General features: G+C 28.1%; 110 protein-coding genes, 1 riboswitch and 1 other annotated feature (2 of these 112 running past the window's edge). Of the genes, 19 read left to right on the forward strand and 91 right to left on the reverse strand.

From position 1 onward, the window contains the following. The 6 genes from hydF to ACQPUW_RS09100 all read right to left on the reverse strand — a co-directional run. Positions 1–1,071 carry the 5' portion of a [FeFe] hydrogenase H-cluster maturation GTPase HydF gene (gene hydF, locus ACQPUW_RS09075; protein WP_430837117.1) on the reverse strand. 117 nt of this gene lie to the left of the window's left edge, so 1,071 of the gene's 1,188 nt are visible here — the first part of the coding sequence; it begins with the start codon at positions 1,069–1,071; the stop codon falls past the left edge of the window. Positions 1,072–1,086: 15 nt separating this feature from the next. Then, the gene (hydG, locus tag ACQPUW_RS09080; protein WP_430837118.1) at positions 1,087–2,466 is read right to left on the reverse strand and encodes a [FeFe] hydrogenase H-cluster radical SAM maturase HydG; all 1,380 of its coding nucleotides are present in this window, start codon (positions 2,464–2,466) and stop codon (positions 1,087–1,089) included. Positions 2,467–2,493: 27 nt separating this feature from the next. Beyond that, on the reverse strand, positions 2,494–3,873 hold the full coding sequence (hydG, locus tag ACQPUW_RS09085) for a [FeFe] hydrogenase H-cluster radical SAM maturase HydG (protein ID WP_430837119.1): 1,380 nt from the start codon (positions 3,871–3,873) through the stop codon (positions 2,494–2,496). 27 nt (positions 3,874–3,900) lie between these two features. Then, positions 3,901–4,959 carry a [FeFe] hydrogenase H-cluster radical SAM maturase HydE gene (gene hydE, locus ACQPUW_RS09090; RefSeq protein WP_430837121.1) on the reverse strand — a complete coding sequence of 353 codons (1,059 nt, stop codon included), beginning with the start codon at positions 4,957–4,959 and terminating at the stop codon, positions 3,901–3,903. Positions 4,960–4,976: 17 nt separating this feature from the next. Further along, positions 4,977–5,225 (reverse strand): TM1266 family iron-only hydrogenase system putative regulator, encoded by a 249-nt coding sequence (locus ACQPUW_RS09095; protein ID WP_204593638.1) that lies wholly within the window; start codon positions 5,223–5,225, stop codon positions 4,977–4,979. 253 nt (positions 5,226–5,478) lie between these two features. Next, positions 5,479–5,991, reverse strand: a complete 513-nt coding sequence (locus ACQPUW_RS09100; protein ID WP_430837122.1) for a hypothetical protein — start codon at positions 5,989–5,991, stop codon at positions 5,479–5,481. Between the two features lie 201 nt (positions 5,992–6,192). Here ACQPUW_RS09100 and ACQPUW_RS09105 point away from each other — a divergent pair, with 201 nt between their 5' ends. After that, complete coding sequence (locus tag ACQPUW_RS09105; RefSeq protein WP_430837123.1) at positions 6,193–7,098, forward strand: GGDEF domain-containing protein; 906 nt, start codon at positions 6,193–6,195, stop codon at positions 7,096–7,098. A 100-nt stretch (positions 7,099–7,198) separates the two neighbouring features. On the opposite strand, the gene ACQPUW_RS09110 is transcribed toward ACQPUW_RS09105, so the two are convergent. The 15 genes from ACQPUW_RS09110 to ACQPUW_RS09180 all read right to left on the reverse strand — a co-directional run bounded on the left by ACQPUW_RS09110 (position 7,199) and on the right by ACQPUW_RS09180 (position 22,625). Then, on the reverse strand, positions 7,199–8,095 hold the full coding sequence (locus ACQPUW_RS09110; protein WP_430837124.1) for a DUF368 domain-containing protein: 897 nt from the start codon (positions 8,093–8,095) through the stop codon (positions 7,199–7,201). A 163-nt stretch (positions 8,096–8,258) separates the two neighbouring features. After that, a complete protein-coding gene (locus ACQPUW_RS09115) occupies positions 8,259–9,263 on the reverse strand; it encodes an inorganic phosphate transporter (protein WP_430837125.1) in 1,005 nt (334 codons plus the stop codon). After that, positions 9,256–9,882, reverse strand: coding sequence for a DUF47 domain-containing protein (locus tag ACQPUW_RS09120; RefSeq protein ID WP_430837126.1), 627 nt, complete (start codon positions 9,880–9,882; stop codon positions 9,256–9,258). Before ACQPUW_RS09120 ends, ACQPUW_RS09115 begins: the two co-directional genes overlap by 8 nt. Positions 9,883–10,192: 310 nt before the next feature. Further along, positions 10,193–10,735: an NADH peroxidase gene (locus ACQPUW_RS09125; protein WP_430837127.1), complete on the reverse strand. Its 543-nt coding sequence runs from the start codon at positions 10,733–10,735 to the stop codon at positions 10,193–10,195. Positions 10,736–10,945: 210 nt separating this feature from the next. Further along, positions 10,946–12,448 (reverse strand): DUF1846 domain-containing protein, encoded by a 1,503-nt coding sequence (locus ACQPUW_RS09130; protein WP_430837128.1) that lies wholly within the window; start codon positions 12,446–12,448, stop codon positions 10,946–10,948. Positions 12,449–12,607: 159 nt separating this feature from the next. Further along, on the reverse strand, positions 12,608–12,781 hold the full coding sequence (locus tag ACQPUW_RS09135; RefSeq protein ID WP_430837130.1) for a DUF3796 domain-containing protein: 174 nt from the start codon (positions 12,779–12,781) through the stop codon (positions 12,608–12,610). Between the two features lie 72 nt (positions 12,782–12,853). Next, positions 12,854–13,531 (reverse strand): response regulator, encoded by a 678-nt coding sequence (locus ACQPUW_RS09140; RefSeq protein WP_430837131.1) that lies wholly within the window; start codon positions 13,529–13,531, stop codon positions 12,854–12,856. 1 nt (position 13,532) lies between these two features. Further along, the gene (locus ACQPUW_RS09145; RefSeq protein ID WP_430837132.1) at positions 13,533–15,071 is read right to left on the reverse strand and encodes an ATP-binding protein; all 1,539 of its coding nucleotides are present in this window, start codon (positions 15,069–15,071) and stop codon (positions 13,533–13,535) included. Between the two features lie 125 nt (positions 15,072–15,196). After that, positions 15,197–16,195 carry a 2-hydroxyacid dehydrogenase gene (locus ACQPUW_RS09150; RefSeq protein WP_430837133.1) on the reverse strand — a complete coding sequence of 333 codons (999 nt, stop codon included), beginning with the start codon at positions 16,193–16,195 and terminating at the stop codon, positions 15,197–15,199. 25 nt (positions 16,196–16,220) lie between these two features. Further along, positions 16,221–17,288, reverse strand: coding sequence for an AEC family transporter (locus tag ACQPUW_RS09155; protein WP_430837134.1), 1,068 nt, complete (start codon positions 17,286–17,288; stop codon positions 16,221–16,223). A 335-nt stretch (positions 17,289–17,623) separates the two neighbouring features. Further along, positions 17,624–18,340 (reverse strand): hypothetical protein, encoded by a 717-nt coding sequence (locus ACQPUW_RS09160; protein ID WP_430837135.1) that lies wholly within the window; start codon positions 18,338–18,340, stop codon positions 17,624–17,626. Between the two features lie 117 nt (positions 18,341–18,457). Continuing rightward, complete coding sequence (locus ACQPUW_RS09165; protein ID WP_430837136.1) at positions 18,458–19,168, reverse strand: phosphatase; 711 nt, start codon at positions 19,166–19,168, stop codon at positions 18,458–18,460. Between the two features lie 269 nt (positions 19,169–19,437). Then, the gene (locus ACQPUW_RS09170) at positions 19,438–20,808 is read right to left on the reverse strand and encodes an MATE family efflux transporter (protein WP_430837137.1); all 1,371 of its coding nucleotides are present in this window, start codon (positions 20,806–20,808) and stop codon (positions 19,438–19,440) included. A gap of 168 nt (positions 20,809–20,976) precedes the next feature. Beyond that, positions 20,977–22,146 (reverse strand): pyridoxal phosphate-dependent aminotransferase, encoded by a 1,170-nt coding sequence (locus ACQPUW_RS09175; RefSeq protein ID WP_430837138.1) that lies wholly within the window; start codon positions 22,144–22,146, stop codon positions 20,977–20,979. Next, the gene (locus ACQPUW_RS09180; RefSeq protein WP_430837140.1) at positions 22,143–22,625 is read right to left on the reverse strand and encodes an Lrp/AsnC family transcriptional regulator; all 483 of its coding nucleotides are present in this window, start codon (positions 22,623–22,625) and stop codon (positions 22,143–22,145) included. Before ACQPUW_RS09180 ends, ACQPUW_RS09175 begins: the two co-directional genes overlap by 4 nt. Before the next feature lie 66 nt (positions 22,626–22,691). Continuing rightward, positions 22,692–22,956, reverse strand: a binding site (T-box leader). Between the two features lie 167 nt (positions 22,957–23,123). Between ACQPUW_RS09180 and ACQPUW_RS09185 the strand changes: the two genes are divergently transcribed. Beyond that, on the forward strand, positions 23,124–23,897 hold the full coding sequence (locus ACQPUW_RS09185; protein ID WP_430837141.1) for a histidinol-phosphatase: 774 nt from the start codon (positions 23,124–23,126) through the stop codon (positions 23,895–23,897). A gap of 57 nt (positions 23,898–23,954) precedes the next feature. Here the strand turns inward: ACQPUW_RS09185 and ACQPUW_RS09190 are convergent, their stop codons facing one another. From ACQPUW_RS09190 to ACQPUW_RS09240, 11 genes are all read right to left on the reverse strand, one after another. Further along, positions 23,955–25,268, reverse strand: coding sequence for a sodium-dependent transporter (locus tag ACQPUW_RS09190; RefSeq protein WP_430837142.1), 1,314 nt, complete (start codon positions 25,266–25,268; stop codon positions 23,955–23,957). A 345-nt stretch (positions 25,269–25,613) separates the two neighbouring features. After that, entirely contained in the window at positions 25,614–27,257 is a 1,644-nt protein-coding gene (gene hcp / locus ACQPUW_RS09195) for a hydroxylamine reductase (RefSeq protein WP_430837143.1), read from the reverse strand. Between the two features lie 117 nt (positions 27,258–27,374). Further along, complete coding sequence (locus ACQPUW_RS09200; RefSeq protein ID WP_430837144.1) at positions 27,375–27,842, reverse strand: hypothetical protein; 468 nt, start codon at positions 27,840–27,842, stop codon at positions 27,375–27,377. Between the two features lie 143 nt (positions 27,843–27,985). Continuing rightward, the gene (locus ACQPUW_RS09205; RefSeq protein WP_430837145.1) at positions 27,986–29,401 is read right to left on the reverse strand and encodes an aminotransferase class I/II-fold pyridoxal phosphate-dependent enzyme; all 1,416 of its coding nucleotides are present in this window, start codon (positions 29,399–29,401) and stop codon (positions 27,986–27,988) included. 219 nt (positions 29,402–29,620) lie between these two features. Beyond that, positions 29,621–30,832: a M16 family metallopeptidase gene (locus tag ACQPUW_RS09210; protein ID WP_430837146.1), complete on the reverse strand. Its 1,212-nt coding sequence runs from the start codon at positions 30,830–30,832 to the stop codon at positions 29,621–29,623. Between the two features lie 28 nt (positions 30,833–30,860). Continuing rightward, positions 30,861–32,216: a thioether cross-link-forming SCIFF peptide maturase gene (scfB, locus tag ACQPUW_RS09215; RefSeq protein ID WP_430837147.1), complete on the reverse strand. Its 1,356-nt coding sequence runs from the start codon at positions 32,214–32,216 to the stop codon at positions 30,861–30,863. A 68-nt stretch (positions 32,217–32,284) separates the two neighbouring features. Beyond that, positions 32,285–32,422 carry a six-cysteine ranthipeptide SCIFF gene (gene scfA / locus ACQPUW_RS09220; protein ID WP_035279055.1) on the reverse strand — a complete coding sequence of 46 codons (138 nt, stop codon included), beginning with the start codon at positions 32,420–32,422 and terminating at the stop codon, positions 32,285–32,287. 82 nt (positions 32,423–32,504) lie between these two features. Beyond that, positions 32,505–33,548, reverse strand: a complete 1,044-nt coding sequence (fni, locus tag ACQPUW_RS09225) for a type 2 isopentenyl-diphosphate Delta-isomerase (RefSeq protein ID WP_430837148.1) — start codon at positions 33,546–33,548, stop codon at positions 32,505–32,507. Continuing rightward, on the reverse strand, positions 33,545–33,820 hold the full coding sequence (locus tag ACQPUW_RS09230) for an iron-sulfur cluster biosynthesis family protein (protein ID WP_430837149.1): 276 nt from the start codon (positions 33,818–33,820) through the stop codon (positions 33,545–33,547). The genes fni and ACQPUW_RS09230 overlap by 4 nt, the downstream gene beginning before the upstream one ends. A gap of 129 nt (positions 33,821–33,949) precedes the next feature. Next, on the reverse strand, positions 33,950–35,278 hold the full coding sequence (locus ACQPUW_RS09235) for an FAD-dependent oxidoreductase (protein ID WP_430837150.1): 1,329 nt from the start codon (positions 35,276–35,278) through the stop codon (positions 33,950–33,952). Between the two features lie 232 nt (positions 35,279–35,510). After that, positions 35,511–36,014, reverse strand: a complete 504-nt coding sequence (locus tag ACQPUW_RS09240) for a DedA family protein (RefSeq protein ID WP_430837151.1) — start codon at positions 36,012–36,014, stop codon at positions 35,511–35,513. Between the two features lie 529 nt (positions 36,015–36,543). Here ACQPUW_RS09240 and ACQPUW_RS09245 point away from each other — a divergent pair. Then, positions 36,544–38,043 (forward strand): hypothetical protein, encoded by a 1,500-nt coding sequence (locus ACQPUW_RS09245; RefSeq protein WP_430837152.1) that lies wholly within the window; start codon positions 36,544–36,546, stop codon positions 38,041–38,043. 37 nt (positions 38,044–38,080) lie between these two features. Here the strand turns inward: ACQPUW_RS09245 and ACQPUW_RS09250 are convergent, their stop codons facing one another. Then, positions 38,081–39,136 (reverse strand): polysaccharide deacetylase family protein, encoded by a 1,056-nt coding sequence (locus ACQPUW_RS09250; protein WP_430837153.1) that lies wholly within the window; start codon positions 39,134–39,136, stop codon positions 38,081–38,083. A gap of 314 nt (positions 39,137–39,450) precedes the next feature. On the opposite strand from ACQPUW_RS09250, the gene fba reads away from it, so the two are divergent. Further along, complete coding sequence (fba, locus tag ACQPUW_RS09255; RefSeq protein WP_430837154.1) at positions 39,451–40,314, forward strand: class II fructose-1,6-bisphosphate aldolase; 864 nt, start codon at positions 39,451–39,453, stop codon at positions 40,312–40,314. A gap of 37 nt (positions 40,315–40,351) precedes the next feature. Here fba and ACQPUW_RS09260 read toward each other — a convergent pair whose 3' ends face one another. The 6 genes from ACQPUW_RS09260 to ACQPUW_RS09285 form a co-directional block, all read right to left on the reverse strand. Then, entirely contained in the window at positions 40,352–40,885 is a 534-nt protein-coding gene (locus tag ACQPUW_RS09260; protein WP_430837155.1) for a flavodoxin domain-containing protein, read from the reverse strand. Positions 40,886–40,972: 87 nt separating this feature from the next. Then, a complete protein-coding gene (hypE, locus tag ACQPUW_RS09265) occupies positions 40,973–41,980 on the reverse strand; it encodes a hydrogenase expression/formation protein HypE (RefSeq protein WP_430837156.1) in 1,008 nt (335 codons plus the stop codon). A 23-nt stretch (positions 41,981–42,003) separates the two neighbouring features. Beyond that, the gene (gene hypD, locus ACQPUW_RS09270) at positions 42,004–43,080 is read right to left on the reverse strand and encodes a hydrogenase formation protein HypD (RefSeq protein WP_430837157.1); all 1,077 of its coding nucleotides are present in this window, start codon (positions 43,078–43,080) and stop codon (positions 42,004–42,006) included. Position 43,081: 1 nt separating this feature from the next. Further along, positions 43,082–43,306: a HypC/HybG/HupF family hydrogenase formation chaperone gene (locus ACQPUW_RS09275; RefSeq protein WP_430837158.1), complete on the reverse strand. Its 225-nt coding sequence runs from the start codon at positions 43,304–43,306 to the stop codon at positions 43,082–43,084. A gap of 12 nt (positions 43,307–43,318) precedes the next feature. Next, positions 43,319–45,595: a carbamoyltransferase HypF gene (gene hypF, locus ACQPUW_RS09280; RefSeq protein WP_430837159.1), complete on the reverse strand. Its 2,277-nt coding sequence runs from the start codon at positions 45,593–45,595 to the stop codon at positions 43,319–43,321. A gap of 124 nt (positions 45,596–45,719) precedes the next feature. Further along, on the reverse strand, positions 45,720–46,004 hold the full coding sequence (locus tag ACQPUW_RS09285) for a hypothetical protein (RefSeq protein ID WP_430837160.1): 285 nt from the start codon (positions 46,002–46,004) through the stop codon (positions 45,720–45,722). A 179-nt stretch (positions 46,005–46,183) separates the two neighbouring features. Here ACQPUW_RS09285 and ACQPUW_RS09290 point away from each other — a divergent pair, with 179 nt between their 5' ends. After that, the gene (locus tag ACQPUW_RS09290) at positions 46,184–47,086 is read left to right on the forward strand and encodes a fused DSP-PTPase phosphatase/NAD kinase-like protein (protein WP_430837161.1); all 903 of its coding nucleotides are present in this window, start codon (positions 46,184–46,186) and stop codon (positions 47,084–47,086) included. Between the two features lie 95 nt (positions 47,087–47,181). Then, positions 47,182–48,741: a GxGYxYP domain-containing protein gene (locus ACQPUW_RS09295; protein ID WP_430837162.1), complete on the forward strand. Its 1,560-nt coding sequence runs from the start codon at positions 47,182–47,184 to the stop codon at positions 48,739–48,741. Between the two features lie 26 nt (positions 48,742–48,767). On the opposite strand, the gene ACQPUW_RS09300 is transcribed toward ACQPUW_RS09295, so the two are convergent. The 3 genes from ACQPUW_RS09300 to ACQPUW_RS09310 all read right to left on the reverse strand — a co-directional run bounded on the left by ACQPUW_RS09300 (position 48,768) and on the right by ACQPUW_RS09310 (position 50,343). Next, complete coding sequence (locus ACQPUW_RS09300; protein WP_430837163.1) at positions 48,768–49,205, reverse strand: DUF2383 domain-containing protein; 438 nt, start codon at positions 49,203–49,205, stop codon at positions 48,768–48,770. A 179-nt stretch (positions 49,206–49,384) separates the two neighbouring features. Beyond that, positions 49,385–49,852 carry a L,D-transpeptidase gene (locus ACQPUW_RS09305; RefSeq protein ID WP_430837164.1) on the reverse strand — a complete coding sequence of 156 codons (468 nt, stop codon included), beginning with the start codon at positions 49,850–49,852 and terminating at the stop codon, positions 49,385–49,387. A gap of 146 nt (positions 49,853–49,998) precedes the next feature. Continuing rightward, the gene (locus tag ACQPUW_RS09310; protein WP_430837165.1) at positions 49,999–50,343 is read right to left on the reverse strand and encodes a hypothetical protein; all 345 of its coding nucleotides are present in this window, start codon (positions 50,341–50,343) and stop codon (positions 49,999–50,001) included. Between the two features lie 257 nt (positions 50,344–50,600). Between ACQPUW_RS09310 and ACQPUW_RS09315 the strand changes: the two genes are divergently transcribed. From ACQPUW_RS09315 to ACQPUW_RS09330, 4 genes are all read left to right on the forward strand, one after another. Next, positions 50,601–50,774: a spore coat associated protein CotJA gene (locus tag ACQPUW_RS09315; protein ID WP_430837166.1), complete on the forward strand. Its 174-nt coding sequence runs from the start codon at positions 50,601–50,603 to the stop codon at positions 50,772–50,774. Between the two features lie 18 nt (positions 50,775–50,792). Next, positions 50,793–51,041 (forward strand): spore coat protein CotJB, encoded by a 249-nt coding sequence (locus ACQPUW_RS09320; protein ID WP_430837167.1) that lies wholly within the window; start codon positions 50,793–50,795, stop codon positions 51,039–51,041. A 20-nt stretch (positions 51,042–51,061) separates the two neighbouring features. Then, the gene (locus ACQPUW_RS09325) at positions 51,062–51,631 is read left to right on the forward strand and encodes a manganese catalase family protein (RefSeq protein WP_430837168.1); all 570 of its coding nucleotides are present in this window, start codon (positions 51,062–51,064) and stop codon (positions 51,629–51,631) included. 98 nt (positions 51,632–51,729) lie between these two features. Further along, positions 51,730–53,682 carry an FUSC family protein gene (locus tag ACQPUW_RS09330; RefSeq protein WP_430837169.1) on the forward strand — a complete coding sequence of 651 codons (1,953 nt, stop codon included), beginning with the start codon at positions 51,730–51,732 and terminating at the stop codon, positions 53,680–53,682. 30 nt (positions 53,683–53,712) lie between these two features. Here ACQPUW_RS09330 and ACQPUW_RS09335 read toward each other — a convergent pair whose 3' ends face one another. From ACQPUW_RS09335 to ACQPUW_RS09375, 9 genes are all read right to left on the reverse strand, one after another. Then, entirely contained in the window at positions 53,713–54,138 is a 426-nt protein-coding gene (locus tag ACQPUW_RS09335) for a UDP-N-acetylglucosamine pyrophosphorylase (protein ID WP_430837170.1), read from the reverse strand. A 99-nt stretch (positions 54,139–54,237) separates the two neighbouring features. Next, positions 54,238–55,029, reverse strand: coding sequence for an HAD family hydrolase (locus ACQPUW_RS09340; protein ID WP_430837171.1), 792 nt, complete (start codon positions 55,027–55,029; stop codon positions 54,238–54,240). A 309-nt stretch (positions 55,030–55,338) separates the two neighbouring features. Then, entirely contained in the window at positions 55,339–55,899 is a 561-nt protein-coding gene (locus ACQPUW_RS09345) for a GNAT family N-acetyltransferase (protein ID WP_430837172.1), read from the reverse strand. Positions 55,900–56,213: 314 nt separating this feature from the next. Beyond that, on the reverse strand, positions 56,214–56,774 hold the full coding sequence (locus ACQPUW_RS09350) for an ECF transporter S component (RefSeq protein WP_430837173.1): 561 nt from the start codon (positions 56,772–56,774) through the stop codon (positions 56,214–56,216). 56 nt (positions 56,775–56,830) lie between these two features. Then, a complete protein-coding gene (locus ACQPUW_RS09355) occupies positions 56,831–57,811 on the reverse strand; it encodes a nucleoside hydrolase (RefSeq protein WP_430837174.1) in 981 nt (326 codons plus the stop codon). Positions 57,812–57,929: 118 nt separating this feature from the next. Next, positions 57,930–57,974: riboswitch (PreQ1 riboswitch) on the reverse strand. A 47-nt stretch (positions 57,975–58,021) separates the two neighbouring features. Then, positions 58,022–59,233, reverse strand: a complete 1,212-nt coding sequence (locus tag ACQPUW_RS09360; RefSeq protein ID WP_430837175.1) for a multidrug efflux MFS transporter — start codon at positions 59,231–59,233, stop codon at positions 58,022–58,024. 209 nt (positions 59,234–59,442) lie between these two features. Next, positions 59,443–60,261, reverse strand: a complete 819-nt coding sequence (gene zupT / locus ACQPUW_RS09365; protein ID WP_430837176.1) for a zinc transporter ZupT — start codon at positions 60,259–60,261, stop codon at positions 59,443–59,445. 72 nt (positions 60,262–60,333) lie between these two features. Further along, positions 60,334–61,281, reverse strand: coding sequence for a nucleoside hydrolase (locus ACQPUW_RS09370; protein WP_430837177.1), 948 nt, complete (start codon positions 61,279–61,281; stop codon positions 60,334–60,336). Positions 61,282–61,471: 190 nt separating this feature from the next. Beyond that, entirely contained in the window at positions 61,472–62,503 is a 1,032-nt protein-coding gene (locus tag ACQPUW_RS09375) for a YeiH family protein (RefSeq protein WP_430837178.1), read from the reverse strand. Between the two features lie 259 nt (positions 62,504–62,762). On the opposite strand from ACQPUW_RS09375, the gene ACQPUW_RS09380 reads away from it, so the two are divergent. Next, positions 62,763–63,527, forward strand: a complete 765-nt coding sequence (locus ACQPUW_RS09380) for a MerR family transcriptional regulator (protein ID WP_430837179.1) — start codon at positions 62,763–62,765, stop codon at positions 63,525–63,527. Between the two features lie 53 nt (positions 63,528–63,580). Here ACQPUW_RS09380 and ACQPUW_RS09385 read toward each other — a convergent pair whose 3' ends face one another. The 9 genes from ACQPUW_RS09385 to ACQPUW_RS09425 all read right to left on the reverse strand — a co-directional run bounded on the left by ACQPUW_RS09385 (position 63,581) and on the right by ACQPUW_RS09425 (position 74,648). Further along, entirely contained in the window at positions 63,581–65,008 is a 1,428-nt protein-coding gene (locus ACQPUW_RS09385; RefSeq protein ID WP_430837180.1) for a potassium/proton antiporter, read from the reverse strand. A gap of 209 nt (positions 65,009–65,217) precedes the next feature. Then, complete coding sequence (gene cplR, locus ACQPUW_RS09390; protein WP_430837181.1) at positions 65,218–66,888, reverse strand: ABC-F type ribosomal protection protein CplR; 1,671 nt, start codon at positions 66,886–66,888, stop codon at positions 65,218–65,220. 202 nt (positions 66,889–67,090) lie between these two features. Next, positions 67,091–67,537: a type II 3-dehydroquinate dehydratase gene (gene aroQ / locus ACQPUW_RS09395; protein WP_430837182.1), complete on the reverse strand. Its 447-nt coding sequence runs from the start codon at positions 67,535–67,537 to the stop codon at positions 67,091–67,093. Between the two features lie 104 nt (positions 67,538–67,641). Next, on the reverse strand, positions 67,642–67,803 hold the full coding sequence (locus ACQPUW_RS09400) for a hypothetical protein (RefSeq protein ID WP_430837183.1): 162 nt from the start codon (positions 67,801–67,803) through the stop codon (positions 67,642–67,644). 105 nt (positions 67,804–67,908) lie between these two features. Further along, positions 67,909–68,400 (reverse strand): CarD family transcriptional regulator, encoded by a 492-nt coding sequence (locus tag ACQPUW_RS09405; RefSeq protein ID WP_430837184.1) that lies wholly within the window; start codon positions 68,398–68,400, stop codon positions 67,909–67,911. A 202-nt stretch (positions 68,401–68,602) separates the two neighbouring features. After that, complete coding sequence (locus tag ACQPUW_RS09410) at positions 68,603–69,178, reverse strand: TetR-like C-terminal domain-containing protein (protein WP_430837185.1); 576 nt, start codon at positions 69,176–69,178, stop codon at positions 68,603–68,605. 183 nt (positions 69,179–69,361) lie between these two features. Beyond that, complete coding sequence (locus ACQPUW_RS09415; protein ID WP_430837304.1) at positions 69,362–71,143, reverse strand: ABC transporter ATP-binding protein; 1,782 nt, start codon at positions 71,141–71,143, stop codon at positions 69,362–69,364. Position 71,144: 1 nt separating this feature from the next. Beyond that, positions 71,145–72,878, reverse strand: a complete 1,734-nt coding sequence (locus tag ACQPUW_RS09420) for an ABC transporter ATP-binding protein (protein WP_430837186.1) — start codon at positions 72,876–72,878, stop codon at positions 71,145–71,147. Positions 72,879–73,472: 594 nt separating this feature from the next. After that, on the reverse strand, positions 73,473–74,648 hold the full coding sequence (locus tag ACQPUW_RS09425; RefSeq protein WP_430837187.1) for an AI-2E family transporter: 1,176 nt from the start codon (positions 74,646–74,648) through the stop codon (positions 73,473–73,475). 379 nt (positions 74,649–75,027) lie between these two features. Here ACQPUW_RS09425 and ACQPUW_RS09430 point away from each other — a divergent pair, with 379 nt between their 5' ends. Continuing rightward, the gene (locus ACQPUW_RS09430; protein WP_430837188.1) at positions 75,028–75,174 is read left to right on the forward strand and encodes a hypothetical protein; all 147 of its coding nucleotides are present in this window, start codon (positions 75,028–75,030) and stop codon (positions 75,172–75,174) included. A gap of 37 nt (positions 75,175–75,211) precedes the next feature. Here the strand turns inward: ACQPUW_RS09430 and ACQPUW_RS09435 are convergent, their stop codons facing one another. From ACQPUW_RS09435 to ACQPUW_RS09455, 5 genes are all read right to left on the reverse strand, one after another. Beyond that, a complete protein-coding gene (locus ACQPUW_RS09435) occupies positions 75,212–76,180 on the reverse strand; it encodes a polyprenyl synthetase family protein (RefSeq protein ID WP_430837189.1) in 969 nt (322 codons plus the stop codon). Positions 76,181–76,271: 91 nt separating this feature from the next. Continuing rightward, positions 76,272–78,197 carry an FAD-dependent oxidoreductase gene (locus ACQPUW_RS09440; protein ID WP_430837190.1) on the reverse strand — a complete coding sequence of 642 codons (1,926 nt, stop codon included), beginning with the start codon at positions 78,195–78,197 and terminating at the stop codon, positions 76,272–76,274. Between the two features lie 279 nt (positions 78,198–78,476). Then, entirely contained in the window at positions 78,477–79,355 is an 879-nt protein-coding gene (locus tag ACQPUW_RS09445; RefSeq protein WP_430837191.1) for a LysR family transcriptional regulator, read from the reverse strand. A gap of 14 nt (positions 79,356–79,369) precedes the next feature. Further along, complete coding sequence (locus ACQPUW_RS09450; protein ID WP_430837192.1) at positions 79,370–80,416, reverse strand: FAD:protein FMN transferase; 1,047 nt, start codon at positions 80,414–80,416, stop codon at positions 79,370–79,372. Positions 80,417–80,713: 297 nt separating this feature from the next. Then, positions 80,714–81,190 carry an FMN-binding protein gene (locus ACQPUW_RS09455; RefSeq protein ID WP_430837193.1) on the reverse strand — a complete coding sequence of 159 codons (477 nt, stop codon included), beginning with the start codon at positions 81,188–81,190 and terminating at the stop codon, positions 80,714–80,716. A gap of 202 nt (positions 81,191–81,392) precedes the next feature. On the opposite strand from ACQPUW_RS09455, the gene ACQPUW_RS09460 reads away from it, so the two are divergent. Together ACQPUW_RS09460 and ACQPUW_RS09465 are read left to right on the forward strand one after the other, a co-directional pair. Then, complete coding sequence (locus ACQPUW_RS09460; RefSeq protein WP_430837194.1) at positions 81,393–81,788, forward strand: NusG domain II-containing protein; 396 nt, start codon at positions 81,393–81,395, stop codon at positions 81,786–81,788. A gap of 5 nt (positions 81,789–81,793) precedes the next feature. Further along, on the forward strand, positions 81,794–82,318 hold the full coding sequence (locus ACQPUW_RS09465) for a Gx transporter family protein (protein WP_430837195.1): 525 nt from the start codon (positions 81,794–81,796) through the stop codon (positions 82,316–82,318). A 75-nt stretch (positions 82,319–82,393) separates the two neighbouring features. On the opposite strand, the gene ACQPUW_RS09470 is transcribed toward ACQPUW_RS09465, so the two are convergent. The 9 genes from ACQPUW_RS09470 to ACQPUW_RS09510 all read right to left on the reverse strand — a co-directional run bounded on the left by ACQPUW_RS09470 (position 82,394) and on the right by ACQPUW_RS09510 (position 92,622). Further along, entirely contained in the window at positions 82,394–83,230 is an 837-nt protein-coding gene (locus ACQPUW_RS09470; protein WP_430837196.1) for an ABC transporter substrate-binding protein, read from the reverse strand. Positions 83,231–83,243: 13 nt separating this feature from the next. Continuing rightward, positions 83,244–84,176 (reverse strand): prenyltransferase, encoded by a 933-nt coding sequence (locus tag ACQPUW_RS09475; RefSeq protein WP_430837197.1) that lies wholly within the window; start codon positions 84,174–84,176, stop codon positions 83,244–83,246. Beyond that, on the reverse strand, positions 84,173–85,012 hold the full coding sequence (locus ACQPUW_RS09480; protein ID WP_430837198.1) for a carbohydrate ABC transporter permease: 840 nt from the start codon (positions 85,010–85,012) through the stop codon (positions 84,173–84,175). Before ACQPUW_RS09480 ends, ACQPUW_RS09475 begins: the two co-directional genes overlap by 4 nt. Further along, positions 84,993–85,769, reverse strand: coding sequence for a carbohydrate ABC transporter permease (locus ACQPUW_RS09485; protein ID WP_430837199.1), 777 nt, complete (start codon positions 85,767–85,769; stop codon positions 84,993–84,995). Before ACQPUW_RS09485 ends, ACQPUW_RS09480 begins: the two co-directional genes overlap by 20 nt. A 91-nt stretch (positions 85,770–85,860) precedes the next feature. Next, positions 85,861–87,138 (reverse strand): ABC transporter substrate-binding protein, encoded by a 1,278-nt coding sequence (locus tag ACQPUW_RS09490; RefSeq protein WP_430837200.1) that lies wholly within the window; start codon positions 87,136–87,138, stop codon positions 85,861–85,863. A gap of 1 nt (position 87,139) precedes the next feature. After that, a complete protein-coding gene (locus ACQPUW_RS09495) occupies positions 87,140–88,225 on the reverse strand; it encodes an ABC transporter ATP-binding protein (protein WP_430837201.1) in 1,086 nt (361 codons plus the stop codon). Between the two features lie 400 nt (positions 88,226–88,625). Continuing rightward, complete coding sequence (locus ACQPUW_RS09500) at positions 88,626–89,339, reverse strand: glycerophosphodiester phosphodiesterase (protein WP_430837202.1); 714 nt, start codon at positions 89,337–89,339, stop codon at positions 88,626–88,628. Between the two features lie 257 nt (positions 89,340–89,596). After that, positions 89,597–90,688 carry a ribose-phosphate pyrophosphokinase gene (locus ACQPUW_RS09505; RefSeq protein ID WP_430837203.1) on the reverse strand — a complete coding sequence of 364 codons (1,092 nt, stop codon included), beginning with the start codon at positions 90,686–90,688 and terminating at the stop codon, positions 89,597–89,599. A gap of 545 nt (positions 90,689–91,233) precedes the next feature. Continuing rightward, positions 91,234–92,622, reverse strand: coding sequence for a peptidoglycan binding domain-containing protein (locus ACQPUW_RS09510; RefSeq protein WP_430837204.1), 1,389 nt, complete (start codon positions 92,620–92,622; stop codon positions 91,234–91,236). A gap of 786 nt (positions 92,623–93,408) precedes the next feature. Here ACQPUW_RS09510 and ACQPUW_RS09515 point away from each other — a divergent pair. Continuing rightward, positions 93,409–93,564 carry a hypothetical protein gene (locus tag ACQPUW_RS09515; RefSeq protein ID WP_204594935.1) on the forward strand — a complete coding sequence of 52 codons (156 nt, stop codon included), beginning with the start codon at positions 93,409–93,411 and terminating at the stop codon, positions 93,562–93,564. Between the two features lie 40 nt (positions 93,565–93,604). On the opposite strand, the gene ACQPUW_RS09520 is transcribed toward ACQPUW_RS09515, so the two are convergent. Both ACQPUW_RS09520 and ACQPUW_RS09525 read right to left on the reverse strand, forming a co-directional pair. After that, the gene (locus ACQPUW_RS09520) at positions 93,605–93,976 is read right to left on the reverse strand and encodes a VOC family protein (protein ID WP_430837205.1); all 372 of its coding nucleotides are present in this window, start codon (positions 93,974–93,976) and stop codon (positions 93,605–93,607) included. A gap of 227 nt (positions 93,977–94,203) precedes the next feature. After that, positions 94,204–95,394: an acetate kinase gene (locus ACQPUW_RS09525; RefSeq protein ID WP_430837206.1), complete on the reverse strand. Its 1,191-nt coding sequence runs from the start codon at positions 95,392–95,394 to the stop codon at positions 94,204–94,206. A gap of 730 nt (positions 95,395–96,124) precedes the next feature. Between ACQPUW_RS09525 and ACQPUW_RS09530 the strand changes: the two genes are divergently transcribed. Further along, positions 96,125–96,280: a hypothetical protein gene (locus ACQPUW_RS09530; RefSeq protein WP_430837207.1), complete on the forward strand. Its 156-nt coding sequence runs from the start codon at positions 96,125–96,127 to the stop codon at positions 96,278–96,280. A gap of 335 nt (positions 96,281–96,615) precedes the next feature. Here the strand turns inward: ACQPUW_RS09530 and ACQPUW_RS09535 are convergent, their stop codons facing one another. Further along, positions 96,616–97,806 (reverse strand): phosphopentomutase, encoded by a 1,191-nt coding sequence (locus ACQPUW_RS09535; protein ID WP_430837208.1) that lies wholly within the window; start codon positions 97,804–97,806, stop codon positions 96,616–96,618. Between the two features lie 32 nt (positions 97,807–97,838). Next, positions 97,839–98,624 (reverse strand): uridine phosphorylase, encoded by a 786-nt coding sequence (gene udp, locus ACQPUW_RS09540; RefSeq protein WP_430837209.1) that lies wholly within the window; start codon positions 98,622–98,624, stop codon positions 97,839–97,841. Positions 98,625–98,847: 223 nt separating this feature from the next. Here udp and ACQPUW_RS09545 point away from each other — a divergent pair, with 223 nt between their 5' ends. Next, entirely contained in the window at positions 98,848–99,582 is a 735-nt protein-coding gene (locus ACQPUW_RS09545; protein ID WP_430837210.1) for a GntR family transcriptional regulator, read from the forward strand. Between the two features lie 73 nt (positions 99,583–99,655). Here ACQPUW_RS09545 and ACQPUW_RS09550 read toward each other — a convergent pair whose 3' ends face one another. The 6 genes from ACQPUW_RS09550 to ACQPUW_RS09575 all read right to left on the reverse strand — a co-directional run bounded on the left by ACQPUW_RS09550 (position 99,656) and on the right by ACQPUW_RS09575 (position 107,167). After that, a complete protein-coding gene (locus tag ACQPUW_RS09550) occupies positions 99,656–101,116 on the reverse strand; it encodes a catalase (protein ID WP_430837211.1) in 1,461 nt (486 codons plus the stop codon). A gap of 199 nt (positions 101,117–101,315) precedes the next feature. Next, positions 101,316–102,635, reverse strand: a complete 1,320-nt coding sequence (fucP, locus tag ACQPUW_RS09555) for an L-fucose:H+ symporter permease (protein ID WP_430837212.1) — start codon at positions 102,633–102,635, stop codon at positions 101,316–101,318. A gap of 35 nt (positions 102,636–102,670) precedes the next feature. After that, the gene (locus ACQPUW_RS09560) at positions 102,671–103,354 is read right to left on the reverse strand and encodes a class II aldolase/adducin family protein (RefSeq protein WP_430837305.1); all 684 of its coding nucleotides are present in this window, start codon (positions 103,352–103,354) and stop codon (positions 102,671–102,673) included. A gap of 59 nt (positions 103,355–103,413) precedes the next feature. Further along, positions 103,414–103,857: an RbsD/FucU family protein gene (locus tag ACQPUW_RS09565; protein ID WP_430837213.1), complete on the reverse strand. Its 444-nt coding sequence runs from the start codon at positions 103,855–103,857 to the stop codon at positions 103,414–103,416. Further along, positions 103,851–105,353, reverse strand: a complete 1,503-nt coding sequence (locus tag ACQPUW_RS09570; protein WP_430837214.1) for a rhamnulokinase — start codon at positions 105,351–105,353, stop codon at positions 103,851–103,853. The genes ACQPUW_RS09565 and ACQPUW_RS09570 overlap by 7 nt, the downstream gene beginning before the upstream one ends. A gap of 20 nt (positions 105,354–105,373) precedes the next feature. Then, complete coding sequence (locus ACQPUW_RS09575; RefSeq protein WP_430837215.1) at positions 105,374–107,167, reverse strand: L-fucose isomerase; 1,794 nt, start codon at positions 107,165–107,167, stop codon at positions 105,374–105,376. Positions 107,168–107,340: 173 nt separating this feature from the next. Between ACQPUW_RS09575 and ACQPUW_RS09580 the strand changes: the two genes are divergently transcribed. Further along, the gene (locus ACQPUW_RS09580) at positions 107,341–108,207 is read left to right on the forward strand and encodes an AraC family transcriptional regulator (RefSeq protein WP_430837216.1); all 867 of its coding nucleotides are present in this window, start codon (positions 107,341–107,343) and stop codon (positions 108,205–108,207) included. A 120-nt stretch (positions 108,208–108,327) separates the two neighbouring features. Here ACQPUW_RS09580 and fucO read toward each other — a convergent pair whose 3' ends face one another. The 5 genes from fucO to ACQPUW_RS09605 form a co-directional block, all read right to left on the reverse strand. Further along, positions 108,328–109,476 carry a lactaldehyde reductase gene (gene fucO, locus ACQPUW_RS09585; RefSeq protein WP_430837217.1) on the reverse strand — a complete coding sequence of 383 codons (1,149 nt, stop codon included), beginning with the start codon at positions 109,474–109,476 and terminating at the stop codon, positions 108,328–108,330. 146 nt (positions 109,477–109,622) lie between these two features. Further along, complete coding sequence (locus ACQPUW_RS09590; protein ID WP_430837218.1) at positions 109,623–110,414, reverse strand: hypothetical protein; 792 nt, start codon at positions 110,412–110,414, stop codon at positions 109,623–109,625. 94 nt (positions 110,415–110,508) lie between these two features. Next, positions 110,509–111,054 (reverse strand): nitroreductase family protein, encoded by a 546-nt coding sequence (locus tag ACQPUW_RS09595; RefSeq protein ID WP_430837219.1) that lies wholly within the window; start codon positions 111,052–111,054, stop codon positions 110,509–110,511. Between the two features lie 126 nt (positions 111,055–111,180). Further along, entirely contained in the window at positions 111,181–112,113 is a 933-nt protein-coding gene (locus ACQPUW_RS09600) for an exonuclease domain-containing protein (protein ID WP_430837220.1), read from the reverse strand. A 319-nt stretch (positions 112,114–112,432) separates the two neighbouring features. Then, positions 112,433–112,654, reverse strand: coding sequence for a hypothetical protein (locus ACQPUW_RS09605; protein ID WP_430837221.1), 222 nt, complete (start codon positions 112,652–112,654; stop codon positions 112,433–112,435). A 394-nt stretch (positions 112,655–113,048) separates the two neighbouring features. Here ACQPUW_RS09605 and ACQPUW_RS09610 point away from each other — a divergent pair, with 394 nt between their 5' ends. Beyond that, the gene (locus tag ACQPUW_RS09610) at positions 113,049–113,615 is read left to right on the forward strand and encodes a uridine kinase family protein (protein WP_430837222.1); all 567 of its coding nucleotides are present in this window, start codon (positions 113,049–113,051) and stop codon (positions 113,613–113,615) included. Between the two features lie 232 nt (positions 113,616–113,847). Here the strand turns inward: ACQPUW_RS09610 and ACQPUW_RS09615 are convergent, their stop codons facing one another. Both ACQPUW_RS09615 and ACQPUW_RS09620 read right to left on the reverse strand, forming a co-directional pair. Then, entirely contained in the window at positions 113,848–115,158 is a 1,311-nt protein-coding gene (locus tag ACQPUW_RS09615) for an amidohydrolase (RefSeq protein ID WP_430837223.1), read from the reverse strand. Positions 115,159–115,189: 31 nt separating this feature from the next. Continuing rightward, on the reverse strand, positions 115,190–115,343 hold the 3' portion of the coding sequence (locus ACQPUW_RS09620) for a hypothetical protein (RefSeq protein WP_430837224.1). It continues 239 nt past the right edge of the window; 154 of the gene's 393 nt are visible here — the last part of the coding sequence; its start codon lies off the right edge, out of view; the stop codon is at positions 115,190–115,192.

A 115,343-nucleotide genomic window follows, 5' to 3' on the forward strand; every position in this document is an offset into this window, starting at 1 on the left:
TTTTCTATTTATCATACAAGCACCACAATGAATTATCAAATCATACTTTTCTATATTTTCCGGAAAATCATGACCTACTCTAAATTCAAAATTAAGCTTTCCTCCAACATATTTTTCTAAAAGCTTTGGAATTTTAACTCTTCCTATATCTTCATGTGAAACATTATGTGTACAGCTTTCTGATATTAATATATTATCATTAGGTTTTAAATTCCTAACCTTATTTACACCTTCAATAAAGGCATTTAAATCTCCCTTTTGTCTTGCAAAAAGTATAGAGAAACTTGTAAGTCTAATATTCTCTGGCACTATTTGACTAACCTTTTTAAAAGCTTGTGAGTCAGTTACTACTAAATCTACATCTTTTAAATCTTCTAATGCCTCTTTAAGTTCTGTATCACGAACTACATAGCTCTTAATTCCATTATCTAAGCAATCTCTTATTACTTGAACTTGTGGCAAGATAAGTCTTCCCTTTGGAGCTTCTGAATCTATAGGAACTACTAAAACTACTTTTCCATTGTAAGGTACTAAATCTCCAATTAAGGATTTTTCATCATCTTCTTTTTCTAAGATTTTTATTAATTCCTCTTTAAGATCATCTATTCCTATATCTGTTACTGTAGATGTACATATTACATTAGAATTTTTATCTCTTAATGTCTCAACAATTTCTTTATTTGCAACTTCTGACTTATTTGCAACAACAACAAATGGAATATTATATTTTAAGGCTTCTATCTTCCATCTATCAAAAGCTTCAAAGTCAGGACTTGATGCATCAAGCACAAAAATCGCAACATCTGTCTTTTTAAGTACTTCCATTGTTTTTTCAATTCTAAGCTTACCAAGCTCTGATTTATCTTCAAGTCCTGCTGTATCTATTAAAAGTACTGGTCCAACAGGTATAAGTTCCATAGCCTTTTGAACTGGATCTGTTGTAGTTCCTTCTACCTCAGATACTAGAGACATTTCTTGTCCTAGTATCTTATTCATTAATGAGGATTTTCCACTATTAGTATTCCCAAAAATAGCAATATGTTTTCTGTTTGAGTTTGGTGTATTATTCATACAAATCATCTCCTATTATAGGAAAAGGTCTCTCTTTCCTTCTTTTAGCTTTTTAATATTATTTAAAACAATATTTTTCGTTTTTTCACTTTTTATTTCATTAGCTACTTTATCTGCATTTCTTAGAGCCTTTTCCTTAAATTCTTCATCACCATAATCTAATGCATATTCTACAAGAGTTGTTATAGCGTTAGGTTCACATACATTTTGTATTTCTCCACTCTTTGCTAGAGCCATAAATCTGTCACCTGTTCTTCCTTTTCTATAACATGCTGTACAATAACTTGGTATATAACCATCATCTAACAATTCTTTAATAACTTCAAGTGGTGTTCTCTCGTCTGAAGTCTCAAATTGCTTATCATCATGGCCTTTTTCTTCTCTTTCCTTGTATCCTCCAACTCCTGTGCTTGATCCTGCTGAAACTTGAGATACTCCGTATCTTAATACTTCCTTTCTCATTTCTGCTGTTTCTCTTGTTGAAAGTATTATTCCTGTAAACGGCACTGCTATTCTAAGTACTGCAACTATTCTTTTAAACATTTCATCAGTTAAAAGATGTGGGAAGTTTTCCATTGTAACTCCATTTGCCTTTCTAAGTCTTGGCACTGAAATTGTATGGAATCCAACTCCAAACTTTTCTTCTAAATGAGCATTATGCATCATAAGTCCTAAAACTTCAAATTTAGGATCTGCAAGTCCAAATAAAGCACCACCACCAACATCATCTATTCCAGCTTCCATTGCTCTATCAAAAGCAGTTAAATGATATTCATAATCTCCTTTTAATGATTTTGGATGCATTCTCTCATATGTTGGTTTATGATAAGTTTCTTGGAATAAGATATATGTACCTATTCCAGCTTCATTTAACTTTTTATAGTTTTCTACTGTTGTTGCAGCTATATTTACATTTACTCTTCTTATTTCCCCATTTTCATTTTGTGTATTATATATTGTTTTTAAACATTCTAATACATAATCAATTGGAGCATTTACTGGATCTTCTCCAAGTTCTAATGCTAATCTCTTATGTCCCATTTTTTCTAGTATTCTAACTTCTTGTGCAACTTCTTCTTGAGTTAATTTTCTTCTAGCAAATTTATTACATCTTTGATATCCACAGTAAACACAATTATTTACGCAATAATCACTTACATATAGAGGAGCAAACATTACTATTCTCTTACCATATATGCTTTCCTTTATTTCTCCAGCTAATTTATACATGTCTAAAACAACATCCTTATCCTCTGTTGATAAAAGTATAGCAATATCCTTGTAATCTAAATCTTCTTTTCTTTTTGCTTTTTCTATAACTTCTCTTGCTTCTTCTTTAGTTGGATTTTTTGTTTCTTCTAAAATTCTATTAATTAATTCGTGATCTATAAACATATTTACTCCTCCTATATGGTCACATCTTTATAAGAAAAGATCTCTCTCTCCATTTTTTAATCTTTTAATATTTTCTAAAGTTATCTCTTTAGTTTTTTCATTTTTTATTTCATTAGCTATCTTTTCTGCTGTATTTAATGCTTTTTCCTTAAAGTCTTCATCTCCATAATCTAAAGCAAATTCTACAAGTGTAGATATAGCATTAGGTTCACACACATTTTGTATTTCTCCAGACTTTGCAAGAGACATAAACCTATCTCCTGTTCTTCCTTTTCTATAACATGCAGTGCAATAGCTTGGTATATATCCCTCTTCTAATAATTCTCTTATAACTTCTAGGGGTTTAACTTCATCAAAAAGTTTAAATTGTTCATCATGTTCTTGATTCATTTCTCTCTTTTTATATCCACCAACAACGGTACTTGATCCTGCTGATATTTGAGATACTCCATATTTAAGAGCTTCTCTTCTTATTTCTGCAGGTTCTCTTTCAGTAATCATCATTCCTGTAAATGGAACTGCTATTCTAATTACTGCAACTACTCTTTTAAACATTTCATCAGTTAGAAGATTTGGTAAATCCTCCATTGTAACTCCCTTTGCTTTTCTTATTCTTGGAACTGAAATAGTATGGAATCCAACTCCAAATTTTTCTTCTAAATGGGCATTATGCATCATAAGTCCTAAAACTTCAAATCTTGGATCTGCAAGTCCAAATAAAACTCCAGCACCAACATCTTCAATTCCAGCTTCCATTGCTCTATCAAAAGCAGTTAAGTGGTACTCATAATCACTCTTTAATGATTTTGGATGCATTTTTTCATAGCTTGGCTTATGATAAGTTTCTTGGAATAATACATATGTTCCAATTTCTCTATCTTTAAGCTTTTTAAAGTTTTCAACTGATGTCGCAGCTATATTTACATTAATCCTTCTTATTTCTCCATTTGCATTTTGAGTTTTATACATTGTATCTAAACATTCTAAAACATATTCAATTGGAGCATTTACTGGATCTTCTCCAAGTTCTAATGTTAGTCTTTTATGACCCATCTTTTCTAATAGCTTAACTTCTTCAGCTATTTCTTCTTGAGTTAATTTTCTTCTTTCAAATGAGTTACATCTTTGATATCCGCAATAAACACAATTATTTACACAATAATCACTTACATAAAGTGGGGCAAATATAACGATTCTTTTACCATATATACTTTCTTTTATTTCTCCTGCAAGCTTAAAGATTTCTTTTTCAATTTCTTCATCTTTAGTAGCTAAAAGTATAGCAATATCTCTATAATCTAATGTTTCTCTTCTCTTTGCCTTCTCTATGACTTCTCTTGCTTCTTCTCTAGTTGGATTTTTTGTTTCTTCTAAAATACCGTTGATTAATTCGTGGTTTATAAACATTTTTACTCCTCCTAAATGATGCCCCTCTTACTTATTCTCCTTAAGCCACTTTACATTATCGCCTCTGTTTACTTCCACTTCATATCCAAATCTTCTCATTCTTCCTTCTATGCACATTCTACATTCTGCTGCTTCATCACCTGTGCATATCTTACCATCGTATAGAGCATACTTATCTCTAACTTCTGTTGGTGAAAGATTTGGCATAACAACATTTCCGCCTGCTTTTATTCCTTTTTCACGTCCTAGTGGATCAACACTTCCTAAAGCTGTTGAAGCTGGAAGTAATACATCTGGAAGTAGTAATCTAATTATAGCTAACATAATAACTGTTTTTTCTAAAGTTCCACCAATTTTTTCTCCAAGAGGTGTATCCTTTTGTGGTATAAATGGCCCTATACCACACATTTCAGGTTTAAACTCTTTTACAAATAGTAAATCATTTACTAAATCTTCATTTGTTTGTCCTGGAAGGCCAACCATAAATCCAGCACCAGCTTGATATCCTATTTCTTTTAAATTTCTAAGACATTGCATTCTTTCTTCAAAGGATGCACCTGGATGAAGTTTATCATATAAATGTTTTGATGCTGTTTCATGTCTTAAAAGATATCTATCAGCACCTGCTGCATATAACTTCTTGTATGACTCATAGCTTCTTTCACCTAATGAAAGTGTTATTGCATTATTAGGATGTCTCTTTTTTATCTCCTTAATAATTTCAATCATTCTCTCATCAGTAAAATAAGCATCTTCACCACCTTGAAGTACATATGTTTTATATCCAAGCTTATCTCCAATATCAGCACATTGTATTATTTCATCGAAAGTTAATCTGTATCTATCAGCATTTTTATTGCTCTTTCTTATTCCACAATACATACAGTCTTTTTTGCAATAATTAGTAAACTCTATAAGACCTCTCATATAGACTTTATTGCTATAATTTTTCATTCTTATATCATTAGCTTTCTCTATTAAATACTCCTGGTCTTCATCTGTTATATTATCTAAAAGATATAAAAGTTCTTCTCTACTGGCATTGTGTTCTTTGTATAACTTATTTATAATGTCTATTACTTTCATACATTTCCCTTTCTATTTTATATTTCTTTTTTTGCTATTGCTGTTTTAACTGTCACGCCTTTTATATTTCCAAGCTTTCCAGTTAAACTATTAATTTCATTTAATTCTCCTGTAACTGTTAGAGAAATAACTGAAATTCCTTCTTCAAATGGTATTCCCATTCTACCCCTAATACTTCCTCTAAAGTTTGCTATAACAGTGTTAAATTCTTCTTGACACTCTTTAGGCGCTTCAAGTATAGCACTAATTACCGCTATTTTTTTCATATTAAAAAAACCTCCAAAAAAGGACTGATTTTCTTATAATTCAAAGAAAATCAGTCCAATATGTATCACTATTAAAGGTATTTTAACGCAAAAATACCTTTTTATTAATATACATTATTAAATTAATTTTCTTCCAGGTTAGATTACTCTTTTCTGTTAGATTATTTGTAAAGTAATTTAAAGGAACAAATATAAAAAGAACACTCTCTTAATATTTGAATACTAATATATTATAGTATAAATTCCCTAAAATTTATATACCTAACTTCATTAAAACACTATCTACTATTTGTTTTTTCTTTTCTGTTAAATATTTACCGTAATAATTTTTATTTTCATCAATATTATCTATATACATTAAGAAGAAATTATCAAATTCCCAATCATATCTCTCTTCTATTTCTTTTACTATCTCTCTAAACTCTTCAATTGAATTGCTCTTTTTAAATTTTCTTATTTTACTTTCTAATAAAGTATTATATTCTTTTATCTTTGATACAATTCTTGCTATTACTTTTCTTTTATTCTTTAAGAAGTATTTTTCAAATTCAGTTTTAAGTTCAATAAGTTCTTTTACTGTATATCCTCTTCCTTCTATATATATGGTAGCTGAACCTTCATAGAATACACTCTTTACTATTTCCTCAATTAATTCTGATTCATTTTTAATATCTTTTAAATAGTCTATTCCACCAACTATTTCTATTGCTTTTTCTAATTGTTTAGCTGACTCTTCTATTTTTCTATCTTTTATTTCAATAACCATTTGTTTCTCCTTTTCTCTTCTAAGTATATTAATATTATAGTAGCGAAGAAAACCCTTGTCTACGATATAATAGAATATACCTTTTCTTTATTAATTAAATAGTTAACTTTGCTTAGATTTGACTTTACAATTCATATTTTAAAATAACTTATTGTTATTATATAATAAACATATGTTAAAATAACTTATGGGAGGTTAATTATGGATTTACTTGATGATATAAAAAATAGGCTATGTATATTTAAAGGTTTTTATGATGATATTAGATTAGTTGACCCACTTAATGATAAAATTGTACATATAGATTCTAAAACAAACTCTAAAGAATGTGAAGACAGTCCTTGTTATAAGTTTTGGAATAAAAATAGAAAGTGTAAAAATTGTATATCTTTAAATGCCTACAATAAAAATAGAACCTTTGTGAAAATCGAATTAAAAGGGAATAAAATATTTTTAGTTACTGCAACTCCAGTTATAAATAATGAACATACATATATTGTAGAATTAATAAAAGACATATCAAAGAATACTTTTATTAAAGATGGCTCAGACTGTATAACAATAGAAAATCTTCTCATATATTTATCTGATACATTAAACAAAGATGAATTAACTAATATTTACAACAAAAGAGTTATTTATGAAAAGCTCTCAAAATCATTATCTTCAAAGACTTGTTCACTTCCAATTTCAATAATAATGCTTGATATAGATCATTTTAAAGATATAAATGACAATTACGGTCACTTAATAGGTGATAAAGTGTTAAAAGAATTCTCTTCCATTGTTTTATCATGTCTTAGAAAAAAAGACGACTTTTTAGGAAGGTTTGGTGGAGAAGAATTTATGATAATTTTAGAAAACACCTCACTTGATATTGCACAACTTATTGCAGAAAGAATAAGAAAAAAAGTAGAAACTCACTCATTTACATATGATGATATTTCTATAAAATTAACATGTAGTCTAGGTGGATATGCTATTGATAATATAAATATATCTATTGAAGATTTTATTCAGTCAGCCGATGAAAATTTATATATAGCAAAAAATAATGGACGTAATACTGCTATATTTACATCGAGACCAGAAAAACAAAAATTTTAAAGATATTTCTTATAAAAATTTTAAAAGGTTAAAATATTTAAATATTTTAACCTTTTATAGTCTAATAAATCTTTAGAACGAATTATCGCTAATTATTAAATTATTTTATCTTTCTCTTTTCTAACTGAACTTTAAGTCTCTCAAGCCCAATAATTATAGCTCCACCTATTATGAAATACACTATACTAAATGTGCTCATATCCATAGGTGCTTTTGGTACTTCAAGAGAAGTTGGACCCATAACTACTGCATATAATGACCCTATCATTAATCCTAATATACAATATATTGTTTGTGATCTATAATTTGCTAGAGCATATTTTACTCCTTTTATAGTAACGCCTATACCAGTTAATACTCCAAGACCAAATATTATAACTACTGGTAAATAATCAAAATTAAATTTAATTACTTGCTTTACAGCTCCAAGTACTGGTGCATAAAGTCCAAAAATTAAAAGTATTGTTGATCCTGAGATTCCCGGAAGAACCATAGCTGATATTGCAATCATTGCAGATACAAATATGTAAACTACAAGACCTATAGTTAAATGATCAGTTGATACAATAACTCCTTCTCCACCTGCTGATGCTGGGTTAAGATATGAGATTCCTACAACAATAACTATTCCAATAACTAAAAATAATATATTTTTATATTTTCCTATAATACTATCTCTTTCTTCTTTAAATATTATAGGAATAGCAACTATAATAAAACCTATGAAAAGTGAACTTATTTCATAAATATGTTGCTCGAATATTGATGTTATAAATAATACAGATAGTACAAACCCAACTATCCATCCTATTCCAAGCTTAATTAAAAATTTTATTGCATCTATTCTTTCTTCTTTATTTCCAGCTACTACATTATTCAATGAATTTATAAATTTATCATAAAATCCAAGGATAAATGCAATTGTTCCTCCAGATACTCCAGGGACACTATCGGCTAATGCCATACAAAAACCTCTTATGAAATTAATAATGTACATTCAATCTCTCCTCTTATTTAAGTTATTATGCTAAATAATAGTATATTTATGTTAGCACTAGAATATATTTTACATTTTTTCCTCTTAAAAATCTAGCTTTTGTCATTCTTCTTTATAAAAAATTAAGGGGATAAGTTTAAAATAAAACTTATCCCCTAAAAAATTATCCTATAAATAATTTTAGAATTTCTACTATAATACCTGCTATTATTGCACTTAATGGAACTGTTAAAATCCAAGCCCATATAATATTCTTAGCGACTCCCCATTTAACAGACTTAACATTTTTTGATGCTCCAACTCCCATTATAGTTGTTGTAATAACTTGAGTTGTACTTACTGGTGCATGGAATATAGTTGCTCCAAGAATTGAAGTAGCTGCCCCCATTTGAGCTGCAAATCCACTTACAGGAGTAAGCTTTGCCATACCACTTCCCATTGTCTTTATTATCTTCTTACCACCAATTGATGTTCCAAGTGCCATTGCAAGCGCACATGCACCTATTACCCAGGTTGGGACTTCAAATGTGCTTATAAGTCCACCACTTAAAAGTGCCATTGTAATTATACCCATTGATTTTTGAGCATCATTAGCACCATGGTTTAACGCCATAAATGCAGATGCTAATATTTGTAGCTTTTGAAATAATCTATTTACAAATCTTGGCTTAAAAGGCCTAAGTATCCAATTCAATGCTACCATTATTATGTAGCCTAACACAAAACCAATAGCTGGTCCAAGTACTAACCATACTATTACATGATCAAATACATTTCCCCATTGTACAACACTAAGAGTTCTATTATAAGCTATACCTCCACCTATTAATGAACCTATAAGTGCATGAGATGAACTACTAGGTATCCCGAAATACCAAGTTAATAAGTTCCATATAATACATGCAATTAATACTCCAATTAATACCCATTGCGGCATATACTGATGACTTACTATATCATCTCCAACAGTTTTAGCAACTGCTGTACCCATGAAGGCTCCTAAAAAATTAAACACAGCGCAAAGAAGTATTGCTGTCTTTGGTTTTAATGCTCTTGTTGTAATTGTTGTTGCAACTGCTGTTGCAGTATCATGAAAGCCATTTATAAAATCAAATGCTAATGATAAAACAACTATTACTATAGTAATTATAACAGCTGTACTAGGCATTCTTCATTACAACTCCTTCAACAATAGTTGCAATAGTTTCGCAATCATCTAGTGTATTTTCTAATAATGAGAAGATTTCTCTCCACTTTATTATTTCTAAAACATCGTCTCCACTTTTAAATAAGTTTGTAATAGTTTCTCTATAGTATTTATCACCATTATGTTCAATTGAATTAATTTCTTTTATCTTTTCTACTATTTTATTATTTCTCTTTCCTATCTTCTTAAGCTCTTCCATTAAGTTTACAACTTCTTCTGTAGCATGAACTATCATATCACACATTTTAACAGCTTCTTCTCTAACTTCTTTTATATCATATATAATAAGTCTACTACCTGCTGAATCAATTGAATCTAAAATATTATCCATTTTCTTGATTAATCTATATACATCTTCTCTATCTAGAGGTGTTATAAACGCTTCTTCTAATTGAAGTATGCTATCATGAACTATTTTATCTCCTTTATGTTCAAGCTTTCCTATAGCTTTAGAATTTTCCTCCTTGTTTTGTAATTCAACAAATCCTTTCTTTAATAATTTACCTGCTTCATGAATATTTTTTGCTTCTTCAGCAAACAATACAAAAAATTTATCTTCTCTTGGATTTAAATTGAACATTTTTGTCACTCCTTATTAACAGCTAACGGTATTAATACCGTTCCTATCTTAGTATAATCGTTAGCTTTTTTTATTTAAATGCTTTATCTATTTTGTTTACTTATTATTTTATTATTTAACTTAAATTTAATATTATGAGTTATTTGTTTAAACTTTATAACGTTTACACATTTCTTGTATTGGATATGACTAATTAAAAAAATAAAAAAGATACGTAAAAATTGTTAATTTTACGTATCTTAAATGTATAATCAGGAAGATAATATTTAATATTTCACTCAAGAAATTTAAAATCAAATTTTAGAATTTATTAAGCGAAGTATCTGTCTAATAATCCTTTAAATGCTCTACCATGTCTAGCTTCATCTTTACACATTTCGTGTACTGTGTCATGGATTGCATCTAAGTTTAATTGTTTAGCTAAAGTTGCTAAATCTTTCTTTCCTTGGCAAGCTCCAAATTCAGCATCTACTCTTTTTTGTAAGTTTGTCTTTGTATTAGCATCAACAACTTCTCCTAAAAGTTCTGCAAATTTTGCAGCATGTTCTGCTTCTTCAAAAGCTATTCTTTGGTAAGCTTCTGCTACCTCTGGGAATCCTTCTCTATCTGCTTGTCTTGACATTGCAAGGTACATTCCAACTTCTGTACATTCTCCCATGAAGTTTGCTTGTAATCCTTCTACAACTCTTGGATCTACGTCTTTTCCAGCTCCGATTCTGTGCTCGTCAGCCCAAGCCATTTCTCCTACTTGTTCCTTGAATTTATCAGCACCTACTCCACATACTGGGCATTTTTCTGGTGCAGTTTCTCCTTCATGAATATATCCACATACTAAACATACAAATTTTTTCATATCTAATTTCTCCTCTATTCTCTTTATTTAATTCACACACTTTTTTTATTTTTATTATAGGTTTTTAGGTGTTTTATTTGTTTTTCTTTTCTATAGTCATTATTATATAATAATTATTATCCGTTGTAAATACCTTTTTTAAAAATTTTTTAAATAAAAAAAGAGAGGATATATATCCTCTCTAAAAACTTTTCTTAAGCTTTCTTTTTATTAATAGTATAAATTTTCTGTTGGGTATTCTGCATCACAAGTTATATCAATTCCAAGCTTTCTAAATGCTTGCTCATCATTATTACTAATTATTGTAGTTGAGTGAGCTTGTGATCCCTTAAGCATAGGAAGCTTTTCAACAGCAACTTGAGCCATTGGGTTCGTAGCAGCACAAATACTTAATGCCATAAGTACTTCTTCACAAGTAAGAGCTGGTCTTCTTGAAGCTAAAGTTTCTTTCTTTAATCTTATTATAGGATTTAATATAACTGGAGAAATTAAATGAATATCATCTGAAATATTTGCAAAATGTTTTATTGCATTTATAATAACAGCTGCTGTTCCATCCATTAATTCTGAAGTCTTACCAGTAAGTATTGTTCCATCTTCTAATTCAATTGCAACTGATGGACATATATCATTAGTATCTTGAAGTTTTCTAAGTCTTTCAGAATTTTCCCTAGCCTTTATAACAACTTTTCTATCTGACTCTTTTAAATTCAATTCACTCATTATTAATGATACTCTTTGGAATGTTTCTTTATCAACATATCCCTTTTTGTATTCACAAGCAGTTTTAAAGTATCTTCTTATAATTTCTTGTCTTGAAGCTTCTTTAACAACTTCATCATCTATAATACCAAATCCAACTCTATTAACACCCATATCAGTTGGTGATTTATAAATTGATTCTTCCCCTGTTATCTTTTCAATTATTCTTTTAAGAACTGGGAAACTTTCAATATCTCTATTATAGTTTACTGCAACTTTATTATAAGCATCAAAGTGGAATGAATCTATCATATTAACATCCTTTAAATCTGCTGTAGCAGCTTCATATGCAATATTAAGAGGATGCTTTAATGGTACATTCCATACTGGGAATGTTTCAAACTTTGAGTATCCAGCTACTCTTCCATTTTTATTTTCATGATAAAGTTGACTTAAGCATGTTGCAAGCTTTCCACTTCCTGGACCTGGTGCAGTAACTACAACTATTGGTTTAGTTGTTTCTATATATGGGTTCTTTCCATATCCCTCATCACTTACTATAGTATCAACATCAGTTGGATATCCTTTAGTTGCTCTATGCTTATAAACTTTAATTCCTCTTCTTTCAAGTTTATTTATAAATATATTTGTAGCAGGTTGATCATCATATCTTGTTATAACAACGCTGTTAACATCTAAATCATATGTTCTAAGTTCATCTATTAATCTTAAAACATCAGCATCATATGTTATACCAAAGTCACCTCTTATTTTATTTCTTTCAATATCTCCTGAATAGACACAAATTATTATCTCTGCCTTTGCTCTTAATTTATGTAATAATTTAATTTTAGCATTTTCATCAAAACCAGGTAATACTCTTTTAGCATGTAGATCTTGAAGTAACTTTCCACCAAATTCTAAATATAGCTTATCATAATTATTTACTCTTTCTAATATGTACTTAGATTGTTCTTCTAAATATTTTTTGTGATCAAATCCTACTTTCATAATATCTCCTTTATCTACTTTATTCTTTATTTTTTATAACAAACATTATTATTGCACAAATTAATTCTAATGTAAATTTGTATAATACTTAAAATATTCATTAAATTAATGCAAATTAAAAAAAGAAGTAAAATAACTTCATTTTACTTCTTTTTTTATTTATTGTTTTGCTTTACATTTATTATATATAGGACTATTTTCATAAAAATACGTAAACCATAAAATATTAACAAAGAATATGTAATATAATGGTTCTCCCGCTGTAAACCCTTTTAATCCTATAAGTGATAGTAGTCCTAAAAGACCTATATATTTGTGTTTATTATACTCCATAGAACTCCCTCCAAAATTGTATTCTTATTTTATTATATACAAATTTAGGATATTTTTCTATGAATTATTAAATTACTTAAATGTATATTTATATTCCGGTCTACCAATGTTCCCATAATCTATTGTAACTATAGCTTTATCTATACTTTCTAAATAATCTATATACTTTTTAATAGTTACATTGCTGACACCTGTCTCTTTAGATATTTGTCTTATAGTCCAGTATTCTTTTTTATTATTTTCTATAACTTCATATATCTTATTTAATGTAGTCTTATTTATTCCTTTTGGTAAATCCCTATATTCATTATTAGATATATTATCATCACTATATAACTTATCAACTGCTGTCTGATCTAATTTAGATGTACCTATCAGAAGGTTTCTTTTCTTGTTATATTTGTCTATAGCTTTTTTGAATCTATCAAATTCAAATGGCTTTATAAGATAATCAATAGCTCCATATGCAAAAGCTGTCTTAATTTCTTCTGTATTATCTGCCGCTGTCATCATTATAACTTCCGTTATAATTCCCCGCTCTCTTATATGCTTTAATATCTGTATACCATTTTCCTTTGGTAAATATATATCCATTAATATTAATGCCACATCATTTTTTTCTAATAACTTGATAAGATCTTCTTTATTTGAAACAGTTCCCACTACCTGAAAGCCTTCAATCATTTCAACATATTTTTTGTTTATAAGTGCTACCATTGGATCATCTTCAACAATAACAACATTTCTCATTTTATCCCATCCTTTGTATTACAACTTTAAATTTTTTATGTTTTCTATATTCTTTTATCTCTATGCTTCCTTCGTACAGGTCTACCCTACCTTTAACAGTAGATAGTCCTATACCACGTCCTTCCCCTTTAGAACTTACCCCATTTTCAAATAATTTATCTTTAATTGATTTGTTTATTTTATTTCCGTTATCACTTACTTCTATTTCTATCTCTTTATCACTTTCATCTATGAATACTTTAACAAAGCTTTCATTTTCATTCTCAACACATGCATCAAATGCGTTTTCTATAAGATTTCCAAGAATAGTTATTAAATCTACAGATGTTATATTGCCATGATTCTCTTTCATATAGGAACTTTCATCTATTATAAAATCTATATTTCTTTCCTTTGCAATCAATTTCTTGCTAAGTAACATAGCACTTATTAAATTATCATTTATATTTGCTACATTAGTTGAGTTTTCTAATACTTCTTTCTGACAATCATAAATGTATTTTTTAGCTTCTTCATACTCCTCTACATTTATTAATCCAAGTATTACGTGCAATTTATTTTTAAATTCATGAACATTTGCCCTAACACTCTTTAACAGTCCATCTATACCTGTTATTTCTCTTGCAAGCCTATTAATATTCTCACCTTTTAATAAAGTAATTACAGCCCCTAAGTATTTTCCTTGTTCTTTTATAAAGCTAAGATTAATAAATATCTTTTCTCCAGATAAATTAATTTCCTTCATTCGCACACTTTCATGCTTCTTTATGTATTCATCTAATTTATCTATAAGTTCATCAATATTTAAGTTATCAAACATCTTAAGGCAATTATCATTTATTTCTAAAATTTTGTTATGATTATCTATCGCAATAACACCTTCATCTATAGAATCTAATATTATTTTCTTTTCATTATATAATCTTGCAATTTCATCTGGTTCCATTCCAAGCATTTCTCTCTTTATTTTTCTAGCAAAACTTTCTGAAAGAAATATTGTGATTGTAATTATTATTATAAAAAGTAATAGTGCACCACCTATAACTTTATTAGTAAGAGTTTGAACATCTTTTAAATACTTACCAACCATAACAAATCCAACTTGCTGTCCATTATAATAAACAGGTTCAAAATATCTAAGTGTCACCCCCATAGACCCCTTCATAGTAGAATAATAACTACTACCATACTCTATGACATCTCTATTATCAGTATTTACATATTTTTTCCCTATCTGACTGCTATCAAGATGCGAATATTTTTCACCACTCATATCTCCAACAACTATAATATCTACATTATTAAACCTTTCAATATAACCTTCAACATACTTTTGAATTGAAAAATCATTTTCTTTATGTGCTAATTTTTCTTGGACTAAAGGGGTATTTGACACCACATAAGCTATTTCTTTTAAGTCCTTCTTTATTCCATCCTTTATATCATCTACTCTAAGATTCATAAAGAAAGCAAAAGTAAGCACAAGCGGTATTGCAGCTATTATTATACTTCGTTTTCTAATTCTTGTCTTAAAGCTCATTTTCCCCTCCTAATTATAGTTTGTATATTAGATTATACATATTCATTGTTCTTTTAACAATTAATTTTATTATAAAATAGTCCCACTAGATTATATTACTAATCAAAGTGGGACTATATAAAATATTATGCTATGGCATTTTTACATTCATTTTCAGTTAAATAATCATTCATATTGTCATATGAAATACTTATCATATTTGTTAAGGCTTCGTCTGTATATGAACCCATATGAGGAGTTATTAACACCTTAGGGAACATTCCAATAAGTTTTTCTATATTTTTATCTTTTATATCTTGTCCATTTAAATTCTTAAAGAATACTTCACTTTCTCCTTCAAAAGTATCTACTCCAAATCCACCAAGCTTTCCGCTTTCAAGACCTCTAATTATTGCATCTAAATCTTGAAGTTCTCCTCTTGCCGTATTTATAAGTATTGAATTATCTTTCATCTTTGAAATGAATTCATCATTTATGAAATGATGATTAACATCTTTTATAAATGGCATATGTACTGATACTACATCTGATCTATTTAATAATTCATCTTGACTTACAAATTCTACAACTTCTTTTGCAGCATCACTTTGGAATACATCATAAGCTAAAACTTTAGCACCTAAACCTTTGAAAAGTTTTGCTGTTGTAAGACCTATTCTACCAGCTCCAATTATACCAACTGTACAATTTCTAATTTCTTTACTAAACATAGTAGCATCGATTGTAAAGTCCTTATCCTTAGTTCTATTAACTGTATACGCTGTATGTCTAAGTAACATCATAGCTAAAGTTACTGCAAGTTCTGATATTGCATTTGGTGAATATCCTGGTACTCTTGCAGACTTAAGTCCAAGCTCTTTAACTGCTTCTAAATCAACATGGTTGAATCCAACTGTTCTTGTAAGAACATATTTTAAGCCATGCTTGCTTAATAATTCTAAGTTTTGTCTATCCGCCATACAGTTACCTCTAACCATTATAGCTTCAGCACCTATTGCTTCTTTAACATTTTCATGATTTAATCCCTTTTCTACAAGCTTTAAATCATATCCGTATTTATTTAATTTATGGAAGAATTCAACCTCTGTTTCTCTTACTCCAAAACAAACTAATTTAATTGACATATAAGCCATCTCCTTCTTATGTTATCTAAACAAATAATCCTAAGTTTTTAATTACTTCTAATACAACTATCCAACATGGCATAGCTACTACTGCAACTATTGTTGATAATAATGAACAGTTAGATGATAAAAGTGATTCTTTATCAAAGCTTATAGCATAAGCTGCTGCAACTGTAGCAGTTGGTGTTGCCATCATTATTACTACTGTAGCTAATCCAACATATGATACTGGTAATATACCTGTAACATTTAATACATATAGTAATACAATGTTTATAAGCGGTACTATAATAACCTTTTTTATACTATACATCCATGATTCCTTTGAAGCCATCGCTTCCTTAAATGGTATTGTCGCAAGTTTTGCTCCAATTGCAAGCCATGCAAGTGGTGAACATAATGAACTTAAATATGTTAATGGTTTATAAAGCCATGGTAATGTTTGGTCTATTCTTAAGAACGCATAATTCTTTACACCTTCTTTAGTTGTAACTGCAACTTGTGGTAATGAATCTTGGAATAACCATATAAATAATCCTAAGAATGTAGCAATAATTATTGGGTTTAAGAACATATCTTTTAAGTTCTTCTTCATGTTAGACTTGTCCATTTTTACGCCTGACATTTTTATGTAACCATATGAATAAAGGAATACTCTATAAGCTATGTTAAATATTGATGAGTACATAACTCCTATTGGTCCATATACAGCTTGTACTATCGGAGTACCAAAGAAAGTAGTTGAACCAAATATAGTTAATACTCTTAACGTGTCTTGCTTATCCCCTTTATATCTTGAGTACATTAATTTACTTATAAATATAAGAAGTATGTATATTACAAATCCCCATATTAAAAGGTTTATACCTTCTTGCATACTCTTCTTGTCTATATCTACTAAGAATGCTTTTAATGCAAGTGCTGGGATTGCTACTGATAGAACAACCTTAGTTAGTATTTTTGATGCTCCATCATTGATTATATTTTTCTTTCTTAAATAAAATCCTAAGAAAATAATTGCTATTGATGAAAAAATTGCTCCGATAATTGCATTATCTGTTAATGTTTTTCCTAAAATGCTTAAGATATCCATTAATTAAATCCTCCTCTGTTTATCTTTTTAAATTTATAATTACTTTTGTTATTTCTTTCACATTTATGTTATAACATTAACAATTAACTTTAAATTATATTTAAATTTCTAAATAATTAATTAACTTAATTAAGTGTAATCGTAATTCTAATTCACTTAATTAAGTTAATTAATTATTTTTTCGTTAATTTATTGACAATATTTGATATTAGTTTAGACTCTTCTCTTGCTTTTTATATAAATGCAAGATCTAGTATTATCTATATTTTCATTATTTTAACCTTTAGTATTTCTGCTAATTTAAAAGAAAATAAAAGAAGTTCAATAATCTTTTGTTATTGAACTCCTAATATATTAACTATAAAATTTTCATTAAGCTCCTCTGAAACTATATTTTTAACCTTTACTTTTGCATTCTCATTTATATACTCTAAAATAGGGTCTGTAATATATGAAAGAGTATCTAAATATAATTTTTCTCCACTAATTATATTTAATACTAATTCTTTTTGAGAATATAATTCCTTGCATTCACTTAAAACATTATAAGCCCCAAATCCACATTTTTTAATTGGTGTTTCCTTCGATACATAAACTCTTCCCTCAAAAGTCTCATCTCTATTAATTAATTTATTTATATAAAATTCTATTATTTCTTTAGATATTATTTTCTTATTTGTTATATTGCTTCTTTTTATTGTTTCTTCATTTATAATTATATTTATAAATTTTATATTTTTATAGGATAGATTATTATTAATATTTTTTATAAAATTATTATTATCATCTCCAAGAATAATTATATTATCATATTCATCTATTTCAGTTTCAAGAATATCAAATATTGAATCATTATTTGTTCTTGCTATATCTATAAAAGTTAAATTATATCTATTGAGATTTATTTTAAAGGTATAATAAAAACTTATTACACTATCTTTTAAATTTATTTTTCTCTTAAAATTAAGCTTCTTTAATTTATCTATACTTTTAACTATGGTAGATCCCCCTATACCATAATATATTATTTTTATATTATTCTCTTCTCTCACAGCAAGCTCCCCCTTTAATGTCTTTAGATGTATTGTACCATGAATTAACGTATTTTTTAACAAAGTAACCTATTGTAAAAAAGAGCTAGCAATTTTTCATTTGCTAACTCTACTGCATTATATTTTAAATATTTCTTTTATATCATCTTCATTATAATTTACAATTAATTCTTCTGGGAAATCTAGTTCTTTTACTAACTTAATACAATTATCAAATTTTCCAACATCATAACATATATGTGCATCACTACCAAATATAATTTTTGCTTTTTCTCTTTTGCATATATTTAACATCTTTGTATCATTTTCTAATGCACCTTTTCTAAATCCATTTGGCTTTAATGATGAATTATTAAGTTCTAATAAGACGCCCTTTTCTTTAGCTACTTTAACTATTTTTTCATAATTTACCGGATATCTTGAATCATCTAAATGACCTATTATCTTTATATTAGGTCTATCCATAGCATTTATTACAGCTATAGTATTCTCTTCTTCAGTGCCTGATGCTATGCATGTAGCATGTAAACTAGCAATTGCATAATCTAGCATCTCTAAATCTTTATCTATTAAATCCAAATTTCCTTCATAATCTAAAATATTCACCTCTGCACCAACTAACGTTCTGACATTGTTTATTTCCTTTGGTATAACTCTTAAATTATGAAAATGAAATATATGTGCAGTTCCTGGCATTTGAGGTGCATGATCTGATATCCCTAAATATCTCAACCCTTTATTACTAGCACTATCTATATTTTCTTTTACAGTACTATAAGCATGCCCACTAGATACTGTGTGTGTATGTAAATCTATTAACTCTCTCATTTTAATTCCTCCTTAGATGACTATTAATATATTTTACCATAAAAAATTATTATAACAAAAATAACTAAATATATTCATATAAATTATTATTGACTATATGCTAATTCATAAGAAAAGCAGAAATCTTAAAGATTCCTGCTTTATTGGAATTTATGGGCATAAATATTAAACTTTCATGATTAATACTTATATAATTCCTTAACCATTTTTATATAGCTCTTATATATTCTTTTAATACTTTTAAGAATAGTAAATACCTTATATTCAAATTAACACTCTATTTCTTTATCAATATTTGATAATTGTTTCTTATAAAATATAGCAAAGGCTATTATCGTAATGGTCGCTGCTATAATATCTGCTGCTGGTTCTGCCATTAATACGCCTGCAAGCTTATTTTCAAAAATCATAGGTAATAAAAGTGCTAATGGTATTAGTAATATTATTTTTCTAAGTAAAGCTAAAACTAAAGAAATTTTTGCTTGTCCAAGTGCAAGAAATGTTTGTTGACATCCAACTTGTGCTCCATAAATTAGAATTCCTGCAAAGAATATTTTAATACTCCATGATGTTATTTCAAGAAGCTGAGGATCATTGTTAAATATTCTTACAAATACTTCTGGAACAGTCATAAGTAGAAGCCACATAGTAGTTGAATAAACTACGCAACTTATTATAAGTAACTTAAAGGTCTTCTTTACTCTATCTAATTTCCCTGCACCAAAATTATAACTAATTATTGGCTGTGCACCTTGTGAAAGACCTATAAGTGGCAAAATAATTATTTGCATTACACTACTCATTATAGTCATTGCCCCAACTGCAAGGTCGCCTCCAAATCTTAATAATTGATTATTCATTATTATTATAACTAAGCTTTCAGTAGCTTGCATTATAAAAGGTGATACACCAAGAGCCATTATAGGTAATAATATTTTTAACTTTGGTATTATATGCTCTTTTCTTATTTTTAGAGTACTCTTTTTACCAAATAAAAACTTTAATACCCATATAGCTGAAACTAATTGCCCTATAACAGTTGCAAGGGCAGCACCTTTTACTCCTAAATCAAATCCAAAAATTAATATTGGATCTAATATAATATTTATAACAGCTCCTATCACAACTGTAGCCATTCCTATTTTTGCAAATCCTTGTGTATTAACAAAAGGATTCATACCTAAGGCAATTTGAACAAATACTGTTCCTATTAAATAAATTCCTAAATATTCTGATGCATAACCTATAGTAGCTTCACTTGCTCCAAAAGCCCAAAGCAAGGGCTCTTTAAATATTAAAAATCCTATGGTCATAACTACTCCAATAATAACTAATGCTCCAAAGCTATTACTCATTATTTTTTCTGCTTCATCATTCTTTTTCTCACCCATCTTTATAGCTGCAATAGGTGCACCTCCAGATCCAATAAGAGCACTAAAAGCAGCAACTATCATTATAATTGGAAAAGCAACCCCAACTCCCGCCATAGCAATTCCTCCATTTGGAATTCTGCCAATAAATATTCTATCTACTATGTTGTATAATACATTTACAAGTTGTGCTATAATCGCTGGAAGTGCTAATTTAAATAATAAACTCTTAATATTTCCATTGCCTAAATCTATAACCTTTTCTCTCATACCCTTACCTCATTCTTCTTTTATTAATTTTATACATATAATATTAATCTTTTTGCAATATTTTTTCAACATTAAATGAATTGAAATTCATAAAAATTTTTATTTATACTATTTAACAAAAAAAGTGATAATAGTAACACTATTATCACTTACTAATAATTCGATATATTATCTTTTATGTTTTTCTATAAACCTTCTTATTCTTTTAACAGCTTCCATTATATCATCCATTGACGCTGCATAGCATGCTCGTATAAATCCTTCTCCACAATCTCCAAATGCATTGCCCGGTACTGCTAAAACTTTTTCATCCATTAAAAGTTTTTCACAAAATTCATCCGATGTCATTCCTGTTGATTTAATGCAAGGAAATACATAAAGAGCTCCTAATGGCTCGAAACAATCTAGTCCCATTTTTCTAAATCCGTCAACTAATACTCTTCTTCTTCTATTATACTCTCCTGCCATTTCTTTTACACTATCATCGCCATTTTTAAGTGCTTCTATAGCGGCATATTGAGCAGTAGTTGGAGAACACATAATTGCATATTGATGTATCTTTTTCATAGCATCTATTAATACTTCATTTCCACATGCATATCCAAGTCTCCAACCTGTCATTGCATAGGCCTTTGAAAATCCATTTATTATCAGTGTTTTATCTTTAACCTCAGGAAAACTTGCAATTGATACATGCTTCTTATCATAGGATAATTCGCTATATATCTCATCTGATAAGATCACTATCTCTTTATCTTTTAATACATCAACAATCTTTTCAAGCTCCTCTCTTGTCATTATAGCTCCTGTTGGATTATTAGGAAACGGTAGTATTACTACTTTTGTCCTAGGAGTTATCGCTTCTCTAAGCATATCTGGCGTAAGTTTAAAATCATCCTCTGCTCTTAAATTAATTATTTTTGCTGTAGCCCCAGTAAATGCAGTACATCCTCTATAAGCTACAAAGCTTGGTTCTGGTATTATAACTTCATCACCAGGTCCAACTAAAGCTCTAAGTGCTAAGTCAATACCTTCACTACCTCCAACAGTTACTAATATTTCACTGTCTGCTTTATAAGAAAGATTGTATCTTCTATTCATATAGTTTGATATCTCTTCTCTTAATTCAATAAAACCTGCATTTGAAGAATAATGAGTATGACCTTTCTCCAATGAATATATTCCAGCTTCTACAACATTCCAAGGTGTAACAAAATCAGGCTCTCCAACACCAAGGGATATAACATCTTCCATCTCATTTATCATATCAAAATATTTTCTTATACCTGATGGGGGCATGTCCTTTACTTTGCTTAAAATCATTTTTTCCATCATCATATAAATATTGCCTCCCTATCATTCATCTTCTTATCTTTAAATATTGTTCCATGATCTTTATATTTCTTAAGTACAAAGTGAGTTGCTGTCCCTTGAACATATTCTTGTACTGAAAGTTTTTCAGATACAAACATAGCAACTTCTTTCATTGTTTTCCCTTCAACTATAACAGTTAGATCAAAACCTCCTGAACTCATTAAATAGCATGCTTTTACATTTGAAAATTTATATATTCTCTCAGCTACTTTATCAAATCCTTCTCCTCTTTGTGGAGTTATTTTGACTTCAATTAAAGCTGTTACTGTCTCTCTTCCTGTATTTTCCCAATTGATTAAAGTCGTATAACCTGCAATTATATTCTTTTCTTCATAATCTCTTATAGCATCTCTGACTTCTTCTACTGTTTTACCTGTCATTATGGCTATTTCTTCATCAGTATATCTACTGTTTTTCTCTAATACTTCAAGAATTTCTTCCATTTTTATTCCTCCCTATAGACCTCAATAATCTTTTTCTTTTAAAATAAAAAAATCCCTCATCCCTAAAAAAGGGACGAAGGTTACTAACTCTTTCGCGGTACCACCCTAATAAGTAAAAATATTACTATAATTACTCACTCAGTAAGAATACATATTATATTCCTTCCTCTTTAACGGTAGGACTCCGGTACTATTTTATTAAGCAATAAGCTTATTTCTCAATAGACAACTCCAAGGCTGCTTCCATAAGGCTAACTTACTAAATTCACACCACTCTTTAGCTCTCTTAAAAGTTATATCCAAATGTACTCTTCCTCTTCCAAACTTTTTACATTTATTTATTTTCTATATTATATGATTATATTTTAATAAATTCAATACCTTTTTTCTTAATTTTTTCACACTTTATTATATTTCTATCTATAATAAGTAATAATATTGAATTAAAACCTTATTTAGGATATGATTTAATTAAAAATTTTATGTAGGAGGATTTATATGAAAAAGTCAAACTATCATACTCATACCAAAAGATGCTTACATGCTGAAGGTTCTGATGAAGAATATGTTATTGAGGCAATAAACAAAGGCTTACATACTATAGGCTTTAGTGATCACGGTCCATATCCTGATAATAGATTTGATCTTAGAATGCAATATAATGAATTAGATGATTATTATGATTCAATAAATTTCTTAAAAGAAAAATATAAGGATAAAATAAACATAAAAATTGGCCTTGAAATAGAATATTTTAAAGATCAAACTGATTACTATAAAAAACTTCTAACTAAATTTGATTATTTACTTCTTGGTCAACATGTATGTATAACAGATAAAGAGCCCTTCATTAATAATTTTGAGCTTTCTAGTACAGATTACTTTATAACTTATGCTAAAGCTGTAAGTGAAGCTTTAGATACAAAACTTTTTGAATTCCTAGCTCACCCTGATTTAATATTTTTAAATAACTTTTCCTGGGATAAAAATTCAGAAAAGGCCTCTAATATAATTATCGAAGCTGCTAAAAGAAATAATGCTATATTAGAAATAAATGCAAATGGAGTTCGTCGTGGCTTAGTTGATTTTCCCGATGGAAAAAGATATAGGTATCCACATAAAAGATTTTGGGATAAAGTTAGAGAATCAAATGTAAGAGTACTAGCATCTGCTGATGCACATGCCCCATCTCAAATATATGATGATATAGTAATTAAAACTATAAATATGGCAAAAGAATGGGAGCTTAACTTAATAGATATAATTGATTAATTAATATAAGAGGATAGGCATTTGTTTAAATGCCTATCCTCTATATTATTAAAAATCTTATCCGATTCCGCCTAATATAATACCTAATATAATAATTACTATTGTTATTAAAACAAACGCATATTTTGCAAAATAATAAAATCCATTGCCAAGTTCTTTAGAATTCCCAGTATTTATTTCCTTTAATACGTCTTCTTTTTTAAGTACATAATAAAATACTATCATAGTTATTAGAGCACCAATTGGTGAAAGTATTATGGTAATAAAGTTTGTAAAATTATTAAATATATTCATATTCAAATCTAAAGGTATTGATAATATGAATCCTAATAGAGCTAATATCAATATAGCCTTTCTTCTAGTTAATTTAGCTTGTGATATTAATGCTTCACAAGGACCTTCTAACATTGCTATCGATGAACTAATAGCAGCAAGGAATACACTGAAAAAGAAGAATGCACCTAATATTTGTCCTCCTGGTATACTTGCAAATATAGTTGGAACTGTTATAAATAAAAGAGGTGGTCCAGCTAATGGATCTAATCCACAAGCAAATACTGCTGGCATTATAACAAATCCTGAAAGAAGTGCAGCTAATGTGTCAAAAATAGCTGTATAAATAGCAGCTCTTGGTATATTAAATTCTTTCTTTGTATAACTTCCATAAACAACTAGGCAACATCCTGTAATTGATACAGTAAAGAAGGCTTGTCCTAATGCATTAACCCAAGTTGTAGCTTTTAATAGATATTCCCATTGAGGAACTAATAAAAACTTAATTCCTTCCATTGCTCCATCTAATGTTAGAGACCTAACTGCTAGAAGTAATAAAATTATAAACATCATTGGCATAATTATTTTATTTATTTTTTCTATTCCTTTTACTACACCAAACCAAACTATTAAGACAGTTATAAATATTGCTATTCCATTCCAAATTATAGTTTCATTACTTCCAGCAAAACTTTCAAAATAATCACCTAAGTTTACATTCTTAAATTCTCCACTTGCACTTATAGTAAAATATTTAATAATCCAACCTACCACTACATTATAAAACATGAATATTCCAAATAAACCCAGTACAGGAACTATTCCGATTAATCTACCTCCCCATAATTTTCTTTCTTTAAAAGCTAACCTTGTACCTTCTAGATTTCCTTTTCCAAACATTCTTCCAAATGAAAATTCAGTTATAAGCCCTGTTGTTCCAAGTACTAGTACAAAGAATAGATATGGTATTAAAAATACAGCACCTCCATTGCTCCCCATTCTATATGGAAACATCCATATGTTTCCGAGCCCAATTGCTGCCCCTACACAGGATAGAATAAACCCTTTACTACTTTTAAAATTTTCTCTTTTATTCATTTTATGACCCCCTAAAAAAATAAAAACCACATAGAATATTCTATGTGGCAATAAAAAAATAAAGCCACATAGTTTACCTATGTGGCTTAATTATCTAAATAATGTTAAACTTAGCCACCATAGATACATCTCCTTCTTAAGGATTGCATCTATGATGATTCATAAATACAATCCTTATCTAAAGTAGCTAAAGAAATTTACATTATATATTTTTGCTATATTTTTAGATATTGTATTCATAATCATCCTCCTAAGTTTTTTATGATTGTATCATATACATTTTAAAAAGTCTATATTTTTTCTCTATTATATTAATATATTTTTATTATTTTAGAAATTATTTTATTAATTTAATATAGCTTTCAAGTCATCTTCTGGAGTGCTTATTGCTTTTAAATCAAAATTATCCATTAAATATTGAAGAACATTTGGGCTTAAAAAGGCTGGTAATGATGGTCCTAAATATATTCCTTTTACTCCCAATGATAAAAGGGCTAAAAGGTCAGCAACAGCCTTTTGTTCATACCATGATAATACAATAGCTAACGGCAATCCATTAACATCTGTATTAAAAGCATCAGCTAATGCTAGAGCTATTCTTACAGCAGAATATGCATCATTACATTGCCCTACATCTAACAATCTCGGTAATCCTGCTACTTCACCAAATTCTAATTTATTAAATCTATATTTACCACATGCTAATGTTAATATAACACAATCTTCTGGTACTTTTTGTGCCATTTCTGTATAATAGTTTCTTCCTGGGCGTGCTCCATCACAACCTCCAATTAAAAAGAAGTGTTTAATCTTTCCCTCTTTAACTGCATTTACGATTTTATCAGCATTGGATAATGTTGCATTACGTCCAAAGCCAACTATTATTTCTTTTTTCTCTTCATCCTTCTCAAAACCACCAAGCTCTAATGCTTTCTTTATAATTTCACTAAAATCTTTTGTTTCATCTTCTTTTCTTTTTATATGTTTTATTCCATCCCATCCAACAACACTTGTTGAGAATATTCTATCTTTATAACTTTCTCTTGGTTTCATCAAGCAGTTCGTTGTCATTAAAATACATCCCGGTATTCCATCAAATTCTTCCTGTTGATTTTGCCATGCACTTCCGAAATTCCCCACAAGATGCTTATACTTTTTAAGTTTAGGATAACCATGGGCTGGAAGCATTTCTCCATGAGTATAAATGTTTATTCCCTTTCCTTCTGTCTGCTCTAAAAGCATCTCTAAATCTTTTAAATCATGTCCTGATACTATTATAAATGGACCTTTCTTTATATTTACATTTACAAGTTGAGGTTCTGGATGATTATAACTTTCTGTATTTGCATGATCTAATATTTCCATTACTTTGACACTCATATCACCTGTTCTCATAGTCATTTTAATTAAATCTTCAGATGTTAGGCTATCATCTGTTGTAGCTTCTAATGCCGTTACATAAAAGTTATCAACTTCATCAGAGAAATAATTTAAGAATCTTGCTTGATGTCCATATGCACTAATTCCTTTAAGTCCATAAACTATTGTTTGTCTTAATGATCTTATATCTGGATCTAATTCTTCATCATACATTATTCCAGCTCTTTCACTTTCGTTTAACATTTCCTCCTTTGTAGAAGGGATATTGTATGTAGCTTGAACTCTATTTGATTTATATCCAGTTTCATTTCTTAATTTTTCTTTTAGTTCTTGTGATTTCTTTAATAATCTAATGTGTGTATCTGGATCAAAGTTTACATTTGTTAATGTTGTAAATAAAGAATCTTCTATAAAGCTCACTATTTCTTTAGGAACGTTATCTCCATTTTCAATAAATTTTTTAGCATATGAGCTTATTCCTTTTAATTGATATATAAGTAGATCTTGAAGATTTGCGATTTCTGGTGTCTTTCCACATACCCCTAATCTAGTGCACCCTTTCCCACCAACTGTCTGCTCGCATTGATAACAAAACATTTTATTTTCCATAAATAACTCTCTCCTTTATAATTGCATTAATATAATATATAATTCCTTTCTTATACTTTTTTTATGTAAAAAAGAGACTATAAAAAATTCTCTTTTTATAGTCTCTTTATAAATTAATTATCTGCAACGCCAGCAATCATCACAATCGTGTTCACATTTTTCTTCTTCGCACTCTTCTTCTTCGCATTTTTCTTTAAAACATTTTATAGCTTTCTCGCAACAGCAATCTTTTTTTTCTTCCATTTCTTTAAGTTTTCTAACTAAACATTCAACTTCTTTTGTTCTTTCTTCAGCTTGTTCAAATAAACGTGCAGCTCTTTCAAGACTCTTTTCGCCTTCTTCTTGTAAGCAAATTATTTCTTTTAACTTTCTATTTATGCATTCGATTAACTTTTGATTTCTCTCTGACATTTCTTTTGCACATTTTTCAAATTTTTCACATTTATCATCTTTATCTTTGCATTTATCTTTGCATTTATCTTCCCATTTATCTTTGCACTTATCTTTGCCCCAATCATTTTTGTCACAATCACAATCACGTTGTCTTCTTCTATTTTCCATATAGTCTCTATTATAATTACCCATAATTTCCTACCTCTCTTTTGTATACTTAGTTTTTATCCTTATAATATACTATATGAATTATGTCTCTTATTGTTACCAGTATTTCCTTCTAGAAATATACAAAAAAATAAAACATAAGACTTAAATCCTATGTTCTATTTAAACTATTTTTTCTCTATAACCTTGAAACTATCTTTATATAGACCAATTACATCCTTCTTATTTTTTATATAACTGATAACCATATCTACAACTTCTTGTGTGATTCTTTCCCCTTGACAAACTAATGGTATACCAGGTGGATATGGTATTATAGCTTCTTTAGCTATAAGTCCAATTGATTCTTTAATTTCGCAAAGTTTTCCGGGCTTTTCAAAGACCTCATAAGGCTCTAAAACCTTCTCTGGTGTAATGTCAAAAAATTTACAATCTCCTTCTTCTTTAATATCATCAATTTTTAGTTTCTCTATGGCATCATATACCTTTTTAAAATCATCCTCTTTATTAAATGGTGATAATATTAAAACTACCCCTCTTGAAAAACTCATTTCTGATTGAATTTTTTCTCTTCTCAGATAATCATGAAGCTTGTGTCCACTATACCCTTTAGGAAGTAATACTAGATATCTACTTAAATCAAATTCATAGCCTTCTTTTAAATCTTCTCTTGAGAATATATGAACTTTTTTTAGACTATTTATCCTTTCTCTCCAAGCCTCCGCTCTATCTATAAGTTCTTCATAATCTAAATTTCCGTATTCATCTAAATAGTATCTTGCATAATCTAAAGATGCCATTAAAAGATATGATGGAGATGTTGTAAGTAATGCATTTTTATAAAACTCTACATTTCCTTCTTCATCATTTACAATTAAATATCCACCTTGTGTTAATGCTGGTATTGTCTTATGAGCACTTAAAATTGTATAGTCTGCAACTTGTGTAATACTTTTAGGTAATCTTTCATTTATTCCAAAATGAGCTCCATGTGCTGCATCAATTACAACCTTCAAACCTCTATTTTTTAAATCTTTAATTATATCTTCTAAGACATAACTTATACCAAAATAGTTTGGATGAGTTAATATTATACCTTTTGGATTATTACTTTTACTTAATGCTTCATAAATTTTACTCTTATCTGGTGGCAAGAATATATCTCTTTCCTTATCTATTACTGGCTCTATATAAGTAACTTTAAGTTTTCTTAATATCAATCCATTATATACAGATTTGTGACAGTTCCTTTCAACAAGTACCTCATCACCTTCATTAAAAGCACTAAATATAGAAATTATATTTCCACCTGAACTTCCATTAACCATAAAATAACCTTTTTTTCCGTTATAAGTTTTTGCTAAAAGTTCTTCTGCCTCTTTTATTATTCCCTCTGGGTGTTGAAGATTATCCAAAGGATCATTTTCTGTTATATCTAGAAATCCAAGTCTATTTGCAAATTCTTTTCCTATATCATCCTTCAAAAACCCTATGCCACACTTATTCCCTGGCATTGATAAAATCAAATTATTTTCGTTATGATAATCTAATAGTGTTTGTAATATTGGTATTTTTCTACTCATAGTACTTCTCCTTATTTTTAATAAGTTCTTCCATTCAGTTTATAATATTCTAATTAAACCCTTTAATTTTCCTTAAACTCTCTATTTAAAATAAATTAATTTATATTAACATTCAAAACATAATATGGCTTTAACTATATAAATTATACAAGGTTATAATCTAATTTTGAATATTTATATAACTGAAAAAGTTGCCCTAAGCTAATAAGGCAACTTTTTTTATTTGATAATTTGAACTAATTTATTTTTAAATACTTTTTCTAAAGTATCTGTTATAAAATCTATATCAATATCATCTATATCTTCCGTTTCATTAATATAAACTCTATAGTCATTAAACATAGTCTCATAAGTAGATAATTCTTTAGCTAAAATAATGCTTTGCTCTTCTCTAAATAATCTTTTAAGCTTAAAACTCTTTTTCCACTTTAAAAGTTCAGATTCAATAATTGTATTTTTAAGATTTTTAATTTCATAAACACACTCATCTATTAGAGATAGTGCTTTATCCACATTTTCTTTTGATGTACTAAATGTAATTTTATAAAATTTTATCCCATTTTCATGACAAACTCTCGTTAATACATCATATACTAATCCATTTTTAGTTCTTAATGTATCAAAAAGTTTAGAGTTTATACCTTCTCCAAAATATTCATTAAATATTCTAAGTGCTCTTACTTCTTTTTCCGAAAGTTTATCGATAGGATAATTTATTTGTATTTTACTAGTTTTTATATCACCTTTTATATCTTCAAAGACTTTTGAATAAGGAGTTTCATAAGTTATTTCATCTATTGTATCTAGTGTACTGTTCCACTCTTCAAAATATCTTTTAACTATATCTAAGACTACATCAAAATCTAATGAAGTAACAACTGCAATTTTAGTATTCCTTGGGAAATATGTCTTTTTATAAAATTCTTTAATATCTTCTAAGCATATATTTTTCAAACTATTAAATGTACCTATTATAGGATACTTTATTCTTCTACTTTCAAATGCATTTAAAAATAGTTTATCTTCTAAATATTGCTCTAAATCTTCATCCCACTCTTTTAACTCTTCAACTATTACACTAATCTCTTCTTTAAAGCCATCGTTTTTAAAGGAAGGATTTATAATAATATCTGAGAAAAGTTCTACTCCTCTTTCTAAATCTTCCCCTAAAAGAGTTCCGTAGTATATTACATATGGATAATTTGTCATAGCGTTTTGGAATCCAAAAATTTCACTAAGTTCTTTATTTATATCTTCTTCGCTTCTATTTTTTGTTCCTTTATAAACCATATGCTCTGTAGCATGTGCTATTCCATACTTTTCTTCATCTCTTAAAGCTCCAGCATCTAAAGATATACATATTGAAGTAAGATCTGATATATTTTTTTTATATATTAACTTTACTCCATTTTCAAGGATATACTCTTTCAAAATTTATCACTCCAAAATATTTTAAAATTTATTCTGCTGCCTTTAATGCAATTGCACATTCAATTCTCTTCTTTTGCATCTTACATCCTATTTCATAAGGAACATGTATATCACCATTAAAGTTTACATTGTTAGCTTGACATCCTCCACTACAGTAGAATCTTGCCCAGCAATCTTTACATTTTGGTTTGTTGTATATATGAGCTTTCTTAAACTCTCTTCCAAGTTCCTTATCATAGCTATCATCAAATATTGTTCCTAATTTGTATTCTTCCTTACCAACAAATTGATGACATGGATATACATCACCTTGAGGAGTTATTGCTACATATTCAAATCCAGCTCCACAGCCTGAAATTCTCTTATACACACATGGTCCTCCATTTAGATCTACATTGAAGTGGTAGAATCTAAATTCATCCCCTTCTCTCTTTCTTCTAACCATTTCATCATAAAGCTTATCATAGTTTTCAAAGATAGTATCTAAATCTTCTTCTCTTAATGAAAGAGGATGCTCTCCTGGTAATACAACTGGTTCTATTGATATTTCTCTAAAGCCTTCTTTAGCCATTTCCATAACATCTTCATAGAAATCAGTGTTTGCTCTTGTAAATGTTCCTCTTACATAGAACATCTTATCTTTATTTCTTCTTTCAACCATCTTTTTGATGTTTGGAAGTATATCATCATATGATCCTGAACCATCAACTTTAATTCTTACATTATCATTTACTTCTTTTCTTCCATCTAATGAAAGTATGATATTACCCATTTCTTTATCCATGAATTCCATCATTTCATCATTTAAAAGAGTTGCATTAGTTGTCATAGTGAATCTTATATTTTTCTTCCACTTTTCTTCATTATCTCTTGCATACTTTATTATTTCTTTAATAGTATCCATTATAAGAGTTGGTTCTCCACCAAAAAGATCTATTTCTATATTTCTTCTAGGACCACTTCTCTTTACGACATAGTCTATTGCTTTCTTTGCAGTTTCTATATCCATAACACCTTTATGTCCATGATATTCACCTTCATCTGCAAAACAATATTTACATCTTAAATTACATCCATGGATAATGTTTAAGCATACAGCCTTTATATAGTCTCTATCATCCATTGAGCTATGAGCTATATCTTCATACATATCTTTTGTATAAAGCATGTCCTCATCTACTAATTGTTTTATTTCATCATAAGCTTCGCTAAGCTCTTTTTCATCATATTTTGATTTTAATTCATTTACAACTGTATTCTTATCTCTTAATCCATTGTCATCTACTAAGTCATAAACTAGTTCGTCAACAACGTGAACTGCTCCTGTATTAACATCTAAGACAAAACAATTGTCTCCTTGTTTAAATTTATGTATTAATGCCATTTTAAAACTTCCTCCTAAATTACATTAATAATTAAGCAGCAACTTAAGTTTAAGTTACTGCTTATTTATTAGTTTTCGCACTCTAAGTTTGCAACTGTGCATGAAGTTTTACATGCTGATTGGCATGAGTTTGCACATTCCTTGCATCCTGGTTTCTTTAAACTGTTCTTGATGTTTGTTTTATTAATTGTTTTTATGTGTTTCATATACTTACTCCTCCATTATTAAAGAATAACATGAAAATTATAACACAAACAGCTTGTATCTTCTACACTTATTGGATAGTTACTAGATATTTATTTTAGATTTAACAAAGTTTTTAATAATATCTTCCTCTTTATAGTAATATTTTACTTTTTTAATATCTTCAATAGTTTCGCAACCTAAACATCCCATAAGTATTTTAGTATTTTCCTTTAATGAATTTATATATTCTATAACTTCCTCCATTCCACCATTCAAATATTTATATAGTATAGGTCCTGATATACCACTTATATTTGCACCAAGCATTATAGACTTTATTATATGACTTCCTTTGCTTATTCCTCCAGATGATATTATATTTAAATCTGGTTTTGCAAGCTTGCAGAAAAGAATTGATTGAGGTGTTGGTATTTCAATCTCTTCTATTTCTTCGAATATATCACTAGTTTTTCTTAATACTTCAATTTTAATAAAGCTTGTTCCACCTTTTCCGCCAACATCCACATACTCTACACCAGCATTTATTAATTCTTTGCAAGCATCAAAGCTAATCCCACTTCCAACTTCCTTCACAATAACTGGAATACTTATATTTTTTATTATACCTTCTATATTTTTTAGCATTCCCTTAAAATTTCTATCCCCTTCTGTCATAACCAATTCCTGTGCTGGATTTAAATGAAGCTGAATTCCATCTGCTTCTATTAAGTCTATTGCTCTTTTTACATTTTCTAAAGAACTAAGTGCACTTAAATTAGAGAGAATAATACCATTTTTATTATTCTCTCTAGCTACCTTAAATGTTCTCTCTAATTCTTTATCCTTAAACATTATAGATTGTGATCCAACTGCCATAGGAATATTAAATTCCTTTGCTATAATGCTTAAATCTCTATTTATTTCAAAGCTTAAATCTGTTCCACCAGTCATGGCATTTATCATAACTGGCATATCTATTTTTTTCTCTAAAAAATTACATTTAAGATTTATTTCATCATAATTTATTTCTGGTACAGAATTATTAAAAATCTTTATATCTTTAAAATAATCTTCTTTAGAATAGGCTTCCATAGCATGTTTTATATGCTCTAGCTTTCTATTCTTACTCTTTTCTAAATCCTTCATTTATTCTCCTTTATATAAAATCCATTAATATACTTATCTTTATCATACAAGATTGTAGTACCATCACATGCCTTTTCAGAATATTCATCTAGCACAAATTTTATTCCATCTATATTAAATACTTTATCATCTTCTCTTTTAAAATCAGTAAATAATTCATAATAAGAAGCACCACAAGAAAGTGTTGCTTTTATTCTAACATATTCATCCTGTGAATTTGCACCTAATTTTATTAATGCTTCCTTTGCTTTTTCATCTATATTTATATTCATAAAATCATCTCCTTAATTTTTATATACTTAGGATTATCAATTTCATTAAAATTTAAACAAAATATTTAAGTTTAAACTAATAAAAAATAGCCTATCGTATATACGATAGGCTATTAAACAATTCATATCTTACAGTGCTTTAAGTGCTACTGCATTTAATAAACTCCATGGTTTATTAAAGTGTGGTTGGAAGAAGAAGTCAGTCATTGCAAGTTCTTCTACAGTCATATCATTTTGAATTACTACTGATAGTGTATTCATAAATTGAGTTAAATCAGCTTTTGAAATGATTTGACCTCCTAGAATTCTTCTTGAATTTTTATCAAATACAATTTTAACCATTGCCTTTTCATATGTTGGCATAAATTCTGGTCTGTAATTTTCTTCAATTGTTGCAGTTTCAACTTCTAATCCCGCAAGTTTAGCACCTTCTTCTGTTAATCCTGTTGATGCTATACATTCTTCGTAGATTTTAATACCTGATGTACCTTGAGTACCCATGTATTTAATTGTAGGTCCATTAATATTTCTAGCAACTAAAGTTCCCATTCTTACTGCATTTGTAGCTAATGGAATATATCTTTCTTCTTTAGTTGGATTAAATCTAACAACACAACAATCGCCTGCTGCAAATACATCTTCTCTGCTTGTTCTCATGTATTCATCAATCATTATTGCACCATTTGGAAGAGTATCAAGCTTTCCATTTACTAATGCTGTATTTGGTCTAAATCCAATACATAATACTACTAGGTCTCCAGCATAAGTACCATTGTCAGTTACTACAGTTTGTACCTTTCCATTTTCGCCTTCAAAGTGCTTAACTTTTTCACCAAGAACTAAGTTAACGCCATGATCTTTAAATGATTTTTCTGCTATATCTGTAAATTCTTTATCTAAATACTTAGGCATTATTCTTTCTTCTGCATCAATTAATGTTACGTTCTTACCTAACATTTCAAATGCTTCTGCAAGTTCAACACCAATGTATCCTGCTCCAATAATAACTACATTCTTAGCTTTCTTACCCTTTTCAGTAATAGCCTTTGCTTGATTATAGTTTTTACATAAAACTATATTTTCTAAGTCTCCACCAACAAAGTTTGGAACTATTGGCCATGAACCAACTGTTAAAACTAATTTATCATAATTATCTTCAAATATTTCTTCTGTTACTAAATTTTTAACTCTAACTTTTTTATTATCAAAATCTATATCTAATACATCATGTTTCATATTTGTTTTAACACCAAGCTCAGCTAATGCTTCTGGTGAACTATAAAACATATCATTTAAATTCTTAACAACATCTCCAACATGAAGTGCTATACCACATGATAAGAATGATATATTATCATTTCTTTCGTATATAGTTACTTCACTATCTGGGTATAATGCCTTTAAATTTACTACTGTTGCTGTACCTGCATGTGTACATCCTATAACAAGAACTTTCATGATTAATTCCTCCTAATTTATACTCATTCTTAATTAATAATCTTTATTTTTTAATTTTTATAATTAAATCATACTTCTTTATAATTTATTTGTAAATAGTTTTTTTGTTAAAATTTATACATGTTTATTAAAATGATATAAAGTAAAGTAATTAACTAAAAAAACTAATAATTTTTTATAAATAAAAAAGAGATTATCTTAAAATAAGATAACCTCTCTTTACAAATTTATTCTATCTAAATAAAATTATATCTCCTAAAAAATATCCCGCTGATATAAATGCTGTGTTCCAAAAAAATATTCCTAATGCAGAATATGCTACGAAACTAACAAAGTTTAATTTAAAGACTCCAGCCGGTATTGATACTAATGTTCTTGCCACTGGAATAAGTTTACTTATAAAAACTCCAAAACTTCCTTTTTCTTCAACCATTTTTGCAATCTTATCCACATAATGCTTTTGCTTTGGAAATTTTTTTAAATATTTATCTAATAATTTAGCTCCCCCTAGTCTTCCTATTATATATAGTGAAACACTCCCTAAAACTCCGGCAATTACAGAAATAATTATTGCAACAAAAAAATTACTCTCTCCATTTGCAATTAAAACTCCTGCAGCTGGCATAATTATTCCAGCAGGAAGTCCAGGTAAATTAAGATATTCTAAAAATACAATAACGAAAAGAAATATCAATCCGTATTGTGAAAAATAATCTAATATTATTTCAAGTTCCATATTCTAAATTCCCCCCATAACCCCATAATCATCTCTTTTAACCTTATAATTATATTATCAAAATATTTTTAAATTAATTATTTATATTTCCTTAAATAATTCTTAACTTAAACTTCCATTTAACAATCTTATCTTTTTAAATGCTAAATTTCTAATTATAAACAAAATTATACCAGTCAATAAAAAGCTAATAATGATGCTTCTATTTCTATCATTGCTATCTCTGACGATGATAATACAACCTACAGACTAAGTATATTTGTGAACTTTTTATTAATTATATATTATTTTATTAAAATAACAACATTCTCTTTTATTTAGTGATATTATTTAATTGTTTATTTAGAATAGTCCTTCCTTTTAAAGTAAGATGATATAAATATTGCATTAATATAACTTATTTTTACATCTTACCTATAATAATTTATACTTTTTTAGATAAATTACTACAAATGAAATACTTTTGAAATAATTTATTTAACATTATGTATTAAAATAATAAGAAGGATGGATTGACTAAGGAGGAAATATGAGTAATTTTGATAAGAAATTAGATAAGGCAACCAAATACTATGAAAATAAAAAATATAAAGAAGCTTTAAAACTATGTGATAAAATTTTAGCAAAAGATTATAACAATGAAAAAGCTTTAGAACTTGAGGGGGAAATTTTATACAAGCTAGACAGAATAGACGAGGCAATTTTAAACTGGAAGATTAATTCTGAATACAATAATAATCCAACAGCAAAAATGCGTCTTGAAGATATAGATAAATCTACTAAAGAGCAAGCTTTAAGTTTTGATAATTTAAATGCTGTAAGTAGTACACCAGAAGATGAGATAGAAGATGTTGTAAATCCATCTACGCCTACAATCCACGAGGTTAACGAAGAAGTTACAACTAATATTAATACCTCTGAGGAAGTATCTTCTGAGAATTCCGCTGAAACTGTTGAAGATGTAGAAGAAATTAAAGTGGATACTACGCCTTTAGATAAAGAAGAAGAAGAAATAACTACTATAGATGAAGATGTTAAAGAAGATTCTATTGCCCATGATAAAAATGTGGAAGAAGTTAAAGTAGATACTACTCCTTTAGATAAAGAAGAAGTAACTACTATGGATGAATTTAATAAAGAGGATTCTATTGCTTCTAATGAAGATATTAAAGAATATGTTATTGATGAATCTGAAAATATCAGTAATTATGACGTTAAAAATGATAATGATTCAATTGACGATACAACTGAATCTGTAGATGATAATATTTCTAATAATATAGAAAATGAAGTTCATTCATCCAAATTAGATGATACTAATAAGTCAGAATCACAATCCACAAATACAACTAAAACATCTTCAGCTAAAGGTAAGAAATCAGCAATAATTGCAGTTTGTGCACTTATTGTAGTTGTTGCAGCTTATGCAGGTGTTAAACATTTTAGTTCAAATGATTCAACACCTCAAACTGAGCAATCACAAAGTCAAGAGCAAGTACAAGAAGTTCCAGCAAACCTAAAAGCGGATCTTGATAAAGCTATGGAAAGTAAAGATATAAATACCCTTTATACTTTATTAAGTGAAACTCCAGCTGATAAAGTACCAGCTGATGCTAAAGATAGCTATGATAAAGCCCTTGATATGATGAAAAAAGATGGTGTAGAGAAATATTATAACGACGGCTTAAATGCTTACAAAGATAAAAAGTTTGATGTTGCATTAGATGATTTATCAAAAGCTTATACCTACTGTGGTGGAACTTACTTAGAACCACATGTATTATACTTTTTAGGATCAACTGAAAATGCTTTAGATAAGAAAGATGATGCTGTTAAATATTTCAAAGAGTATTTAGATAAATATCCTCATTCTGATCTTTATACAGCTGAAATACTATACAACTTATGTTTATACTATAATGATAAAGGTGATAAGGCTGAAGCTAAGAAATATGCTCAACATTTAGAAGATTCATATCCAAGTTCACCTTACTACAATGATACGTCAAGAAAAATATTATATAGTTAAACAAAAAAGCAAGGAATTTAAATTCCTTGCTTTTTTATTACTTACTTTCCTTTTGAGAATTATTTTGTGTATTATTATTTTGTGTATCTTTACTATTTTGAGAGTTTTGGTCCTTATTATTTGAATCAAAATAACTCATTGGTGCATTTTTTATAACTTTAAATTTGTATCCATTATCTTTAAACATTTTTATAACTTCTGGTAATGCTTTAACAGTTGATTTTTTAGCTGCCGCATCATGCATTAATAAAATAACATGCTTTTCGCTCTTCATATATCCTTTGGCTCTAGAAATTAAATAGTCTACTGAATATGTATTTGATTCCGCATCACCTGTTTCAGCATCCCAATCTACAGATATAATTCCTTCTTTATTCATTGCTTCATTTAATTGCTTTAAATGTGGATCTCTATAATATTTTCTAGACATATATCCACCAGGCATTCTTAAAACTCTTGCATCAAAGTTTTCTCCTAATATAGCTTTCATTTGTGCATTATTATCATTTATTTCTTTCATAAATACAGGTACATTAACACTATTACCTGGGTATAACTTTTTATAATCATGGCTCATAGTATGATTAGCTATAGCATTACCACTATCAATTTCATCTTTTAATAGTTGCTGATTCTTAGGATTATCTTTAAGTTGTGATCCTAATACAAAGAAAGTAGCATGTACATCTTGTTCTTTTAGTATTTTTAATATCTCACTTGTATTTTCACTTGGACCATCATCAAATGTTAAAAATACTTCCTTTTCATCATTTACTGGCTCCTTAGAATTCATCATCTTGTCAACATCATTTGCAGGAACCGCATAACTATCTGCTGAATAGATTATATTTTGTCCTGGCATAATATCAGTTGGCTTTGGTTTTGCTTGTTCTTTAGTGTTGTCACCTATCATATTTTTTGCTTGGTCCTTTTGTCCTGTTGCTACATTACTATCACTTTTATGATGGGCATAAGCATAAACGCCAACACCTGAAGCAATTAATACTACAACAATAATTCCTGCAATAATCCTTCTTCTCTTCATTTTTTTTCTTTTTTCAATTCTTCTTCTGTTTCTGTTATCCATTTCCATCTTTAATCAGTTCCCCTACTTTATCTCTCGTTTATTTTTAAATTTCTACAGACATTCTACCACTTTTGATTAATGGAAAAGATTAATATTTGGAAACAAAATGATTAATTAATAAAAGGTTAATAGTTTGGTCATATATTCCTAATATTTGGTTATATACCCATTTTAAAATACATAATAGGGCAAATTTATATATTTTACTATTTTCATAATTACAATTTTGGGTTATACTACTAGATAGAGAGAAATATATGTAAAAAGCATTTACTTCTCAAAAATAATAATAATTATATAAGTATATGGAGGTTTTGCACATGTTAGTTTCAGCAAAAGAAATGCTAAATAAAGCTAGAGAAGGCAAATATGCAGTTGGACAATTCAACATTAACAACTTAGAATGGACTAAAGCTATTCTATTAACTGCTCAAGAAAACAATTCACCTGTAATCTTAGGAGTATCAGAAGGTGCAGGAAAATATATGTGTGGTTACAAAACAATAGTTGGAATGGTTAACGGAATGTTAGAAGAATTAAACATAACAGTTCCTGTAGCATTACACTTAGACCACGGTAGCTATGAAGGAGCTAAGGCAGCTATGGCAGCTGGATTCTCATCAGTAATGTTTGACGGATCACACTACCCATTAGCTGAAAACATAGAAAAAACTTCAGAATTAGTTGGATTAACTTCAGAAAAAGGTGTTTCATTAGAAGCTGAAGTTGGATCAATCGGTGGAGAAGAAGATGGAGTTGTTGGAGCTGGAGAAATCGCAGATCCTCAAGAATGTAAGCAAATTGCTGATTTAGGAGTTACAATGTTAGCTGCTGGTATCGGTAATATCCACGGAAAATACCCAGCAAACTGGAAGGGATTAGACTTCGCAGCATTAAAAGCTATCAACGAAGCTACAACTCCAATGCCTTTAGTATTACACGGTGGTACTGGTATCCCTGCTGATATGATTAAAGAAGCTATCTCATTAGGAGTTTCAAAAATCAATGTAAATACTGAATGTCAATTAGTATTCCAAGAAGCTACAAGAAAGTACATCGAGGCTGGAAAAGACTTAGAAGGAAAAGGATTCGATCCAAGAAAACTTCTTGCTCCAGGATTTGAAGCTATTAAAGACATAGTTAAAGAAAAGATGGAATTATTCGGTTCAGTAAACAGAGCTTAATATTCATTAAATAAAAAACCACCATATGGTGGTTTTTTTATTTTCCTTTAATATATTCTATTAAAGGAATTATATTTTTCTTATCCGTCCAATCATGAGGTTTTTCATAACATCCTAGTAATAAAGTCTCCTCTTCAGTTAATGGTTCTTTTTTATTTGCTAATTTATTTCTAAGCATTTTCATTGCCGTCTTATCAAAAAATTTTAGTTCATTGAAATTTAAACCACCCCTTAAATAGAAGAATTCTAATTTTTTATCTAATCCATCTTGTAAATTTTTTTCTTTTATTGTATCTATTTCTTTCCTAGTTCCAAGGCAACACCCAACTGCAAAAAGAATTAGTCTTTTTTCCCCTATCTTATCAATATTCTTTTTTATTAATTCAAAGCCTTTTATTCCACTTGCATACAATCCCCCACCATATATTATGGTATCATATCCTAATATTTTTTTAATATTTGCCTCATCTCTTTCATATATATCACAATCTAATTCCTCTTGTATCCATTTAGCATATTTTTTAGTGCTCCCATACTTTGATTTATAAACTAATGCTATTTTCCCACTCACACACTTTCTCCCCTTTTATTATTCTTAAACCTTCATGAGAATAAATTACCATATTTTTATCATAATGTAAATAAATATAACATCATTCTAACAAATTCTTGGTATCTGCTCTCCTTTAACTCTCTCCAAAGTTCGTTCTGCCCCTATCAGTGTCTCATAATATAGTTTTATTTCTCCATCATCTATAACTTCACCAATAATAGTTGAATCTTTCCCAATTTGTAAAGATCTCATTGCTTTTAAAACTTTATTACTATCCTCTTTAGAAACTATACATATAAGTTTTCCCTCATTCGCTATATACAAAGGGTCAAGGCCTATCATATCACAGACATTATTAACATTATCCTTTATAGGTATACTCTCCTCTTTAATTCTCATACTCATACCAGAAGAGTCAACAAGTTCTTTTAGTGTAGTAGAAAGTCCACCTCTTGTTGGATCTCTCATAACCCTTATATTATTACTACATTTTAATATTTCTTCTGTTAATTTATAAAGACTTGCACAATCACTCTTTATTTCACTATCTAATTCTAGTTCCTCTCTATCACACATTATACTTATTCCGTGATCTCCAATAGTTCCACTTATTATAATTTTATCTCCATCTTTAATATTTTTATAATTTAACTCGCCTCTATCATTAGGTATAATTCCTATTCCTGTAGTATTTATATATATACCATCACAACTGCCTCTATCAACTACTTTTGTATCTCCTGAAACAATTAATATATTATTTCTTTTGGCTTCTTCACTTATTGATATAACTATTTTTTCTAAATCTTTTATTAAAAATCCCTCTTCTATTATAAATGCAACTGTCATATAAAGAGGTTTAGCTCCACTTACAGCTAAATCATTTATTGTTCCACAAACACTAAGTTTTCCTATATCTCCGCCTTTAAAAAATATAGGTTTTACAACAAAGCTATCTGTTGTAACAGCTATCCTTTTGCTCATTACATCTAAAATAGCAGCATCATTTCCTTTTAATAATTCATCATTTCTAAAATATTTATAAAATAAGTCATTAATTAATCTATGACTTTCTTCTCCACCATTTCCACAAGCTAATGTTATAATATCCATCTTTTCTCCTTTATTAAAAAAATTTATCTATAGGAATATATTATTGAGCATGTCCCTTCATTAGATACCATACATGGACCTTTAGGATTATTTGGGTTGCAAAGCTTTTTAAATAACTTGCATTCATTTGGAGTTTTCTTACCCTTTAATATATCTCCACAAATACATCCAGTATCTATATAGTTTTTAGTATCCTCTAATTTAAAATATAACCCTGCATCATATTTTTTATATTCTTCTCTAAGGTCATATCCAGTATCATTTATTTTTCCAAGTCCTCTCCATACTCCACTTGAAGTAACAAATACTTCATTTAATATACCTTTAGCTTCAAGATTTCCATTATTTCGTACAGCACTTTTATATAAATTCTTTAAATTGTAATCTTTATTATTAATCATCTTAATTATCATAAGTATACTGCCTAGAATATCTAAACACCCAAATCCACTAACTACCATAGGAACACTGTATTTTTCTCCTAATTCTCTAAACTCCTCTACCCCAATAACTGTACTAACATGACCCGGAACTAAAAATCCATTTATTTTAATATCTTTATCTTCTAGCAATGTCTCAATTACTTTAGGCATCTGCTTTCCTTCTTGAAGTATATAAAAATTATTTATATTATTTTCTTTTACCTTTTTTAATAAAATAGCTATAGCTGGCATTGTAGTTTCAAAGCCTACTCCTAAAAAAATTATTAATTTTCCCGCATTATTTTTTGCAATATTCAATGCCTGAATAGGTGATGTTATAACTCTTATGTCTCTTCCCTTTGCCTTCTCTATTCTAAGAGAACCCTTGCTACAAGGTACTTTTATCATATCTCCAAAGGTTACTATTATTATATTTTCTCTCCTAGCTAATTCTATTGCATTTTCTATAAATCCTTCTCCTGTAACACATACTGGACATCCCGGCCCTGATATTAGCTTAATATTCTCAGGTAATATTTTATCTATTCCATACTTATATATACTCCTTGTATGAGTACCACATACCTCCATAATATTTATCTTTTCCTTAGCATTAACTTTTATTTCTTCAATTATATCTTTACATAACTTAATCTCTTCTTTAATTAAATTATTCATATTACTCCTCTAACTTTGAAATCATACTTTTAAAAATATCAACTGTCTTCCTACCTTCATCTTTATCTATTTTCTCTATAGCTATACCTACATGAATAAGCAAATAATCACCAATATTAATATTCTTAATTAAAGATATATTTACTATTTTTTTGCTACCTATAAACTCAACTAAAGCTTCATCTTTATATAATTCAATAACTCGTCCAGGTATTGCAACACACATACTATCCTCCATTTAAATTTGATTATTTCCAATTAATAATTGTCCATATGATATACCACTATCATTACATGGAATAAGTTTATGAGTTATAACATTAAATTTCTTCTCTTCTAATCCTCTACTTATTCCACTTAATAAAATTTCATTTTGAAATACTCCTCCACTTAAAGCAATATTATTTAGTCTATAACTTTCTCTTAATTTAATCGCTACATTTATAGTAAAATCTATTACAGTATTATGGAATTTTAATGCTATCTCCTCTTTAGATTTTTTATTATCTATATCCTTTAGAATCTCTATTATCATTCCCTTAAAATCAATTTGTAACATCTCATTATCTTTTCTAATTTCATATCTATACTGTTCTTTATATAAATTATTATTTTTTAAAAATTTATATGCTAGATTCTCTAGATATATAGCTGCCTCTCCTTCATAACTTCTCTTTATTGTGAAACCTAATATGGATGAAATTCCATCAAATATTCTACCTATACTTGAGCATATAGGTGCATTAATATTTTTATCTAATATATCTAATATAAATTTTATCTCTCTTCTATCATTAGGTATAATATCTACCATCTTATCTAATGAGGCATCATTATAACCTAATGATTCATAAATTAAACTTACTCCTATTCTCCATGGATTTTCTGTAGCCTTATCACCACCTGGAAGCTTGAAGTTCGACACATGTCCAACTCTTTTAAATTCTTTATAATTACATACTATAAATTCTCCTCCCCATATAGTTCCATCATCTCCGAAACCTGCACCATCATAGGCTATCCCTATAACTCTATCCTCTATATTATTCTCTCCCATACAACTAGCAATATGAGCATGATGGTGATATACTCCTACTTTTTTTAAGGATAAATCTTTTATATATTCATTGCTCCAATAATTAGGATGCATATCATAACATATAACATTAGGATTTATATTATACATATCTTTTATATGATTAATATTTTTATTGAAATTATATCTTCCATATACATTATCCATATCACCTAAGTATGGACTTAAAAAAATATATCCTTGACTACTTATAGCAAAAGTATTTTTAAGCTCTCCTCCTAAAGCTAGTATTTCATCTTTACTCTCTTTCTTTATTGATAAAGGAGCATATCCACGTCCATTTCTAATTACTCTCTCTTTAGAATTAATAACCTTTACTACAGAATCATCAACTGGCATATTAATTTCTCTATTATGAACTAAATAATAATCTACAATATTATTTAATTTAATTAATGCATCATTGTCCTTATATATCATTGGGGTTCCACTTACATTTCCACTTGTAAAAACAATACTCTTTATTTTGTCATCAAATAATAAATAATGTAGTGGACTATATGGAAGCACTGCCCCTATGCTTGAACTCTCAAAGGCTATATTATAAGGCAGTTTCTCATTCTTCTTTTTTAAAATTACTATAGGCTTTTTATTACTTTTAAGTACCTTTAATTCTATGTCATTTAAATAACAGTATTTATTTACAATCTTTTCATCTCTAAACATTACAGCTAATGGCTTACTTTTTCTAACCTTTCGCTCTCTTAATTTAAGAATGCTTTCTTTATTTTCTGCATTACATACTATGTTATATCCACCTATCCCTTTTATTGCAATTATCTTTCCTTTAAGAATATATTTTCTAACTTCCTCTATATAGTCATTACATTCAATTACTTCTCCATTTTTATTTAAAAGTAATATATTAGGTCCACACTTTTTGCAACAAGTAGGCTCTGCATGAAATCTTCTGTCTAATGGATTCTCATACTCAGATTTGCAATCATCACACATATTAAATTCATTCATAGTAGTAAATTTCCTATCATAAGGAATCTTTTTAATTATAGAAAATCTTGGTCCACAGTTTGTGCAATTAGCAAACGGGTAATTATATCTTCTATTTTCTATACTATTTTTTATATCATCTATACAATCCTCGCATATTCCGATATCTGGGGATATTAGTGTTATTCCATCTTCATCTTTACTATCAATTATTCCAAATCCCTTATATCCTATAAAATCTCTATCCTCTACATATATATCTTCTATCTTACTTAATACAGGAGCTTTTTTTCCTATATCTTTAATAAATATATCTATATCCTTTTTCTTACCCTCTACATCTATATAAACTCCCTTTGATGTGTTATATACACTTCCATAAAGATTATTCTCTAAAGCTATTTTGTATATAAACGGTCTAAATCCAACTCCTTGAACAATACCTTTTATAATAATAAATCTTCTAACCATGAGATCACCTCTACTTTATAATTACTTATATAAACTATAATTTATTACAATCTTTACATAATAAAATAAAAAAGCCTAATACACTTTAATTGTATTAGGCTTAATATTTTACAAATAATATACTTTAATATTTTAACTCATGATTATGCTCGCTATTTTCTCCTCCATTAGCGCCATGATCATGGTTATGTTCATCGTCTTCTTCATATCCATAATTATAACTTGGTCTTATTATTTTATTTTGTTTTATATCATCCATTAATTTTTTATCTTCTTCTATAATCCTATCATTTTGAGCTTTTTTTAAATTATTAGATACTTCAAATGCTACTCCACCTGCAATAGCTACTACCACTCCAGCTGCAATTAAGACTATAGTTTTCTTTTTTTTATCTTTTGAGTATTTCATCTTCACCTCTCCATATTTAAATATTTTTTTTATTTTATCATAATAATCTAATTAATATACAAATAAATTTATTAAATTATCTTTCAAATCATTAAATTTATGCAATATTTATTTATAGGATACTTATAATACATATTACTTTTATATATAACAAATATTATCTTTATGAGGTGATACAAATGATAAAAAAACTACAAAAATTTCTAATAATATTATTAACGGTAATTATAACTATTTGTCCAGAAATTTCTTCACTTGCTTCTCCTATTACTATTGATCCTGTTTATATAGTACAAGATTCTTCTTTAAATGAAATCATTCCAAGTAACTTTCGAAAAACATCTAATCTTGAAGTACTTAAAAATTATAATAATTTAAATCTTTATGGCTTAGATAAGCTTAATATTTCAGGAAGTGAGCAATTCTCTGGATATAATATTAAAAATTTAATAAAAGAAACAGGAACTACTTTAGATATTATAGATGTAGACCTTCGCCAAGAATCTCATGGATTCATAAATGGAATAGCTATAAGCTTTATGAATAAGCTAAATAATGCAAATGAAGGCTTATCTAGAAATCAAGTAATAATACGTGAAACTTCACAATTATTAAGTATACCCCTAAACACTCCATTAACTTTAGGTGGAAGTCATCCCAAAACAATAACTCCAGTTTTTATAGAGGATGAAAATGCATTAGCAATTAAAAATTCACTTGAATATATAAGAATTCCTGTAACAGATGGGAAAATTCCTACAGACGATATGGTGGATTATTTTGTTTCATTAGCAAACAGTAAATTCAAGAATAAATGGGTATATTTTCATTGCAAGCGTGGAATTGGAAGAACAACTACATTTATGATTATGTATGATATGATGAAAAATTCTAATAAAGTTTCTTATGATGATATAGTAAATAGACAACTACTTTTAGCTAATTTCAAAGAGGCTACTATAAATTCTTTTAAAGCTAGTGCCCCACGTATGGATTTATTAAAGAATTTTTATACTTATTGCAAAGAAAACTCTGATTCATATTCAAAATCTTGGTCTGAATGGATAAAAAATAAGAAGTAACTTTAATTTTTCATAAATATGAGGTGATTATATTGAAAAATTTCACAAAACTAATTAGTGTTACTCTAAGTATATTTATAATATTTTCTATAATCATGAATACTAAAGTAAAAGCAAGTATCACTACTGATTCAAATAATCTAGAATCATCTTTTATTAAAAATACTAAAATTCCAAACTTTTTATATGTTATTAACGAGAAATCATTAAAAAAGGATGAGCGAACTATGATATCATCACTGCAAGGTATTATATCTAATAAAAGTAGTTCTCAAATCTATATATTAACCTCTAGTGAACCTGCGTATAAAGTATGGCTTGATGATTTAAAGAATAACTATAATATCAATTATAAAATGATTTCTGATCCTTTTGAACTTATAGATACCTTCAAAAACTATATAAATGGATATGTGCTCTATGAACATGCTTCTAAAACTGATCCTTCAATTAACAATGCTTGTTCACTAGCTTCTTTAAATGATGCTCTAGTAATTACTAAAGATCTTGAAGATTCAATTAAAAATCATGGAATAACTAAAATCATTGGCGATTGTAGAAACACAGGTAAAGATTGGGCTTATAAAAATTTATGGAATTCTGGTTTAAATCACTCTACTGTTATTGAACTATCCCCTAGTCACTCTTCCGCATTAAGAGATTACGCAATTATGACTAAATCCCTTGTTTTTTATGAAGATAATGCATCATCATTAGATTTTAGAGAAAAAATATTTAGCTCTATGAATCCTTATGGTTTATGTCTTGGTTGGGGACCTGATGAATTTAAAAATGTAAGTTTGACCTCTAAATATGGTATTGATATGGTAGCTGCTGATTGGTCATATAACTTAACTGTTCTTAGCGCCTTTCCTTCTAAGCCTATGAAACAAAATACTAAAGCTAACATTCCTAATGAAAAAGATGTTCATTATGTAACAATTATGATGTCAGATGGAGATAATCTTCAATGGCTTATGGGAGATAATTTTACTTCTCCTAAATGGTATGGTTCTAAAAATAGAGGTAATTTCAATCTTGGCTGGAGCATTAGCCCATCATTATATTATTTAGCACCAACTGTATTTAAAAATTATTACGAAAGTTCAAGTTATGGTAAATTTAATGATGATTTTGTAGTTTCTCCTTCTGGTACTGGATACATTTATCCAAGTAAATTTCCTTACAATAAGCTTGATTTTTATACTAAGAGACTAAATGATTATATGAAAAAAGTTGATCAAAGATATGTAACTATAATAGATGATTCGTCTTTTAATAATATAAAGCTATGGGATAAATATACTAAAGAAGAAAATATACATGGACTATTTTATTTAGATTATGCCAGAAATAACAATTATAAAGGTCAAATGGTTTGGTCAAATAACAAGCCTGTAGTTTCTTGCAGAGATCTTATCTGGGGTGGACTTGAAGAAGAATCTGAGTTTGTAAATACAATAAACGAAAGAATTAATTCAGGATATACTGATATAACTAATATTAATGCTTATACATTTGTATATATCCATGTGTGGACAAAAGATATGGATACTGTTCAAAATGTAGTTAATGAACTTAATAAAAATTCAAAAGTACGAATAGTTACTCCTGATACATTTATGAAACTAATAAAGAAAAATGTTAAAAATTAAAAAGCCGCAAATTGCGGCCTTTTAATCTATTCAAACAAATATTTTTGTATAGAATTAATTCCTTTAGAATATGCCTTAGATATATCTATTAATCTACTGCTTAAATCTTCGCTTAATTCTACATCCTTTATCATCAAATCATTTATAGATGTGTAGCCCATTTCTATACCCTTTAGAGCTGCTTTTGCCACTTTCTTATCTGTATCTATTGTCATGCTAGTAAATCCACTAAAGAATTCGATTACTTTACCTAAAGTTCCTTCATCTTTTGTTGCCTCTTCATCTAAACTATTTATTTCATTAGCTAATGCTTCTTTATGACTCTTTATAGAATCCATATTGTTATTTAATAAGTTTACCAGCTTCTCATCTTTAGCTTTCTCTATTAATTTAATAAATTCTTTTTCTCCCATTATAACTCCTTCTAATTGTGAGTTAAGTTCCTTTACTTTACTTGATTCCATTTAAAACACCTCTTTTAAAGCTTTTATATCCTTAGTATGCTTATTATTAGTTGTTTTAAACCTTATACTCAGTAAAAAATCACCTAGTTAATTAAATTGTATACACTCTTTTAACTATACATACTTAACTAGGTGAATTTTCCTTCATATAGTAATCTTTTTAATTATTACTTTAGTCTCTATGCAATTACAACTGTTGTTCCATTTGGTATATTATCATATATCCACTTTGCATTACTAGTTAAAAGTCTTATACATCCATGACTTAATGCCATCCCAAGTCTTCCATCTATTACATAGCTTCCAGTCTTATCATAAAGAATAGAATGATAATAATATCCATCTATTATTCTAGTAGCATACTTTACGCTGTAGTCTTCAGTACCAAACCCAGGCTTTCTTCCAGTTATATAAAATATCCCCTTTATTGTAGGTGTGGATGGTTTACCAACTGTACATATCCATTTATATAGTTGTATCCATGTATCATCTTTCTTTTTAAAAATATAAGTATATTTTTCCTTTAATGAAGTTGTTATCAAGTAATCTGTACTACTTTTTATCTTGTTTTCGTTAACAAATAATAACATATTAGTATTAAAATTTTTATAATCAAAAGAGTTATAAAGTTCAATAGGATCCATCATATACATATTAATATTCCTTACCTAAATATTTTTATTATATTAGTATGTACTTAAATATTATATTGCAACAATATAAATTTTTCTTTATAAAAAAATAAAAATAGCTCTAAATAATATTCTCTATTCACAGCTATTTTTATAATTAATTATTTCATATCTAGAACTGCTAGTCCATTATTAAAATATTCATTAAGTGCAGTATTCTCTATAATACTTGCTACTTCTGATTCTTTATCGCCCCAACCTTTAAACACATCAAATGTAGTCATTGTTCTTTTATATAATTCAAGTGGTGTATGTATACAATTGTTTGATTCATTTTTTCCTATATGCAATATCACCTTAATATCCTTGATTATTTTCATATCCAATCTGCTTAAATAATCTACAATATCACTTTTAGTATCTTTGATACATTCTTTATCATTTTCACAATATTCATTAAAGATTCGTGAAATATTCTGAAATTCTACATAATAATCCCTTAGCATTATGTCCAACCCCCTATTAGTCTTTAAATATACAAATTATCTAGGACTTATCCCTTTAATAATCTGTTAATAATATGATTATACTACCAAAAAAAATAATTTCAATCACTATTTTTTTACATTAATGTTCACTATTAAAGTTTGTACCGCAATTTATACCTTTAAATTACATTTTTTCACTTTTTATATCACACTACGAATTTAAATCACATAATATAATCATGAACTAAGCTTTATTGAAAGGATGAAAATATTAAATGCGTGATTATTATAAAGTAATGCCAGATTATGAAAGTAGTGATTCTAAAAAAAATTGTTATGCAAAAGCATATGTATTACCTCAAGTATACGAAAACCTATTCACAATAAATTCAGCATTAAAAAAAGGTACTATATTTAAAGATCTTTATAAACCTTATCATGAAAAATAAATTATTGGAGGTAATTATATGTCTAAACAAGAATTATTAGAAAAAATTATGAAGCATCAATTTTATGCTATTGACTTAAATCTTTATCTTGATAACTTCCCTGATAATAAGCAAGCTGCTGAAGATTATGCAGCAATATCTAGTAATTTAAATTGCTTAATATGTAAGTATGAAAATCTTTATGGACCACTTACTAATTTTGGTTCAGCTTTTGTAGAAAATCCAGAGGCTTGGACAGATACTCCATGGCCTTGGGAAAATTGTTAAAAGGGAGGATTTATTAATTTATGTGGTATTACGTAAAAACATTAGAATATCCTATTAATCTAAAATCTAATGATCTTAAAATGGCAAAATTTCTTATATCTCAATATGGGGGACCAGATGGTGAATTAGGTGCAGCTCTAAGATATTTAAATCAACGCTTTACAATGCCGACAGGTAAATCTAAAGCATTACTAACCGATATAGGAACTGAAGAAATGGCACACGTTGAAATGATAGGAACTATGGTATATCAATTAATGGAAAATGCCTCACTTGATGAAATTAAAAAAGCAGGTCTTGGTGGTCATTATACTGATCATGGAAAAGCTTTATTCTATACAGATGCTACTGGAAATCCATGGACAGCTACTTATATCCAAGCTAAAGGCGATGTTATTGCAGATCTTCACGAAGATATGGCAGCAGAAGAAAAAGCTAGGGCAACTTATCAATGGTTAATAAACTTAACAGATGACTACGAAATAAAAGAAATATTAAAATTCTTAAGAGAAAGAGAGATTGTTCATTTCCAAAGATTTGGAGAGGCTTTAGTAAACGTTCAAGAAAATATGGACAAAATTAAACATTAAATAATTTATAATTAAATAATCTTCATATAACTTTATAAGACTTTTCATCTATAATATACTGATATTAATCAAAAGATAAATTATGGAGTGATTTATATATGAAGACTTTATTAAAGAGTACTATTTTTCTAAAGACAATAATTTATTTTCTTGGATTAATAGTATTCTTTTCTTATTGGCATATATTTGGAGTTTGTAATGCTTGTGTGGGTGTTACAGTTGTTAAAGGAAGCATAACACTATTAAATAAAGATCTAACAGGAAACCCAATTAAAAATTCAATTACATTTTTAATCGTATTCCTTTATATAGGTTTATTTTCTTATTTAGCAGCACTAAATATATATATTGGCTTATTTATAAATTTTTTCACTTTATTTATATTAACTTATAATTTTGTATCAAATCTAAATCAATCAATTTGGATTCCATTTGTATTTGGTTATCTTTATCTTTTAGTAAAACCTGTTTCTTACACTGAATTGCCTAAAAGACTCATTGCACTTGGAATTGGATCATTTTTTATAATTATTACTCAATATATATTAAATAGAAATTCATCCAAAGATAAAATCAAGAAAAATTTACTACTATTAGTAGATGCAATTTCAGATAAAATAAATTATCTAATAGACGGTAAAGATTTAACTAATAAAAAATTTAATGTTCTAGATTATATACATAACATAATTACAGCAATCTATAATAGAAGAACCTCTTATTTTTATATAGATGAACAAGATAGCATCCTATTAAATTTATCTTTATATATTGAGAATCTTAATTATTCAATTAGAAATATTGAACCTAATGATATAAATATAGAATCTAAAAAATTTTTAAAAGACTTATATATACTTATAGGAAATTTAACTAATTTTATTGAAAGTAAAAAATCATCCTCTTTATTGATAAATGAAATAGATAAATTCATAAATGTATATAAAGAATCATTTAAAAATAATTATACTTTTTTTAATATTATAGAAAATTTACGATTACTTAAATTTTCTTTAAATAACCTTTCATATTATAATCTAACTGATTACAAAGATAGACTTAATCCATTTAAAAGAATAAAAAGTTCTCTTAAGTTAAACTTTAATAAAAATAGTTTGAAATTTACTTATGCCTTTAAACTATCATTTTTATTATCTATCTCATATTTTTTAGTTGAATTTTTTAATATTCCACAAGGCAAATGGATTACTTTTACTATTTTTTCATTAGTTCAGCCATATATTGAAACTTCACAAAAAAGATTTGGTGGAAGATTTAAAGGAACTGTTTTGGGAATAATCTTATTTTCAATAATAGATATTTTACTTCCTTATACAACTATAAAAATACTTATTTTTATAATACTTTACTACATCTTTACAATAAGTAAAGATTATACACTAAAGATGCTGTGTACTACAACAGTTGGTATCGGTGTATTTTCTATGATAACAAGTGCGCCTGCTAAAGGAGACTTTTACAGATTTATATTTATGGCTATAGGTACTTTTATAGCCTATTTAGGAACAAAATATATATTCCCATATAGCCTTAAAGATGCATTAAAAAGACTTACTAAATCTTATTATTTGCTAGGTATTGATATGATTAAAGATATATTAAATGATAATATTAATATAGACTTAGCTTATAAGTTTAATGAAAAACTAATGATATCTAAACTATATGAGAGTAAAATAATAATAAATAATAGTACTATAAATTTAAATGAAATAAATAAATTCCTATACAATCAAAGAGCACTAAATAATGATATTTATTTTATCTTTTTTTCAATATTTAATAATGAAATAAATAAATGCGATTTACTTACTTTAAGAAATAATGTAACCCTTATAATAAATGACACTTCTATATCTTCTAATGATAAGTATTTATCCCTTGATTCAATTGATACAACTAAAGACTTTGAATCAATAAAAGATAGTGAAGAAAAATTGATTTATATTACTATATATAGAATAATTAAAAGGCTTAAAATATCTAATGGCTTAATTAATGATTTAAATAATATATTTAATAAAAAATAGAGACGTTAATTCGCCTCTATTTTTCATCTTTTATTTTTCTATAAAATCTATTACTTCTTCTACAGTTCCTGGAATTTTAAATATAATATTTTCATCTATTCTTAATTTACATTCTTCATCATTAATCTTTATTTGATTAAGTGTTAATTTACCTGGAGCTAACTCTTTATATCTTGTTGATGCAACATCAATCTTAAACTTTAAGTTTTTAGCTCCTGTAAGCTTTAATGATGTACCATGTTCACTATCATTTGACTTAACTCTTATACTTATTATATTGTTGCTTTTACTTTTACATCCTGCACTTTCAGCTGGAATACTTTCTATTGTAGCTTCTCCATGCATAGTCATCCATCCGCCACTTAACTCCATTTTAGTCATTAATTCTAATTTATATTCATCGCCTAATTTTTTAAGCAATCTTCCTAATTCATTTATAGTTAATTCAAACTTCATCTTAAATATATCCCTCACTTCTATTATCGTTGTTTATTTTATTATACAATTTTTATAAGATAAAAGATATGGTTTAATAATAATTATTATATATTTTATTTATTCATTTAGCACGTATTCTTTAATGGTTTCTATAACTCCATTGTCTACATTACTTTTAGCTATAAAGTTTCCATATTGTTTCATGTCCTCATTGGCATTCTCCATAACGAAGCTATAATAAGCCTTTTTTAACATTTCCACATCATTATAAAAATCTCCAAATACCATAGTTTCATCTCTAGATATATTAAAATCATTTTGAATTTTTTCTAAAGCATTACCTTTATTTATATTTTGATTCATTATATCTAACCAAACAGCACCTGACACTACTACACTAAGATCTTGTCCAAATCTTGGCTCTAAAACTTTATAAGAGTTCTTAGCAGAATTACCTAAATCACAAATAGCTATTTTAAATATATCATCATCAACATCACATAAATCTTCAACTATATATTTTTTATTATAATATTTATCTATTTCTTTATTAAATTCATCAGAACATTCTGTTTGATAAGCGCCCTTTTTTCCACATAAAACTATTTGTATATCTTTTATATCTGAACAAACTTTTATTATATTTTTAACTTCTTCTTTATCAATAATTTCAACACTTGATATCTCATTGTCTTCTACTACAAAAGCGCCATTATCACATATATAGTAAAGTTTATCTTTCATCTCTTTAAATGTTTCCTTAAGGTTAACATAAGAACGTCCACTAGCAACAACAAACTTTACATTTTTTTTAATTAATTTATTTAAAATATCAAAAAATTCTTTTGGTAGTTGTCCATTCTCATTTAATAAAGTTCCATCCATATCTGTTGCAATTAATTTTATCATATTACCTACTCCTGTCTACTTACTCTTTTGCTATTATCAATAATCTTTATTTATAAATTAGTAAATCTCTAATTCTAAGTTTTCATTTTGTTTACATTTTTATTATATCATATTGTTTGTTATTGTTTATTATTATTTTTAAATTATTACTATTTTACAACTATTATTATTTTATATCAATCAAATATAAAATTTCAGTAATTAATATAAATTCCACATTATAAATCATATTTACCAAATAAATTTTATAAAAATAAAACACTAACTCTTATTAGAATTAGCGTTTATTATATATCTATATTAATTAAATTAATGTATCTTTTTTATCATATGAAAATATTTATGGTTATTTATTAGAATCTCTTTATCAACTCTATAACCCAATTTACTATAAAGATTGTATGCACGTACATTTTCTATATCTACATTTAGAGAAACCTTTTTATGGCCTCTTTCCTTACTTATTTTTTCTACTCCTTTAATAAGATCTGTTCCAAGACCTTTCCCTCTAAAGTTTTTTGAAACTGATAAAGTATCTATATAGAATTCATCCTCTTCTGCTTCTTTATCAAAGAAATGAATTTCTTTCCCTGTATTTTCTCTCAAGTTATAAATAATTGGACTATCTAACTTTTTAGCATCATTTCCATGATAGCAAACAATTACCCCTGCAAACTTCCCCTCTACTTCTTTTACAAGTGTGTTCTCAAAACTTAGACGATTGCCTCTCTTTTTAAATAAGTATTCTAAATTTTCAACTACCTCACTTTCTGTTTTTCCCCCAGTTAACATAAAAGCTATATCATACATTGCATTTAATAGTAATGGTACAACTCGCTTTACGTCTTCTTTTTCTGCTTGTCTTATCATTCTTATCACCTTTCTATTTGCTTATTGCTAATGAAAAATTTATTTTCATTATACTTACTTCAACATTAAAGTCATTAACTCCTCCTTTTAGTATATAAATTTCATTTTATTAATGCCATGTTTTATATCTATCTATAACGCTTTACATATTAAGCTTATACTACTGGTGTAGCACTTAATATGAAACTCCTTTAAAGAATTAAATTTAAAATGATTGTTTCAAAAATACCTTGTAAAAAATTATAAACACTCTATCTTTAATATGATAAATAAAAAAATACTACCATGTTATAAACACATGGTAGTATTTTTTATTAATTGCCTTTAACTAAATTTAATCTTAAACTATTTGGCATTGCTTTAAGTATGCTAAATACCGCAAAAAAGCTAATTCCCTTATCTAATAAATCAGTAAAGATTTGTGTAGAGAATACTGATGCTATTATATTTACTCCTGAATTTTTAAGTATAGTGACTAATATACTTGAACCTGATGAAGTAACTCCATTAAATACTATAGCCGCAATAACAGAAGCTGTAATTGATCCTAAAACTGTAATTAATATTATAGATAAAATAGATTTTATCCCATTAAACTTACCACTTCTAAATAATAAGCCTGTGCTTACTCCTACAACTAACTGTACTGGAATAAAGAAAAATGATATTGGATCGAATGTTGCACCATTAACTATAGATGTTAATATTCCAACTATCCCTCCACATATTGGCCCTAGAGTTACGGCTGACATAATTGTTCCTATTGTATCTATATATATAGGCAGCTTTAATGTTAGTGCTATAAAACCTCCCAAGATATTGATAACTATACATAATGCCATAAATACGATCATACTTACATTAATTTTTTTCATTTCTTATCTCTCTCTTTCTTACTACATATATCCTATTTCATCTATTATTTATGCTACTAATAACTGTATTTATCAGAATTTAAAACAATATCTATATCTTTTATATGCTCTTTAAATAACCTACCTAAAAACATTCTCATAAACCTTTTAGAGTCAACTTTTCTTAAAACTAAGCAGTTTGGATTCTTCCTATAGAAATTTCCTTCATCAACTAAACTCATGCCTATAGCCTTACCTTCAGTTACTATATCGACATAATACTCTTCTCCAGTACAAAGACTTCTATCTATAAAATATGCAACTGCAAGTGGATCATTTATAACACAGCCAAGGGTTCTCTCTTGCATCCAATGGAAATCTAAATAGAATCTAGTTATATCAACAATTAAATCTCCCAATGGTTCATTGAACTGTTTTATCATTTCAATATAGTTAGGAGTCAATACTATCTCTCTTGTTACATCTAATCCAACCATTGTTATATTTTTTCCTAGTTCATTAAAAACTTTCTCTGCCCCATGAGGATCTACCCAAAAATTAAACTCCGCAACTTGTGAGCAATTTCCGTGACTTTTAAAGGCTCCCCCCATCAAAACTAATTCTTTTAAATTTTTCATAGCTTCTTTATCTGTATCAATAGCTTTTGCTATATTAGTAAGTGGACCTAATGCAATTATTGATAAATCCTCTTCACTTTTTAATGATTCAATTATAAAATCTACTGCCCCTTCTTTGTAGGATACTTCTGTCACTTCCTCTAAAAAAGTTTCTCCAAGTCCATCTTCTCCATGGGTATCTTCTGCTGTAATCAGTTCTCTTTTTATTGGATTTACCTCTCCTATGTATACATCCACATCTAATCTATTAAGCTTCTTTAGTATCTTTAATGCATTCTTTGCCCCCTTTTCTCCATGTACATTTCCAGATACAATTGTAATTCCTAATACATCAAGCTCCTCTGAATTTAGTGCTAGCATAATAGCTAGTGAATCATCTATTCCAGGATCACAATCTATTATTACCTTTTTTTTATTCATAAAAAACGCTCCTTTTATATAATTAATTGCATAAAAAAATGCCTTGAGACTATCTCAAAGCATTAAAATAAAACTAAAAAAGGTTGCACGAAAAGACCGTGCAACCTATTAAAGTCATGTTTGCCTAGTTTTTTATAGAGGGATGGTCTCGAACCTCTACCACTTAGTGGATTTCTTTTTATTTATTTTTCTATTCTAAATTTACTACAATTACATCATATTTTCAAGATATTTTTCTTCTTGCATTTTTTTATAAACTAATTTATAAACCCAAAGCCCATTTAATAATAAAAGTGCACTTGTAATAAAGAATATATATTTAATTCCAAATATAGCAGCTACTTGTCCACCTAATATTGAACCTCCAAAAGTCCCAAAATATTGTGCAGACATATTAAATCCAAAGGCTCTTCCAACAATCTTATCTGGTGTTATTTTTTTAATTATTGCATTTATTGATGGATTAAGTCCAGCTGCTGATAATCCTAAGAAAAACCTAAGCCCCATAAGTTGCAATGGATTTTTAACGAACGCCTGTGGTATAAATATAATTCCAGCAAATATAAGAGCTACTAGCATAACTTTATGTGCACCAATCCTATCTGATAATCTACCGAGTCTCCTTGCTGCTAAAATGTTTGCAAGTCCTGATGTTGAAAATACCATCCCAGAAATAAATGCAATATTAGTAGCATTTTTAGATAAGTCTGTTACATATACAGTTATAATAGGCTCTATGGAATAAAATGCTAACTGAAGAACAAATGATGTTACAAACATTGCAATCATTAAATTCTTATTAGGAATAATGTCCCATACCTCTTTAAATTTAAGTGCTTTTTCTTTTGATACGTGAAAATCTTCTTTTACAAATAATATAGTAGCTATAAATACTATTAATAATAATACTCCCGTTATAAAGAAAACACTCCTTATTCCTGTTGTTCCTTCTAAATACCCTCCTATCATAGGTCCAAGTAATGAACCTGCAACCCCAGCAGTTGATAAGGTGCCAAGTGCAGTTCCAGCGTGCTCTCTATCAGTTTGTGTCGCAATAAGTGTAGTACATGCTGTACTATATCCAGATATAGTTCCTTGTAGAAGTCTAAGACCTATTAGAACATATACATTATGTACAAAACCCATAAGTAAAACTACAATAGCCATTCCGAGACTTGCCCGTAAAAGCATAGGTTTTCTCCCATATTTATCAGCAAGTTTTCCCCAAATAGGCGAGAATATCCCTGATATTACAAAGGTAACCCCAAAGGCTATACCTGATAATTGTTCAATCATTGTAACATCACTTATACCAAGCTGCTTTATGTATATAGGTAAAATAGGTGCTATTTGGCTCATTCCTACCATTGTTATAAATGTTCCAAACCAACAAATTACTAGATTTCTTTTCCAATTCTCCATGAATTGTTTATCACCTCCGTTATTTTATTGTTCCTATATAACCTCTTTTCTCATAAATAAATTTTGCATTATATTACATAAAATTTATTATATCATAGTAATAACTAATAATTATTGCTATTAAATGTTAGTTTTAAGAATAATTTTTTAATAAATAAAAGAGTATCACTTTTAACTGATACTCTTTAGATATACAAGTATGATATTTACTAAATAAATAAAATTAAACTTATTGCCATAACTGCCATTCCTGCTACTAACCCATATATTGATAAATGATGTTCTCCATACTTCCTAGCTGTTGGAAGAAGCTCATCAATTGATATAAATACCATAATACCAGCAACTGCTGCAAGTAAAATTCCTAAAGTTACATCATTAAAAATATTTCTAAGCAATACATATCCAATAATAGCTCCTACTGGCTCTGACATCCCTGATAAAAATGAATATATAAAGGCTTTTTTCCTATCTCCAGTTGCATAATAAATAGGTACAGAAACTGATATGCCTTCTGGAATATTATGAATAGCTATAGCTACAGTTATTGGTATTGCAAGGCTAACATTATCCAGTGCTGAAACAAATGTTGCAAGTCCTTCTGGAAAATTGTGTATTCCAATTGCAAGTGCTGTAACTAATCCAGTTCTTAAAAGCACTTTGTCTTGTTTTGATTTATTATTAGTAATATCTAAACTATTAACATCTTCTATTGCTTTTACTTCATGGGGATTTTCTTCCTTTGGAACAAGCTTGTCTATAATTGCTATAATTGCTATTCCTGCAAAGAATGAAACTACAGTTATTATATTGCCAGCTTTAACTCCCATTGCACCAATTAATGACTCTTTAGCCCCTTGAAATATTTCTACCATTGAAACATATATCATAACTCCTGCTGAAAATCCTAAACTTACACAAAGAAATTTTGTATTAGTCTTTTTAGCAAAGAATGCTATACAACTTCCTATTCCTGTTGCTAATCCTGCAATTAGTGTTAGTAAAAATGCCATTGCTACATTACTCATATCATCCCCTCCTTTATTGATAATTATTATCAATTATAACCTTTTTACTCGGATTTGTCTACCTTAAAAATATTATTCTAAATATCCATCATTAAAAATCACATCTATCATGTGCCTTCTGTACTTCTCTCTATGTATTTTCAGGCATATTGTTGCATTATATAGTTCTCCATTCTTTTTCTTTATGCTATAAAACATTTGACCATAATTCTCTTCATTATCAGTTTCAACTGTTACATATACCTCTTCTGTCTTCTCTACAATATCTGGCCATATTGTAGCTGCTATAGCTGTAGGGTCTGCTAAATCAAATACTTCATTCCCCATATTTTCATTAAATTTTTTAATAGATTTTGTGATTCTTAATATAAATTTTGTTGTGAAGAAGTTACTTTCTTGCAAATTCTTAAGACTATCCTCTCCTACAAATGTATCTCTTGTAATAACATCTAAACCTACTAAAAATTTAGGTACATTTAAATCTAATACTATACTTAATGCTTCAGCATCAACATATGCATTAAATTCTGCTGTTTCTGTAGTATTTCCTGGTGTATTGGGTCCCGATCCAACCATTAATGTCATTGATTTAAGTTTTTCCATTGTTTTCGGAGCTCTTAAGCATGCCATGGCAACATTAGTAAGAGGTCCAAGTGTTATAAGTTCTATGTCATATGGATTTTCTTCTATTAATCTTATTAGAGCACATACTGCATGTTCTTTTTCTGGCTTTAATTTAGAAGGAAATAAATACGTATTCCCCATTCCATCCTCTCCATGAACATTTTCAGCTTTAACAAGTTTTCTACAAAGTGGCTCTGACATTCCTATATATACAGGTGGTCTATACGTGTTTGCAACTTGTACTGCAATTAATGCATTTTTAACTGCTTGCTTTAATTCTACATTTCCAGCCACAACAGTAAGTGCTAAGACTTCTATATTTTTTGCTCTTAATGCTGCAATTATAGCAACAACATCATCTGTTGCAGTATCAGTATCAATTATAAATTTTCTCATAATTAACCCCCTAGAACAATTAAAATACTATAAGAAATTTATATACTCTTATAGTATTTATATAGTAAAGCTCTTGTGATGCAATTTATATTGCTTTTTCAGTATTTAGTGTTTTAGAAATTCTCTCTCATATGATAAAAAGTAGAAAACTTACTTAAAAGTTTTCTACTTTTCTCTTTTATTGTTATTTTTATAATAATATCCTAATTAATATTATTGCAAATATAACTTGACATATTCCTACTAATACTCCATATAACAATGCTTTTGGTCCTTCTTTTACAAGATCTCTTATCTTTACCCTCATTCCTATACCTGCTAAGGCTATAATTTCGAAATTACCACTTATCCATTTACATAATTTTGATAAAAAATCTGGAACTATTCCTATTGTATAAAGAATACAAACTATAAAAAAGCCTGTTATAAACCAAGGTATATTAATCTTCTTATTCTTCTTATCAATATTTATATTTTCATTATCTCTTACTCTCTTATCAACTTTTATATTTTTATTATATTCTGAAATATGTATCTTCTCATAAGCCAATACAACCACTATGAGTAATATAATTCTAATTATTTTAAATACTGTAGCTAATCCTACAACACTATCTCCAACAAATTTAGCTGAACCAATTACTTGTCCTACAGATTGCAAGGTTCCTCCAATAATAGCTGATGTTCGAAGTGTATCATTTGAATATAATGATGATGCTATTAACGGTAATGTTATCATTAATATTGTTCCTATTATATTTACTATAGTTATTGATATAACCTTATCTGAATCATCTGCCTCAATAACCGGTGCTGTAGCTGCTATGGCAGAAGATCCACATACAGCATTACCTGATGCCATAAGAAGACAATACTTTTTATTAAACTTAAGTCTTCTACCAATAAAATAGGCTATACATATTGTTAAAGTCATTTGTATAATTATAAAAGTTACTCCACTAAAGCCTAAACTTAATATTTCAGTTAAATTTATATTTGCTCCCATGAGTACTATTGAATAATTTAAAAGGTCTTTTTCTGCAAATTTTGTTCCATCCTCATATTTTTTATTATGAAAAATTGTATTTCCAACTATTATTCCTATAAATATTGCAAATGTCGCAGCTCCAATTGTAGTAAAATTTTTTCCAAGCACTTCTGATATTATTCCAATAATTATACAAATTATTATTCCTGGAATTATTTTTCTTATTTTGTTCAATTATATATCTCCTCTATGTATATTTTCTTCTTCAAATTATACATAAAGTTTTTCTTAAGTAAAATATTATTATGTTATATATATTATAAGTATATACTTATATGCATTTCACTATTAATAAAATTTGATACAAACCCTTATTAATAATATTTAATATATAGATCTTTTAATGCTCATTTATTGAATTAATTTTTTTATTTATATTATTGACATTAACGCTACGTAAAGGTATATAGTTATCTTATCAGGAGGTGGCAATATGGAATATACAGTACAAAAACTAAGCAGACTAGCAGGAGTTAGTACTAGAACTTTAAGATATTACGATGAAATTGGAATTCTTAAGCCGGCAAGAATCAATTCATCTGGATATAGAATTTATGGTGAAGAAGAAATTGATATTCTACAACAAATTCTTTTTTATAAGGAACTTGGTATAAACCTAGATGCTATAAAATCAATATTAGAAGATCCTTCATTTAATAAATTAACTTCTCTTAAAGATCATCATAGCAAACTTCTTGAAAAAAGAAAGCAATTAGACTTGCTTATAACAAATGTTGAGCAAACTATTGCTTCAGTAAAAGGAGATGTAAAAATGGCTAATAAAGAAAAATTTAAAGGTTTTAAACAAAAAATGATAGATGATAATGAAAAAAAATATGGAAAAGAAATTAGAGAAAATTATGGTAATGATACAATAGATAAATCAAATAAGCTTTTTGCTAATATGAGTGAAGAAGATTATAATAAATTTACTTCTCTTTCAGAGGAAATAAATAAAACTCTTTTAGAGGCATTTAAAACTAACGACCCATCAAGTGAATTAGCCCAAAAAGTGGCTAATATGCATAAGGAATGGTTATTATATACTTGGCCTAAATATAGCAAAGAAGCGCATGCAGGTCTCGCACAAATGTATGTTGATGATGAAAGATTCAAAGCTTATTATGATAAAGACCAAGATGGTCTTGCAGAATTTTTAAGAGATTCAATATTAGTGTTTACTGGAATGAATGAATAAATAAATTAAATATCCATAAATTTAAAAGGACTAGGATTTACCTAGTCCTTTTGTTAATTCAAAGCTAAATCATTTAATTGTTCTAAATTCTCACCAGTTAATACTACTGTGTCACCTTCCATTATCATAGTGGAACCTTTTGGCACTAATACATTACCATCACGTTTTATCATAACAATTAAAATTTCTTCTGGTATATCTGAATCCATAATTGACTTATTTGCATACTTACTATCTTTTTTAACCTTAATTTCTAATAACTTCGTGCTTTTTTCACTTTCATAGTCATTAAATGTTTTTAATACTGGTGACTCATTATCTACTAGCTCAAGCTTCTTAGCTACCGCCGGCACAAGTGTTCCCTGAACAGCAACTGAGAATAATGCTAAAAAGAATATTATATGAAATATATCATTGTTTATTGGTACTCCATAAGTTACAGCAAAAATTGCAAATACCATAGATGCTGCACCTCTAAGCCCTACCCATGATATAAATAATTTTTCCTTAAAGCTCATATTAAAGAAACTTAATATCCCAAATACCGCAATAGGTCTTGCAATTATAATCATAAATAATGATATTGATATACCTTTAAATGCAACTGCCGGTAACTGTGAAGGAAATGCTAATAATCCAAGTATAAAGAATAACATTATTTGCATTATCCATGATATACCATCAAAGAAATGAACAAGACTCTTTTTATGAGGTATTTTTTTATTACCTATTATTATACCTGCAATATATACACTTAAATATCCATTTCCTCCTAAATATTCACTTAAAGCATAGGCTAAAACTGCAACTGCTGTAACGAATATTGGATAAAAGCCTTCTATTTCGAAATTTGCACGTTTTAATAAATATACAGTTCCCTTTGCTAGAATTGCTCCACATAGTACTCCAACTATTATTTGAGTTAACAGCATTGGCACTATTGATCCATAACCATTTCCAGCCATTAATCCTAATATGATTATCGTTAACATATATGCAAATGGATCATTACTACCACTTTCAACTTCTAAAATTGATGCTAAAGAACCTTTTAAATTTAATTTCTGAGAACGCAAAATTGCAAAGACTGCTGCTGCATCTGTGGATGCAATTACTGAACCTATAAGCAATCCCTCTAATATAGTTGTCTTAAACACCCAGAAACAAAATAATCCAGTAAGTCCTGCTGTTATGACAACTCCTATTGTTGATAGTAGTACAGATTGTACTGCGACAGGTTTGGCCATCTTCCAATTGGTACCAAAACCTCCATAGAACATTATAAAAATTAATGCAATTGAACATAATTGACTTGTTAATTCGTAATTGTCAAAATATATTCCTATAACTCCATCTGAGCCAAATAACATTCCAAATATGATGAAAATTAAAAGAATAGGTACCCCAAATTTGTATAAAATCTTAGTAGAGGTTACACATACTAGTAGAATCAAAGCGCAAATGATCATCAAGTTTATCACATCTACCACCTCCAAAATATATTTATATACAAGTAAAATTTAATTATATAAGTAGATATTTCCTTCTACTAAATTCAATAAATTTTACTGAATATTTCAAATATTAATATAATTGTATTATAATTCGTTAAAAATATAAAGTTTTTTTATCATTTTAACTTATTTTTAACCTTTAAATTAAATTTTATATAATGCTATTATATTTCAAATTAGTTGTTTAGATTCTTGATATTTTCTTCTTTAAGTTTTTTTATATCTTTTAATAGTATGTTATATTCATTATCTAACTTCTCTTTTTTATTAATATCTGTTTCAATTGAAAGCATTGATATAACTTCTGAAATTTTATTTTCTAATACTAAAATTTCATCTTTATTATGTCTTTCCACTTTACTCTCGCCTCTTTTCTTTATAGATTCTTTTAACTCTTTATAATTTCCATCAAATTTATTTATTTTCTTATCTTTTATCTCTATAATTTTATTACATATATTTGATATAAATTTTCTGTCATGTGAAACTAATATAACTGTTTTATCTGTATTGACTAATGCTGATTCAAGTGCTTCCATTGATTTTATATCTAAATAATTTGTTGGTTCATCTAATATTAATAAATTATTATCACATAAAAGTATTTTACAAAGTGACACCTTAACTCTTTCTCCACCACTTAATAAATTAACTTCTTTATTTACAGCTTCTCCTTTAAATCCGAAATTGTTTAATTTACTTCTTATAAAACTTTCATCATAATAAGAATCCTTTTTTACATTTTCTAATACACTCTTGCTTTCATCTAATATTTTTTGACTTTGATCAAAATAACCTATTTCTACCCCTTTAGAAATCTTAATATTGTCATTATCCTTTCTTATTATTTCCTTTAAGAGAGTTGATTTCCCACATCCATTGCCTCCTATAATAGCAACTTTATCTCCTTTATTTATGCTAAACTCACATTCTTCTAATAAAACTTTATCTCCAACAGTTAATTTTAGATCTTTTACCTTTACTGGTATTTTAGATTTAAAATCTCTTCCTTCTTTTATTTTTATTATAATTTCTACTTCATCCTTTGGTTTTTCTTTAACTTCTAAATGATTTATTCTATTTTTTATATTTTTGATATTATTATCAATATTTTTCTTTCCTTTTTGATCACCCATTTTTATAGTTTTAGCTTCGGATTTTCCCATTCCTTTTGGAGCTTTTTTTATTCTATCTCTTAACCCCTCTTTCTTTAATATAACTTTTTCTAACCTTTCTTTTTCTTTAATATAACCATGATATTCTCTATCATCTCTCTTTCTTTCCTCTCTTTTTTGATTTATATAATCTGTATAATTGCCTTTATATCTTTTTACCTTTCCATCATCTATTTCTACTATATAATTACATAAATAGTCTAGAAATTCTCTATCATGAGATATTAAAAGCAATGAACCATTATAACCTTCTAGCATATTTTCTAATAGCTCAATACTAGAACTATCTAAATTTGATGTTGGCTCATCTGCTATTATAAGATTTTTATTTTCACTAAGTGCATTTACTATTTTAATTTTTATCTTTTCTCCTCCTGATAAAAACTCATTATACTTATCCGACGCTCCAAATAAACTCTTTACCCTACCTTCTGTACAAACTCCATAATCATTCTCAACTTGGCTTATATAAGAGTAACTATCTGTAATAAATCTCTCGCCTTCGTCAATATCTATATCTCCTATTAAACATTTAATTAATGTAGTCTTTCCAGAACCATTCCTGCCTACTATCCCAATCCTATCTCCATCTAATATCTCAAACTTTTCAATATCCAATATATCTCTATTTCCATAACTTTTCTTTACTTTATTTAATATAGCTAACTCCATGTATAACACTTCCTTATTTATAATAAAACCTAAGTTTATTATTTCATTAAGTAGATTAGATAATACTTTTTAAATATTTATATTCATACAAAAATAATAAACCTTAAGTGTAATTTTAAATAATTACACTTAAGGTTTATAATTCTAACTATTTTTTATCTTATTATTAATATATATTTCATTCTGTATTATTTAAACTAAATTAAATATTTTTTTCCTTATAATCTTCTAATGCTTCAATTGCTAGTATATATCCCTTTTCTCCGAATCCTGCAATCTGTCCAATACAAGCTGGTGCAGTTTTTGATTCTTTTCTAAAATCTTCTCTTGCATGAACATTTGAAAGATGTACTTCAACAGTTGGTATTCCTGTATTTCCTTTTATAGCATCATGTATAGCATAGCTATAATGAGTATATGCCCCTGGATTTATAACCACACCATCATACTTTTCAAAGTATGCATCTTGCATAAAGTCTATTATTTTGCCTTCACAATTACTTTGAAGAAGCGTTATATCATGACCTCTTTTTTCTCCTTCTGATCTTATGTATGAACAAATTTCTTCAAAGCTCTTTGTACCATATATACCTTTTTCTCTAACCCCGATCATATTTATATTAGGTCCATTTATAATCATTATTTTCATATTATAGCCCTCCAAATTACATTTATTATACTTATAAAGTTATCACTAAAATTAAAATAAGGCAAAGCCTTTAGACTCTGCCTTATTTCTCTTAAGCTAAGATATTATATAGTTAAAAATATTTTATAGCTTTCAATAACATCTGCTTTATTCATTTTTTCTAACCACTTATTATAGGCAAGAAAATTTTCCTTTAATAAAATCATATCTATATCTTTAGGTTCTTTTCTTTCTACATACATGTTTATCTTTATTAAATTTCCCAATTAATCACTCCTTTTTATTTAAAATTTAAATAGTCATATCAAAAATTTTCTTTTTCCTAGTTTATTTATAAATAATATTGAAATACTTTCTTATATTATTATGAATTAAAAGACTATAGAAAGCTCCAATAAATTGGAAGCTTCTTCATTAGATAAATTTTTAGATTGGCATATCTCTTCAATTAGAATTTTCTTTGTACTAGTTAACATCTGCTTTTCACTAGTATTTAGAGGATGTTTAGAATCAATTTGACTAAGATTACATATAACTTCAAAATAATCTGATAATAAACCTGATTTTATTTTTGTAGAATTCATAACTAATCTTTCTTTAAAGTTAGACTTCATTAAATCATCACCTTTAGTTATAAATTTATCCATATTGTCTAAATTATAATCCATTGTTTTAATATCACTAACTAACCTTATATTTGATTGCTCTACTCTACTAAATGGTAACATTAATTTCATTGTGTTATTAAAAAGATGTATCCTATAATATTTTTTCATTTCACCTTTGAATTCTTTTGTTTCAATGAAATCAATTATTCCAACACCTTGACTTGGGTAAACTATCTTATCTCCTATATTAAACAACTAATCCCTCCTCTTTTCTCTATATTTATATTATACCACACTTTTAATATATATAAATTTTTTATTTTATCACAATTGTATTATTATGTCAATAAACATATTCTACTCATAATTTACTCCCTTTAATCAGAGCCAATAAATAAAAAAAATAATAAGAATAATAAACTTATTATTCTTATTATTTAAAATTAGTATATTTTTATTAATTACATTGTTCTTTTTTAGAATACCTCTCTAGCGCCCTTAAAAAATTACCTTCAATTAATTCACTTAACTTTTCTATTATTTCCTTTGGTTTTTCTCTCATCCCATTATGCATCCATTTTACAACAAGTCCTGTAAAAGCTACAGTATAAAAATCTGCAATAAATTGCTTATCAAAATCTTCTACACTCATTCCTTCTGATATCTCATTTATAACTCCTATTATTAAATCATTAGTCACCGAGTATATATAATTATCTAAATGATTTCTCCCTAAAGAATTTAATGAATTCATACAAAACTCTTTATTATTTTCTATATAAACAAATATTTTATAAAATCCCTCAGTCCAAGTCTCATAACTTTTACATTCAGATATACTTTCAATTGCTTCTGTTTTATAAATCCACTCAAGCAAATCATATATATCTATAAAATGATAATAGAAGGTCTGCCTGTTGACTTTGCAATCATCTACTATACTCTTTACAGATATTTTATTTAACTCAGTTTTCCTCATTATTTTTTTTAATGAACATGCTAAAGATTTCTTTGTGCTTAAAGAATTAGACATATTACCACCTTCCATACCTTGAAATAAATTATTCTTATTATACCATAAAGTAGGAATCATTCTTTCTAATCTATTATGTAATATCTTTTTCTTTCATTGATTATATCCATTCATATATCTAATAAATAAAAGCACATATCAAAATTGATATATGCTTTTATTTTCTCCTTTGTATTAGAGAGATTATTTTGCTTCTTTGCTTGCAAATTGACTATTATAAAGTTTTTCATAGAAACCACCCTTTGCCATAAGTTCTTCATGATTTCCTTGTTCTATAATATTCCCATCATTCATAACTAAAATTAAATCTGCATTACGTATTGTTGAAAGTCTATGTGCTATAACAAAACTTGTTCTGCCCTTCATTATATTTTGCATAGCCCTTTGAAGCAATTGTTCGAGTCTTGTATCTACTGAACTTGTTGCCTCATCTAGTATAAGAATTGATGGGTCTGATATTATAGCTCTTGCTATAGTTAAAAGTTGCTTTTCTCCCTGTGATATATTAGATGCTTCTTCATTTAGGAACATATTATATCCATCTGGAAGAGTTTTAATAAAGTGATGTACATTTGCGATCTTAGCAGCTTTCACTATCTCTTCTTTTGTTGCTCCAAATCTACCATACTCTATATTATCATGTATTGTTCCATTAAATAACCATGTATCTTGAAGTACCATACCAAACATTGAACGTAAATCCTCACGTTTCATATCTCTAGTATCTACTCCATCTATCTTAATTGAACCACCTTTAATATCATAGAATCTCATTAATAAATTTATTAATGTAGTTTTACCTGCCCCTGTTGGTCCAACTATTGCAACCATCTGACCACTCTTTACTTCTGCATTTAAATCATTTATTAATATCTTATCATCATTATATCCAAATTTAACATGCTCAAATGTAACATCTCCACGTAATTCTTTTATTTTTACTGAATTTACTGGATCAGGTGTTTCTTCCTTCTCATTTAATATTTCAAATACACGTTCCATAGCTGCAAAAGCTGATTGTATAGTTGAAGATAATTGAGTTATTTGAGAAAGAGGTTGATTAATTTGCCATATATAACGAATGAATGCTTGCAGATTACCTACTGTTATTATTCCTCTTATAGCATAAACTGGACCTATAAATGCCATTACAGCTATTCCTAAATATGTTACTAAGGAAACTAAAGGTGACATAATACCAGATACAAATTGTGCTTTAAACCCATTACTACAAAGTTCTTCATTTATTTCTTTAAATTCTGCTATTGCATCATCTTGCTTTCCATATAATTTTATTTCATTAAATCCTGTATACATTTCTTGAACTGTACCATTTAATTTTCCCAAAGCATTTTGCTGTTTTTCAAATAAATTTTGTGATTTACCTACAATAAATCTTGAAACAAGATAGCTAATTGGAATTATAAGCATTGCTAAGAGTGCCATTGTTACATTGATAGTAAACATCATTGCAAGTGCTAATGTTACAGCTAATATAGAATTTATCACCTGGCTAAAGCTTTGTTGAAGTGCATTAGATATTGTATCAACATCATTTGATATACGACTTAAAACATCTCCATAACTATTGCTATCAAAATAACTTATAGGTAGTTTTCTAATTTTATTTTGTACTGCATTTCTTAAGTCCCTAATAGTGTTTTGAATTGCATTTGTTAATAAAAAGTTTGCTGCGTAAGTTAACACAGTATAAGTTGTATAAAGACATCCAAGAATTATAAGTATTTTAGTAATATAACCAAAGTTTACAGTAACACCTGATATGCCCTTTGCAATTTCTATTACATCTGTAGTAAGTTGAGTTATTATAAGTCCTTCAACCTTAGGTGAGACTGCACTTATAGTTGCTGCACCTATTATAAATAATATAGAGGCTATAAATCCTATTTTGTATGGTTTAACATATGGAGAAATATTTTTAAAAGTTGTTTTTAAATTCTTCATTCTACGCATCTTTTAATTCCTCCTCTGTAAGCTGGGATGTTGCTATTTCATAATAGATTTCACAATTTTTAAGTAATTCTCTGTGAGTACCTTCTCCTACAACTTCCCCTTCATTAAGCACTATAATCTTATCTGCATCTAAAATTGAACTTATTCTTTGTGCTACTATTAAAACTATTGAATCTTGAGTTTCTTCTTTTAATTTAGCTCTTAAAACTGCATCTGTCTTAAAATCTAATGCTGAGAAACTATCATCGAATATATATATTTCTGGTCTTCTAACTACAGCTCTTGCTATAGATAATCTTTGCTTTTGACCACCAGATACATTAGATCCACCTTCACTAATCTCTTCATCAAATTTATGTGGCTTCTTTGATATAAACTCATAAGCTTGAGCTACTTTAGCTGAATGTTCAAGTTCTCCTGTATTTGCATCTCTTTTACCAAACTTTATATTTTGACCTATACTACCTGTAAATAGTAAAGTTTTTTGTGGAATGAAACCTATTTTCTTTCTTAAGGCCTTAAGATCATACTCTCTTACATCTACTCCATCTATTTTTATGCTACCTTCTGTAACATCATAAAATCTTGGTATTAAATTAATAAGTGTACTCTTACCACTTCCAGTACTACCTATAAAGGCTACTGTTTCCCCTTTCTTTGCAGTAAAGGATATATTTTTAAGTACTGGCTCTTCTCCATATGGATAAGTAAATGTAACATTATTAACCTCTATATATCCCTCTTCTACTGTATCTACTATACCTTTTTTAGGACTCTTTATTAGAGGTTCCTCTTCTAATAATTCTTGTATTCTATTTGCTGAAACTTCAGCTCTTGGATACATTACAAAAACTAGTGAAAATAACATAATTGAAAACATTGCGTGGAATAGATATTCTATAAACGCAACTAATTGTCCAACTTCTAATGAGCCTGCATTTATCATCTTACTTGATATCCAGAATATAGCTAGTATAGCTAAATTAAGTAAGAAAAAGAAAGTAGGTTGAGTAATTGACATAAGCTTATTAAGCTTTTTAGAAATAGTTGCATAACTCTCATTTGTATCCTTAAATCTTTCGTCTTCATGATCATCATTTCCAAAGGCCCTTATTACCCTTATACCTGTTAGATTTTCTCTAGATATACGATTTAATTTATCTAAACCTTTTTGCTGACTTTTTGACATTGGGTGAGAAACCTTAGCTATGATTACAACTCCAGCAATTATAAATGGAATTGTTACAGCTAAAACCAAAGATAGGGGTAGGCTTGTTCTTATTATCATTATTAAACTGATTGTAAACATAATTGGAGTTATAAGCGCAACCCTTAGAACAGTGTTTACGAATTGTTGCAATTGGAAAGCATCATTTGTAGTTCTAGTAATCATTGAAGATATGCCAAACTTATCATACTCACTATGAGAAAATTCTTGTGCCTTTTCGAATATATCATTTCTAATATCTCTTGTGACACTTGTCGAAATCTTTGATGAACAATATCCAAGTAAAATTGTTCCCATAGATCCTATTATAGAAATAACTACAATAATAATTCCCATTTTCCTTATATACGGTATATCATTGTAAACTATACCAATATCTATTATCTTTGCCATTATTGTTGGTATACCGAGTTCAACTAATGCAAAACCAAATACAGATATCACATTTATTATGAACAGTAACTTATAGTTTTTTAAATACCTTAAAATTAGTTTCATTAATTATCATCTCCTTCTATTGTTTAATTTTATAAAATTAATTTAAATACTTGCATGCACTCTACAGATAATAACATTTATATTTTATTATTCTCAAAATGATTATCCTTTTAGTCTCGAAGATTATTTAATTAAATTAGATATAATTATTATTAAAAACATTAAATTTAAGTATAAAAAAATACCTTAGCATGGGATTTTTCCCTGCTCGAGGTATAATACTCTCTTAATTAAAATTTCTCATTTTAAACAGTATAATATTCTAGAGCAGTATGTTTTCTTCTATTTTCATTATCTAATTTCACTAAAATTTTTTTCATCTAATACCACTCCTTACTGTTTATATTCTCATCACAATATATCATATTTTTTCTTAATTGTAAATATTTATAATTTAAGTGTATTTAATTAAAACTGCATATTCTTATCTATTTTAAATTCATTTTCTCATGTATACTATATCTACATTTACTATATGCATTATATTATTTACATCAATATCTGATACACTTTTTTTAATTTGAATATAATAAAAATATACTTACAAAAATACGAATTAAAAAGTCACTACAATATTGTAGTGACTTTTAATTTTTACATATAATCTTTTGTACGAACTTTCATTCCCTTTTTCTGCAACCTATCTTCTACAATCTCTTTAATTATAGAATATACAATTGCAAATAACGGAACTCCTATAACCATTCCAACTAATCCTAAGAATTTACCTGCAACTAGTATTGAAAATAATATCCAAAAAGCTGATATTCCAATGGAATCTCCAAGTATTTTAGGTCCTATAATATTTCCATCAATTTGTTGTATTATCAAAATAATTATTGCAAGCCATATTGCTTTAATTGGTGAAACAAATAGAACTATTATAATTGATGGTATTGCACCAATAAATGGTCCAAAGAATGGTATTATATTTGTTATACCTATAATTACAGATATTAAAAGAGCATATGGCATCTTGACTATTGTTAAAATAACAAAAGTTAAGACTCCAATTATAAGTGAATCTAATATTTTTCCACTTAAAAACTTTCCAAAAGTATCGTTACTTCTATGTGTTAACTCTAATATCTTTTCAGCCGCCTTCATAGGAAATATTCCATAAGTCATTTTCTTACTTAGCGCAAAAAACTTCTCTTTTTCTATTAAAAGATATATAGAAACTATTATCCCTAATACTATATTCCAGATACTTGATAAAATAACTGTAAGTATTCCTCCAAGCATAGGAATTAAGTTTGCTGATGTCTTAATTACATAATCAATAAGACCATTAAACTTCTCATTTATTATTACTAAATAGTGTTCTTGAATATCTAATTTACTTACTGTATCATTAATAAACTTACTAGTATTGGCTATGTATGATGGTATATCATTGACTAAACCAACTATACTATTAATCAGTTGTGGTAGTACAAATTGAATAAACAATCCAATAACTATAAATGCAGTTATATATGTAAATAATAATCCAAGCCCCCTTTTTGACTTAATATTAGATTTTTTAAAAAACTTTTTAAAAAATGAGAATTCTAATACTTTATTTTCATAAAATCTTAAAACAAAATCTAGTATATATGCTATAGCAAATCCCCAAATAAATGGTTTAAGTATGCCTATCGCAACATTTATCTTATTCATAAGAGAACCTAACTGAGATATTGCTAAATAAAATAAAATTATTGCACATACAACAAGAAATGCATAAACAGAAATGGTATTATATTTTTTATTCCAATCAATCTTCATCTTTTTACCCCTCATCCTCTCTATCATAAATATCTAACTATTCATTTTAAATTAATTATATTAGTACATTAATGTTCTAAATTATATCATAGATGCACTAAAGTATCTCTTTGGATTCTTACGTATTATTAATTTATATAGTAAAGTTCTATCCATATCCATTATATACTAAAACTCATATCTAAATTATATACTAAAGTATTTTTAAGATATGTTAAGAACTTTTTAATTATTTTATTAGATTTTACAAGTTTTTTTATTGAATATTAAACTTCCTTCATAAAAATCATTAAACTTTTATGGATATCAAATTTTAATGAATATACTTTTATCTATAATCACAAAATAATTAATGAAAAACTTATAGGAGGAATGTGTTATGGATAATAACAATAAGTCTGCTCACGATATGGCTAAAGAAATGATTATTGATGGAGAAACTTTTGAAAAAATTATGGATAAAACACACTTAAGACTTAAGGATTTAAAAAGAATTCAAAGAGAAGAGATAAGTAATCATTTTTAAAAATAAAAAATAACGGGCAATCCCGTTATTTTTTTATTTAATATTTTCTTTTAAGAAGTTTTTTCGTTACTTCTAAAAGTATATCTTTATATTCATTATCAGGTAATTTATTTATATCTCTAAAAGCTTTTTCAGAATACTTTTCTGCAAGTTTAACTGAAGCCTCTATTCCACCATTTTCTTTCACTAAACTTATTATGTTGCCTATTTCCTCATCATTATAACTATCTCCTTTTAATACTTCTTCAAATGCACATTTATTATTTTTCATAGCTAATAATAATGGAAGAGTATATATACCATCCTTTATGTCATTTCCAGACTTTTTACCTATTTCTTCGTCTGTTCCTACATAATCTAATATATCATCTATTATTTGGAATGCCATACCTATATTATGACCTATTTCCCAAAATAATCTACAGGTCTTCTTATCACATGAGCTTTCTGCAGCACCTATATATAAACTTAATGAAAATAACTCTGCTGTCTTACCTGATATTCTTTTTAAATAATCCTTAATTGATACATCTTTATTAAACCTTGAATTTAATTGTTCAACTTCTCCAAGGCATATTCTAGACATTACCTTTGTATCAACGTCCACGCCTCTTTCTATTGATGAAGTTGTAGCTAGCGTTCTAAAACATAAACAGAAAAGATAGTCTCCTATGTATACAGCATAGTTTTTCCCATACTTTGCCTGAACTGTCTCTTTTCCACGTCTCAGTTCTGCATCATCAATAACATCATCATGAACTAATGTAGCCATATGGAACATTTCTATTACTGATGCCAGTGCAATAACTCGCTCTTCATTATACTCCCCAAATTTTGAAGCTATAACTGTAAAAGCAGGTCTTAACATCTTACCACCAGAGTTTAATAATTCTAATATACTTTTTTCTATAATTTTATCTTTACATTTAGCATTTTTGCTAATTTGTTTTTTAACCTCTTCAATTTCTCTATCAATTATAGGATAATTGCTCCAAAACTTACTCATGTTTATCCCCTCGTTTCATCTCCAAATAACATTATAATTTTATTGAATTAAAAAGCAGGAATATATTCCTGCTTTTTTTATTTAAATTGTTTTACTTATTTCCACCATGTATATCATAGATAGGTTCTCTCTTTCCCATCCAGAAGTTACCTACCAGTTTATTAATCCAAGGCATCACATAATAATCTAATCCAAATGTTCTTCCTGCGCCAGCCATTAATGCAATACTACCAAATGTGAACCATAATATATCCCATCCAGCCATTGCTGAGAATATAAAGTTAACTGTCATAAATGCAGATGCCGCTGAAGCTAAGAATGTAAACAATCCTGCAATTAAGCATAATCCTATAGCTATTTCAGTTAAAACAACTATTCTTTGGAACCAAACTGCAACTTCAGGATTTGGCATAAATATTTCCATTATTGATTCGTAGAACTTTGGCATGCTTTCAAATATAGGAGTTGGCATATTTGCTACTGCACCATCAGCTGCTTGTGATGCACCTGAAACTGTATCTTGAAGCCATGGGAATGGCATTTTAACATTCCCCATTTTCATCCAGCTATCCCAACCAACTGTTAAGTTACTGCTTAAACCATCAAAATAAGCGCTTATACTTCCACCAGCTGCATCTGAAGCACTAGAAGCTGAATCAAATGCTTTAGTCCAAGTTTCTTCACCAATTAATTTCTTAAGACCTTCAATTAACCAAAGGAAACCTATATAAACTCTTAAAGGAACTAACCATAATCTATTTCCTTTAGATGATAAATGACCTCTCATGATACATCTTCTTTCTTTCATAGCGAAGAATTCATGTTGAAGATAGTTATAAACTGCATGAACATTATTTACTCCAAATAAATAAACCATATTTATAAGGTGCTTCATTACCATAGCAAAGAAACCTGATAATTTCATTCCCATCAAATTAGCTACAGCATATCTTCCACCTATAGATACCATAAATCCATGATAATTTGATTTAAATTCTACCTTTTCTTTATTTTCCATTGAAGCTACTATATTTTTAACTGCTGTTACTGCTGTTTGTTCTGCCGCTTCAACTATTTGTGGATTACCATTCCCTGGTGTTTCTTCTACATATGCAATATCTCCAACTACAAATATATTTTCTTTTCCTTCTGCTTGCATATATTTGTTAGCCGCATATCTTCCAGCTCTAGCTTTCTTAATCTCAATTTTATCTAAATCTTGATTAGCTTGAACTCCACAAGTCCAAATTAAAGTTTCTGTAGGAATTACTTTTCCACTCTTTAACTTTATAGTATTTTTAGTAACTTCTACAATTGGAGAATCTTTTAAGATTTCTACACCATGCTTGACCATGTATTTTTCAGCTTTATCTGCTTGCTTTCTATCTAACATATTAAGTATAGTAGACATTGCTTCAACAACTAATATCTTAATTTCTTTAACATCAACTCTATATTCTTTCGCTAATGTTTCTTTCCATTCTAATAGCTCTCCAGCCATTTCTATTCCAGTAAATCCTGATCCTGCTACTATAAAAGTAAGCATTCTCTTTCTCTTTTCAGCATTTCTTTCATAAGAAGCTTCTTTAACTCTATCTTTTATATGAGCTTTTATTCTAAGAGCATCTTCTAGTGACCATAGAGTGAATCCATTTTCTTTTACTCCAGGTACTCCGAAGAATGCTGGTTCACTTCCTGTTCCTATCATTAGATAGTCATACTCATATTCCCCTTGTTTTGTCTTTACTATATTTTTATCTTCATCTACATTTTCTATGTAGTCCACAACAACATTTACTTTAGTTCTGTGGAATATTCTAGAAAGTTCAACCTTTACAGATTCTTCCGGAACCCTTCCCCCTGCAACTTCATGTAATTCTGTCATTAAAGTATGGTAAGGATTCTTATCAATTAAAGTAATCTCTACCTCTTTATTTTTTTTATACTTTTTTGCTAACTTTTTGGCTGCATGTACACCTGCATAACCAGCACCTAAAATAACAATTTTAGTAGACATATAATTCCCTCATTTCATTTTAATTATTAACCAATATTCTTTTGTTAAAATAATCTCAAAAGTTGTTTTGCATGTCTATTCTATATTTAATAACTATAACTGTCTAGCATGTTTTATTACTAAATAAATAGAATTTATGAACAATGTTTCATTTTAGTAAAACCTCATAATCCCTTATATTTAGGTACTTTAGCTACATAACTGAATTTATTTTGTTTAATTCGTTATAACTTTTTTTTATTAAGTATGAACATTTTAAATAATAGACATACTCAATACTTACAACTTCACCTTACTATCTATCTCTTTGTTTAGAATCTTTTCTAATTCATTTTTAAACAGATTAATCTTCTTTTTCAAACTGTTTTCTATATCTTTTTTATAAGTTATAAATAAATCATATTCTATTTCATAGCTTTTACATTCTAAATCTTTAAATATTCCTGATTCTAATTCTGCTTGAACTGATATTTTGGGAACAATAGCTGCTGTATTAGAGTTATTTAAATATTCTCTTACCGTATCTATTGAATTTGTTTTTAAACAGATATTAGATTTATCTAATTTTTCAAGTTCTCTTCTTGGTATACTTAAATTATCATCTAGTAATGCAATAGATAATTTATCAAACTTATCTTTTTTAACTTCTTGTTTACTTATAAGTATTAACTTATCACTTCCTATGTAGTTTGATGATAAGTCAACATCATATATCATTTTGCAACCTACTACTACATCTGATCTATTATGTAATAATAAAACTTGCTCATTAATTTCTAATTGATTGTTTATGATCACATTAAAATTCTTGAATATTTTGCTAATATCTTTAGCAATATTGGATACTAAAAAATTAGCATACATACTTGAATTAGTTATTTCTATTTCTTCTTTACTAACATTATTTGCACTTATCTCTTCAATTAAATTATTGTGAGATATAAGAATTTCTCTAGCATAGTTATAAAGTATCTCTCCTTGACTAGTAAGTTTAACTCCTTTATTACTTCTTTCAAGAAGTTTTGCACCAAGCTCCTTCTCAAGCTTAGAAAGTTGATGACTTAAAGCTGGTTGTGATATATGCGAATTATTAGCGGCCTTTGATATACTTTTAAGTTCTGCTACTTCATAAAAATATTTTAAACTATCTATTTGCATAATTTTCATCCTCTCTAGTTTGCAAGCTCAAAACTTTCATTTGTTAATTTAAAACTATCTCTTACTCCTTCAGTTATATAAACCTTTCTATCATTCATTATAAATATTGCATCTACACCATCTAAAGTTTCTATAAATTTAAGACCTTCATCTAATCCCTTAGTAAATATTAAAGTTGATAATGCATCTGCATCCATTGATTTATCGGCAATTATAGATACTCCTGCAATATCAGTTTTATAAGGATATCCTGTCTTAGGATTTAAAATATGGTGATACTTAACTCCATCTTTTTCTATAAATCTTTCATAAACCCCAGTGGTAACAACAGACTTATTAGAGGTTTCAACCGCTCCAACTACATTTCCTCTTTCTGTATTGGGATCTTGAATGCCTATCTTCCAGTTCTTATCCCCTTCCTTTTTACCTAGTGCATATATGTTTCCACCTAAATCAACAATGGCTTCTTTTACCCCTTCTTCTTTTAAAAGTTTTACAATTTCATCCGCTGCATATCCTTTTGCAATACTTCCAAGGTCTATCATCATTCCCTTTTCACTTAAAAATACCTCATTAGTATCTTTATTGATTTTTAATTTTGAATAATCAACATGTTTAATAGCTTCTTTTATTTCATTTTCATTTGGAACCTTTGCTTCTGGAAGTCCAATGCTCCATAACTTAACTAGAGGACCTATTGTAATATCATATCCTCCCTTAGATGCTTTTGAATATTCTAATCCTTTTTCTATAATATTAAAACTATCATCACTAAGCTTAACTGGCTTTACTCCCGAATTTTTATTAAGTTCTACAATCTCTGTTCCATCCTTATTAATACTAACTAAATCCTCTAGCTCAATAACTCTTTTAAATGCCTTGTCCAATATTTCTTCGCTTCCACCATCATAAAGTGTAATCTTTATAGCAGTTCCCATAAATAATTCAGTTCTACTAATAGGATCTTTTGATTTAGGATCTTTTGATTTTTCTTTAGTACATCCTACTAAACTAATGATCAAAACAGTTGTTATAAAAAAAGTAATAACTTTTTTGCCCATAATGTCTTCTCCTCCCAAATGAAATCATTTTAATTGATTTCGTTTCTCATATCATTAATTTTTTATTAATATTATTCATATGTATTTTATATTTTATAAGTTTTTCCGGTAAAATACAACAAATTATTCTTTCATTCACCCTATTTTGTTAAATTTTTATTGAGAAATATTAACATTTTTTCTATTTTAAAATTAAACTAATAAAAAAAAGGCTATTAATATAGTAATTCACTATATTAATAGCCTTATATTTATTAAATAGATCTTTTAATTTAAATCCTATTTTATAAATTATAATTATTTAACTTCTATTAATTCTTTTTCTGTTTTTCCTTCATTTGCATTGTTTATAGCTTCTGTAACTAAAGTTTTAGCCTTAGCTGATGAGCTTGTTGCACCAGTTACTGCATCGAAATCTCCTGATTGAGATTCTACGATTTTCTTTTCCAATTCAACTTCATATACAGCTGGATTTGTACCTGCTTTTTCTTTCATCATGTCATTGTATTCTTTGTCTTCTCTCTTATTACCTTTGTCAGTAAATTCATTGTAAGTAGCTTTTGTTATTTTTCCATCTGCAACAGTAAGAACTACTTTAGCTTTTCCACCATTATCATCAGCGTTCTTTGTTTCTACTTCATAAGTACCATCTTTCATTGTAACTTCTGAACCTTTGTTTTCCTCTTTAGCCTTATTATCATCACTTCCACCACAACCTACAAGTGATATTGCTAATGCTGCTGTGCATAATCCTACTAATAACTTCTTTTTCATTAAAATTTCCTCCTAAAAATATATAGATTAATTTTTTATTATTCCCAAGAGGATTATACAACGATTTTGACATTTTATATTAATATATATTTTTTATACAGTATAAGTATTTTCTATTACCCCTTTCTTTTCATATAATTTAAAATCTAATCGTAGCTTTAATAAAAAAACTACAACTAAAATTACTTAGGAGAAATGTTAAATGAAGATCTTCAAGAAATTAGACATAATTATAATATTATTTCTTATTATTCTATCATTCGTTCCTTATTTGATATTTGCAAAAACTCTATCTAAAAACTATAGTAGTACTTATGCTAGCATCAAAGTTTCTGGTAATGTATATGATACTATTCCACTTTCATCTTTTAAAGGTGAAAAAACTTTAGTGGTAAAAACAGATCATGGAAACAACACTATCTTAATAAAAGATAATACAATTAAAATAATAGAAGCTGATTGTAGAGATGATCTTTGTATTAAACAAGGAGTTATATCCAAGGTAGGACAAACCATAGTTTGTTTACCTAATGAATTAATAATAGAAATTAAAGGAGATGAAAGTAATAGTGATGATGATACTATACTTTCCCATTAGATACTATGAAATTTAATAAAACTTCAAAAATGCTATATATGTCTCTACTTGTTGCTATGGCTTTAATTTTATACATATTTGAAGGTATGATACCAGTACCTTTTATAACACCTGGTGCAAAACTTGGACTTGCAAATCTTGTAATAATGATATCGGTATATACATTAGATAGCTATAAAGACTCCTTCTTAGTGTTGCTTTTAAGACTACTTTTATCAACTATGTTAGGAGGAAGTATATCAACACTTCTATATAGTGCAGCTGGCGGTATACTTAGCTTTGCAATTATAGTTTTAGTTAAGGAACTTGGCGGTAAATATGTATCTATAATAGGAGTTAGTGCTTCTGCTGCAGTATTTCATAATATAGGTCAGCTTTTTGTAGCCTCTCTTATATTAGAGAATTTCGGTGTATTTTTATATTTACCAGTGCTATCATTAGCAGGTATAGGAACCGGAATATTTGTAGGTTTATCTGCGAATTATTTATTGTCACACTTAAGAAGACTACCTTATTTTAGAACTAATTAAACCTTAAAATCTAATAATCAATTAAAAGTTTTAAAGTCCAAAGTAAAATATATATTTTACTTTGGGCTTATTATTTTATATAAATGTATCTTTAATTATTAAATCTTTAGGATTATATAATCTATCAATATCTCCTTCTCTATACATCCACTCCTGGCAAAGATTAAAATCTTCTTCCCTAAAGGCTTCCCCTTTTTCGAAAGTAAAATCCTCTAATCTCTTTGCTGCATTTAAGCTATATCCAGCATAGTCTATAACAATATTTACTTTCTCTTCTTTACTAGATTCATTAAATATTACTTTAGCCTCTTCTAAAGCTTTATGAAAGCTTTTAACTGCTTCCTTATTCTCTCTATAGAATTCCTCTTCAAAACACCACATAACTAAATTTTTGTCGCTTTCTCTTAAGCTCCATACCTTTTCATATCCTCTATCTATAAGTTCTCCTATAAATGGTTCTATAGCAACTAAAGCATCTATTTCTCCATTATCAATTGCTTTAATTCTTTCATATGTGTTATTAATCCAAGTAATTTTTGTGTCTTTTAATTTATTCTTTAAATCATTTTCTAAAAACAATTTAAAAAGTCCAGCCCTATTTACTCCAACTGTTAATCCACTTAAATCTTTAGGTACATCTTTACTTGCTAAAAAACTTATAGTCCGTGTCAAATTTGATGTTATAACAGCCTTTTTTCCTCTTTTAAGCGTATAGAAAAAGAATGTTACATCCCCCATCATAGCATGGGAATCACCTTCTAGAAATGGATTCTTACCACCAAAATCAAAATCCTCTGGAAGCTCCAAGTTAACCTCTATATTATGCTTTTTAAATATCCCCATTTTACTTGCCATAATTGTAGGTATGCATAATGGGTTTTTCTTTATTAAAGTAATATTAATTATACTCATAATTCTCTCCTCTTTACTTTGCTATTATCATAATTAAAAATTCTAAAGATAAGGCTATATGAAAGCTATATATTAATAATAATGGTCTTGGTCCCCACTCTCTTCCCATTTCTTTATAAACTTCTTTTATCTTATAATAGTCCTTATACCAACGAACATATCCATAATAATAGAAAGTAATAACTCCAGTTATAAACATAATAAGCGTTATACTTCCATTAAAGAATAATCCTATCCAACATAACACCATGATTATAGCCTCTGGTATTATTATCTTAATTGAATTTCTAAATCCAATAACATGAGGAAGGGTTGTTCTACTTCCCATATCTTTATTATAATCCGACGTATTGTTAGTAGACATTAAAAATACTGTCATTATCATGGCTATAATTGAATATAGAACTACATCTACAGTGACTTTACCTAATTGAATATATATAGATACAAAACAACTTATAAATCCTACAAAAATTCCAGATATAAGTTCCCCTACCGGATATATAATATATGGCTTAGGTCCCAAAGAATAGCATATAGCAGCTAGTGCACTAAGAACTCCTATAAATAATATATTTAAATCTCTAGTTATAAATACTATAAGAAGTCCTGATGCACCTCCAAGCACAGTCATAAATATAAGTGCAATAACTGCATCCTTAAGCTTAGCCGCACCTCTAGCAAGACCTTCACTTCCTATATGTCCTGTTAGTGTTTCTTCACTTTCTTCACTTTTTAAGTATCCTCTTATTTCATTTGCTATATTAGATACTATGTTGAAACTAAATCCTGAAATAAACATAAGAACTAATAAAGCTATATCTAGCTTCCCTGCTAAATAAGCTCCAAATAAGCCACCACTTAAAACAGGCATTCCAGTGGCAAAACCAGTTCTTACTTCTAATACTGTATATACTCTCTTAAAAAAATTATTTTCTTTCATCATTTCATACTCCCTGACGTTATACCTCCGTATATATGCTTTTGAAGAAACCAAAAGAATATAATCATAGGTATCATACTAATTATTATGGCAGCACATATAATCTGCCAATCCGTTCTTGCTGGTCCAATAAACTTAAATAAAGCTGTTGATACTGTATTTAACCCCTCACCTGGCATATATAAAAATGGTATATAAAAATCATTATAAATTGAAATTATTTTTATCATACATGCTGTAGCTGTTGCCGGCTTCAGTAAAGGAAAAATAACCTTCCAATATATCTTGAAATAACTTGCCCCTTCAAGTCTTGCCGCTTTATCTATATCCCTTGGAATCTTTTCAAGCATTTGAAGATATATATATACCATAAGCACGTCCGCTCCTAAATATAGAACTATAGGTGCAAGTCTTGTATTATATATACCCATTGCATCAATAATTTTAAATGTTGCAACTTGTGATATTTCCATAGGAACAATTGACACTAATAAATACATAAATAAAATTATTTTTTTGCCTCTAAAATTGAATCTATTTATGGCAAATGCTACCATAGAACCAATTATTACACTTCCTCCAACTCCAAAAAGAATTAGAATAAATGTATTAAAAAATCCTACTAACATCTTTCCATTTATAAATGCATCCTTATAATTTGATAAATTTAAAAAACTCTCAGGTGGTGCTATTCCAGCTGTATTGTTAAACTCATTATAAGTTTTAAATGAACCAAAAAATATAGTTATAATAGGTATAAATAAAATTAATAACCATAAAATTAAGGCTATATATTTAATTGTCTTTAAAGTTATCTTCTTAATATTCATCTTCATCATTTCTATACATCCTCTTTTGTATTAAAGTCATAACTACGATTAGGATAGTTATTATAACTGCCATACTAGCTGCAAGACCTATCTGCTTCTTTTCAAAGGCTGTCTTCATAGTCATAAGTAAGAAGGTACTTGTCCCATTAGATCCATTTGTCATTATCATAGGTATTTCAAATACAGAAATTGAACCTACAATCAAAAGAATAAAGTTTATCTTAATTACTGTGTGTATGTTTGGTAATATAACATATCTAACCTTTTGAAGAATTGATGCTCCTTCAATTTCAGCACACTTTAAATATTCCTTTGGAATAGACTGAATTGCTCCAAAGTACATAATAAAGCTCATTCCAGTAAATCTCCATAATGATATACTTGCTAAAGTATAGTTTGCAAATCTTGGATCACCAAGCCAAAAGTGAATAATATCTGCAAGACCTAAAGAAGTTAATATTTGATCAAACGTTCCATCTGGTGAGAAAAAAACTCTAAACATCATTGATATTGCAACACCACTTATAAGGCAAGGAAATACAAAAGCTGCTTTAAAAAATCCTTTAAATTTAACCTTAAAAGACAATATTATTGCAAAGGTTAATCCAATTATAATTTGTAATATACCAGATACAAAATAATATAGACTATTTTTAAATACTTCTATGTAGCTAGGATCTGTAAGTATCTTTATAAAATTATCGAATCCAACAAATTCTTTTGTAGTGGATAACCCATTCCATGAAGTAAAGCTGTAACTAATCAAAGATATTATAGGTAAAAATCCAAATAAAATTAATAATAATATTGGAAAAAAAAGAAAGATAAATATAATCTTTCTTTCTTTTTTTAGGGTACTATTTTTCATTATTCTTTACAGCTTTTTCCCATTTAGCTTCTAATTTATTGATATATTCATCATAACTTTCATTTTGCTTTGGATATAAACCTATATTTATAGTCTTTTGTAATACGTCTGTAAGTCTTCCAACTCCAACTTCATTAGCTATAGCGCTATATAATTTATCATTTTCTGGTGTTTCTGTTGGAACAGTTAATATTATATTATTTTCTTTAAACATTTTTTGTTGTTCTTCATTTAAATCTTCTTTATTTGGTGACATTCCACCAAACTCTTTTGCATATCCACTTTCATCAGATACTAAGAACTCTAAGAAAGCTTTTGCAGTTTCTTTATTTTCACTATTTTTATTAACTCCAACTACAGCTGGTGCTCCAAATGCTATACTTGTTTGTCCATTAAATTTAACTGGGAATGGTGCTATGTTTATTTTGTTTCCATTCTTAACAAGCTTTTTAATGTCTGGAACCTCTTGTGATCCCATCATAAACATTGCAACTTCTCCATCTGCAAGCATTTGTTGTGACTTAGCATAATCTCCTGTAACTGGATCCTTTTCAGTTAGACCTTTTGAAGATAATGTATAGAATAAATCCATAACTTGTCTTATCGGTTGTCCTTCTTTAAATGCAGTTCCCTTTTTAAGCATTTCTGATCTATATTGCTCTCCGCCATAAGAAGTTAAAGATCCTCCCCAAACTCCAAGTGTATTATTATAGTTTGTGTAGAATGGAATTGCATCAGTATTCTTTTTAACCTTTTCACATGCTTCAACCATTTCTTCTAATGAAGTTGGCATTTTTTCTACTCCTGCCTTTTTTAGGACATCTTCATTATAGATAATTCCTAAAGAGTTAAGAGCTGCTGGTATACCATAGGCAGTTCCATTAAAATCTGCTTCTGTAACATCTATATACTTCTTTTCTAATTCATCAACTTTACCTAAAGGCTCAAAGTAATTTTCATATTCATTAGGAGTTGCATTCATACTAAATGGTACAAATAAAACATCCCCATAGTTTTTTGTATTCATACGAGTTGTAATGTAATTATCATAATCACTTGATGATTCGAAGACTATATCCTCTACTTTAGGATGTAATTTTTTAAACTTAGCTTCCATTTCTTCAAATAATTTATCAGCATCAGTTCTATCTGTTATTACTGTAATAGTTCCACCTATTTCGCCTTCTGTAGTAGAAGAAGCCCCTTTTGCACACCCTGTAAGTAAAAGAGGTAACATTATCATCATACTAATTATTCTTTTCTTCATTTTATTCTCCCCTTATATTCCTTTTATTATGTTTATTGAAAATATTAGCATTTTTTAAATTAAAGCTAATATTAATCTTCTCATTTGGTTTAAAATCTTTTATTTTATAAGTTTTAGTTGTAAATTTTATTCCTTTATAATCTAAATAAAGAATTGTTTCACTTCCTAAATACTCTATCTTCTCAATTACTGCTCTTATAGATGAATTGCTTTCTTCATTAATTTGTATATCTTCAGACCTAAATCCAATTATGTATTCATCTTCATTTAGTCTATTAGATTCATCTAAAGCACCTATATCTATAAGGTCATTTAATATTAATCTTTCATCTTTTATTTTCATCTCAAACAAATTCATTTGAGGTTTACCAAGAAATGTCGCTACAAATATACTACTTGGACTTGTATATAATTCTTTTGGTGTTCCTACTTGTTCTACTTTTCCATCATTTAATACAACTATTCTATCTGCCATAGTTAATGCTTCTGTTTGATCATGAGTAACATAAATTGTTGTTGCATTTATCTTTTTATGTAATGACACTATTTCATTAGAAGTTTCATTTCTTAACTTAGCATCTAAATTTGAAAGTGGCTCATCCATTAAAAATAGCTTTGGTTCCCTGACAATTGCACGAGCTAAAGCTATTCTTTGCCTTTGCCCACCCGATAATTTTTTAGGTTTTACATTTAAGTATTCTTCTAAGTGCAAAATCTTAGCTGCCCACATTACTTTTTTATCTATTTCTTCTTTATTTACTTTTCTAATTTTCATACCAAAAGCTATATTCTCATAAGCTGTTAAATGAGGTAATAATGCATAATTTTGAAATACCATAGATATATCTCTATCCTTTGGCTCTATATCATTTATAATTTTATTATCTATTGATATACTACCTTCAGTTATTTCTTCAAATCCACAAATCATTTCTAAAAGAGTAGATTTCCCACTTCCGCTAGAACCTACAATTACAATAAATTCACCCTTATCTATAGATAGATTGAAGTTTTCTATAACATTTTTATTGCTACCTTTATACCTTTTAACTAAATCCTTAAAAACTACATAATTAATTCTTCTCATCTCCAGTTTATAAATAAAATATATTGCTTTTTAATATTGAAAGCAGTTTAAATTATACAAATATATATTATGTATGAGAAATAGGATTCTTCTATACAGTATAAATAACTTTAATAACAGATTTATAAATAAATTTTATATAGAAATATTATTGAATAATACTTACTACATTATTGAATTAAATATATTTATACTAGCTTGAATTATTAGTTTCATAAAATTAGTAGGTTAGCCATAAATAATACTAATACTTAATTAAATTTATTTATAAAAGAATTTAATTTAAAATAAAGAGAGAAGTAGTTATTAACCACTCCTCTCTTCTGATATATCACTAACTTATTTCATTTTAAAAATACATAAATATTATAAAATACAGTTAATACACTTATTTCCCTTTTTAAAATATTTCTTTGAGTACTTCTGGATAGTCTGTAAATAATCCATCTGCATTATATTCTTTTAATTTCTTCATATCCTCTATTTCATTAACAGTATATATATTTACCAAAATATTATTCTTATGAGCTTCTTCTATTAATTCTTTTGATACTAAATTTTTATCTGGATGAATTGCATTTGCTCTAATCCTTTTTGCATATTCAACTATATTTTCTATAGGTTCATCATACAGCATTCCCGTAGCTATATCTTTATCTATTTCTTTGCATATTTGAATTGTTTCATGGTTAAAACTTGATAATATCACCCTATTTTTTAAAGAATATCTATTAATTAAATCAATAACATCTTTTTCTATTCCTTTATAATGAATATTATCTGTTTTTATCTCTATATTAAGTATTAAATCAGTTTTCCTAATTAAGTCTAATACTTCCTCTAAGGTAGGTATCTTACACTTTTCATTCTCTCTAAATAGCTCTTTTCTACATTTTAAATTTTTAAGTTTTTCTAAAGTAAAGTCTTTAACTAATCCTTTTCCATAAAAAGTACGTTCTATATCCTCATCATGAATTACAACTAATCTATTATCCTTAGTCTTATGTACATCTAGCTCAATACCAGCTGCTTTAATATTTATTGCTTTCTCAAATGCAAGTAATGTATTTTCTGGAAAATTACCACTTGCTCCTCTATGTGCAAAATTAATCATTATAAATACCTCCAACTATTTTTAAATACTATATCCATTATAACTCTAAAAATATCCCCACTTAAACTTATTATCTTAAGCAATAATACTTGTAATAGAAACACTTATATTAAATTATATTTCATGGAATGGAATCTTTTAATATGTTAGTAGCAACTTAATGCTAACACAGCAAGATAATAATATAGGTTATTCTACAAATAAAAAAGCAGAAATATTAAATATTTCTGCTTTTATTTGCTTTATATAGTTATAAATTATTCATTTAATAATCTACGTATTATTTCTGTTGCGTCCATGTACTTAGCAATAGATTTACCATAGTTTAATCTATTGATTATTCTTGCTAAGAATTCTGACATATCAACACCGTAGAACCATTTTGAGTTTTTTAATTCATTTGGTATATATGTTAAATTAGTTGAGTAAACTTTTGATATTACTCCATCTTCATAGAATTTATTAAATTTCTCTAATCCTTCTGTAAAGAAAGCAAAAGTAGTTGCAACATATACATTTCTAACATTTCTTGCTTTTAATTCTAAAGCAATATCTAGAACTGATTCTCCTGATGCTATCATATCATCAACTATTAAAACATCTTTTCCTGCAACATCTCTTCCCATATATTCATGTTCAACTATAGGATTCTTACCATTAACTATTAATGAGTGGTCTCTTCTCTTATAGAATAATCCAACATCTACACCTAATACGCTTGAGTAGTAAATAGCTCTATCCATAGCTCCTGTATCTGGACTTATCACAAGTAATTTATCCTTATTTAATTCTAATGAAGATTGATCACTTGTAAGTGATTTTACTATATCATATGTTGGATATATGTTTTCAAATGATAATAAAGGAACGGCATTTTGAACATTAGGATCATGAACGTCAAAAGTAATAATTTCATCAACACCTAATCTTTCAAGTTCTTGAAGTGCTAATGCGCAATCTAGTGATTCTCTACCCTTACGTCTATGTTGTCTTGATTCATATAGAAGTGGCATAATTACAGTAATTCTTGAAGCTTTTCCCTTGATAGCTGAGATAGTTCTCTTTATATCTTGGAAATGTTCATCAGGTCCTTTATGATTTGTGAACCCAAACATTTTATATTTACAGCTATAATTTCCAATATCACATAAAATGTAAATATCTTTTCCTCTAACAGTTTCAGAAATTTTAACCTTTCCTTCTCCATTTGAAAATCTTATTTCATTAGTTGGTATTAAAAAAGTTTCTGTGCAATTTCTTTTTTCTTGAATATATTTATCTACAGCATTACCTAGTTCCTTGCAACTTTCTAATGCTATTATTCCAAGATCATGATTTAATTCACTCATCTGTTTATCTCTCCTTCTAATAATTTTTGAGAATAAAATATACTTGTCTCAAAAAACTTCTTTAGTTATTAGTATATATCAATATTTTACATATATAAATAGATTTTTCATAATAAAATTTAATATAATTACATTTATTTTATTTGCATTTCTTTTTTAAGTGTTATAAAACGACAAAATAAACCTATAATTTAATACTATTAATATGAAAAAGTATATATTAAATCATATAAAGTATATCATTAAATCTAGTATTTGTAACCTAATTTAAATTAAAGTCATATTTTATATATAAATTTTATGTAGAAAAACAGTATTTTATATGTTCCTCTTTGTACATTTCTATTACCATTAAAGATATTGTTATCTATAAAGGTGCTTCATACAAATCCCATTGGCACTGATAACTTATGACAGTACCTCAAATTGCTTATTTAATTCAAATTAACACTCGGCTTAAATCTTACTGTGTTAAAATAATTTAAAATAAAAAATCCTACATTAAATAATAATGTAGGATTTTTTATATAGTTTATTATAGTTATCTACTCAAAATAACAAACAACTGGTGTATTAGGTTCTATATTATTAAATACTTTTTCTGCAAGAGCACGTGGTGCATTTACACATCCATGAGAACCACTATTTTTATATATTTCTCCACCAAATTTATTTCTCCAACTTGCATCATGAAGACCGATTCCACCATTAAATGGCATCCAGAAATCAACCTTTGAACTATAATTTTCTCCTTTTAGTGTTGCATTCTTTTCCTTATACTTTAACCTATAAGTACCTACAGGTGTTCCCCATTTTTTGCTTTCATTACCTGTAACTACATCACCATCGGCTACAAGAACTCCATCTTTATAATACCATAGATGTTGTTTTGTCATGTCAAGTTCTACATAAGTATTTCCAATATCATCTGAACCATAAGCTGCTGCTGTTTGAGAATATTTAGGATCTCTCTTTACAGTTTCTCCACTCTTTATATCTTCCATTAATGCTTGTGTTTCATTTGGAATACTAATTGCCCATCCGTAATCTCCACCTGGAACTTTTACTACAGTTCCTAATGTAGTCTTAAAATCTCTTGTTTTTCCGTATGTGTTATAAGTTTTAGCTAAATTAGTTACATAATTGCTAACTTTATTTTCATTAATAATAGCATTTAGATCTCCATTAACTTCAAGCCATTTATTTATTGTAGAGCCATCTAAGTTAACTTTGTTATCTCCTATTGTATAAGTCACATTAGTTTTTACGTATTTATCAAGCTTGTCCTTAGTTTGTGCTACTTCTGGTGATTTTGTAGTATATTTTGGATTTTCATAACAATTAGCTTCTTCTAAATTTAATGTATGTTTACCATTAGCTATAGCTTTTACTATTTCATTATATAAAGTTTCTTTATTAACTTTAGTTCCATATACTTCATCTACAACTTTATATTGACCATCTTCATACTTAAAACTAACATTCTTAGGTTCAACTATATTTTTCTTCTTGAAATAAGGTAGCTCATTAACATATTTATCTAATTTTTGTTTATCATATGAAGCCATTTCAGTAACCTCTGAATTCTTAGCTTTAAAAATATGAATAATCCAAGCAAATGGATTTTGGCTATCTTTTAACTCTTGAATCTTATCTGTTGAATTATACTGTAATCCTATATCAGATGCTGTAATTTCTGCATCTAAGTTATCTCTACCTTGTAACTCTAACTTATATGCTCCAATTTGTGATGATATTTTTTTATTTGCCTCTTCCACAGTTTCACCAGATACACTTATACCGTTAATTTCAGATCCAAAATAAAAGTGGTTAGTAAAATAAAATGACATACCTAAATACATTACTAGTAAAATGCAAACTGCAATTATAATACCTGTAATTATTTTTTTGCGATTATTTTTTTCTTTTTCCATAATGATTACTCTCCCCTGCACTTGTTACACACAACATAAAATTTTATTTTAATACTTCTACTTTTTAACTTATGACTTAGAAACACGCTTGTTACTTTTAAAAATTTATTCCTATATTAAGTCCTAACCCCTTATATAATTATAAATTTCACTTTAAATATATCTCATTACTTAGGTAATACATTCTATAAATATGTACTAATATCTATAATTAGGATTACTTTCTTTAAAAGAATAAAATATTATAGTTAAAACTTATCAACCACAACTATATTTTTATTATTTTTGTATTACTTAATTAAGTAATACTTTTCACATACAGAATAAAATTCTAAAAATAAAAAAACCACTATATCACTATGGTGGATTTTAATAGTTGATGTTATTTATAATACATCTTTTAAAATAGTTCCATCAAGATTTATCTGAGTATAGTATGTGTATTAAAATTCGATTTCTAGAAAACCTATATTTAGGTAACTAAAATTCTAGCTTTATATGTTTAATCTCTAGTTAAAATAAATTTAAAAATTTAATAGCTTGAGTTCACAACTAATAATACCAGTATACTTATACTTCGGCAATATAGAATTTATAAATTTAAGTTATAATTTTATATTATTCTTTAAACATATTAACATGTTTTATAAAAATCATTTTCATTACTATTTTAACTTAATTTTTGTGTTCTTTTGTGAATATTTTGAAACATTTTCCTTATCTTTTCTCGTGTTTTTTCAACCTATTTTATGCATACTAATATTATTAATTACTGGAGGTGAAAATATGACAAAAGACAGTCAGCCTGATAACAAAAAAGATAGAATGAAAAAATGTAATTATCAAACACCAATAACTAGTGAAGAAGGTAAAAATCACAATAGAACTCAAAAGAAACACTCAGTTAAGCGCGAAGGCTTTCAAAGTCAACATATTAACTAATAAAAAAGATTCTACCTTTATAAAGGTAGAATCTTTTTTATTAAAGTTCATTACTTTCAACAATTTGTATTTCTAATCCATCTGGATCTTTTATAAAGAAGAACTTAGTATCTTTAGAAACCTTAATAGGTCCTCTCACTATATCTATATTCTTATTTTTCATAGCTTCCATAGATTCATCTAATGAATCTACTCTAAAGGCTAAAGTTATTCCTTTAAATATTTTTTCTTCATCATTTTTTTTATTTTCTATAAGCTCTAAATTAAAATTATCATTATCCTTCAAAAACATTATAGTCATTTCTTCATTAGGACTTAAGGTTCTTACTTCTTTTAACCCTATTATATCTTTATAAAATTTTGATGATTTCTCTATATCTGATACTGTTAATGTACTCCAGCAAAAATTCACTGCCATCACTCCTTCTAATATATACAATAATATTCATTTTTTAAATTATATCATATCAATTTTGTATTATTAGTCTTTTATAATAAAAAAATATAACTAAAAGTACTTATAATTAAATAAAAACTTGAATCTATTTTATCACTAATGGTGTCTTTTAGCGCACAAAAAGTACTTATAATTAAATAAGAACCCTAATAAAATATTAGGGCTCTTACATATTTTAAATTTTACTTTTGTAATCTTACAGTGTCTTTAGCAATCATAAGTTCTTCATTAGTTGGAACTACATAGACTTTTACCTTTGAATCATCTGATGAAATTTCAGCTAATTTCCCTCTTACTTTATTTTTCTCAGTATCTACTTTAATTCCTAAGAACTCTAGTCCACTTAAGCAAGCTTCTCTAGTTTCTGGACCATTTTCTCCAACTCCTGCTGTAAAGATAATTGCATCTACTCCACCCATTTGTGCTGCATATGCTCCAATTTGTCCTTTAATTTTGTAATGGAATATATCTAAAGCTAATTGAGCTCTTTTATTACCCTCTGAAGCTGCTTTTTCTATATCTCTAAAATCTGAGCTAACTCCTGATATTCCAAGAACTCCTGATTTCTTATTTAATAAATTAGCTACTTCTTCTGCTGTATAATTACATTCACTAATTAGATATGTTGGAATAGATGGATCTATACTTCCTGATCTTGTTCCCATAGCAATACCTTCAAGTGGTGTAAAGCCCATAGTAGTATCAACTGATTTACCACCCTTTACAGCAGCTAAGCTTGCCCCGTTTCCTAGGTGACAGCTTATTATTTTTAAGTCTCTAATATCTTTACCCATCACTTCTGCAAGCTTATTTGATACATACTTATGAGAAGTTCCATGGAATCCATACTTTCTTATTTTATAATTTTCATATAATGCATATTCTATTGGATAAATATATGCAACTTCTGGCATTGTTTGATGGAAAGCTGTATCAAACACTACAACCATAGGAGTATCACCCATAATTTCTTGGCATGCTCTTATTCCAATAATATTTGGTGGATTATGTAAAGGAGCTAGCTTTGCGCATTCCTCTAAATATTTAATTACTTCTTCATCTACAACAACAGAGTTTGCGTATTTTTCTCCGCCATGAACTACTCTATGTCCTACAGCTGATATTTCATCCATAGATGAAATCACACCATTCTCTTCATCAACTAATGCTTTAAGTACTAAATTTATAGCATCTTTATGATTTTTAATCTCTTCATTTATCTTATATTTACCTTTATCTGATTTTTGTGTTAAAACAGAACCTTCAAGTCCAATTCTTTCAACTAATCCTTGTGCGATACACTCTTCATTTGTCATATCAATTAATTGATATTTTAAAGATGAACTACCACAATTTATAACAAGTACCTTCATTTAAATACACCATCCTATTCTTTCATTGTCATCTATTGTTTTTTAAATAATTACAACAACGTTTACAATACCCTTAATGAACATTCTCTTTATAAATAATTAATTGGGCCTAAATATCTTGGTAAATTGTTCTATACCTTTCAAAATATAACCAGCATCTATATTTTTATATTAAATAACAACTCCAAACTCCCAATCCCCTATATTTACCTCTTTAAATTATTATCCTTCGCTCACTCAAAGTATTAATAATCATCGTAAATGTAAGCATTTACTTACACTCTCATTGTAAACATTTTATATTAATATATCAACATTTGCAAATAAAATAATAAAAATAATTAGATAAATATTTTTATTGAGTATTTATTAAAATTTAGTTAAAAATAAGTGGTTTTTTATCATAATTTGTTAACAATTATTCATTTGTATACGATTGTGTTTACTCGCAGTTCACATTTGGAAGTTTCTAGTTATTTGAAAACTATTTAATCAACTATTTATTACCAAGTATTTTTTTACCTTAAAATAAATGCAATGAATTATTAAAACATTGATTACAAATACTAACTAAAACAATTACTAAACTGTATCTAAGTGTATATAATATGTTTCTAATCATTGAACATTCTATTATTAATAAAATGTTCAATGAATTATTTGTTGATAATTATTATTATTTAATATATAATTTAAATATAGAATTTATTGAGAATTGGAGATGTTAAATATGAGTAATAAAGAAAAAACTATAAAGCCAGAATTTTTTGATCAAATAGTTGAAGAGGAAAAGAAAGTAGATGTAACAGATCCTTGCGATCCATCACATCCTGATTATCCTTGGGTACCTTGTGGAATAGACAAGAAGGATAAAAATAACAAATAGTATAAATTCATAAAAGCTCCCATAAAATATTTTTCATATATTTTATGGGAGCTTTATTATATCCTATATAATTCTAATTAACGGTAATAATCAAATTATTTTAATACTTTAAACTTCTTTTTACTTCCAACAAGTAATTTACTCTTATGATTAATAAATATATTATTTGTACTAATAAGAAACTTCCCATTACAATAAAAGCAGCTATGCTTATATTTATATTAAAAGCACTCTTTAATGCCTCTAGTGCAAATATTGAATGAATAACATCTATTACATATGGCAATAAAAAAGTAGCTTAAAATAAGCTACTTTTTACTATATTATTTATATTACTATACAAGCTTTTCTAAAACAGATTCACCTATAGTTCCTTCAGGCATTTTAAGTCCAAAATTATCAGCTATAGTTGCTCCAATTGCAGCAAAGCTTTTTGCTGTTTCTAATTGTCCATCGCCTTTCATTGAAGGTGAGTATGCTAAGAATGGTACATGTTCTCTTGTATGATCTGTTCCTTTGTAAGTTGGATCATTACCATGGTCAGCAGTTATTATTAATAAATCATCTTCTTTTAAGTTATCTAGTACTTTGCCTAAATTAACATCAAATTTTTCTAATTCTTCTGCATAACCTTGTGGGTTTCTTCTATGTCCCCAAAGAGCATCAAAATCAACTAAGTTTACAAAACATAATCCATTAAAGTCTTTATCCATTATTTCTAATGTTTGTTCCATTCCATGAACTGAACTCTTTGATTTATGTCCTTCTGTGATTCCCTCACCATCAAATATATCTTTAATTTTACCTACAGAAATAACATCAAAGTTATTATCTTTTAATTCATTAAGAACAGTTTTGCCATATGGCTTTAATGCGTAGTCATGTCTATTACTAGTACGCTTGAATTCACCTTTTTTATTTCCTAAATATGGTCTTGCAATGATTCTTCCAACTTTCCACTCATCTTTAAGTGTTAATTCTCTTGCAATTTCACAACATCTATATAATTCATCTAATCCAAATGTTTCTTCATGACCACATATTTGTAGAACTGAATCTGCTGATGTATAAACTATCATATCACCAGTTTTCATTTGATGTTCGCCAAGTTCATCTAGTATTTCTGTTCCACTAGCACTTTTGTTTCCAACAATTTTATGACCTGTTCTTTTGCTTAATTCATCTAATAATTCCTTTGGGAATCCTGTATCAGTAAATGTTTGGAAAGGTTTTGTAATATGAAGGCCCATCATTTCCCAGTGACCTGTCATTGTATCTTTTCCAACACTTGCTTCTTGCATTTTCATTTGATATCCTAATGGTTTTGAAACTTCATCTACATGTTTTACTTTGTGTAGATTTGAAATACCCATTTTTTGTAGATTAGGAATATTAAAGCTTTCTACTGATTCTGCTATATGTCCAAGTGTATCAACACCTACATCTCCATACCTTTCTGAATCAGGCATTGCTCCAACTCCTAATGAATCTATTACTATTGTAAAAACTCTTTTATATTTACTCATAACTACAACTCCTTGCGCCTTTTAATGTTATTTTATAACAGTCCTTTTTCTTTGTCTAATTTTATTAGATTTTTAATTCCTTCAACAGCTACTTTTATAGCTCCTTCAGTATCATGTGCTTGCTTATTTTCAAGTCCAGCTTTTTCTCTCTCTTGATTAGCTACAGCTAGGAACACTGCTCCGACTCTTACCTTTAAGTAGCTTCCAACTATAAATAATGCTGCACCCTCCATTTCAGATGCAAGACATCCACATTTAACCCAAGCATCCCACTTATTCATTAAATCATATCCTATTGGCTTAGTTTCTGGTGAATGTTGTCCATAGAAAGAATCCTTTGATTGAACAACTCCAGCATGATAAGTTTCATTTAAATCTTTTGACGCTTTTACTAAAGAGTTTACTACATCTAAATTTGCAACTGCTGGGAATTCTATTGGAACATATTCTCTAGTAGTTCCTTCTGCTCTTATAGCACCTGTTGCTACTACTATATCTCCACCTTTTACATCAAGATCCATACCACCGCATGTACCTACTCTTATAAATGTATCTGCTCCACATTTAACTAATTCTTCTAATGCAATAGCAGCTGATGGTCCACCGATACCAGTTGAAGTAACACTTACTTTAACTCCATCTAAATAACCAGTGTATGTAACATATTCTCTCTTATCTGCAACAAGTTCTGCATTATCAAAATATTTAGCTATTTTAGCACATCTCTTAGGATCTCCTGGCATAATTACGTATCTTCCAACTTCACCTTTTGCTACATCTATGTGATATTCTTTTCCTGAACCTTGTGAATAAATCATTTAAATTCCTCCTATTGTTAGGACAAGTACAACTTGTCTATTTTGCTGTATGTTTTTATATATAGATAATACCATGATAATTCATTATTCGTCAATCGTTTACATGATTTTTCATATTTTTTATTTGCTATTTTTATAAAATATTTTATAATCTATATTAAACGAACAAATTTACAAGCATAAACTTGTATGAAGCTTGTCTATTTATAGAAGGGTGATTAAAATGGATAACATTAATATAATTGATACAGCAAAAGAATTACGATATGTTACAGTATATAATAAGCTTTTTAAAATGATAAATGAAGGAACTTTTCCTAAGAATAGTAGGCTCCCATCAGAACCAGATCTTGCAAAAACATTAGGCGTAAGTAGAAGTACTCTTCGTCAAGCACTATCACTACTTCAAGATGATGGTCTAATTAAAAATATCCGTGGAAAAGGAAATTATATTACAAAAGAAAACCCACCTAAAAAGAGTGGCTTAGAGAAAATAGGACACGTTGTTTATAAATGCTTAGATCACAAAATAGATGCTATTGAATTCGATTTTAAGATACAACCACCTTCAGATTATTTCACTAAAATATTAGGTAAAAAATCTGTGGCAACAGTTGGTATAGATAGATGGTATATGTGTAATGGAGATACTGTCGCTTATACATTTACTATAATTCCAATAGAAGCTATCTCTACTTTTAATCTTGATTTAAATGATAGAGAAGAACTTCTTAAGTTTATTGAAGATAAAGTTTATACTGAATGTACTGATGCATTAGTTGATATAAAATTCTCAACAGCTGGAAGCTTTGTCACTAAAGGCCATCCAATTTCTTGTGAGAAACAATTTTATTTAGTGGAGGAAGGTCTATATAAAAATAGTACATACCCTATTGCTTTTAATAAGCATTATCTACCTATGCAGTATGCTAATATTAAATTTCATCCTACTAGATAAATTTAATAACTAATTTAAGAAAAATAAAAAATCATAGTTTTAATTCTATGATTTTTTTATTTCTTAACCTTTATCAGTTTTGCTTCAATTCATTTCTTATTACTTCTCCAAGGAATTTATCTGCTCTAGTCAAATAACATAAAATTATATCTAGAATTCTATCATCGACCCCTGTTAATCCTTCAACTAAATTTTTTATTAAATTTTCTCTTTCCCTTTTAGAAAGAGATCTATAAAACCTTCCAGCTTGAATAAAATCATCTTCTTCTCTTGTGCTTATAGGTTTTCTTACCTCATATCCCTCAATATATTCACTACATTCTGGGTATTTATTAGGTGTTACTTTTGGTTCATTATCATTTAATATGTTAGGACTATATGCTATCCCCTTATGCATTTCATATTGCATGTTTCCGTCTCTTTCATTATTAACTGCTTTCTTTATAGGTCTATTTATTGGTAATTGCTGAAAATTGGTTCCTATCCTATATCTTTGTGCGTCATGATATGCAAATAGTCTTCCCTGTAATAACTTATCATTGGATATTTCTATTCCTGGTACTAAGTTTGCTGGACTAAAAGCTAATTGTTCTATTTCTTCATAAAAATTACTAGGTGCATCAGTTAATGTTAGTCTTCCAACCATATTCAATTTAAAATCTTCTTCTGGCCAAATCTTTGTTGGATCTAAAGGATTAAAAGGTAATGATTTAGCAATTGATGGCTTCATTATTTGAACATATAAATCATACTCAACTTTCTTCCCGCAATTTAATGAATCATATAACTCTTTAGTTGCAACATCTGGATTTTCTCCAGCTAGTCTTGTTGCCTCCTCTGCTGTAATTGTTTCATCCCCAGCTAATGGTTTTAAATGATACTTAACATAATACTTTTCACCTGATTTATTTACCCATTGATATGTGTTTATACCATATCCAGGCATCTTTATATAACTTTTACGAGTACCTCTATCACTAAAAAGATGTAATATAACTTGAGTTGATTCTGGAGCACTCGCTATAAAATCCCAAAACATATTTTTATCATCTAAATTTGTCATCGGTGATTTTTTAAATGCATGAGCTAAGTCAGGAAATCTAATTGCATCTTTAATAAAAAATACAGGAAAATCCAATCCTACTATATCATAATTTCCTTCTGTAGTATAAAACTTCACGGCAAATCCTCTACCATCTCTAATGGTTTCTGGAGAACCAACCTCAGCTCCGACTAATGAAAATCTTACTAATACAGGTGTACTACTTTTAGTATTAGTGAATACTTCAGCTCTAGTATACTTTTTCATACTATTATAAGTTTTAAAATATCCCTTTGCACCTGAACCTTTTGCATGTACAACTCTTGGAGGTATCCTCTCTCTTGTAATATGAGCTATTTTATCTATAAATTGTTGATCCTTTAATAATATTGGTCCATCTTCCCCCACCGTTAATACATCTGTGTCGTTGTAAATTGGCTCACCTTCATTAGTTGTCATATATTTACTCTTATCTTTTTCATATTTACACATTTATAACTCCTAATAAATATTATTCATTCTATTATATAATTGCCATCAAAAAATATTACTGTTTGTATACTCTTTGCTTTTTATACTAATATTATAATTCTTATGACAGTTATACTAAAAACTATATTTCATTATATTTATATGATAAAAAACAGTGTATAGGCTGATTAAAATATACCCATACACTGCACTTCTTATATTATGCTACCTTTTTCTTTCTAAAACATAATGAATAAAGTAATACTACTGCAAAACAAATAACTGGTATAAAAAATGCTGAACGAACCGCAGCTTCTGCACCTTGGTATGATGTAACTAAACTTGATAATTTTCCACTATCAATAAATCCTCCCATAATAGGTGTTATTACTGCTCCTCCTAATATTGCCATTATAAGACCTGCAGCACCAACCTTTACTTCTGTTCCTAATCCTTCAAGAGCTATACCATAAATTGTTGGGAACATTAATGACATACAAGCTGATATTGCAACTAAACACCAAACTGATATATTTGTCGGTAAGAATATTGTTCCTAAGCTACATAGAATTCCTCCAACTGCAAAGACAGCCATCATTACAGCAGGTTCTATATATTTCATAAGTGCTGTACATATCCAACGACATACTATAAATGCAACTATTGCTATAAGATAATATTTAGCTGATGTTGCTTCATCTAATCCTAATGTAACCATTACATATTTTATCGTCCAAGTCCATACAGCTATTTGAACTCCAACATAGAAAAATTGAGCAACTACTCCAAAGGCATAACGTGGAATCTTTATAAGCTTCTTTATTGACTCAACTATATTAAGATCTCCAGAATCATCCTTTTCAGATCCTTTATTTTTCTTAAAGAAACACCAAATTATTATAGCTATAACAACTAGACCTACATATGGTACACACACCCATAATAATTCAGTATTACGTATATCACTTAAAGCTTCCGCACTCATACCTAAACGTTCTTCGTAAGTTGCTGGATTTAAATTTCCTAGTATTAAATATTTAGCTAATATAATACCTGTTAATGAACCAATAGGGTTAAATGCTTGAGCAAAGTTAAGACGACGAACGCTTGTCTCTTCATCTCCTAATGAAATTACATACGGATTACAAGTAGTTTCTAATATAGAAAGCCCACCTGCTAAAACGAAAACTGATACTAAAAATAAATTGAAATTTTGTAACATTGCAGCCGGTATATATCCCATGGCTCCGATTATATACAATCCAAGACCTACTAAGACACCATTTCTATATGAATATTTCTTAATAAGCATTGCTGCTGGTAATGCAAGCACTGCATATGAACCATAAAAAGCAACCTGAACCAGTGAAGAATCAGCTGCTTCAAGCATAAATATTCTTCCAAATGCTGGTACAAGATTATCAGTCATATTATTTAAAAGACCCCAAAGTACAAAACATGATATAAGCATTATAAAATGTACTCTATATTTCTTTGGCACAATACTAGTTTTCTCGGTACTCTTTATTTTCCCATCCATTAAGAACTCCCCCTATAAATTTATAAACACTATATTTATTTTTCTTTTCTATAACGCTTGAATCCTGGATGTCTTCCACTTACTCCATAAGCTTTTCTCATACTAATTAATCTATCAACATTTTCTCTTGATATCTCTTTTTCTCCACCTAACAAATGTGCTGTTAAACTTATTTTTGCATATAATTCTAATGTTTCCATTCTATAATAAGCTGTTATTAAATCAGATCCTACTGCTAACGCTCCATGATTTTCAAGCAATACAACATCATGTTCTTGTAGATATGGCGCTATTGATTCTGGAACTTCATAAGTTGATGGCGTACCATATGGTGTAACTGGAATAGATCCTATTGCAATTACAGTTTCAATCATTGTATATCTATCCAAGTCAATATGAGCAACTGCAAATCCTGTTGCAGTTGGTGGATGTGCATGAACAACTGCACAAACATCCTCTCTTTCCTCATAACATCTTAAATGCATTTTTATTTCTGAAGAAGGTTTTGCTCCCTCTGGCCCATCAAGTACTTCTCCGTTAGCATCAATATGAACTAATTTTTCTGGAGTTATAAAACTTTTACTTATCCCAGTAGGTGTAGCTAAAAATGTACCATCCTCTAATTTTACTGTTACATTTCCATCATTTGCTGCAACCCACCCTAATTGCCACATCTTGTGGCACACATCACATATTTGCTCTCTTATTTCCATATACATTAAATTATTATTTTCTCTAATCTTTTCACCTTGCATAAATTCTTCCCCCTAACATTTAACTAATCTTCTGTCACTACACCTTTTTGTAGTATTACATTTGCATATAATGCTTTTTCACTAGTTGCAATTATTGCATATGCTTTTTTAGACTCATCATAAAATTTAAATCTTTCTATAGTTCCTACTGTATTATCTCCACGATTATCATATTTACTAATAATTTTTTTATAATCATCCCAAATTGGTGTTTGAACATTATCTCCTACCATAACTTCCATTAAGTTCACTGGTTTCTCTACATAAGTATCAAGCGGAAATACTTTTAATATCGCATCTAATAATTCAGGTATTCCATGACCATCACAGCGAATTACTATACAATCTTTTCCCATACTTTCAGTAGGAAAGTTACCATCTGCTATTACTATTTGATCGCTATGTCCCATTTCACACAACACTTTAAGAAGATTTGGCGATAAAATTTGTGGTACACCTTTTAGCATTTAACTACCTCCTTAGATTTAATTACATCTTTAAATCTTTCATACGCTCCATTCCATAAATCAAAATTATTAGGATAATACTGATATATATCCTGAGAATTTTTTATAACTTCACGCGCTTTATATAAATTCTCTATTTGCTTTGTAGCCATTAACTGAATTGCTATATTTCCTAGTACTGTAGCTTCAATAGGTCCTGCTGAAACTTTACAATTACACGCACTTGCTGTCATTTGACATAAAAGCTTACTTTGAATGCCTCCACCTACCATATAAATAACTGGATAATCTTTGTTAGTACAATCTTTTATTTCTTCTAAAGAATATCTATACTTCATTGCTAAACTTTCATTTATACATCTAACAATTTCCCCTTCACTTTGTGGAACTTCTTGATTACTTCTTAAGCAATAATCTTTGATTCTACTTGGAATATCACCAGGTTGTACAAATACAGGATCATCTGGATCTATAAAGCATTTAAATGGTTTAGCCTCTTTTGCCATATCTTCTAATTGTGAAAATTCATATTCTCTGCCTTCTCTTTCCCATTGTCTTTTACTTTCCTGTATAAGCCACAATCCAATAATATTTTTTAAGAAAGATGCTTTATCTCCATAAGCTCCCTCATTTGTGATATTGTAATTATTTGATTTTTCATTAATAATTGGTTCATCAATTTCAGTTCCAAGCAAAGACCATGTTCCACAACTTAAAAATACAAAATCTTTTTCTGTAGTTGGAACAGAAACTAATGCACTTTGTGTATCATGTCCTGATACTGCAATAACATCGCACATATTTATTTTAAGTTCTTCACTTATTTTCTCTGATATCTTACCTATTACCGTTCCACTTGGTACTATTTCTGTAAATATTCTTCTAGGAAGTCCTAAAGACTCTATTACTCTATCTGACCAAGCTCTATTTTTAGCGTTAAATAACTGAGTTGTTGATGCTATAGAATTTTCTGTAACCTTTTTACCTGTTAATAAATAATTAAATAGGTCAGGCATTAGTAGCATCACCTCTGCCCTTTCAAGCAGATGTGGTCTTTTTTCTTTTAATGCTAATAACTGAAATGCAGTATTTATTTCCATAAATTGATTACCAGTTATATTGTAAAATTCATCCTTTGATATTTTCTCAAAACTTTTCTCTATCATTCCAGTCGTTCTTTCATCTCTATAATGAATTGGATTTTCAAGTAATTGTCCATATTCATCTAAAAGAGCAAAATCGACTCCCCATGTATCTATCCCAATACTATCAATTTTTCCAAACCTTTTAGCCTTTATAAAGCTTTGTTTTATTTCAAAAAATAGTCTTAAAACATCCCAGTACATAGTCCCATTTAAAGTAACTGGATCATTTGAAAATCTATGAATTTCTTTAATATCTATTTTATTTCCATCAAAAGTTCCAAGCATTGCCCTTCCACTAGATGCACCAAAATCAAAGGCTAATACTTTCTTTTCTATACTTTTATTATCCATAGTATCACCTGCTAATTTTTTTATTTATACATTGGTCCATAAGCTTCACAAGCTCTATAATCTTGTCCTTCTTTATCCATTCCAAATGCACTCCAAGCCGCTGGTCTAAATACCTTATCCTCAGGTACATTATGCATACTTACAGGTATTCTTAATATTGAACATAGAGTTATTATATCTGCACCTATATGCCCATGACTTATAGCACCATGATTGGCACCCCAATTATTCATTACATCATAAGCTGATGTAAATGCACCTTTACCAGTAAGTCTTGGAGCAAACCAAGTACAAGGCCAAGTATAATCTGTTCTCTTCCATAACTTATCTGATACTTCATCTGGAAGTTTTACTGTATACCCTTCAACTAACTGAACAACTGGTCCAAGTCCCTTTACAAGATTTAAACGCATCATTGTTACTGGCATTTCAGCTTCTGTTAAGAATCTTGAAGAGTATCCTCCACCCCTAAAGTATCCATTGTCAGCAGCATTCCAAGTAGTTGCTTTTAGAATTTCTTCTTGATCCTTTTCTGTTATGTCATACCATGCTTTCATTGTTCCATTTCCATCAGCATCTTTAGCTTGTCCGCATGCATCTAAACAGGCTGCTCCTGAATTTATTAAATGTATAAATCCATCTGATTCCTTTGCTACACCTTCTAAATCATATCCAGTAGCTTTCTTTACTGCATCTGAGCTCCAATAAGTACGAACGTCAGCAAATATTTGGGCCTTATTTGTAAGTAACTTATTAAATAACATTCCAATTCCATTTAATACATCATTTTCAGTAGCTAATATATAAGGCTCTCTAGCTCCATCCCAATCAAATGAAGTATTTAGTAGTGCTTCTGGGAAATCACAGTTTGGATAAAAATCAGTCCATTGTCTTTGACCTTGGAATCCAGCTGCTATTGCATTATGTCCAAGTCTTTCTTCTTCGCATCCTTTAGGTAAGTTCTCATTTCCATTCATTAAATCTTTTATAATGCACATCATCTTAACAACAAATTCCCAATCAGAGTCCTTTTCTTCTCTTGTCTTTTGAACACTTTCAGGATTTTTATCAAAGCCTTCTATACACTTTTCCTTAGTCCATTTTAATGCTCTTTTAAATTCTTCTTCATCATATATTCCTTCAGTCATTCTTCTTATTATTTCTACTTCATCAACTGATTCTACTCTCATTCCTAAATATTCTTCTATAAAATTAGGATCTATAATAGAACCACCTATTCCCATACATATAGAACCTATTTGAAGATAAGATTTTCCTCTCATAGAAGCTGCTGCAACTGCCGCTCTACCAAATCTTAATAACTTCTCTTTTACATCTTCAGGTATTTCTGTGTTATCTGCATCTTGAACATCATGTCCATATATACCGAATGCAGGAAGTCCTTTTTGTGCATGAGTTGCTAGAACAGATGCTAAATAAACAGCTCCTGGTCTTTCAGTTCCATTAAATCCCCATACTCCCTTTATAGTCATTGGGTCCATATCCATTGTTTCTGCACCATAGCACCAACATGGAGTAACTGTAAGAGTTATATCTACACCTTCTCGTCTGAATTTATCTGCACAAGCTGCAGCTTCTGGCACTCTTCCTATTGTAGTATCAGCTATAACAACCTTTACTTTTTCTCCATTTGAATACTTTAAATTCTCTTCTAAAAGCTTTGCGGCTGACTTTGCCATATTCATTGTTTGTTCTTCAAGAGAACCCCTTACATCAATTATTCCTCTTCTCCCATCTATTGTTGGTCTTATTCCAATTACAGGATACTCTCCTACTAATCTACTCTTTGCCATAATAATTCCTCCCCCAATATACTTATATCTAAATTCTTTTATTTTACATTTTTTAGTATTTTTGTTATTATATTCATTATAGTTCTTTTGTTAAACGTTTTCTTGTGCTATAATAGTCAAAAAATATAATTATATTCACTTTTTCATTTAAATTTTAAATTGGAGGTATTCCTATGAAGTATTTTGATTATAAAGAAAATAAACAACATGGCACTTTCGATTTTCCTATAGAGCTTTATCATGTAACGCCAAATCATCCTAGATACAATATGCCCTATCATTGGCACACTGAATGTGAAATCATAAGAATCTTAGAAGGCGATATGCTTATAATAATTAACGAAGAAAAAATATTAGCTAAAAAAGGAGATATGCTTTTCATTCATGACGGAATATTTCATGGTGGAACACCAAAAGATTGTATATATGACTGTATTGTATTTGATATGAAATTACTATTAAAGCAAAATCATGCTTGCACAAAACAAATACAAAATATTATAAATCATAACAAAGTAATTGAGCATAAGCTTCCTACTGATATCACAGAATTAAGGACATGTTGTAATAATTTATTTAATTCTATGCAGATAAAAAATACTGGATATGAATTTGTTACACAAGGATCTTTGTATCACTTATTAGGAATTATATTAAAGCATGAGTTATATATAAATAAGAATAAAAACACTAAAAGAAATCAACAAAAGATTCTACAGTTTAAAAAAGTCTTATCTATAATTGAAAATGAATATTCTAACCCTATTTCCCTTGAGGATTTATCTAGAGCTGCTGGCATGACTCCAAAATATTTTTGTAGATTTTTTCATGAGATGACTAATAAAACTCCAATTGAGTACCTAAACTACTACCGCATTGAAAGTGCCTCAGAACAACTTATAACTACTGACTTACCCGTTACAGAAATTGCTTTTAATTGTGGATTTAATGATGTAAGCTATTTTATTAAAACTTTTAAAAAATATAAAAATGTAACTCCAAAACAGTATTTGAAAGCATATTCACTTAATGCTATATAGAGTACTTATTTTCATTTATACATTTATTTAAATATTAGTAAATATAAAAATGAGCTACAATAAATCATAAAGATTATACTGTAGCTCATTTTTATATATTTTATATTAATATATTTTTAGTTAAATTAATGATTTATATAGTTTTATTATATCTTCCACTGATGTTTCCTTTGGATTACCAGGTCTACATGCATCTAAATATGCAGACTCTGCTAAAAATTGAATATCATCTTCCTTTACTATATCTGTTAAGTCAGATGGTATACCCACATCATTAGAAAGCTTTTTAACTGCATCTACAGCTGCCTTTCTGTATTCTTCTACACTCATACTTTCTGTATTTTCAACGCCCATAGCAGCTGCAATATATTTGTATTTATCACCAGTTTTATCTGCATTATATTCCATAACAGTTGGAAGAATAATTGCGTTTGCAACTCCATGAGGTGTATCATAAACTGCTCCTAAGGAATGCGCCATAGAATGGACAATTCCAAGTCCTACATTTGAGAATCCCATACCTGCAATATATTGACCAAGGGCCATTCCATCTCTTCCCTCTGTTGTATTTTCAACTGCTCCTCTTAAGCTTTTTGAAATTAATTCAATAGCTTTTAAATGGAACATATCAGTCATTTCCCATGCTGCTAATGTTGTAAAGCCTTCTATTGCATGAGTTAAAGCATCCATTCCTGTAGCAGCTGTAAGACCTTTTGGCATACTTGCCATCATTTCAGGATCAATAATTGCTACTATTGGAATATCATGTGTATCTACACATACAAATTTTCTATTCTTCTCAGTATCTGTAATAACATAGTTAATAGTAACTTCAGCTGCTGTACCTGCTGTTGTTGGAACAGCTATAATTGGTACAGATTTATTTTTAGTTAGAGCTACTCCTTCTAAGCTTATAACATCTTCAAATTCTGGATTATTAATAATAATACCTATTGCTTTTGCTGTATCCATTGATGATCCTCCACCAACAGCAATTATATAATCTGCATCTGAGCCTTTATAGCTCTCTACACCAACTTGTACATTTTCAATTGTTGGATTAGCCTTAATGTTAGAATATAATTCATATTCAAGCTCAGCCTCATCCAATATAGAAGTAACTTTTCCTGTTACTCCAAATTTAATTAAATCTGGATCAGAACATAAAAAAGCTTTCTTAAATCCTCTTCTTTTTACTTCTGTTACAATTTCCTTTATAGCTCCAGCTCCATGATAAGAAACTTCATTTAATACAATTCTATTAACCATACTACTCTCCCCTTTTTAATGTAATATAAGTATAACTATATTGTAATTTTATGAAGTTCTTATTACTAGGAAGATAGTAGCATAAAAATATAATAATTTTCACTTTTACTTATAATCTGAAAATCCTTATAAAATTCTTTTATATATTATGATTCATTTTTATCAGTAACTTTACATATCTCTTCTAAATATTCCTTACTAAAATCAACAGCTATTTTATTATCTAATACTAGGATATACTTCTCTTCAAAGGATTCAATCTCACCATCGTTAAATCTATAACCTTTGTATTTATTTATTAATTTGCTAGTTCCCTCTTTACTCTTACATAATTCATCTAAGTCTCTACTTATTTTATATAAAGTTAATGCTAATTTTATATTGTATAAATCACATTCTCTAATATAAACTACCTTCTTAACCTTTTTATTTTTCTCTTTAAATTCCTTTAATTTATCAGGGTTAATATCCTTTAATACTTTCTTTCTGTTCTTTATGTGAGTTTCTTTTATTGCATAGATTTTTTCTTTATGCATCTTGTGCCATTCTTTAGAACTAACTAAGCCACCTAAATCATATAAATCCTTAAGTAACTCTAATTCATTTTTATTTATCTCCATAAATCTATAGCCTGGAACATTTTCTCCAAACTCTTTTAATATATGATACTTTCCCTCTATATACTTTGCTAGAATCCAATTATTCTCTATTTTCTCTTCTGTACTTTCTAAAATGCAATGTTTCTCTCCATGGGACATGAAATTCCAATGATCTGATATCCTAAGACTTCCTTCTGGTTTATACTCCCAAGTTACATTTGGAACATTATAATAACTTGAGCTATATGGACTTTTATTAATATGGTCAAACTTGCTAATTTCTTCTAATACTTCTTTTGGAGTTACCTTTGCTTTTTCTGGTAATAATATCTTTCTCATAATACTTCTCCTAAATATTTTATATAAATAGTATGTGTAATTTAAGAGAGTTAATTATAAAAAAATTGCATGCTTTAATTAGCATGCAATCATTTTACTTATATTCATTAAAGGAAAGAATATCATCAATTGGCTTTCTTACCTTATTTCTTGGTTCTCTATCCTCATAATATCCTAAAGATATAACAAGATGTATTTCTTTATTTGAGTTTATATTTAATAACTTCTTTATTCCCTTTTCTTTAAACCATCCCATCATGCAAGTACCAAGACCTAACTCAGTTGCAGCTAAACAAATGTGTTCTGAAGCAATACCTATATCTATAGATGTATAGTCTTTCTTCTTAATAAGTTCTCCCATCTTAGATGTTAAATTACGTTTTTCACCTACAACAACAATAAAAGCCGGCGCAGTAAGTGCAAATTTATTTAACCCAATCATTGGTTCATATAAATTCTTTGCAACTTCTTTTGCAATTTCTTTATCATCTACGACAACAAACTTCCAAGGTTGTGCATTGCAAGCTGATGGTGCTAATCTAGCCGCTTCAATAATTTTTACAATCGTTTCTCTCTCGACTTGTTTTTCTAAGTATCCTCTGACACTTTCCCTTTTATTTATAAGATTAAAAAAGTTCATATATTATAACTCCCTATACATTTATTTTTATTATCTCATTTCTTTTTATTATATTATTTGTTTTAGTATATAGCTATATAGAAAATTTATCTTAATCTAAAACATCACTTAATTAATCAACTAATTCTAATTAGCTTTTTTTATCATATCTAAGAATTTATCTTCATCTAAGAACTTTATCTTCTGTCCATTATCTCTTAGATCTGATGCTCTTTTAAGCTTATTACTCATTTCACATCTATCTAATTCTTCTATATTTTTTGTATTAGTTACTAAACATGTTGTCTTCTTAGTTACTGAACTTCCTGTACTTCCTCCAAGTTTTCTAACTAACATCATAGCTTCATCTCTTGTCATAGAAGATAATCCTCCTGTAAATACTACCACTTCATCTCTAAATGCATTACTACCTAAACATTCAAATGGACTATTACTATCTACTGAAGGCTCTCTTCTTGATGTTATTAATATTCTTCCTCTACTTGAAGAAGGCTTGTATCCATCACTATTAACTACTCCAAGAGTTACCCCTAAAGATTTAGATATCTCACTAACATCTTTAGTATCTAATTCATCTGAAATATTAAGTAGTATATTACTACATGCAAGGGCATCTGCTAAAGCATCATGGTGCTTAAACTTATATCCTAAAAAATTATTTACTGTATTTAGTCGTACATTATTAAGTCCTGTGTAGAAATTCTTTGCAAGTTTCATTGTACATATATAATTAAAAGTTGGTGCTTCAATTCCATAAAGTTCTAAGGTATTTCTTAAAACAGATATATCAAATCCAGCATTATGAGCTATTACTAAACTTTCATTAAAATGATGTTTGATCTTATCCCATACCTCATTAAATTCTAATTCATTTTCAACCATCTTAGGTCTTATACCATGTATTCCAATATTTATTGGCATAAACCTCATTTCTTTTGGCTTTATTAAATGATGTATTCTTTCAATAATTTCTCCATTCTTTACTACAACAATACCTATAGAGCAAGGACTATTCCTCTTTTCATTTGCAGTCTCAAAATCTATAGCAACAAAATTCATCTATCTTCCTCCATTATTAAATAATTGATTATATTTATATACCTTATAATTTAAACAATATTGTGTTAAGAAAATAATTATACTATGATAATCTAATATTTTAAAATTATTATTTAGTAAATTAAAATATTCTTTATATAACAAATACTTTTAATTATTATCGATACAAATTTTATATAAATAAAAAAGTTGTATCGATAATACAATATTATTCAATACAACTTTTAACTAACTTAAAATTAACTATATTATATACTATTTAATTTTAATATTATTAATTTATACAGTTAGAGATATCTTCTTATAATCTAATTATTATCTATTTCTTTTTATTCTTAGCTTCAACCTTATCTGAGATAAATGATAATATTATTGATAAAATTAAAACTGCTATAGATACATATAATAATGTACTATTATCTTCTACCGGACATGCTCCTGGTGGTAAATTCCTACGGCTTTGGAATACCTTATATCCAGCATATATAGATACAACAATAGCTATATTCATAATATAGTTACTAATTTTACTTAACTTCATAAATTTATTACCCCTATGCTCCCTTTGTGATATTTTTAAATATTATTTATATAGAATAAATATACCAATTCTATTAAAATATCACAATAAGTTACTTTTAGGTAACCAAGTCTTTTTTTATTATTGCTGATTTAATAATTCCTCTACTAATATAATATTTTTTATTATTAGCTATACTTTATTCAAAAAGCTTTCTTTTCACTAAATAAAAGAGTAAATTTATGCTTTTAAATACAGGAAAATTTATACAGAATGTTTAAAAAATACACATAGAACCTATATTTTAAAGGAATAAATTTCAATTTATAGAATTAGTATGATTGAATCTATAAAATTCTTATTTTTATAATTAAATAAGAATCTTATATTATATTTTATAAAGTGAGGAAACAATATGAATAAACCATTTTTTGTTGGAATTGCTGGTGGTAGCGCTAGTGGAAAATCAACTTTCTGTAATGTTCTTGAGAAAGAACTTTCAGAATTAAAACTTAAAGTCTTTCACATGGATGACTATTTTAAGCCTGAAAATGAAAGGCCTTATTCTGAAGCACCAATTACAGGAACTATGTATATTGATGATAATCATCCAGAAACAATTGATTTACCAAAGTTAAAACTTGATTTATCTAATGAATTAAATAACAATTATGATGTAGTTATAATTGAAGGATTACTTACATTATGGGATAAAGAAATCTATTCAAAATTAAACTTAAAATTATTTGTAGATTGTCGACCTGATGAAAGAATAGTAAGACGTCTTAAAAGAAATATGGAATGGAGGCTTACATTTGATGAAATTTCAAATGTTTACTTAGATATGGTTCGTTATAGACATGATGAATATGTTGAACCTACTAAATGGAGAGCGGATTTAATTTTAAATGGCTCTAATATATCGGATATATCTATTAAGGCAATTACTCAACTAATAAAAGATTCATGTATTAAATTATAATTTTCTTTTTGCTAATTATTTATTAAATCATTAATACGTTTTAAAATTAGACTTTTTTAAAGTTAAATTATTAAAATCTCCTAACTAAAATAATGCTGCATTATTTTAGTTAGGAGATAAAAAATCACTTCATAATTTTATACATATATATTAATTATATTATTAACCAATTTAACTTTTTATTGTTTTTCTTTTTTAAATATTTTGACGTTTAATTTAAACATTACTTAAATTAAACCTCTCTATCAGCAGCTATTTTTAATATAAGTTCACTATAAAGTTTCACCGCACCTAGCATATCATCCTCATTAAAATCAAACATAGGTGAATGATGTTCAGCTTTTAAATTACTACCAAACATAATATATGACGCCTTTCCTCCATTAGCTTGTACCTTATTCATCATATAACAAACATCCTCACTAGCTCCAAAACTCTCTTTTTCCTTTATAGTAATATATTCTTTTATATTATTTGCAACATTCTTAATTAGTTCTACTAATTCCTTATCACTACTTGCACTTATAGATTTTCCTACACATTTTATATTAACATGTGTATCATGCATTTCTGCTGAAGCCATTAGTATTCTTTCCGCATAATTTTCCATATATCTATTTAACTCAGTTGTCTCTCCTCTAGTCTCTATTTCCATAAACGCTCTTCCTGGAATTACATTTCTTCCACTTCCAGCTATTAATTTCCCAACATTTATTCTGGTATCGCCCTCACCACTTCTTGGTATAGCATCTAAGTTCAAAACTGCTGTTGCCGCTGATAAAAGTGCATTATGCCCCTTTTCTGGAGCCACTCCTGCATGGGATGATTTACCCTTAAATTCAGCATTAATCTTAGATGTTGCTAGGAATCCATCTGTACCACATATTATTTCTCCTGATTGTCTTGCCTTTATTCCTATATGTCCACTAATTATATAATCTACATCCTCTAACAAATTTGATTCTGATATTGCTCTAGCTCCACTTACACCCTCTTCGGCTGGCTGAAATATAAGTTTTACTGTTCCTTTAAAATGTTCTTGCATCTTTACAATAACCTCTGCAACTCCAAGGCCTATAGCTATGTGCCCGTCATGACCACAAGCATGCATTATCCCATCATTATTAGATGAAAATCTCTTTTTAAAAGGTATATGACTATCATCTTCACTTTCTTTTATTCTAACTCCATCCATATCAAATCTTAATGATATAGATGGACCATTTCCATTTTCTAAAATACCTACAACAGCAGTATATCCACCATGCATTAACTTGCATATATCTTCATATGCACCTTGATTTATTGCTCTTTTATAACTTTTATCTAGCTCTTCTTTAGATGGAATATTCATTCTATATTTATCATTTATAACTTCTTTTCCTATTTTAATTTTATATCCATTATCCATTAATGCTTTTGCAATCAAGGAAGCTGTCCTAAATTCTGTCCATGCAAACTCTGGATATTTGTGAAAATCTCTTCTATATTCAATTATTTTATCTCTCATGTCATCAACTAATTTTTCTATGAACCCATACATTCAAAACACTCCTTAGTTTGCATTAAACCCTTTATTCTCCCATAAGAATATTCATTTTAATAGTTACACCTACAGTTCCCTCAACCAAACTATTAATTATTTGATTTTTATTATATTTGCTCTTTATATATATATCACTTCTCTTTGCAACTTCCTTTAATAATTTCACTGTAAATTTTTGATTA

Source organism: Clostridium sardiniense, from assembly GCF_050584765.1.
In the GTDB taxonomy this organism is placed as follows: domain Bacteria; phylum Bacillota; class Clostridia; order Clostridiales; family Clostridiaceae; genus Clostridium; species Clostridium sardiniense_A.

Coding starts and splice junctions, on each gene's coding strand:
- ACQPUW_RS09610 (WP_430837222.1), top strand. CDS start 113,049: ATGAATAAACCATTTTTTGTTGGAATTGCTGGTGGTAGCGCTAGTGGA.
- ACQPUW_RS09470 (WP_430837196.1), bottom strand. CDS start 83,230: ATGAGTATAATTAATATTACTTTAATAAAGAAAAACCCATTATGCATA.
- ACQPUW_RS09330 (WP_430837169.1), top strand. CDS start 51,730: ATGAAGACTTTATTAAAGAGTACTATTTTTCTAAAGACAATAATTTAT.
- ACQPUW_RS09150 (WP_430837133.1), bottom strand. CDS start 16,195: ATGTCAATTAAATTAGTTTGTTTTGGAGTAAGAGAAACAGAGGTTGAA.
- ACQPUW_RS09360 (WP_430837175.1), bottom strand. CDS start 59,233: ATGGAGAATTGGAAAAGAAATCTAGTAATTTGTTGGTTTGGAACATTT.
- ACQPUW_RS09170 (WP_430837137.1), bottom strand. CDS start 20,808: ATGAGAGAAAAGGTTATAGATTTAGGCAATGGAAATATTAAGAGTTTA.
- ACQPUW_RS09505 (WP_430837203.1), bottom strand. CDS start 90,688: ATGAGTGAATTAAATCATGATCTTGGAATAATAGCATTAGAAAGTTGC.
- ACQPUW_RS09140 (WP_430837131.1), bottom strand. CDS start 13,531: ATGAGAAATGTTGTTATTGTTGAAGATGATCCAATGGTAGCACTTATA.
- ACQPUW_RS09490 (WP_430837200.1), bottom strand. CDS start 87,138: ATGAAGAAAAGAATAATTAGTATGATGATAATGTTACCTCTTTTACTT.
- ACQPUW_RS09245 (WP_430837152.1), top strand. CDS start 36,544: ATGAGTAATTTTGATAAGAAATTAGATAAGGCAACCAAATACTATGAA.
- ACQPUW_RS09125 (WP_430837127.1), bottom strand. CDS start 10,735: ATGAAAAAATTTGTATGTTTAGTATGTGGATATATTCATGAAGGAGAA.
- hydE (WP_430837121.1), bottom strand. CDS start 4,959: ATGAAAGTAATAGACATTATAAATAAGTTATACAAAGAACACAATGCC.
- ACQPUW_RS09250 (WP_430837153.1), bottom strand. CDS start 39,136: ATGGAAATGGATAACAGAAACAGAAGAAGAATTGAAAAAAGAAAAAAA.
- fni (WP_430837148.1), bottom strand. CDS start 33,548: ATGAAGGATTTAGAAAAGAGTAAGAATAGAAAGCTAGAGCATATAAAA.
- ACQPUW_RS09475 (WP_430837197.1), bottom strand. CDS start 84,176: ATGATGAAAGAAAATAATTTTTTTAAGAGAGTATATACAGTATTAGAA.
- ACQPUW_RS09550 (WP_430837211.1), bottom strand. CDS start 101,116: ATGTGTAAATATGAAAAAGATAAGAGTAAATATATGACAACTAATGAA.
- aroQ (WP_430837182.1), bottom strand. CDS start 67,537: ATGAAAATAATGATTATAAATGGACCTAATATAAATATGATCGGGGTT.
- hcp (WP_430837143.1), bottom strand. CDS start 27,257: ATGGAAAATAAAATGTTTTGTTATCAATGCGAGCAGACAGTTGGTGGG.
- ACQPUW_RS09350 (WP_430837173.1), bottom strand. CDS start 56,774: ATGAAAAAAATTAATGTAAGTATGATCGTATTTATGGCATTATGTATA.
- ACQPUW_RS09565 (WP_430837213.1), bottom strand. CDS start 103,857: ATGCTAAAAGGTGTACCACAAATTTTATCGCCAAATCTTCTTAAAGTG.
- ACQPUW_RS09570 (WP_430837214.1), bottom strand. CDS start 105,353: ATGGATAATAAAAGTATAGAAAAGAAAGTATTAGCCTTTGATTTTGGT.
- ACQPUW_RS09200 (WP_430837144.1), bottom strand. CDS start 27,842: ATGGGTAATTATAATAGAGACTATATGGAAAATAGAAGAAGACAACGT.
- ACQPUW_RS09230 (WP_430837149.1), bottom strand. CDS start 33,820: ATGAATATAAATATAGATGAAAAAGCAAAGGAAGCATTAATAAAATTA.
- hypF (WP_430837159.1), bottom strand. CDS start 45,595: ATGGTTAGAAGATTTATTATTATAAAAGGTATTGTTCAAGGAGTTGGA.
- ACQPUW_RS09425 (WP_430837187.1), bottom strand. CDS start 74,648: ATGAAGATTGATTGGAATAAAAAATATAATACCATTTCTGTTTATGCA.
- ACQPUW_RS09135 (WP_430837130.1), bottom strand. CDS start 12,781: ATGGAGTATAATAAACACAAATATATAGGTCTTTTAGGACTACTATCA.
- ACQPUW_RS09315 (WP_430837166.1), top strand. CDS start 50,601: ATGCGTGATTATTATAAAGTAATGCCAGATTATGAAAGTAGTGATTCT.
- scfA (WP_035279055.1), bottom strand. CDS start 32,422: ATGAAACACATAAAAACAATTAATAAAACAAACATCAAGAACAGTTTA.
- ACQPUW_RS09155 (WP_430837134.1), bottom strand. CDS start 17,288: ATGGATATCTTAAGCATTTTAGGAAAAACATTAACAGATAATGCAATT.
- ACQPUW_RS09320 (WP_430837167.1), top strand. CDS start 50,793: ATGTCTAAACAAGAATTATTAGAAAAAATTATGAAGCATCAATTTTAT.
- ACQPUW_RS09305 (WP_430837164.1), bottom strand. CDS start 49,852: ATGATGGATCCTATTGAACTTTATAACTCTTTTGATTATAAAAATTTT.
- hypE (WP_430837156.1), bottom strand. CDS start 41,980: ATGGATATTATAACATTAGCTTGTGGAAATGGTGGAGAAGAAAGTCAT.
- ACQPUW_RS09235 (WP_430837150.1), bottom strand. CDS start 35,278: ATGAAAGTTCTTGTTATAGGATGTACACATGCAGGTACAGCAACAGTA.
- ACQPUW_RS09355 (WP_430837174.1), bottom strand. CDS start 57,811: ATGAATAAAAAAAAGGTAATAATAGATTGTGATCCTGGAATAGATGAT.
- ACQPUW_RS09525 (WP_430837206.1), bottom strand. CDS start 95,394: ATGAAGGTACTTGTTATAAATTGTGGTAGTTCATCTTTAAAATATCAA.
- ACQPUW_RS09285 (WP_430837160.1), bottom strand. CDS start 46,004: ATGAAATACTCAAAAGATAAAAAAAAGAAAACTATAGTCTTAATTGCA.
- ACQPUW_RS09275 (WP_430837158.1), bottom strand. CDS start 43,306: ATGTGTGTTGCAATACCTGGACGAGTTATTGAATTATATAAAGATGAA.
- zupT (WP_430837176.1), bottom strand. CDS start 60,261: ATGAGTAATGTAGCAATGGCATTTTTACTAACACTAATTGCAGGATTA.
- ACQPUW_RS09115 (WP_430837125.1), bottom strand. CDS start 9,263: ATGCCTAGTACAGCTGTTATAATTACTATAGTAATAGTTGTTTTATCA.
- ACQPUW_RS09595 (WP_430837219.1), bottom strand. CDS start 111,054: ATGAACTTTTTTAATCTTATAAATAAAAGGGAAAGTGTCAGAGGATAC.
- ACQPUW_RS09600 (WP_430837220.1), bottom strand. CDS start 112,113: ATGAATTTTGTTGCTATAGATTTTGAGACTGCAAATGAAAAGAGGAAT.
- ACQPUW_RS09415 (WP_430837304.1), bottom strand. CDS start 71,143: ATGAAGAATTTAAAAACAACTTTTAAAAATATTTCTCCATATGTTAAA.
- ACQPUW_RS09440 (WP_430837190.1), bottom strand. CDS start 78,197: ATGTCTACTAAAATTGTTATTTTAGGTGCTGGTTATGCAGGTGTACAT.
- cplR (WP_430837181.1), bottom strand. CDS start 66,888: ATGGAGTTAGCTATATTAAATAAAGTAAAGAAAAGTTATGGAAATAGA.
- ACQPUW_RS09370 (WP_430837177.1), bottom strand. CDS start 61,281: ATGAGAAAATTTATAATTGATACTGATACTGCAACAGATGATGTTGTT.
- ACQPUW_RS09300 (WP_430837163.1), bottom strand. CDS start 49,205: ATGGAATCAAGTAAAGTAAAGGAACTTAACTCACAATTAGAAGGAGTT.
- ACQPUW_RS09535 (WP_430837208.1), bottom strand. CDS start 97,806: ATGAGTAAATATAAAAGAGTTTTTACAATAGTAATAGATTCATTAGGA.
- ACQPUW_RS09180 (WP_430837140.1), bottom strand. CDS start 22,625: ATGGAAGAAATTCTTGAAGTATTAGAGAAAAACAGTAGATATACTGAT.
- ACQPUW_RS09615 (WP_430837223.1), bottom strand. CDS start 115,158: ATGTATGGGTTCATAGAAAAATTAGTTGATGACATGAGAGATAAAATA.
- ACQPUW_RS09380 (WP_430837179.1), top strand. CDS start 62,763: ATGGAATATACAGTACAAAAACTAAGCAGACTAGCAGGAGTTAGTACT.
- ACQPUW_RS09190 (WP_430837142.1), bottom strand. CDS start 25,268: ATGAATAAAAGAGAAAATTTTAAAAGTAGTAAAGGGTTTATTCTATCC.
- fba (WP_430837154.1), top strand. CDS start 39,451: ATGTTAGTTTCAGCAAAAGAAATGCTAAATAAAGCTAGAGAAGGCAAA.
- hydG (WP_430837119.1), bottom strand. CDS start 3,873: ATGTTTATAAACCACGAATTAATCAACGGTATTTTAGAAGAAACAAAA.
- ACQPUW_RS09460 (WP_430837194.1), top strand. CDS start 81,393: ATGAAGATCTTCAAGAAATTAGACATAATTATAATATTATTTCTTATT.
- ACQPUW_RS09340 (WP_430837171.1), bottom strand. CDS start 55,029: ATGATAAAATTAATTGCAACAGATATGGATGGAACTTTATTAAATGAG.
- ACQPUW_RS09480 (WP_430837198.1), bottom strand. CDS start 85,012: ATGATGAAGATGAATATTAAGAAGATAACTTTAAAGACAATTAAATAT.
- ACQPUW_RS09590 (WP_430837218.1), bottom strand. CDS start 110,414: ATGAGAAAGATATTATTACCAGAAAAAGCAAAGGTAACTCCAAAAGAA.
- ACQPUW_RS09445 (WP_430837191.1), bottom strand. CDS start 79,355: ATGCAAATAGATAGTTTAAAATATTTTTATGAAGTAGCAGAACTTAAA.
- ACQPUW_RS09495 (WP_430837201.1), bottom strand. CDS start 88,225: ATGAGAAGAATTAATTATGTAGTTTTTAAGGATTTAGTTAAAAGGTAT.
- ACQPUW_RS09165 (WP_430837136.1), bottom strand. CDS start 19,168: ATGAGAGAGTTAATAGATTTACATACACACACAGTATCTAGTGGGCAT.
- ACQPUW_RS09500 (WP_430837202.1), bottom strand. CDS start 89,339: ATGATTAATTTTGCACATAGAGGAGCAAGTGGTAATTTTCCAGAAAAT.
- ACQPUW_RS09175 (WP_430837138.1), bottom strand. CDS start 22,146: ATGATGATGGAAAAAATGATTTTAAGCAAAGTAAAGGACATGCCCCCA.
- ACQPUW_RS09240 (WP_430837151.1), bottom strand. CDS start 36,014: ATGGAACTTGAAATAATATTAGATTATTTTTCACAATACGGATTGATA.
- ACQPUW_RS09145 (WP_430837132.1), bottom strand. CDS start 15,071: ATGAGCTTTAAGACAAGAATTAGAAAACGAAGTATAATAATAGCTGCA.
- ACQPUW_RS09450 (WP_430837192.1), bottom strand. CDS start 80,416: ATGGGCAAAAAAGTTATTACTTTTTTTATAACAACTGTTTTGATCATT.
- ACQPUW_RS09530 (WP_430837207.1), top strand. CDS start 96,125: ATGAGTAATAAAGAAAAAACTATAAAGCCAGAATTTTTTGATCAAATA.
- fucP (WP_430837212.1), bottom strand. CDS start 102,635: ATGGATGGGAAAATAAAGAGTACCGAGAAAACTAGTATTGTGCCAAAG.
- scfB (WP_430837147.1), bottom strand. CDS start 32,216: ATGGCATTAATACATAAATTTAAACAAGGAGACAATTGTTTTGTCTTA.
- ACQPUW_RS09110 (WP_430837124.1), bottom strand. CDS start 8,095: ATGTACATTATTAATTTCATAAGAGGTTTTTGTATGGCATTAGCCGAT.
- ACQPUW_RS09580 (WP_430837216.1), top strand. CDS start 107,341: ATGAAGTATTTTGATTATAAAGAAAATAAACAACATGGCACTTTCGAT.
- ACQPUW_RS09430 (WP_430837188.1), top strand. CDS start 75,028: ATGGATAATAACAATAAGTCTGCTCACGATATGGCTAAAGAAATGATT.
- ACQPUW_RS09105 (WP_430837123.1), top strand. CDS start 6,193: ATGGATTTACTTGATGATATAAAAAATAGGCTATGTATATTTAAAGGT.
- hydG (WP_430837118.1), bottom strand. CDS start 2,466: ATGTTTATAGATCACGAATTAATTAATAGAATTTTAGAAGAAACAAAA.
- ACQPUW_RS09120 (WP_430837126.1), bottom strand. CDS start 9,882: ATGTTCAATTTAAATCCAAGAGAAGATAAATTTTTTGTATTGTTTGCT.
- ACQPUW_RS09205 (WP_430837145.1), bottom strand. CDS start 29,401: ATGAGTAGAAAAATACCAATATTACAAACACTATTAGATTATCATAAC.
- udp (WP_430837209.1), bottom strand. CDS start 98,624: ATGATTTATTCACAAGGTTCAGGAAAAGAATATCACATAGATGTAGCA.
- ACQPUW_RS09335 (WP_430837170.1), bottom strand. CDS start 54,138: ATGAAGTTTGAATTAACTATAAATGAATTAGGAAGATTGCTTAAAAAA.
- ACQPUW_RS09560 (WP_430837305.1), bottom strand. CDS start 103,354: ATGTATATGGAAATAAGAGAGCAAATATGTGATGTGTGCCACAAGATG.
- ACQPUW_RS09310 (WP_430837165.1), bottom strand. CDS start 50,343: ATGCTAAGGGATTATTATGTAGAATTTCAGAATATTTCACGAATCTTT.
- ACQPUW_RS09435 (WP_430837189.1), bottom strand. CDS start 76,180: ATGAGTAAGTTTTGGAGCAATTATCCTATAATTGATAGAGAAATTGAA.
- ACQPUW_RS09100 (WP_430837122.1), bottom strand. CDS start 5,991: ATGGTTATTGAAATAAAAGATAGAAAAATAGAAGAGTCAGCTAAACAA.
- ACQPUW_RS09325 (WP_430837168.1), top strand. CDS start 51,062: ATGTGGTATTACGTAAAAACATTAGAATATCCTATTAATCTAAAATCT.
- ACQPUW_RS09290 (WP_430837161.1), top strand. CDS start 46,184: ATGATAAAAAAACTACAAAAATTTCTAATAATATTATTAACGGTAATT.
- ACQPUW_RS09130 (WP_430837128.1), bottom strand. CDS start 12,448: ATGAAAGTAGGATTTGATCACAAAAAATATTTAGAAGAACAATCTAAG.
- ACQPUW_RS09575 (WP_430837215.1), bottom strand. CDS start 107,167: ATGGCAAAGAGTAGATTAGTAGGAGAGTATCCTGTAATTGGAATAAGA.
- ACQPUW_RS09345 (WP_430837172.1), bottom strand. CDS start 55,899: ATGATAAGACAAGCAGAAAAAGAAGACGTAAAGCGAGTTGTACCATTA.
- ACQPUW_RS09465 (WP_430837195.1), top strand. CDS start 81,794: ATGAAATTTAATAAAACTTCAAAAATGCTATATATGTCTCTACTTGTT.
- ACQPUW_RS09420 (WP_430837186.1), bottom strand. CDS start 72,878: ATGAAACTAATTTTAAGGTATTTAAAAAACTATAAGTTACTGTTCATA.
- fucO (WP_430837217.1), bottom strand. CDS start 109,476: ATGGTTAATAGAATTGTATTAAATGAAGTTTCTTATCATGGAGCTGGA.
- ACQPUW_RS09185 (WP_430837141.1), top strand. CDS start 23,124: ATGAAAAAGTCAAACTATCATACTCATACCAAAAGATGCTTACATGCT.
- ACQPUW_RS09605 (WP_430837221.1), bottom strand. CDS start 112,654: ATGAAGTTAAGTAAAATTAGTAACTATATTATGAATATAGCTATTGTT.
- ACQPUW_RS09455 (WP_430837193.1), bottom strand. CDS start 81,190: ATGAAAAAGAAGTTATTAGTAGGATTATGCACAGCAGCATTAGCAATA.
- ACQPUW_RS09545 (WP_430837210.1), top strand. CDS start 98,848: ATGGATAACATTAATATAATTGATACAGCAAAAGAATTACGATATGTT.
- ACQPUW_RS09510 (WP_430837204.1), bottom strand. CDS start 92,622: ATGGAAAAAGAAAAAAATAATCGCAAAAAAATAATTACAGGTATTATA.
- ACQPUW_RS09295 (WP_430837162.1), top strand. CDS start 47,182: ATGAATACTAAAGTAAAAGCAAGTATCACTACTGATTCAAATAATCTA.
- ACQPUW_RS09410 (WP_430837185.1), bottom strand. CDS start 69,178: ATGTCTAATTCTTTAAGCACAAAGAAATCTTTAGCATGTTCATTAAAA.
- ACQPUW_RS09095 (WP_204593638.1), bottom strand. CDS start 5,225: ATGAAAAAAATAGCGGTAATTAGTGCTATACTTGAAGCGCCTAAAGAG.
- ACQPUW_RS09515 (WP_204594935.1), top strand. CDS start 93,409: ATGACAAAAGACAGTCAGCCTGATAACAAAAAAGATAGAATGAAAAAA.
- hypD (WP_430837157.1), bottom strand. CDS start 43,080: ATGAATAATTTAATTAAAGAAGAGATTAAGTTATGTAAAGATATAATT.